Source organism: Streptomyces sp. NPDC037301 (assembly GCF_055602785.1).
Map to the genome: position 1 here is coordinate 49,760 of NZ_JBVJWD010000006.1, position 114,610 is coordinate 164,369.

The window sequence follows — 114,610 nt, forward strand, 5'->3', positions numbered from 1 at the left end:
CCCGCCCCCCCCGCCCCCCCCCACCACCCCCCCCCCCCCCCCCCCCCCCCCCCCCCCCCCCCCCCCCCCCCCGGGCCGGGTGCTGTCGGCGCCGGTGGAGGGCGGCTGTCCGGAGTCGCCCGGGCCCCGTCCGGGCCCGCCCACGTACCATGCGGAAGCGTGAAGCTGACAATTCTGGGCGGCGGCGGATTCCGGGTTCCACTCGTGTACGGGGCGCTGCTCGCCGATCACGCCGAGGGCCGCGTGACCGCGGTCACCCTCTACGACACCGACGCCGACCGGCTCACCGCCATCGCCCGGGTGCTCGGCGAACAGGCCGCGAACGTCCCGGACGCGCCCGCCGTCACCGCCACCACCGAGCTCGACGAGGCGCTGAGCGGCGCCGACTTCGTCTTTTCGGCGATCCGCGTCGGCGGCCTCGAAGGACGGGCCGCCGACGAACGGGTAGCCCTCGACGAAGGCGTACTCGGCCAGGAGACGGTCGGGGCGGGCGGCATCGCGTACGGGCTGCGCACCGTGCCCGTCGCCGTCGACCTCGCGCAACGCATCGCGCGGCTCGCCCCGAACGCCTGGGTCATCAACTTCACCAACCCGGCCGGCCTGGTCACCGAGGCCATGTCCCGTCACCTGGGCGACCGGGTCATCGGCATCTGTGATTCCCCGGTCGGCCTCGGCCGCCGAATCGCCCGGGTGCTCGGCGCCGACCCCGACCGGGCCCGGATCGACTACGTCGGCCTCAACCATCTCGGCTGGGTCCGCGCACTGCATGTCGACGGCCGCGACGAACTCCCGCGGCTGCTGGCGGACCCGGAACTTCTCGGTTCCTTCGAGGAAGGCAGACTCTTCGGCGTCGACTGGCTGCAGTCTCTGGGCGCCATCCCCAACGAGTATCTGCACTACTACTACTTCAACCGGGAAGCCGTACGCGCCTACCGGGACGCCGAGCAGACCCGGGGCGCCTTTCTCCGTGAGCAGCAGGAGGGCTTCTACGCCCGGGTGAAGGACCCGGCCGCCTCCGCACTGCCGGCCTGGGACCGCACCCGCGCCGAACGCGAAGCCACCTATATGTCGGAGAACCGGGAGGTCGCCGGGGTCGGCGAGCGGGACGAGAGCGATCTGGAGTCGGGCGGCTACGAGAAGGTGGCGCTCGCCCTCATGCGGGCCGTCGCCCGCAATGAACGGACCTCGCTCATCCTCAACGTCCGCAACCGTACGACGCTTTCCGTGCTCGACGCGGATGCCGTCATCGAGGTGCCGTGCCTGGTCGACGCGAACGGAGCCCGTCCCGTCGCCGTCGACCCGCTTCCGTACCACGCCGTCGGACTGGTCACTGCGGTCAAGGCCGTCGAGCGCGCGATACTGGACGCGGCGGAAAGCGGCTCACGCGCCACCGCCGTGAAGGCCTTCGCGCTGCACCCGCTGGTCGACTCGGTGACCGTGGCCGGACGACTCCTCGACGGGTACACGAAGGCCCATTCCGGGCTCGCCTATCTGAACCGGCCCTAGGCGGGTGCCGACGCGGCCACGAACTCCGGTTGGGAGGACCGGAGCTCGCTGCTGACCAGGAGATGGAGCTGGGCCTCCAGCCACGCATCGGAGCGGGCGGCGAGGCCCTCCTCGTTCGGCGCGGCCCCGTCGTCCAGAGCGTCGAGGAAGGCGCGCAGCAGGGTCGCGGCACGGGTCAGACCGGTGCGTGACAGCACGGTTGCCGCCTCGTCGATACGGGAACGGGCGGGGCTGTTCAGATGGCGCAGTCCGCTGTGCGGCACCGCCGACATGGCGGATATCGCCTCGTTCAGCACCGCCGTCAGCGGATCGGACGGACGGTGCACCGCCGCTGCCAACGCCGTGGAACCGTCACCGGGCGCGAGATCCGGCACGACCACCCCTGCCGGGGTGAGCACCGCGATCGGATCGATCCGGATTGCACCGCCGGAGCGATGCACCGAACCACTGACGTGCGTGGCGCCGCCCTCCAGCGCGTCGGCCAGGGCGTCCAACGCACCGGGGCACTCCGGCCGGTAGCCCGACGTCACCAGCACAGGGGTCCCCGAGGCATCACGCACGACAGCTTCGAGGCGCTGCTCGGCGGGGTCGTAACCGACGCTCTCCACCTGTGACAGGGCGACGACATGGACTGCCTCCGCCTCGATCCGCGGCCGGATCAGCCGGGGCGGCCTGCCCTCCCAGCCCGCCGTCAGCGCGGACAGGTCCCGTACGAGCAACGGCTCCGGAAGCTCCGTCCAGGCGGCGCCGACGGGCGTGATGGTCGTCGTGCCCAGCCGGCCCCGGGAGATCGTCAGCGCGCGGCTCGGCGTGCGCCGCACGCTCTCGCTGACCAGGCTTCCGGTGGCCAGTGAGCTCAGCGGGGTGGCGAGGACGCGGCGGGTGGACAGCAGTTGGCCGGTGAGCTCCTTGCCCTCGGCAGCCGTCCAGGTCTTTCGCAGGACGAGGACGGTGCCCGCGCCGGGGTGAGCGAAATACACCTCGCAGATCAGGGACTGCGGTGTGCCGTGGACACGGCAGCCGAGCGAGGTGAGCCGGACCCGGCGCAGCGGGGTGTCCCCGGCCTCGCGGGTACCCAGTACGCCGGGGAGTGCGGCGGCCCGCCTACGGGCGTACAACTCGGTGAGCAGGGCGGCGACCAGCTCCGGGCGGTAGTGGGCGTTGCGGTCGGCGTACGCCGTGAGCTGGTCCGCCAACTCGGCGAGCGCACCCGCGGGCCAGTGCAGTGACTCGGCGGTCAGACCGGCACCGGCCCGTGCCAGGGCTCCGACGTGGACCGGTCCGACATGGGCGACGCCCTCCTTCAGCAGCTCACTCGCCAGCTCGACGGCCGCGTCGAGCGCGGGCCCGGCCGTGGGCGGGGCGGTGGCGCGTCCGCCGACCTGGACGGGGACGGACCGCTCGTCGGTCCCCGCTGCGTCGGCGGCCCGGTACGCCCATACCGCGAGCGCCACCATCTCGCCGCGCAGCACGGCTGCCGCGTCCGTCAGCGCGTACGCGATCTCGCCGGGGACCGGGAACCGCACCGTGCAGGTGGGGAGTTCGACCCGGGGCTCGGGATGGTCCGGGGACGGGCGGTGCACAAGGGCGGCGTAACCCCGCTCGAAGGCGCGGCGGGCCGCGGCGAGCGGACGGGCGCCGACGGCTTCGGTCAGGGCCGTGTCGTCGGTGCTGCCGGGGGACCAGTCGGTCACGGGGGCGGGGGCGTTGTCCGTCCCGGCCTCGGACCCGCGCTGATAGGCCAGCACCAGGGCGATGAGGTGGCGGCACACGCCTGGTGCGGCGCAGCTGCAGTTACCGTCATCCAGACCCGTGCCGGGCGGCAGCGCCGTGGTGGTGCCGTCGTCGAAGCGGGCTCGTACCGTGGTGTCCGGGTCGGTCGTGAGAGCGGGCACCGTGCCCGCGTCCAGCTCCTTCGTGGCCCGTTTGACCAGGCCGCGGTTGGCCAGTGCCGCGAGCGTGTCCGCAGTGAGGGCGAGCAGATCGGGGCGTGCGGCGACGGCGCCGCTCGTTGTGTCGGTCATCGGCCCAGCCTCTCGGCGACGAACTCGGCGAGGCGGCCCGGTGTCATCGCCCCTATGTGTGCCCCGGCCGCGGCGAGCCGTCCGGCCAGCTCACGGTCGTACTCGGGGTTGGCGTCCTCGTCGAGCGCGGCCAGCCCCAGCACGGTGCTGCCCTGCTCCACCAGCGCCCGCACCGTGCGCAGCAGCCGGTAGGGGTCGCCACCCTCGTAGAAGTCGGTGATCAGCGCGACGATCGTGCGCCGCGGATTCTCCACCAGACCCGCGCCGTACTCCACGGCCCGCGCGATGTCCGTGCCGCCGCCCAGCTGGACCCGCATCAGCAGCTCCACCGGGTCGGTCATATCGGAGGTCAGGTCCACCACCTGGGTGTCGAAGGCGACGAGGTGCGTCTTGAGGCCGGGCAGGCCCCACAGACACGCGGCGGTCACCGCCGAGTGGATCACCGATCCGGCCATCGAGCCCGACTGGTCGACCAGCAGGATCAGTTGCCACTGCGTCACATGGCGTTGGGTACGGGAATGGAAGTGGGCGCGCTCGATCAGAAGACGCCGCTCGGCCGGCTGGTAGTGGGCGAGGTTGGCCCGGACGGTCTGCCGGAAGTCGAAGTCCCTCGCCATCGGCACCCGGCTGGGTTTACGGGAGCGGGTGCCGTGGAACGCCCGGCGGATCTCGGGCCGGAGCTTGGCCAGGAGCTGCTTCACCACCGACTCGACGATGCGCCGGGCCAGTCGCAGCACCTGCGGGTTCATCAGATGCTTGGTGCGCAGCACGGCCCGCAGCAGGGTGGGGCTCGGCTCGACCCGCTCCAGCACCGCGGGGTCGGTGACGATCTCCTGGATGCCGTACCGTTCGACGGCGTCCCGCTCCAGGCGCTCGATGGTCTCCTTCGGGAAGAGCCGGTGGACGTCGTCGAGCCAGTCGACCGCGGTCACGGCGGACGGGCCGTCACCTCCCTGGCGGGGGGTGGTGCCGGAGCGGCGCACACCGCGTCTGGCGAGGTCGGGGTCGCGGCCGTAGAGCCAGTCGAGTGCGGCATCCCGGCCGGCGTTGCCCGGCCCCAGCGGTCCGGTGTGCCGTTCGGCGGCGGAACCGAGGACCAGCCGCCAGCGTTCCAGCCCGGCGTCGGGAGCCGTGTCGGCTCCTTCCCCGGGCGTGGGTGCCCGGCCGGCTACGTGTTCGGGCGTGGTCATGGCGTGGCTCCCAGTTCATAGCGGGCCAGCAGTCGGGACACGGACTCCTCCAGGGAGCGGGCCCGGGCGATCAGCAGCGGGTCCTCGGTGGTCCGCAGCAGGGAACGCGACGAGCCGCGCACCCCGCGCCGTTCCAACAGGCGACCGGCGATCCGGTCGCGTTCGCGTGGCGGGAAGAATGCGAAGGCCTGACGCAGAGCGGGCAGACCCGACAGGAATTCGTTGTCGGGCAACGCGCAGACCAGGCTGTCCAGCACATCGATCAGCGACTCCGCGCCACCGCCGCGCTCGTCCCCGCCCTCGTTCCGCACCGCGCCCGTCACCTCGTCGCGGGCGAGCGCGAACAGTCCGGCCAGCCAGTCGCCGAGCGCATCAGTACCGGCCGTCACGATCGTACGTACCGCCTCGGCCGGGTCCCCGGAGGTGTCCGGGGCCTGCGCCAGGGCCCGGTGCAGTCCGAACGCGGCCCCACGCAGATCGATCGGTGCCTCCGGATCGCCGCTGACCCGCCACGCGATCGCGGCCGCCGCCTCCCGCGGGACGGAGAGCAACTCCGGCGCGTGCAGCAGGGCGTCGCGCACCGCGACCACGGCCCGCAGACGAGGGAAGTCCACCCCCGACGCACCGCGCGCCCCCTCCAGAAGCCACAGCAGCCGACCCGTCGCCCCGTCGATCACAGCGGCGAGCAGCGGACCGTGCGCCACCCCGAACACCCGGTCGTGCCGCCACAGCCCCAGGGCCGTGGAGAGTATGTCTCCGAGCGATCCGGCATCCTTCAACTCACCTACGCCTGAGGCCAGGTCAGTGAGCAACTGCTCGGAGAACCCGTCCATCCCGCACAGCACGGCGTCGAACAGCGCCCGGGCCAGGTCATCGGCCTCGGCCGCGGCGTCCCGCGTGCGCTCGGTGAGCGTGGCCGCCGCCGCCTCCGACAGGGTCGCGCCGTAGGCCCCCGCTTCCACCAGCGCGGCCTCGCGCCCCGAGACGGACCGCGCCTCCCAGCGTTCGGTGAAGACCGGGTCGATTCCGTGCTCGGGACCGGCCGTCCGCCCGTGACCGGGAATCCCCAGCACCCGCAGCCGGTGCAACACCCGGCTGCGCTCCAGATCGGTGGCGTCCATGAGATCGAGGCGGTACGAGGCCTCGGGGCCGCCGTCGAGTGCCAGCCCGGCCAGCTGCGCCGCCACATCGTGAACCAGTGGCGGCGCCGGAGTGCCGGGATGGAGTTGCCCGGTACGGTCGCCGCTGCAGGCCGCCACCATCTCGACGACCGCAGGATGGGCCCCCGTCGTCAGCGTGCCCCGGCTCGTCCACGGGAGCGGGCGGTCCAGGTCGTCCGTGATCAGGGCGCCCGCGAGACCGTCCAGCACATCGATCCTGGCGGGGCGCGGATGGCCGCGCAGCGCCGTGAGCCCCTGGGCCAGACTGCGCGCGGCGATCAGATCGGCGGTGGAGACCGGGAATCTGCGCGCCCGCAGCCGCTTGACGACCACGCGCAGCAAGCCGTCCGCCGCGGCTTCGGGGCCCGCCTCCCACACCTGCTGGTAGTAGCCGGGAGACGGCATCCCCGACTGGTACCCGGCAAAGGCGTCCAACTGCCGGAAGGAGTACGGCACGAGGAAACTCCCGGCCATGGCCCCGTCCGGCGGGGCGGGTACCACCGGCCACCCGTCCGCGCCCCGTTCCCAGCCGTCGCAGCCGGCATCGCTCTCCCCGCCGCATCCGGTGAGCGCCCGGAGCGCGGGCTGGTGGAAGCCGCCGGTCACCACCAGCACCGGCCGGTCCCCGGCCTTGGCGACCGCCGCCCGGACCCACGCCGCCATGTACGTTTCGCGCGCCCGGTCGCCGGCATCGGCTTCCGCGTCCCCGCGTACCAGCGCGAAGTACGCGTCGAGCCGTTCGGCGAGACCGTCGTCGGGCTCGACCTCGAACAGGCGGTCCCACAAGGCGTCCGAGGAGTCCACCGCGAATTGCCGGCACAGCCGCTTCATCGCCTCCGCATAGCGGACCTCCGCATCGGCATAGCGGTTGGTGCGCTCGGCGAACGCCGGGTGCCAGGCCGGCAGATCGATGAAACGGACCTGCGCCCCGGCTACCCGCCCCGCCCGCAGCGCGACCCACTCGGGTGAGTAGTCGCAGAGCGGCGCCCAGGACGTCGCGGACCGCCGCCCGTCGCGGTAGTGGCTGAACACCGCGACCGGTAGCTCATGCCCGAGCAACAGCTCGTCCAGCCGTCCGTTCATCTCGGCGGGACCCTCGATCAGCACCTGGGCGGGCCGAAGCTCCTCGATGGTCCGCGCGACGAGCCGTGCGCAGGCGGGGGAGTGGTGACGCACCCCCAGGAACACCGCGGACATCAGTCGGCCAGCAGATGGCGTGCGTCGTACAGGGCCTGCCACGTCGGGCTGCGACGGCGCGGCACCTGCTGCTCCAGATAGCGGCGCAGCCGGGCCAGGTCCTCCGGGCTGTCCTTCGCCGCCGTCCCCGCCAGACACGCCACCACGTCGGCGGCACTGCCCGGCTCGCCGCGCAGGAACCAGCCGCGCACGCCCACGGCATGGGCGACCGAGACGGCCTCCGCGGTACTCATCACCGCCGAAGGACGGTCCGGGCCCCCACCGGGTCCGCCCTTCCCGCCGGCCCCCGCACGCAGCTCCCGGAACGTACCGACCAGGACCTCCAGCACATCCCGGTCCGGCGGCGGCTCCACTCCCGAACGCCGCAGAAGAGTGGTCACCTCCGCCTCGACGAGCGCCAGTTCGGTGTCCAGGTCGGGGATCGGGAACACCGTCTCGAAGTTGAACCGCCGCTTGAGCGCCGCACTCATCTCGTTGACGCCCCGATCCCTGGTGTTGGCCGTCGCGATGACATTGAAGCCCTGCCGGGCGAAGACCATGCCGTCCGGCCCTGTCAGCTCGGGGATCGCCACCACCCGCTCGGAGAGCAGCGACAACAGCGAGTCCTGCACCTCCAGCGGACAGCGGGTGATCTCCTCGAACCGCACGAGCCTGCCCTCCGCCATGCCACGCAGCATCGGAGCCGGAACCAGCGAGCGGGGGGAGGGCCCCTCGGCGACCAGCAGCGCGTAATTCCAGCCGTACTTGATCTGGTCCTCGGTGGTGGCCGCGCCACCCTGAACCGTCAGCGTCGAGTCCCCGCTGACCGCGGCCGCGATCAGCTCGGAGAGCAGCGACTTGGCGGTACCCGGCTCCCCGACCAGCATCAGCCCACGGCTTGTCGCCAGCGTCACCAGTGCCCGGTCCACCAATGAGGGATTGCCGACGAACTTCCGGCTGATACCCGTGTCCGCGTCACCGATGACGAAGCGGCGCGCAGCACGCAGGCTCAACTCCCAGCCCGGCGGCCGCGGATCACGGTCGCCGGCCCGCAGCGCGGCCAGCTCCTCGGCGTACCGCACCTCTGCCGGTGGCCGCTGCACCGGAGCCGGACCGCCGTCCGGTGTCTCCAGGCGCGTCTCGTTCCGTATGGTCATGATGCGACGCCCTCGGTGAGTTCCATCAGGTCGCCGAGGAGTTCGGACACGGTCACCGCGTCCAGGTCGGCGAATCGGAGCAGGTGGCTGCGACTGTCCCAGTGATCATTGGGCTGGCTGTCGAGCCAGACCGTTTCGAGGATCTGGTCGGGGAACATGTCGACCACCCCGACCGCGATGCCCTCGTACAGCGCGATCACCAGGTAGCAGTCGTCGGTCAGCCGCTTGGAGATCCAGCGCTCCACTCCGGCGTCCTGCGGCGCCCCGCGCTCCCAGCCGCGCCGCTCCAGCCCCAGGATTTTCCCGGTCGGCACCTTGAGTCCCTCGAACCTGGTGAGCCGGTAACCCGACCTCTCCTCCTCGGACAGCGCGAACACGGTGCGCCCGAGCTGCGCGAACGGCTGAAGGATCTCGTAGTCGGCGAACACCTCGGACCAGGTGGTCAGTTCCTTCCCGAGGTGCAGCGGGTGCGCGAGCCGCACGGTCGCGTCGTCGGCCAGGACGAAGACATCGTCCTCCGCGTCCGCGAACGTACGGTCCTCCGCGACCCGGAACGCCGTGCGCACCCCGCCGTCCGTCTCGCTCAGCCACACCAGTCGGCGTACCAGATGCCACAGCAACGGATGGCCGACGAACAGCTCCTGGAACTCCTGGGTCGTCCAGGAACGCCCGGACACCATCGCGGCCTCGAGCCGGCGCACCTGGTCGGAGGCGATCGTCCGGACGTCCTTCTTGAGCGCCATGAACCGCTTGCGCTCCGCCGGGGCGAGCTCCGCGTCGTCCCGGGCGCCCGGCTGCGGCAGATCCTTGCGGCGCTTGCCGTCACCGTCCAGCACATAGGGCCGCAACTGCTCGTCGAAGCCGACCGTGAACGAACGGGTGCCGTAGTCGACGACCGTCGAACCGTCCGCGTCCAGACCGAAGTCCGGCACCAGACGGTCGGAGAGCTGTTCCCCAGTCAGCCCGAGCCCCGCGGCGACCTCGGCGATCTTCTCCTGGGCGCGTGCCTTCAGCGCCTTGAACTTCACCCGCTGCGAGATGCCGTGCAGATGCAGGAGTGCGACATCGGTGCCGATGGACGCCAGCACATCGAGGCCCTCCACCGCCCGGTGGTGCGCGCCCTCACCGGGCCAGGACCGGATGACCGGTGTGAGCCGGCGGACCGTCTCGTCGTCGCCCAGCAGTCCGAGCGCGTGTAGCGCCCACGACTCCTTCGCGGGCAGATTGGCCAGCTGCCACTGCTCGAACAGGGCCCATGCGAACTCGGCGAGTGAAGCGGCATCGGCCGTCTCGACGAGCGAAGCGACCCCCGGGTACACCTCGCCGGGCTTCGACAGCGCCAGCATCGTCAGAGCGTGGCGCACCGACTGCACCGGCAGCGCACCGCCGGACCGGACCGTGATCTGGGGCAGCAGCGACGGCTCCGCCCAGCCCGGAAGCGCGGGCATCTTGGCCGGTAGCGCCCGCTCCAGCGGGTCCGCGGCCAGCAGCGCCTCCACCGCGGCAACCGTCTGCGTGCCGTACGCCCGGGCGGCATCGCGCACCACGGTGTCGCCGTGCACCGTGGCGATCAGCGCCAGCGCCTGTTCGGCGGCGCGCCGTGCGGCGCCCGCCTTGCCCACGGCGTCCGGCACCAGGAGCGGGGCGGCCGCGACGCCGTGCCGGGTGAACCAGGAACGGGCGGTCGCCGCAGTGGACTTGAGCCGTGCCGCCCAGTCCGCCATGTGCCGGGCGACCTGCGCATCGACGAACGGAAGCAGCAGCGTGGCGAGCGCACCGGGCTGCCGGGGCACGGCGCGCAGCAGCAGTGGCAGCGCTGCGAGGCCGAAGCGGGCGGCGATCGGCTTGAGGGTGTCCTCGCCGTCCCACAGGTCGGTCGGATCCCAGGTGGCGAGCAGCGGGGCGACCAGTTCCTCGGGCCCGTGGACGAAGACCCAGGCCGGCCGCAGATCGCCCACGGCCAAGTCGTGGTACAGGGTGGCGGTGTCCTTCTCCCAGTCGCCGTTGCTGTGCCTGGCCGTGTACCAGGAGGAGCTGGCCGCCCAAGCCGCCTGCTCCTCGGGCAGCCACTCCAGCGAGGGCTCGGACACCGCGGTCAGTCCCGTCACCACCGCGGCCTTGGCATGGGTGCGGGGCCGGGACCACGGCGGCGCCGTCAGTACGGTCGGCAGGGCGTCCACGGGTGCGTCGGCGATCAGGTCCGCAGGGTTGAGCAGCGGTTCGACGATCTCGACGACCTCGGCGCCCAGTTCCTCGAGTGCGAGCGAGACCAGTTCGTGGTGGGCGCCGATATGACCGCGCAGCAGTTGCAGCGTCCGGCTGGACGACGCGGCCGAGGTGCCGCGTGCCTCGGCGGCCAGCAGCCGCACCGCACGTACCGGATAGTGGCGCATGGCGTCGAGGAGAGCGGGGCGGACGTGCTTCGAGTCCGCATGGGCCAGCAGGGCGAGGAAGGCCTCGTCGGTGGGGAGCTCGGCCAGGGAGTTGGCGGCGAGCTTCACGCCGTCGGAGTAGTAGTGGTTGCCGTTGAGGGAGTCGGCCAGCAGGGGAGCGATAGCCGGTCCGATGCCCTCGGCGACCGTCGCGATGAACGCGACGCTGTCGGTGAAGTCCGGCCGGTGGGGGAACCGCGCCACCTGGTCGGCCGAGTTCAGCGAGCTGAACACCATGGCGCGCAGGGTGTGGTCCCGCTCCCCGCTCACTTCGGGGTCCGTGCAGAGGTCGTCGACCCAGCCGGCCTCACTCGGTACCAGATAGGAGACGATGATCTTGCGCAGGGAATCGGTGCGGCACCCGGCCAGCACCTCGACCGTCTCCCGGTAGGTCTCCTCGGCGGCCACGGCGAGCAGCGCACGGACCCGGTCCATCGGCAAGCGGCGATCCCTCGCCCAGTACGCGTGGCGCGGGCCTGCGAGCGCCTCCAGCCGGGGCTCGCCCCGCCGGAGGCCGCTCTGGTGCCAGTCGGCGTCGACCGAGAACAGCTCGACCGCGGCCCGTGCGGCGAACGGCAGACCGTAGCGCTCGGACCAGTGGTCCGCCCACGCGGAGTCGGGCACGGGAAGTTGGACGACCGAGGCCAGTACGGCCGCTCCGACCGGCGAGGGGCTTCCGGCGGCATGCGACCGCAGATGGTCGGCCAGCCCGGCATCCGAACGTGGCGCGTCCACGAACTCCTTGATCCAGGACGCCTCTTCGACGATCCGGGTCTCCACCTTGTCGAGCGCTTCCTTCCGCGCCTTGCCGGGCACTCGGTGCACGCCGCCGCGCCGGGGGTGGAGCGTCCGCCGCCAGTTGGCGGGAAGAATGAAGGTGTCCTCGTCGGGCAGAGCAAGAGCGTCCGCTTCGGGAAGCGCAAGAGTGTCCGCTCCGGGAACCGCGCCCGGCGCGGTCGCAGTCGCCGTCGCCGCGGCAGTTCCTGTTGCCGTTGCGGCTCCCGCAGCCGACGCCCCCACCTCGCGGTACCCCTTCTTCTCCTTCTCCGCGATCGTCTTGCGGACCTGCGCCGACGCGGCCTCCGCCGACGCGTACTCCTTCGTCTGCGTACGCCCGTCGCTCCCACACCGCCCGTAGCGCACCGTCACCACGGCACCCTCGGCCTCGGTCTCCCAGAACTTCGAGGCACTGCCCTCGACGTACTCCCAGCGGCGCACAGTCCCGCCCCCTTCACACCCGGACAACCCGCCTGCCGCGGGCTTTTCGATCAGTGGTGCCACAGTAGAACGGACCACTGACAACGCAGCGTGACCGGGGCGTCCGGTGAGTAAAACAGCAGGTCAACCGCTGTGTGAGAGCTCTTCCCTGTGTACGGAGCGAGTAAATGGAAGTCCCGGGACCAGCCGCTCAACCTCGTCGACCGCCGCACTCCCGAGCCGTTCCAGCTCATCGCCGAGCGAGCCCGCCAGATCCCTCTCCCGGCTGCGTCAGGGAGCGGAGACGGCGCGTGCGCCGCCGGACGGTGCCCACGACGGCGTCACACCGGTGACCTGGCACACCATCAGGAAGAGCGGGATGGGCGGGGTGTACGGCGTGCGGTTGTCGGGCTGGTGGATCAGTCGGGGCCGTACTGCTGGAACGCGGGCCCCTTTCGCGTAGGCGGCCTGCGCGGGCCAGTCCAGATCGAGGTCGGAGCCCGCAGGCACGATCCACCACCAGCGGTCGGCGTCCGCGAAGACGCAACCGGTGCGTGGCAGATGAGACATGAGCCGGAAGCCGTACCGGGACGGCACCCCCACCGCGTCGCAGCCCAGGCTCGCCGACAGCGCGGGGGGCAGCGGCAACTGCACTGTGCCCGTGGCGACGGCTCGCCGGGGCTCACGGGAGCGGCGTGCTCCGAGCAGGTGGGACATTGCGTTCTTCAGCATGACCGCTCCGAGCCGTGCGGCAGTTCTGCCCAGACGATGCGGCCGGAGCCGTTGCCCGCGTCGCGGGAACCCCAGGAGCTGCTCATCGCGTCGACGAGCAGCAAGCCGCGTCCGTGCTCGTCATCGGCGGTGCGGCACAGCTGCGGCCCGTCGGGCTGGTGTCCTTGGTCCTGTACGGCTATGCGAAGCCGTCTGTCGAGGCAGTGCAGTTCGCACACGACGCGAGTGCTCTCGGTGTGCACCACCGCGTTGGTGACCAGTTCCGAGACGATCAGGATCGCCGCCTCGTGCGTTTCCTCGTCCAGCCGCCACTCGTCGAGCCGAGCCCTCGTCAGCCGCCGTGCACCGGCCACCGACTCGGGGCGCGCAGGCAGTGCGAAGCAGTACCGGAGCGCTTCCGTCCCGGGTCGGAGATCCATGAGCCGGGGGATAAGCGCGCTGCCAGGTGCCACAACCGATTCCTCACAGTGGGGGCTGCGTCACACTCCGCGGTCCCACGCAAATGAGGGCGGCCGTGACTTCGTGAACTGGTTCACTCACCAACTCTCCCCCTGTCGAGAACACTTGGCAAGGGGCACTCTGAAAATTTCAGAGTGGTTCTGTCTTGGACGGCCTGCGCATGGCACACTGCTGGCAAACAGCGCATCGGGAGGTCTGAAGTGAGCGAACCGCGGTCCGCCCCGACCGTGGGTCAGGTCGTTCTCGGCAAACGCCTGCAGGATCTGCGGGAGCGTGTCGGCCTGAGCCGTGACCAGGCTGCCAAGGTGCTGCGGGTCGCACCTGCGACGATACGCAGGATGGAGACCGCCGAGGTCGCTCTCAAGATCCCCTACGTCCAGCTGCTGCTGAAGGCGTACGGGATCGCCGACGACGAGGCCGACGCCTTCGTGGAGCTCGCCGAGGAGGCCAATAAACCCGGCTGGTGGCAGCGCTTCCACGATGTGCTGCCCGACTGGTTCAGTATGTACGTCAGCCTGGAGGGCGCCGCGAGCCTCCTGCGCATGTACGAGCCGCACTTCGTCCCCGGACTGCTGCAGACCGAGGACTACGCGCGCTCGGTGATGCGCACCGGAGCCGTCGGCCAGACCAGGCCCGAGGACATCGAGCGCCATGTGGCGCTGCGGATGGAGCGTCAGTCCCTGCTGACCAGGCCGGACTCCCCGAAGCTGTGGGTGGTGATGGACGAGACGGTGCTGCGCCGTCCCGTCGGCAGCGTCGACGCCATGCGCGGACAGATCGACCGGTTGCTCGAAGCGACCGAGATGCCGCATGTGACGCTGCAGATCGCGGAATTCTCGACCGGTCACCATCCGGGCACCTACGGCCCCTTCGTCCTCTTCCGCTTCGGCGTCCCTGAACTCCCCGACATGGTTTACAGCGAGTACCTGACCGGAGCCGTCTACTTCGACGCGCGCCCCGAGGTGGCCTCCTACCTCGAAGTCATGGACCGCATGGCGGCTCAGGCCGCAACTGCACAACGCACGAAGGAAATCCTCCGGGACTTCCGCAAGGAGCTGTGATGGAACCCATATACAACGGCATGCCGGCCGCCGAACTCGGCTCCGAGGGCTGGTACAAGCCGTGGAGCGGTGGGAACGGAGGCAATTGCGTCGAAGCCATGAAGCTGTCGGACGGCAGAGTCGCCGTGCGCCAGTCCGCCGATCCCGACGGCCCCGCCCTGATCTACTCCCACCGTGAGATCGCCGCCTTCATCCAGGGAGCCAAGTCCGGCCAGGCGGACTTCCTTCTCACCTGAATCCGCAGCGCCGGAGTCCCTCCCCGCCCCACACCCTTGTTGTTCGCCGACCTACGGACCCATGGAGCGCGCTATGACCGGGCACGAACCCCAAGCCATCGAGATCGACACCAGCAAGCCGCATCCCGCCCGGATGTACGACTGGTTCCTCGGCGGCAAGGACAACTACCCGGTCGACGAGCAGATGGCCCAGCAGCTGCTGGCCCTCGACGCCAGAGGGCGCGACATGGCCCGGGTCAACCGGGCCTTCATGCACCGGGCCACCCGGTGGCTGGCCGAGAACGGCGTCCGCCAGTTTCTCGACATCGGCACCGGCATCCCCACCGAGCCGAACCTCCACCAGATCGCCCAGCGGACCGCCCCGGACGCGCGCATCGTCTACTGCGACAACGACCCGATCGTCCTCGCGCACGCGGCGGCCCTGCTGCGCTCCACCCCACAGGGCGCCACCGAGTACATCCAGGCCGACGCCCGCAAGCCGGAAGTCATCCTGGAGCAGGCCGGCAAGGTCCTCGACTTCGACAAGCCGATCGCGCTGTCGCTGCTCGCCCTGCTGCACTTCCTGGACGACGAGGACGGTGCGGCCGAACTCGTCGACCGCCTGGCCGAGCGGCTCCCCTCCGGCAGTTACCTGGTTCTCTCGCACACCACCGGGGACTTCGACCCCGAGGGTGCGGCGCAGGCATCCGCCATGTACAAGGCTCGCGGGATGACACTGCGCCTGCGTTCCCACGCCGAATTCACCACGTTCTTCGACGGACTCGAACTCGTCGAGCCGGGTGTCACGCTCTCCGCGGACTGGCATCCGGAGCTCGGCGAGGCCATCGACGTCCCCGGCGACGAGCCGATCCCGGGCTACGCCGGCGTAGCCCGCAAGGCCTGACCGCCCGGCCCCGCGCCGTCACTGACGGCTGACCGACCGGGTGATGCCCGCGGCGATCGTCGTCGCGAGCAGCCACCCGGCCGCGATCAGCAGATACGACAGGTACTGGTACCAGCCCTGCGGGTTGAACGCCTTCTCCTGCCCGAAGTCGATGATCGGCAGCAGCAGATCCAGGGTGTAGAAGAACGCACTGAACGGCGGGGCCTCACCGGCCTTCAGCGGTGGCGGACGGTGCAGTCCGTACACCAGCGACCCGATGAGCAGCAGCGAGAACAGCCAGGCCGCCGCCCGCACCGGCCGGAAGCCGTACCCCACGGTGACGTCCTGCAGATACCCCCACACCCTCGCGTATCCCGGCAGGGTGGCGCGGTGGGTGCGCTGTTTGGCGAGCAGCACGGTGCGTGCCGCGTCGTCGTCACCGATCCGCCGGTACGCCGCCGCCAACTGCTCGTACGCGTACGGAACGTATCCTTCCTCCTCGCGCCCGAGCAGTGGCAGCCGTTGCTCGGCGGGCAGATGGGGGAGCAGAGCGGTGTACGTCAGCCCGTCGAGGCGGACATCGCGCGGCCAGACCACCGGGTCGGCGTGGATGAGATCGATCTGCGCGCGGCGCAGATTCACCCTTCCCTCGATCTGGGCCGCCTCGCGGAGCCACAGCTCGCCGACCGTGCAACTGCTGGCACGCACGGCGACACCCCCGGGGTTCGAAAGCCGTGCGTACGCGAAGTTGAGCTGCCCCGGTATCCGGCTGCCGCGTACATTGGTCCGCCCCTCGACCCGGATCCGCATCGCGTGGACATCGGTGCCGACCGTGAGCGTCTCCGCCTGGAGGGCGCTCGCCCCCGGATTCAGCAGCTCGGCGTCGTTCAGCAGGACCTGCCCGGTGACGGCGGCACCGTCGAGTTGGCACTCGCCGTGCACGACGAGTGCCGGCAGCCACATGTCGTCCCCGGCGATCACATGATTGAGCTGGAGGACCGCTTCGTCATTGTCCGCCGTCGAACCGTCGGCGTTCACCCCGATCCGGGTGCGGTCGAGGAACAACGCCTGAGTGATCTTCGCACCGCCGAGCCGGACCGGGCCGGAGATCCGGCAGTCCGTGAGCCTCAGTACGCCGTCGATCCGGACGGTGGCGGCGGCCAGGCCCGGGAGTACCGAATTGCTGAGGTTGAGCTGGCGCAGCTGAGCCCCGTACAGATTCGGCGCCTGTTCGAAGTGACAGCCGGCCAGCAGCACCGCGTACTCGGCCGTCGCGTACCGCACGTTCAGGAAGCCCGAGATGCGTGCACCCATCACACGTAACGCGGCCACCTCGCCGTCCTCCTGCCGGCCACTGATCAGCATGGCCCGCAGCACCTCCCCGCGTACCGTGCGCTCCGGCCCCCAGCCGGCCCCGGTATCCGGGTTGTCCTCGGCCTCCACGCCCGTACGGAAGTCGACGGGAACGCCGCGCGGGAAGGCATCCCATACGCGGCGTTCGGCGGGGGTCAGCTCGGTGATCTCCATCGGCGGGACTCTGACCCGCGGCCCGTCACGGTGTCAACCCCGCCGGGTCACCGCCGCGTTCAGCTCCCCAGGGCATGGCCGATCGTCACATCCACATGGCCGGGGACCTCGTCGTGCCGGTCGCCCACCGACGGGGTACCGGACGGCTCGAAGAACAGGACCGAGGCCCCGTCGGCGGCGGACGGCTTGTGCCAGGTCCCGCGCGGAACGACGAACACCGCGCCACGCGCGAGGGCGACGGTCCTCTCCCCGTCCGTCTGGCGCAACTGGATGTCCAGCGTGCCGTCGAGCACGAGAAAGAACTCGTCGGTGTGCTCATGGACGTGCCACACATGCTCACCGCGGACCTTGGAGATCCGCACGTCGTAGTCGTTGACGCGGGCCACGATCCGCGGGCTCCACAGGGCCTCGAACGTCTTCAGTGCATCGCTCAGCAGGATGGGGCCGGGCGTGGTCTTCGTCGTGTCATTGCTCATGATCCCCATCCTCGGCCTTGGCCCGGGCCCCCGTGAGTGCTAGGAATCGCATATGGCGCAAGAATCCTCGCACCGGGTCGCAATGATCGTCTCGACCGGCTCCAACCCCTTCGAGATGGGCGTGGCCACCGAACTCTTCGGGCTGCGCCGTCCCGAGCTGCCCGTGCCCTGGTACGAATTCGAGCTGTGCGCCGAGACCCCGACCGTGCGCATGCACCAGGGTCTCTTCCAGCTCTCCGGCATCGCCGGGCTCGATGCCGTGGACCGCGCCGACACCGTCATCGTGCCGAACCGCCCCGACCCGGAGACCGAACCCGATCCGGCCGTCCTCGACGCGATCAGACGCGCGGACGCCCGGAGAGCCAGGCTGGTCAGCTTCTGTACGGGTACGTTCACGCTGGCCGCCGCCGGAGTGCTGGACGGCCGACGGGCCACCACCCACTGGCGCTGGGCCGACGCCTTCACCGCCCGCCACCCGCAGGTCCACCTCGACCCCGATGTGCTGTTCGTCGACGACGGCCGGGTGATCACCGCAGCCGGCAGCGCCGCCGCCCTGGACACCGGTCTCCACATCATCCGCTGTGACCACGGCGCGGAGATCGCGGCCGCTGTGAGCCGCCGTCTGGTCTTCGCGGTCCACCGCGACGGCGGCCAGCGCCAGTTCGTCGAGCACCCCCTGCCCGACGTCCCCGACACCTCGCTCGGCCCGCTCCTCGCCTGGGCCGAGGAACACCTCGGCACGGACCTCACCGTGACCGGCCTAGCCGCCCGCGCCGCCGTGAGCCCGGCCACACTGCACCGCCGCTTCCGCGCCCAGCTCGGCACGACCCCGCTCGGCTGGCTGACCGAACGCCGGATCACCCTCGCCTGCCGGCTGATGGAGCGCGGCGAGGAGCGCCTCGACGTGGTCGCCCGCACCAGCGGACTCGGTACGGCGACGAATCTGCGGACCCAGCTCCGCCGCCGCACCGGACTGACCCCCAGCGAGTACCGTCGCCGCTTCACCCCGGCCGGCTGAACCGGCCGGGCCGCAGGTGACAATGGACGCATGTCACGACGCACCACACGACCGAAGCGGTCCGCCACCGCCAAAACGCGGACGCCCGCGATCACCGCGGAGTCGCCGTGCCCGTGCGGCCTGCCTGCCACCTACGCGGACTGCTGCGGCCGCCTGCACGCCGGGACCGTCGCAGCGCCGACCTGCGAGGCGCTGATGCGCTCCCGGTACGCCGCATTCGTCGTCCGGGACGAGGCGTATCTGCTCCGCACCTGGCACCCCGACACCCGGCCGCCCGCCGTCGACTTCGATCCCGGGATGCGGTGGGTGCGCCTGGAGATCCTGGAGACGACGGACGGCAGCGCGTTCCACACCACAGGAACGGTTACCTTCCGCGCGCACTACACCGACAACGGGCGGCCGGACTCGCTCCATGAGAAGAGCCGCTTCGTCCGGTCCGAGGGCGCCTGGGTGTACTCGACGGCGGTCTTCGTCGACTGATCCGGCCGCGCGGTGACCGGGCCAGTTCAGATGGCGGCCTCCACCCGCGGCTTCTCCGGCGAGAGCTCCTGCGCCAGGTCCTCCGCCAGCAACTGCTTGGCGATCACATCCACTGCCGCCCGCAGCTGCCGGTCGTCCGGGCGTGCCCCGCTCTCGTCCAGGCGCTCATTGAGCCACCGCGCCCACGCGTCGTTGATCGCCGCGGCCTCCCGGCTCCCGGCGGCCGTATGCATGAACAGATGACCGTCGCCGGTGAGAAAGCCCTCTTCGATCATCCGGTCGAAGACCGGCACCAGCACCTCAGGCGGGACCCGGTGCCGGGCCGCGATCAGGTTCAGCCCCGCATGACCGACCATCCGGGTGAACAGCTCGACCTGCATCACCGCCCAGGCCCCTGCCATGTCCAGCCGGGTGTCCGACTCCGCGACGATCCGCCGTGCCGTGTCCCCACCCGCTCCGTGCAGGATCTTGGCCACGGAGAATTCCAGGAGCTTGGCCGAGTCGCCGGCGCCGGGCTGGGCGAATCCCTCGCCCATGTCCGTCGAGCCGACCCGCGCCGTGTCGCGCAGCTTCACCTGCTTCAGGAAGAGCGCCACGACGAACCCCAGGACCGCGACCGGCACCGTCCACAGGAACACGGTGTGCAGTGTGTCGGCGTATGCCCGGGCCAGTGGCGCGGACTGCGCGGCGGGCAGACCGTGCAGTCCGTGCGGGCTCCGCGCGGCCTTCGCCAGCACTGCGGGGTCGCCGCCCGCCCGGGCCGCCGCCGCGACGCCGTCGGTCAGATTCGGCTTCAGCGCATTGGCGTAGATCGTGCCGAAGACCGCAGTACCGAAGGAGCTGCCGAGCGTGCGGAAGAACGTCACGCCCGACGTCGCCGTACCCAGATCCGAGTAGTCGACCGTGTTCTGCACTGCGATGGTGAGTACCTGCATGCACAGGCCGATGCCGACCCCGAGCACCAGCATGTAGAGCGATTCCAGCCACACTCCGCTCTCCGGGCCCATCCGGGAGAGCAGAAACAGCCCGACCGCCATGATCAGCGAGCCCACGATGGGAAAGATCCGGTACTGGCCCGTCCTGGAGACCACATTGCCGCTGAAGATCGAGGCGACGAGCAGCCCGATGACCATGGGCAGTGTCCGAACGCCCGACAGGGTCGCCGAGTCGCCGTCCACGTACTGGAGATACGTCGGCAGGAAGATCATCGCGCCGAGCATCGCGAAGCCCACGATGAAGCTCAGGATCGAGCAGACGGTGAACACCGGATTCCGGAACAGCCGCATTGGCAGCATCGGTTCCCGGGCCCGGAACTCCACGAGGCAGAAGAGCGCCAGTGCCACGGCGCCGCCCGCGAAGAGACCGATGATGACGGGCGATCCCCATGCGTACTCATTGCCGCCCCAGCTGGTCGCCAGGATCAGTGCGCTCGCGCCGACCGTGACCATCGTGATGCCCAGATAGTCGATCACGGGCCGCCCGGCTGCCTTCACCGACGGGAGGGTCCGGGCGGCGGCGATGACCACCACGATCGCGATCGGCACATTGACGTAGAACGCCCAGCGCCAGCTCAGATGGTCGGTGAAGAGCCCGCCCAGCAGCGGCCCGATCACCGTCGACACCCCGAAGACCGCACCCAGCGCACCCTGGTACTTGCCGCGCTCGCGCAGGGGGATCACATCGGCGATCAGCGCCATCGAGGTGACCATCAGCCCGCCCGCGCCGATGCCCTGCAGTCCGCGCCAGATGATCAGCAGCGTCATATTGGTCGCGAGACCGCACAGGAACGAGCCGGTGATGAAGATGATCGCGGACAGCTGGAAGATGATCTTCCGGCCGAACAGGTCGCCGAACTTGCCGACCAGGACCGTCGCCACCGTCTCGGCGAGCAGATACGCGGTGACCACCCAGGACATATGCGCGGCGCCGCCGAGATCCGAGACGATCGTCGGCAGTGCGGTGCCGACGATCGTCTGGTCCAGGGCGGCCAGCAGGATCCCCAGCACGATCGTTGCGAAGACGATGTTCCTGCGGCGCGGATCGAGTACGGGTGGCGCGGCGGCACTCTGCGCGGCGGGGGCGGTCTCGCTGGCAGTAGTCACGCTTGCACCCTCACACCGGCCCCCGTCTCCCGCATGTGGGGGACGGCCGGACGTGGCATCAGGCCAGCAGATCCCGTACGGAAGCCTTCATACGGGTCACGAACGCCTCCCGCACCGGCTCCGCCACCCGGTCCAGCGAGAGATACGGATTGAGGTCCTCCAACTCGACGAGCAGCAGCTCGCCCGCCGCGGTCCGGCAGGCGTCGACCCGCTGGATGCCATGGCCGAGACTGTTCCACTCCACGAAACTCCGGGCGAACTCCAGATCCGCCGCGCTCGGCTCGTACGGCTCCAGTACCCACCGCTGCTCCGGATGCGGTGCGTACAGCGCGTACTGGAAGTCGTGGTCGATGAAGTAGAACGACACCTCGTAACGGAAGTCGACCCGCGGCTGGACGAGCAACGTGCCGTCTTCGCTCTCCGGCAGCGCGGCCTCCCGTATGAACCGCAGCCCGACCGAGTCCGCCCCCAGCTTCGGCTTGACCGCATACTCCGCGGCCGCGGGCAGCAGTCCCAGATCCGCCGCCCGGTCCACCGTGGGGATCACCGGGTATCCGGCTCGGCTCAGATCGACCAGATACTGCTTGCCCGCCATGTCCCCGCGGCCGTGCAGCGGGTTGTAGACGCGCACGCCCAGCTCCCGCGCCCGCGCGCAGAACGCGTCGTACGCCTCCCGGTAGTGCAGCACCGGACCACTGTTGCGTACGACGACCGCGTCGAAACCGTCGAGCAGCGCGGCGGCGTCCCGGGGGTGACAGAGCGCGACATCGAATTCCTCGCGCAGCCGCGACGTCAGATAGATGTCCTCGTCGCAGTAGCGGCGACCGCGGGCCTCGTAGGCGAGGTCGGTGACGAAGAGGACGGACGGGCGCGGGCCGGCGGGCATGGCGTTCCCCCATGAGGTGTGTCGGCGGACGGCGGATCAATGACGTCGAGGGCGTTGCCCGGCACGGACCCGGAGGTGATGAGGTCCGCCCCGAACGAGTAGACCGCATCGCAATCGCCGCCACTGCCCGACATTCTCACGCCGGCCGCGGCCGATCCCAATCCGGGCGGTGACCCGGATGCGGCCACAAGGGGCGCGATCAGCCGGAGATGCCGGGGCGCGCGAACGGGCGCGCCCCGGCATCCATGCAGGAGCGATCAGCGAATGTGGCGCCCGGAGATCGCCCGCGCCCGATCACCAGCCGCTGGATCTCGCTCGTCCCCTCGAAGATCGTGTAGATCTCGGCGTCGCGGTACATCCGCTCGACGGGATGCTCCCTGCTGTATCCGGCGCCGCCCAGGATCTGGATGGCCTTCTCCGTTGCGGACACGGCCAGTTCGCCCGCGCGCAGCTTGGACATGGAGCCCTGACCTCGAAGGTCGCCATCGCCGCCTGCCCTTTGGCGTTCGTACCCTCGCGGGCACGGGCCAGCCTGGGCGGCGAAGCCGTGCACCCAGTTGCGCAGATCCTGCTGCTCCTCGGTGAGGGCGAGCGAGAAGTAGCTCACGGGCTCAGGCCTTCGGGATGTCGAAGCAGCGGGTCGGGCCCGAGGCCGGCGAGACATCACCGGCGACCTTCAGCTTGCGCATCATGAACATCGTCACGGGATTGCCGTTGCCGGAGACCAGTTTGAGGAACTCGGCGTCCCCCGTCACCAGCGTCGTGCGTGGTTCGGCCTCGGAACGGCCCTCGCTGACGGTGCAGCGGCCCTCGGAGATCGAGGTTTCGAAAACCACTTCGCTGTCACCGGTCATCTTCCAGCGGATCAGGGCCTTCAGCTGCCCCGCGGCCTCCGGGCGGAACTGCTGCTTCATCCGGCCGAAGACTTCGCCCAGTACGCGGGAGCGCAGTTCGCCGTGCATGACCTCGCCGAGCTGCTTGGCTGAGACGCCCTTCACGATGCGGGCGAACTCTCCGGGGGAGACGGCCGCGAAGTCGAGCCCGGCCAGTTCGTCGGTGAGGTCGCCGCTGCTGTTGTCGGCCACGCCAGTTCCTTACTCCGGAGTAAACTTACTTTTGAGTAAGGTAAGGGTCGTGCCGTCCCTTTGCAGGGCGGGAGCGGAGTGGGGGGAGGTGCGGGCGGCTCACCAGGAGCTGCCGGGGCGCACCGGCAGCCGAGGATGGTGGGCGGCGAGGATCTTGTTGGCGCGGGCCAGCTCGGCGAGTGACTGCTCGCGGTCGGCCTGGTCCTCGACGCAGAGCCGCGGACCGCGGAACCTGCGCACCTCGCGCGCGGCGCATTCGGCATCGAACTCCGCCTCCACGATGTGCGGCGGGATGCAGGACCCGATCAGCGCGGCGACCCGGTCCGGGATCGGCACGGGGACGAGGAGGTGCGAGGCGGTCATGGGGGGTTCTCTCTCGGATGGTTGGCCAGGAGGCGGTTCTCGGCGCGGCCGCCGGGTGGGCGGCCGACACCTCCATGTGTACGGGACGCACTTCCGGGTTTCTCGTTGAGAACGTCTCCGTGTGGCAACCGTTTGGGAGTGACCGGCTATTTTGCCTTACCCGTAAGTAAGTTGACTCCGCGTGAGGAACGTGCTCGGGTCGGGATCCGCGCTGCGCCGATCAGAGTGGTGTGCCGTCGCTGCGGGCACGCAGCCGCATCGCGCGGAGCACGGCCTCGGTCGAGAACCGGGACTCGGGGTCGACGAGTTGCTCGCCGAAGATGGATTCGAGATTGCGCATCCGGTAGCGGACGGTCTGCGGGTGTACGTCGAGCAGCTCGCCCATCTGGGCGGCGGTGCCACGGGTGTCGAGCCAGATCCGCAAGGTCTCGATCAGCCGCTCGCGCCGATTGGCGCTGATACCGGCGATCGGGGCGAGTTCGCGCCGTGCGAGCTGGTCGAGGAGGACCGGGTCGGAGAGGAGCCACAGGGTGATGAGGTGGTCCTCGCAGAGGATGACGGGTGCGTCGTCGATGACGCCTGCGTCGACGAGTTCGAGGACGCGACGGGCCCAGCGGACCGAGTCCGAGGCCAGGGAGGTGGGAACGGTCAGGCCGATTGCGGCGCGGGCACCCGGGAGCGCGTGATCGAGCATGCGTCTTCGCATCTCGTCGAACGGTCCCGGGATCAGTAAGTGCGGCTGCGGGTCGGTGAAATCGACGAGGACGTCGCGGTCGGCGCCGAGCCGTCCCAGCTCCGCCGAGGGGCGTACCGCGACGAGAGTCACCTCGTCGGGCAGTACCCAGCCGGTCTGCTCACAGAGTCCGGCGATGGCTGTACGGGGTACGGGCCGGCCGGCGAGTACCAGATGCAGCAGACGCCGCCGGAGGGTGTCCGTGTGGTCGACGGAGGCCGCCCGGACCTCCAAGTAGCCCTCGCGGGACAGTGCTTCGAGCTCATCGACGTACGAGAAGAGGGCGTCGGCGAAGGTGAGCATCATCGTGGGGGAGAGGTTGTAGCGCCGGCCCACCTTCTTGGCCCGGCGCAGCGCGATCCGGGCCCCCAGCCGGTACGCGCCCTGCAACTGGTCCAGGCTGCGTCCCTCATACGCCTCGAACCTGCCGAACCTGCGGCACATCTCGTCGCGCAGTGCGGAGGGAGCGGCCGGCTCGGCGACCTGGTCCACGAAGACGGAGATGCTCTGCTCGACGCCGACCCGGATGCCCTGGCCGTAGGGACCGTCGAGCAGTCGCGCATACTCGGGGTAGGCGCGGGTCACCTCCAGCCCGATCTCCTGGATCAGGCTGGGGAGCTCGGGCCGCACGATCGCGGCGAACTCCTGCGGCAGCGGTCCCAGTGGTTCTCCGAGGTCCGAGGGCTGTACAACTCCCGGCATGCCTGCATCCCTTGCTCTCCGGGCGCCCGATGGGGGGTGGGCCGTGGGAGGAGCGCTCCCAAGCCGTCAGGTGCGTACCAACGTGGGCTGCTGAAGATAGTCCAAGCAGGGGCGCGTGGACACAGTCGTGACAGCACGAGATGCAAGGGGCACGTATTGCCGTGCCGGGTCCGGGCCGCAGGCGTCCCGGGACGGCCGGGGTTCCGGCGGCCGGAGCGGGCCCGCAATCAGGTTCGGCGCGGGGTGACAAGGAATTCCCGGAGCGCCGGGGAATCCTTGTACGGCCGTCACCTGTAATGGAAAGCGAGTTGCGATCGGTATTCCGGTGGTAATTCGACTGTGCAGGCGCCGCGAAGTCAAGGGCCCTCGCTCCGGCGGCCGCGCAGCGCGCCGGTCGGGTCCGGCATCGTCTCGCAACTGTGGTTGTGACGTGGGGTGTTGCCGGGCGGTTCGGCTGCCGGTCGGTCGATCCGACGGGTGCGCGCCGCACCACCGCCGGGCCGGAACTACTCACTTCTGGATAAGAACCCATGAGCCCGTACTCGCCCCGGAACAAATTATTGAGCGACGAGGGCGCATCCGGAGATTCTTCGGCCCGAGTGTTGCGAAGCAACATTACTCGCCCGTAGCGTCTTCGCCGAACGCAAGTGGTCGCGCAGTCGGTCAGGTCGGACTGCCACTTCTCTGTCCTGTGACCCCGCCCCGGGAGTTTTGCCCCATCCGGCCGGAGGCGAGTTCCGGCACCGGGTCACACATCCTGAAGGGATACGGATCCGTGAACACCCTTGCACGCAGAGCCGCAGTCGTAACCGCCGCCCTCGGCGCGGCCATCGGAATGACGGTGTCGTCGGCCTCGGCCGGTGCCGCCTCGTCATGGTCGGCCACGCCGTCGGGCGCCTTTACCGCCCGTGCCGTCGGCCCGACGCTGGACGTGCCGCTCGCGTCCCTCTACTGCGATTCCTCCGACGCCGGCGGAACCCTTCTGGCGACCGACAGCGACGGCCTCGGAATCGGTGCCATCAACACCATCAAGTTCAACACGTGTGATGTGGCCGGCATTTCCTTCACGGTCACCATGAAGGCGTCGCCCTGGAAGATCGACGCCCTGTCGGTCGACTCGGCGAACCCGAACAGGGTCAAGGGCAATGTCAGCTCCATCTCGGCCCACGTCTCGGGGATCGGCTGCAGTACCGACTTCACGGGAACGGTCCACGGCTACTACGACAACAGCACAGGTGACCTGGTCATCGACGGCACCGGAAACGAGCTCGTCGCCTCGAACGCCAGCTGCCTCGGCCTCATCACCAACGGCGACGTCGCCAGCTTCAACGCGTCGTATCACGTGACCATGACGTCGACGGGCACGTCCCCGGTGCTGTCCACTCCTTAGACCGACCGGCAAATGGGGGGCGGCGTCGCGGGGCTGGGCACGCACATCTGCGGCGTTGTCGTCAATCACCAACGCTCCGCGTTGGCTCAATCCTCCGCCTTGCAGCTGCACGCACCCAGCCCCGCTCCTTCTCCCACCCCCCATTTGCCGGTCGGTCTTAATACGTGCCGTGAACATGGGCCGGGCCGTAGGTGCGCAGATTCTGCCGCCTTCGGCCCGGACCGTTCATTGTCCCAGCGCCGTGGGCACGGCGCCGCACAAGGCAACTCGCTGGACGGCAGGAAGTAGAGGACAGGGCCGACATGACCGTAAAGACACCTGTATCCGCCGGCAGACGGTCTGTACGCCTGGCCTCGGTTGCGGCGGTCGCCACGCTTGCGGGCCTGCTGTCCGGTCCCGGGTCGGCCGCAGACGACTCGGATGCCGTTGCCGCGGTGACATATGACTGCCGGCTGCCTTCCGGTCCCGAGCAGGTGTCGATGGAGGTGCGCGCGGACTTTCCGGAATCCGGAGAGGTGGGCGTGGAGATGAGTCCGCGGGACGTGAGTATCACGGTGGAACTGGCGGGCGCCGACCTCGCCTCGCTCCTGCCGGCCGACACCACCACGGTGATGAGCACGGCGAGGCTCGACGTCGAGGTGGCGCAGAACGATCGGACGGCCCAGGCGCAGTGGACGGACTTCGCCTCCCCCGCCACGTCACTGACCGCCGACGAGGACGTGCGGTTGGTCCACGCCGGACAGGTCCCCTCGGTCACCGTCGGTGCGGCGGGCGATGTCACGTTCACGGCGGGGAAGCTGACGTTGGAGCTGAGCGCCGCCGCCGACGGGCAGGGGTCCGAGGCCGATCCCGTCGTCCTGCAATGCGAGAGGGGCGCAGAGGAGCCGGGGCGCCTCGGCGCGATCCCGGTAGTGGGTGAGGAGGCATCGGGAGCACCGCAGACCACGAAGCCGGGCGAGCCCGGAGACGGGAGCGGCGAGAAGAACAACGCCATCACGGTGACGCCGCAGGACGAGCCGGCCGAGGACCCGGCCGATCCGTGTCCGGTCGACCCTCCCGTGGGGGAGATGGACACCAGCGACGCGCCGAAGCCTGCCCCGGGCGCCGACCTCGTCGTGCGCGACCTGCCCGGTGTCTACCCCGGTTGTGCGTACGCCGTGGGGGTGGCCAATGTCCGCAAGCTCAATGGCGCGATGATCATCAATGATCCGGCGAAGAAGCCCGCGCTGATCAGCGTCTACGCGAACAAGCGGTCGTCAACCCGTCGGCCGACACAGGCAGGGGGGGCGTTCACCCAATTCGACTCGATCGGCAATCTCAAGCTTCCCGACGCCGAGTCCACCTTCCTGACTTTCGGGTTCCAGCCGGTCTCCGCCAAGGTGGAGTTCGAGAACGGACCTTTGACGATCTCTACGGGAACCGCGATCCCTCATCCCCCCGTACGGGAGAACTTCGCGGTGGCTTCCTTCAAGCAGTCCTTGCGGCTGTACGACGTGAAGGTGAACGGCGTCGCCCTGGATGTGGGGAACGACTGCCGGACCGCTTCCCCCTTCAAGGTCGTTCTTCGCGGAGATTTCACCAAGGATCCGAAGTACACGAATGTGCTTCAAGGCGGCTTGATGAGCGGCGTGGTGACCATTCCGGCCTTCTCCGGCTGCGGAACAGGTGGTGAAGACCTTGACTCTCTGTTCACCGCCTCCATCTCCGGTCCAGGTAACGCGATCATCATGAATCAGGGCACCACCTGTATTCCCATTGAGCCCTCGACCATCTGCCCGGCGACCATGCCGACGATTCCTGGCACAAAGTCGTGAAGCCTCTGAGGGGACATGGCGAAACGCGGTACACCGACGCCGGATAGGCGGACTGTTGCAGGGGAAGCCGACATCTCACATAGGCCGCGTCCGAGGGAGCCTGCGACGTCGCCCGGTGGTCCGTCTTCGACCCGGACGAGGTGTCGACCCGCGCCAATGGCCTGCTCATTTCCATGAGCCGCGGCCTTTTCGTCACGTGCTGCTTCTGGCGGCCGGCGCACTTGCCGTTGCGCGCGCAGGGCACGTTCCGATGGTGCCGGCCGCCTCCCCGGGCCGCTTCGGCATCATCCTCGAAAGAGGTGACCCGACCCTCGGCATCCCGGCCGGGAACTCCTGGCCGACAGGGCTCTCCCAGGTGGTGTCCGATCCAAGGCGCCACGACGTGGCCGACGTCCGGCGCCCCTGGCAGCCGGGCCGGCGACGGACGGTCGTAGTCCGCGCCCCGCCCACGAGCTGCCCGTCCGCGATGCGCTCGTACGCCCCGGTGGGGCCACCTCCACCAGGAGCGTGACCCCACCGGGGCGTTGGGTACGGCACGGGCAGTGGCTACTGGGCCGCCGAGTGCCAGTACTGCGACAGCAGCTTGCCCGCGTCGGGGGCGACGCTGCCGGGGTTGTTGATCGTTGCGACGTACGTCTGGGCGTTGTTGAGGACCACGCTGTTGTTGCCGGAGGCGGACGGCAGCCCGGTCTTCAGGTTCACCGCCCAGTTGAGCAGGCCCAGCCCGCAGCCACTGGCCCCCGGGACCGCGTACGTCGTGTCGGTCTGGTTGGCGCCCACGAGGCTGATCCGGCCCATGGGGCCGGTCGCGTCGGTGGTGCCGTCGCCGGCGAACTGCTGGGTGCTGATGGCCGGGCGCGTCAGGTTCTGTGGGCGGAGCAGGATCGGGTCCGAAGCGGAGCCGATGTAGCACGAATTGCCGAGGAACGGGTTCTCCAGGTGGATCCGCACCGGCAGCGTGATGATCGGCTTTCCGGTGGTGGTTCCCGCGAGGAGCCGGAAGTCGCTGGGGCTGTTGACGGACTCGATGGTGGCGGTCACCCGGTTAAGAGTGTTGTCGGTCAGCTGGTTGCAGATGCCGGTGATCACGGGAATGTCGCTGGGGCACATCAGGCCGAGCAGCCCGCCAGGGATCTGCGCGGAGTCGGCGACGAGGGCGCCGCCCGGAGGTGAGACCACGGTCGCCCCGCCGCCCGGATGCGTGACCACCCCGACCTGGAGGTCGCTGGCGCCCACCGGAACCACGGTGTTGCCGAGCTTGATGGAGCCGCTCGCCGAGTGTGAGGAGACGCAGACGGCGGTGTCGGTCGCCCCGTCCGCGGCCAGCATGGCGGGAGCGTCCACCGGACAGCGGGTGAAGGGCGCCCAGTTGCCGTTCAGGCTCGTGGCGGCGGTGGCCGACCCCATGGATGCGAAGGCGGCAAGTGCGGTGAACGAGGCCAGCAGCCCCACGCGCGCCCGGTTCGAACCAGATCTCATGTCTTCCCCTTTTTGAGGCAGCCGTCATCGAGGCGGCCCGGTGAGTCCGGAGTTGCTCGGTCTGCCTGCGGCGCCCCGAAGTCGGCATGGTTCGGTCATGGCGTGAGGGGTGCGCAGACCATAGGTGTGCGGAATGCGGGTGCCGGGGTCCGCAGCGAGCAATGCCGGTTCGGACTCCCCATTCACCGAGCCGTGAGGTTACTGGCGAGAAACACTGGCGCACAATCCCGCCGTTTGAGAATCTGCCCGCGAATGTGACTTCTCGTCCGCGGGTGAGTGCTGGGCAAGGACACCTTGTCAATCGGTGCGCATGGACCCAGGACGGAACTCGACGCCGTCGCGACTCGTGACCTATACGGAATTCGGTTCCCGCTTGTGCGTTCGCGCCGGTCCGGACGGTCGTCGGGCGGCCGGCCGTGACCGCTGAGGTCTCGCCACCAGGGCTGAGGAACTTGTCACTTGCCGATAAATCCTCTGGGTCTCCTACTCAGTCAATGCAAAGAACTCGACGGCTCGACGCGGGCTCGCGAAAACTTGGAGAACTGGTATTGCGGGCCAGGTTACTCAGCCGTAACGTCGCCCTCGTCGGCAACTCGGGCGGTGCGTCCGGAGCTTGCTCACCCGTCAGGAAGGGAACGCCGTCGTGGCTCCCCACGCCGGAATTCCCTGCCCGGGAGCCCCCGGTCCCGTACCTCCAGGCGGGGCGGCGCTCTCACTCTGGGGCCCCGCGGCTCCGGCCCCCCTGGGCCGGGCGGCCCCAGCCTGCACCGACTGTTGCGAGTGCGCAGTTCTTTACAAGGTTTGAGTGAAAGTTTGTCACTGAATGACAAGTGGGCCGGTCGTTCACGAATTGGCTGTTCAAGGGCTTGTCCTGGCGGTGTCGGTGAACTTAACGTGCGCCCCTCGGCGCACTTCTGTCACTTCGTGAGCGCATGCAGGAGGTGGGATGGGAATCGAAGTAGTTGTCGAAGGCCTTGCCAAGTCTTTCGGTAAGCAGAACATCTGGCAGGATGTGTCGCTCACGCTCCCCGCCGGCGAGGTCAGCGTCATGCTAGGCCCGTCGGGTACGGGAAAGACCGTCTTCCTCAAATCCATCATCGGCCTGCTGAAGCCCGAACGCGGTCGCGTCCTCATCAACGGCGTCGACATGGTGAACAGTCCCGAACGAGACATCATGGAGACCCGCAAACTCTTCGGGCTCATGTTCCAGGACGGTGCCCTTTTCGGATCGATGTCGCTGTTCGACAACATTGCCTTCCCCCTGCGCGAGCACACCCGGAAGAAGGAATCCGAGATTCGCCGCATTGTCATGGAGCGGATCGACATCGTCGGGCTCCTCGGTGCCGAGGGGAAGCTGCCCGGTGAGATCTCGGGCGGCATGCGCAAACGGGCCGGTCTCGCCCGTGCGCTCGTCCTGGACCCGCAGATCATCCTCTGCGACGAGCCGGACTCCGGACTCGACCCCGTCCGCACCGCCTACCTCTCGCAGCTCCTCATCGATCTGAACGCGCAGATCGATGCCACGATGCTGATCGTCACCCACAACCTCGACATCGCGGCGACCGTCCCCGACAACATGGGGATGCTGTTCTGCCGCAACCTCGTCACCTTCGGGCCGCGAGAGGTACTGCTCACCAGCGATGTGCCGGTCGTCTCCCAGTTCCTCTCCGGACGCCGCGAAGGCCCCATCGGCATGTCCGAGGAGAAGGACGCCGCCACCCTTGCCGCCGAGCAGCTCAACGGCAACGGCAACGGAAGCGATTACAGCTTTGCCCCGCGGACCGTCGTACCGCAACTGGAACCCTCGCCCGGAATGCCGGTCCGTCAGGCCGTCCAGCGCCGCCGGGAGCGCGTTCTCGGCATGATGGGCCAGCTCCCGGAGGCCGCCCGTACGGCCATCATGAACAGCTACACCCCAGCCGCCGGCGGTGCACGCCCGTGACGGCCGAGATTCCGGTGGGGCCCCCCGAGCCGCCCACCACCGATGCGACGCCCCCGCGGCAGCCCCCCGCGCAGAAACAGCCGACGAGGCTGCTCGCACCGCTGCGTGAGACCGGGAGGCTGTTCGCGCTCGCCCTGTCCGTGACCCGCGCGGTCTTCCGAAGACCTTTCCAGGTGCGGGAGTTCATCGAGCAGTTCTGGTTCATCGCCAGCGTCACCATCCTGCCCGCCGCCCTCGTCTCCATCCCGTTCGGCGCGGTCATCGCCCTCCAGGTCGGCTCGCTCACCGAGCAGCTCGGCGCCCAGTCCTTCACCGGCGGCGCCAGCGTCCTCGCCGTCATCCAGCAGGCCAGCCCGCTCATCGTTGCGCTGCTCATCTCCGGAGCGGGCGGATCGGCGATCTGCGCCGATCTGGGGTCGCGGAAGATCCGTGAGGAACTCGACGCGATGGAGGTCATGGGCGTATCGCCCATCCAGCGCCTCGTCGTCCCGCGCGTCCTGGCCACCATGTTCGTGGCCGTCCTGCTCAACGGCCTGGTCTCCGTCGTCGGCACCCTGGGCGGCTACTTCTTCAACGTGATCATGCAGCACGGGACCCCCGGCGCGTACCTGGCCAGCTTCTCCGCCCTCGCTCAGCTGCCCGACCTCTACATCAGCGAGTTCAAGGCGCTGATCTTCGGGTTCATCGCGGGCATCGTCGCGGCCTACCGCGGGCTGAACCCGCGCGGCGGTCCCAAGGGCGTCGGCGACGCGGTCAATCAGTCCGTCGTCATCACCTTCATGCTGCTGTTCTTCGTGAACATGGTCCTCACGGCGATCTATCTCCAGATCGTCCCCGCGAAGGGGAGCTGAGAGAAGATGCCCATGCTCGGCTGGCTGGATCGCTCTGGCGATCAACTCACCTTCTACATACGCGCGTTGATCTGGATCCCCCGAACCCTGCGCCGCTACCTCAAGGAGGTGCAGCGCCTCCTCGCCGAAGTCGCGTTCGGCAGCGGCGGCCTCGGTGTCATCGGCGGAACCATCGGCGTGATGATCGCGATGACGCTCTTCACGGGGACGGTCGTCGGTCTCCAGGGGTACGCGGCTCTCAACCAGATCGGCACCTCCGCCTTCACCGGCTTCATCTCCGCCTACTTCAACACCCGTGAGATCGCCCCGCTCGTCGCCGGACTCGCTCTCTCAGCCACCGTCGGCGCCGGCTTCACCGCCCAGCTCGGCGCGATGCGGATCAACGAAGAGGTGGACGCCCTCGAAGCGATGGGCGTGCGATCCATGCCCTACCTCGTCACCACCCGGGTCATCGCGGGAGTCGTCGCGATCATCCCGCTGTACGCGATCGGACTGCTCTCGTCGTACGTCGCGTCCCGCTACGTCACCGTTCTGTTCAACGGGCAGTCGCAGGGCACGTACGACCATTACTTCAACCTCTTCCTCTCCCCGGACGACGTACTGCTGTCGGTACTCAAGGTGCTGATCTTCAGCGTGATGGTGATCCTCGCCCACTGCTACTACGGATTCCGGGCCGAGGGTGGGCCCGCCGGGGTCGGTATCGCCGTCGGGCGGTCGGTGCGCAACGCGATCGTGCTGATCAGCGTCACCGACTTCTTCCTCTCGCTCGCCATCTGGGGTGCCACGACGACCGTGAAGGTGGCCGGATGATGAACACGCAGACGGTACGCCGCCGGCTTGCCGGAGCCAGTTTTCTGCTCGTCCCCGCCGTACTCGTGTGGGTGTCGGTCGCGGTGTACAACAAGGACTTCACCCACGACGCCACCGTGACCGTACGGACCGGGACCGTCGGCAACGAGATGCACGACAACGCCGATGTGAAACTGCGCGGTGTCGTCGTCGGCCAGGTCCGCGACATCGCGGCCGAGGGGGACGGGGCCCGGCTCACCCTCGCCATCCAACCCGGCAAACTCGACCGGATTCCGGCCGACGTCACCGCCCAGATGCTGCCCACCACCCTCTTCGGGGAGCGGTTCGTGGCACTCGTACCGCCGGAGATTCCCTCCGTGCAGTCGCTGAAGGCGGGGGCCGTCATCCCGCAGGACCGCTCCAGCAACGCCATCGAGCTGGAACAGGTCCTCGACAACGTGCTGCCGCTGCTCACCGCCGTACAGCCGCAGAAGCTCTCCGCGACCCTCACCGCCGTCTCCCAGGCACTCGAAGGGCGGGGCGACAAGCTCGGCGAGACCCTGGTCACGCTCGACGCCCACCTGAAGAAGCTCAACCCCCAACTGCCCAAGCTCAACGCCGACATCAAGGAACTCGTCAAGGTGAGCACCGTGTACGCGGATGCGGCGCCGGACGTTCTCGACGCGCTCACCGACTTCACCACCACCAGCGGCACTCTCGCCGAACAGCAGGCCGGGCTCGCCGACCTGTACGGGTCCACGACCGCCTCCGCCCAGGACGCCACCACCTTCCTGCGGAAGAACAAGGACAACCTCATCCGGCTCTCCGCAACAGGCAGGCCGACGCTGGAGATCCTCGCGAAGTACTCGTCGGAGTTCCCCTGCACCCTGCGCACCATGGCCGGGTTCGTCCCGGCCATGGACAAGGCGCTCGGCAAGGGCACCGATGAACCCGGTCTGCACGTCACGCTGAAGACCGTGCCCTCCAAGGGGAAGTACGTGGCCGGGAAGGACACCCCGGTCTACGACGCGACCGGCGGACCGCACTGCTACTCCCTGCCCTACGTCGGCAACACCGTGCCGACCGCGGACGCCCGCGCGGCGGCCGGCCAGGGCACTCCGCCGGTTTCCACGCCCGGCGCCCCCGAAGAAGTGGCGGCAGCGGACGCGTCCCTCGGCATGCCCAACTCCCCGCAGGAGAGCCGGCTCGTCAACGAGCTGGTGGCTCCCTCACTGAAAATCCAGCCGCAGACTCTGCCCGAGTGGAGCAGCGTGCTCATCGGTCCGGCCTTCCGCGGTGCGGAGGTGAAGCTCAAGTGAAGCGCAGCTCCCTCGCCGGGCCACTCGCGAAATCGATCGTCTTCATCCTGGTCACGGTCCTGGCCACCACCGTCCTGGCCCTGTCCATCGCCAACACGGGCGTCGGCAGCACCGTTGCGTACGGAGCCCGGTTCACCGACGCGACCGGACTGATCGTCGGCGACAGCGTCCGGATTGCCGGGGTCAAGGTCGGGCAGGTCGAATCCATCGAGGTCGCCGACAGGCGGCTCGCCGAGGTCGGCTTCAGCGTCCAGAAGGGCCGGAAGCTCCCGGCGTCGGTGACCGCGTCCATCAAGTACCTCAACATGGTCGGCCAGCGGTACATCGACCTCGACCAGGGGGCGGGCCCGGTCGGCGAGAGCTTCACCGCCGGCTCGACCATTCCGCTCTCCCGCACCACCCCGGCACTCGACCTCACCCAGCTCTTCAACGGTTTCCAGCCGCTCTTCGAAGGGCTCTCGCCGCCGGACGTCAACGAGCTCGCCGGCTCCATCGTCCAGGTGCTCCAGGGCGAGGGCGGCACCGTCGACAGCATCCTGCAGCACGTCGGCTCGCTGACCGGCACGGTCGCCGCCAAGGACAAGGTGATCGGCGAGGTGATCAAGAACCTCAACACGGTCCTGAAGACCGTCAACGACCGTGAGGCCGGCTTCAACGACCTCGTCGTCACACTGCAGAAGCTCGTCACCGGTTTCTCCGGCGACCGTAAACCGCTCGGCCGCGCGGTCACCGCGATGGGCGCGCTCACCACCGTCACCGCGGACCTGCTCAACGACGGCCGGGGGCCGCTCAAGGACGACATCAAGCAACTCGGACGCCTGTCCGACCGGTTGGCGGACAACTCGCCGAAGATCGAGAACTTCCTGGAGAAGACCCCGGCCAAGATGGCGGCGATCAGCCGCCTCGCCTCGTACGGCTCATGGCTCAACCTCTACCTCTGCGAGGCCAGGATCAGCGGTGTGACGACCAGCGACGGCAGCACACCGCCCACCGGCATCGAGATCACCCAGCCGAGGTGTCTGTCATGAGAATCAAGCCCGTACGGGAACGCAACCCCGTCGCCGTCAGCATCGTCGGCCTGCTGGTCCTGGCCCTCGTCGGACTCGCCGCCTACCGCGCCGACTCGCTGCCCTTCATCGGCGGCGGTACGACATACAGCGCCGACTTCACCGAATCGGCCGGGCTCGCCGACGGCGACGGAGTGCGGATCGCCGGAGTGAAGGTCGGTGAGGTCACCGGGATCTCCCTCGACGGCGCCAAGGTGAAGGTCACCTTCCGGGTCAAGGACGCCTGGATCGGCAACTCCAGCACCGTCGGCATCGCCATCAAGACACTGCTCGGCGAGAAGTACCTCGCTGTCGACCCGCTCGGCAACGCCCCGCAGGACCCGCACGAGCGCATCACGGCGAGCCGCACCACATCCCCGTACGACGTCACCCAGGCGTTCAACGGCCTCGGCGAGACCATCGGGGAGATCGACACCGCACAGCTCGCCAAGAGTTTCGAAACGATCTCCGCGACGTTCAAGGACTCCCCGCCGGATGTGAAGAGCGCTGCGAACGGGCTCTCCGCACTCTCCAGGACCGTCTCCGAGCGAGACGCGCAGCTCGCCACGCTCCTCAAGGGCAGCAAACAGCTCACCAAGACCCTCGCCAACAAGAAGAGCAGCTTCGAAACCCTCCTGGAGGACGGCAATCTGCTTCTCGGCGAAATCCAGGCGCGCCGCGACTCGATCCATCTGCTGCTGACCGGCACCCGCGATCTGGGAGCCCAGCTCACCGGGCTCGTCGCCGACAACAGCAAGCAGCTGAAGCCCACGCTCAACGCGCTCAGCCGGGTCACCGCGGTCCTGCAGAAGAACCGCAAGAGCCTCGACAAGGTGTTGTCGCTCGCCGGGTCGTACAACAGGCTCGTCGGCAACACCCTCGGCAACGGCCGCTGGTTCGACAACTACGTCTGCGGTGTCGTCCCGAAGAACTACCTGCCCGCCGGCACACCACCGGCGACCGGGTGTATGCCTCCCAAGCAGGAAGGCGGCAGCTGACATGAGACTCACGCGCATCGTCGGCATCGGCGCCGGACTCGCCGTCGTGGCCGTCGCGGCCACCACCGGGGTCATGGCCCTGGACGAAGAAGGAACGACGACCGTCACCGCGTACTTCGACCAGGCCACCGGTGTCTACGCCGGATCGGACCTCCGGATCCTCGGCGTGAAGGTCGGCACCGTCGAATCGGTGAAACCGCACGGCAAGGAGGTCAAGGTCGTCCTGCGCGTCGACAAGGGCATCAAGGTCCCCGAAGAGGCGCACGCCGTCGTGGTCGCGCCCAGCCTCGTCGCCGACCGGTACATCCAGCTCGCACCCGCCTACAACGGGGGAGCGGTCCTGGCAGACGGTGCCGAACTGCCCGCCGCGAACAACGCGACGCCGGTTGAGGTGGACCAGTTGTACGAGTCCATCACCGAACTCTCCAGCGCGCTCGGACCGGATGGGGCGAACGCCCAAGGAGCGTTCGCCGGGCTCCTCGACACCGGGGCGAAGAACCTCAAGGGCAACGGCAAGGACATCGGGGACTCGATCGAACAGTTCGGCAAGGCCACGAAGACCCTCGACAAGAGCAGCGGGGACCTCTTCGACACACTGTCCTACCTGCAGACCTTCACCACGATGCTGAAGGAGAACGACGGCAATGTGCGCGCCGCCGAGCAGCAGCTGAACTCTGTGACCGGCTTCCTGGCCGACGACAAGAAGAACCTCGGTGCCGCGCTCAAGGAGCTGGGCACCGCACTCGCCCAGGTCAAGACCTTCATCCAGGACAACCGCGGGGCACTCAAGAAGAACGTGGACGCCCTGGTACCGCTCACTCAGACCCTCGTCGACCAGCGGGCCTCGCTCGCCGAGTCCCTCGACACTCTGCCGCTCGCCGCGGGCAACGTCATCAACGCCTACGACCCGACGAACCGGACCCTCAACGGCCGGACCGACCTCAACGAGCTCAGCATGGGCGGGCCGCTCACCGAATCCACCGTGAGTCTCGAAGGACTCTCCCCGGTGACCGCCGAACGGCAGAAGACCCTGCCCTCGCTGCCGCTCCCGGCCGTGGGCACCGTCTACGGCACGCCGGAGGGCACCCGGACAACGACGAACAACACCAAGGGGGCGAACCGATGAGCCGTACCCTCCGCAGACCAGGAGCTCTCGCGACCACCGGCGTGGCCACCCTGATCGCCTTCGGCCTCTGCTGCGTCCTCGTCGTCAGGGGCTGCGAGGCCCCGCGGTTCAGCGGCATCGAACAGCTGCCGCTGCCCGGTGGCGCGGACCTCGGAGACCATCCGTACGAGATCACCGCCGACTTCGCGGACGTACTCAGCCTCGCCCCGCAGTCCTCGGTGAAGGTCAATGACGTCTCCGTCGGCCGCGTCACCAAGATCTCCCTCGCCCCGGACAGCTGGCAGGCCAGGGTCACCATGCGCGTCAACGGGAAGGTGGAACTGCCCGCCAACGCGTATGCCCACCTGGAACAGTCCAGCCTCCTCGGCGAGAAGTACATCCAGCTCTCACCACCCGCGACCGGCACCGCCCGGGGCACACTCACCGACGGTGCGAAGATCCCGCTCACCCGCACCAACCGGAACCCCGAGGTCGAAGAGGTTCTCGGCGCCCTGTCGATGCTCCTCAACGGCGGTGGCATCAACCAGCTCAAGACCATCACGACCGAACTCAACAAGGCGTTGGCCGGGCAGGAACCGCAGATCCGGTCCATGCTCAGCCGCGTCGACACCCTCGTCACCAACCTTGACGACCACAAGAAGGACATCACCGAGGCACTCGACGGTGTCAACCGGCTCTCCACCACCCTCGCCACCCGCAAACAGGATGTGGGCAAGGTCCTCACCGGGCTCAGCCCCGGGATGAAGGTCCTGGAGAAGCAGCGCGGCTCGCTCCTCACCATGCTGCGCGCACTCGACACCCTCTCCACCGTCGCCGTCGACACCGTCAACAAGAGCAAGGCGGACACGATCGCCGATCTGAAGGCCATCGCCCCCACCCTCAAGGCGCTCGCCGACTCGGGCAACGACCTGCCGGACTCCCTCCAGGTGCTGCTCACCTACCCGTTCACGGACGAGGTGCTGCGCGGTGTCAAGGGCGACTACCTCAACGTCTACCTGGACATGACGGCCGCCCCCGGGACTCAGATCATCCCGCCCTACGACCCGGACGCCGGCACGGCGACCGGAACGTCGGCAACGGCCAGGTCGGCCGGCTCGGGACTGCCGCTGCCGCTTCCCTCGATCACCACTGAGGGAACGACCACGACCACGCCTTCCGGAACGCCTTCCCAGAAGCCTTCGGACAAACCGTCGGACATGCCTTCGGCCTCGGAGGGGGGCAACGGATGATCACCCTCGCCATCCGGCTGAAGAACATCTCGTTCCTGATCATCGCAGTGCTGGTGCTCGGCTATCTGGGTGTCCGTTACGCCGACCTCGGCCACTACATCGGCATGCGTGACTACTACACCGTCAAGGTCCAACTCACCCGGACCGGCGGGCTGTTCACCCACTCCAACGTCACCTACCGGGGGGTCTCCGTGGGTCGTGTCGGCCCGATCGAACTCACCGACGACGGTGTGGAGGCCGAGCTGCGCATCGACAAGTCCGCACCCCCCATCCCCGACGACCTGAAGGCCGTCGTCGCCAACCTCTCCGCCGTCGGCGAGCAGTACGTCGACCTGCGGCCGACCCGCGCCGACGGGCCCTACCTGGAGAACGGCTCGGTCATCGACCAGGCCGACACCACCGTCCCGGCACCGGTGACGAATGTCCTCACCAGCGTCAACGACCTCGCCGGTTCGGTCGACCTGGAGTCGCTGCGGACCGTGGTCGACGAGTTCGGCACCGCGTTCAACGAGCACGGCGACGATCTCCAGATCCTCCTGGACACCGGCAGCGACTTCGTGCAGGCGGCCGACGACGCACTGCCCACCAACACCAAGCTGATGGCCGACGGCGAGACCGTTCTGCGCACCCAGGCCGAACAGGGCGAAGCACTCAAGGGATTCGCCTCCGGGGCCAAGGAGCTGGCAGCCCAGCTCAAGGGCTCCGACACGGACCTCCGCAAGCTGATCGTCGCCGCGCCCGATGCGGCCGAGCAGATCAGCGGAGTGCTGCGCGATCTCGACCCCGGTTTCGGGATCGTCGTCGCGAACCTCCTCACCACGTCCGAGGTCGCCGTCACCCGGCAGCGCGGCATCGAGGAGCTCCTCGTGAAACTGCCCGCGGTCGCCGCGGCCGGAGCGAGCGCCGTGGACGAGGACGGCGCCCGGTTCGGTATGTCGGTCACCTTCTTCGAACCGCTGCCCTGCACCGCCGGATACGGCGGCACGACCTATCGCAACGGTCTCGACACGACAACCGGTCCCGAGGTCAACACCAAGGCGCGCTGCACCTCCTCACCCGGCACCGGCATCAACGTACGCGGCAGCGCCAACGCGCCGAAGGGCCCAGCCGTACCCGAACCCGCCAAACCGGGCTCGATGCTCCTGGGCGCCGACGCGGGAGGCACGCTCCCGGGCGCACTCGGGGCCACGACGAACACGTCACCCGCCACGAACGGCATGGCCGGGCTGCTGGGACTGGAGGCCGGCGAGTGAACTCCCGTACCAGAGGTCTCATGGGCTGGGCGGTCGTGCTCGCCGCCGTACTGATCTGCGCCTTCGGCGCCCGGTCGTACACACAGGCGCGTGGCGACGACACCCTCGCTTACGCGAAGAGCCGCGACGCGGCCCTGGCGGCGGGCAAGCATCATCTCGCCCGGCTGAACAGTCTGAACGGCAAGGACGCCACGAGCGTGGACGCGGGGCTGCGGCAGTGGCTCGATGTCTCCACCGGGCCGCTGCACGACCAGCTGAAGCGAACCCGGAGCAAGGATGCGAACGACCTGAAGAGGAGCGGCAGCACGGCCCGCGGCACCGTCACCGACGTGGCGCTCACCGCGCTCGACGAACGCGCGGGTACGGCCGAGCTGATCGCGACCGTCGTCGTCCGGGTCACACCGCGCACCGGCGGGGGCGGTACCGAGCGCAAGCGGTTCGAGGCCACTCTCGCCCGTACTCCGGCCGGCTGGAAGGTCAAAGCACTCACCGCGATTGCGGTGGGTGCCGCATGAGGTGTGGAGGAGGACGGCGATGGTGAGCACCGAGGAGAAGAACGAAGCCGAGGTGGCGGAGCCGGAGAGACCGGAGTCCACCGGGGACGAGCCCGACGAGGCCGGGGAGTCCGGGTCCACCCGCCGCCTGCGGCGCACCGCGGTCGTGCTGCTGGTCGTCGCCCTGGCCGTGGCGGGATCCGGATTCTTCGTCGGGGCCCAGCAGATGAGGGACACTCCCGCCACCGACAATCTGGCGCTCAGCGACACCGAGGCGACGACCCGCGTCGTGGGCGACGTGAGCAGCGCACTGGGCAAGGTCTTCTCGTACGGTCCACAGGACACCGCAGGCACCAAGGAGTCCGCGAAGCAGCTCCTCGGCGGAAAGGCGCTGCGGCAGTACGCGGCTCTGTTCGGCCAAGTCGAGAAGCAGTCCAGGGACCAGAAGCTGACCCTCACCACGCATGTCGTACGCGCCGGGGTCAGCCGGCTCTCCGGCACCAGCGCCCATCTGCTCGTCTTCCTCGACCAGGTCTACGAGCGCCGGGGCAAGCCCGCCACCACGGCGGCCGCCCAGCTCTCCGTCACCGCCGAACTCCGGGACGGGCACTGGAGAATCGTGGACATCACCTCCAGATAGCCAGGCCGCAGCCACAGCCGCAGCCCATCGGGCATCCACCGCTCAGCTCAGCCGGCAAGGGAGAGACAGCAATGGCACGGGTACGGACGACGAAGAACCCACTGGTGGTGGCGGCGATCGTGCTGACGGCCCTGGCGGCCGGCAGCGCGGCCTGGGGCGGCTGGTCCTGGTACGGGGCCGCGCACGACGACTCGGCCGGCTACGGGCAGACCCGCGACGACGCCCTGGCGGCGGGCGAGCAGGCCGTGCAGAACCTGAACACGCTCGACCATCAGAAGCTGGACCAGGGTCTGGACAGCTGGGAGGACTCCACCACCGGCGATCTGCACCAGCAACTCGTGGACGGGCGCAGCGGGTTCGAGAAGCAGATCCAGGAGGCGAAGACCGTGAGCACCGCCAAGGTGCTGTCCGGTGCGGTCACCGAACTCGACGACCGGACCGGCAAGGCATCGGTGATGGTGGCTCTGCGGATCACCGTGACGGCGCCGAAGGGAAAGCCCGCGGTGAAGGAGAGCCGGATGCTCGGCCGGCTCACCCGCACGTCCGAGGGGTGGAAGCTCAGCGCCCTCGGTCAGGCGCCGGTCGGGAACACGGCCGGCTGAAGCCACCCGGCCCCATCCGATCCATTCCATCACCGAGAGGAACTCCGGACATGTCGACGACCCGCCACCTCGTGAACCGTCAGCGCCGGTTGGCGACCGTGGCCGCCGCGGAGCGCACGACCGCACCACCGCGCAGGAAAGGGCGGACCGGTGAGCACGAGCAGCAGTCCGTGGTCACGCCGGACCTCGAGGAGTCATCGGATTCCCGCGACGCAGATCAGACGGAGGAAGAGGAGACGGACGAGGCGCGGGGTGAACAGCCGCGCACAATGTCCCGCCTGCGGATCCGGCTCCCTGCCGTGCTCTGCGCACTCACCGTCCTCCTCGGCGCCTTCGCCGCCTGGTCGTTCACCGCGGCCGACGGGCTGCGCGGCGACGCGAGCCGTCGGAACACCGCACTGACCGACATCAGCCGTACCAGCGAGGTGAAGGGGCAGATCTCCGAGGCGGTCGGTGCGGTCTTCTCGTACAACTACGCCGCCACCGCCAAGTCCGGACAGGCGGCGCGGACTTACCTGGTCGGCAAGGCGGTTCAGCAGCACAAGGACATGCTCGCGGAGGTACGAGCGCAGGCGCCGAAGCAGAAGCTCGTCCTCACCACGACCGTCACCGAGAGCGGGGTGGAACTCCTCGACGGCGACCGGGCCCGGCTGCTGATCTTCGCCGACCAGAGCAACACCCGTACCGGCAAGTCGGACGAGACGACCTACGCGGCGGCCATGTTCGCCGTGGACGCTGTTCGCCGCGGCGGCACCTGGCGGATCTCCGCCATCGATACGTTCACCCAGTGACCCGGGGGAGAGGGGAGCACGCATGAGGTTCAACGGCACCATGCGCCGCGGAATCGGCGGCACGGCAGCCGCGGTCGCCGCGATGGCCGCGCTCACCGCGTCCCAGGCACCGGGACTCGTCCGCCATGAACAGACCGCGAAGGAGCGCCAGGAGGCCGACGAGGTCAAGTGGTCGCACGTGCCCAACGACGACTCCTACCACACCGAACTTCCGCCGCTGCAGTCGCCGAAGCCACCGAAGGCAGGTGTGAGGCAGAGCCCGGCCGGCGCCCGGTCCTGGGCCGAGGCGGGCATCCCGGCCACGGTGCTCGCCGCCTACCGCAAGGCGGAGAGCGCGCTCGGCCGCACCGACCCCGGATGCCATTTGCCGTGGCAGTTACTCGCGGCGATCGGCAAGGTCGAGTCCGGCCAGGCCGGCGGGGGCCGGGTCGACGCCCACGGCACGACGCTGAGCCCGATCCTCGGGCCGGTGCTCAACGGCGCGGGCTTCGCCAACATCCCGGACACCGACGGCGGCGCGTACGACGGAGACAGGACGTACGACCGGGCGGTCGGCCCGATGCAGTTCATCCCCTCCACCTGGGCCCATTGGGGCAAGGACGGAAACGGCGACGGCCGTCGCGATCCGAGCAACGTCTACGACGCCGCCCTGGCCGCCGGGCACTACCTCTGTGCCGGACCGCGCGATCTGTCGGTGAAGGCCGATCTGGACCGGGCGATCCTCAGCTACAACCACTCGGACACCTATCTGCGCACCGTGCTGTCCTGGCTGGAGTTCTACCGCAAGGGCATCCACCCGGTGGCCGACGGCAAGGGCCTCGTACCGAAGAGCCCCGGCGCGGGCGGACCGAACAAGCCGACGCACCCGGTGGGCGGCCCCGGTGCCCCGGGCGGCGGCATCATCGTGGGCCCGCAGCCCGGCGGTTCGCCCGGCCCCTCGTCATCGGCGTCCCCGAAGCCCTCCGAATCGCCGACCGGTTCCCCGGACCCCACCGATCCGGCCGGCTCCCCCGATCCGACCGACAGTGGACCGGCCTCCCCGGACCCCGGCACGTCGAGCCCCGACCCCAGTACCTCGGCACCCGACCCGGGCACGGACCCCGGCTGCCCGACGGACTCCGCATCCCCCGATCCGACCGACTCGGCCGGAGCCACCGAGTCCCCGTCGCCCGACCCGGGAACGAGCGAGGACCCGTGCGCCACGCCGTCGGGCTCAGCGTCCGCCGGCTGACAGCACCTCGGCCAGGTCGTACCGCACCACCTCTTCCAGCTGAGCGTAGGTGCAGCTGTCCGGGGTGCGGTCCGGCCGCCACCGGCGGAACTGGGCTGTGTGCCGGAAACGGTCGCCCTCCATGTGGTCGTACGCCACCTCGCAGACCCGTTCCGGACGCAGCGCCACCCATGACTGGTCCTTCTTCCCGGACCAGCGGCTCGGCGTCCCGGGCAGCCGGGCATGCTCGTGCGCCCCGGCGTCCGCCCAGGCCGCCCACGGATGGCCGGCGAATTCGATGCGCAGCGGCTCCAGCTCCGCGACCAGCTCCTCGCGCCGCTTCATCGAGAAGGCCGCACAGACTCCGACGTGCTGCAGTACGCCATCGGAGTCGTACAGGCCGAGCAACAGCGAGCCGACGACCGGGCCGCTCTTGTGGAAGCGGTACCCCGCCACCACACAGTCGGCGGTCCGCTCGTGCTTGATCTTGTACATCACCCTGGTGTCCGGGCGGTACGGCAGATCGAGCGGTTTGGCGACCACACCGTCGAGCCCCGCACCCTCGTACCGTTCGAACCACTCCTGGGCGAGGGCCGGGTCCGTGGTCGCCGGTGCGAGATGGACGGGGGCCGACGCACCGGACAGGGCCGCCTCCAGAACGGCGCGCCGGTCGGACTGCCTGGTGGAGAGCAGCGAATCGCCGCCCACCGCCAGGATGTCGAAGGCGACCAGACTGGCCGGGGTCTGCTCGGAGAGCAGCCGCACCCGGGAATCGGCGGGGTGGATGCGCTCGCTGAGCCGGTCGAAATCCAGCCGGCCGTCGTACGCGATCACGATCTCGCCGTCGATCACACAGCGCGGCGGAAGATTGTCCCGGACGGCGGTGACCAGCTCGGGGAAGTAGCGGGTGAGCGGCTTCCCGGTGCGGCTGCCGATCACCACCTCGTCGCCGTCGCGGTGCACGATGGCGCGAAAGCCGTCCCACTTGGCCTCGTACTGCATACCGGGCGGGATCTTCGAGACGGACTTGGCGAGCATCGGCTTCACAGGCGGCATCACCGGCAGATCCATGGCCCCGATTCTTGCCCATGGGTGGACATACGTCTCCCGATATGCGGCGTATGTGAGCCAGGCCTACCGTGACCGTCATGGGTGCAGCGGGGAAAGCGGTGGAGCTGGAAGCCGGCGGACGTGCCGTACGGCTGTCCAGTCCGGACAAGGTCTACTTCCCGGAGAAGGGCTACACGAAGAGGGACGTGGCCGAGTACTTCCTGGCCGTGGGCCCCGGCATCACGCGCGCCCTGCGCAACCGGCCGACCACCCTCCAGCGCTTCGTGGACGGTGTCGAAGGCGAGTTCTTCTACCAGAAGCGGGCCCCGAAGAACCTCCCCGACTGGATTCCCACCGCCAGGATCGCGTTCCCCAGCGGCCGTCCCGCCGACGAGATCTGCCCCACCGAGCTCGCGGCCGTCATCTGGGCGGCCAACCTCGGCACACTCACGTTCCACCCCTGGCCGGTCCGGAGCACCGACACCGACCATCCGGACGAGCTGCGCATCGACCTCGACCCACAGCCCGGTACGGACTACGCCGACGCGGTGAGGGCCGCCCATGAGCTGCGGTCCGTGCTCGACGACCACGGTCTGCGCGGCTGGCCCAAGACCTCCGGCGGCCGGGGCATCCATGTCTTCGTCCCCATCGAGCCGCAGTGGACCTTCACCGAGGTCCGGCGTGCCGCCATCGCCGCCGGGCGCGAACTGGAACGCAGGATGCCGGACCGGGTGACCACCGCCTGGTGGAAGGAGGAGCGCGGAGAGCGGATCTTCGTCGACTTCAACCAGACCGCCCGCGACCGCACGATCGCCTCCGCCTACTCCGTACGTCCTTTTCCGCACGCCCCGGTCTCCGCCCCGCTGCGCTGGGAGGAGATCGACGACGCCGAACCGGGCGACTTCGACATCAGGACCATGCCGAAGCGCTACGCGGAGGTGGGCGACGTGCACGCGGACATGGATGAGCACGCCTTCCGGCTCGACGGGCTGCTGGAGCTGGCGGACAGGGACGAGCGGGAGCGCGGCCTCGGCGACATGCCGTACCCGCCGGAGTACCCCAAGATGCCGGGCGAACCGAAACGGGTACAGCCGAGCAGGGCCCGGCACGACGAGGACGGCGATGCATGAGCGCACCCGACCTGGAGCCCGTCACCCCGCGCGGGGAACATGCCCGGCCCCCGGCCCGCGGTGACCGATGGGCGGCGTTCAAGGCGTCCCCGTATCTGCCCGCCGTCGTGCTTCTGTTCATCATCGCGGCCGCGGCCGGTCTCTTCGCGGGCTCCTACACGTACGCGATGGCCAATCCGACCCCGCGCAACATCCCGGCCGCCGTGGTCGGCCGCCTCGACACCCCGCGCGACAAGGTCTTCCTCGACCGGCTGGAGGGCGCGCTCGACACCTCGCTGGTGCTGCACGAGTACGCCACCGGGGCCCAGGCCCGCACCGCCCTGGAGGAGCAGAAGGTCTTCGCCGTCCTGCGGTCCGAGAACGGCGGAGTCGGCCTGGACGTCGCGAGCGCATCCGGAGCCTCCGTTGCCCAGTTGCTCGCCGAGTCCACGCTGAAGGTGGGCGAAGCGGCCCATGTGCCGGTGAAGGTCACGGACGTGAAGCCCTTGCAGCGGGGCGACCCGCGCGGCCTCGCTCTCTTCTACATCTCGCTCGCCGCGGTGGTCGTCGGGTTCCTCGGCGCGATCCAGCTGAGTGTGCACGCCAAGGCGCTGGAGCCCCTGGAGCGGATCGGGTTCACCGTCGCCTACGCCCTGCTCGGCGGGTTCGCCATCACCGCCGTGGTGGACTGGCTGCTCGACTCCGTCGACCTGCCGTTCGTCCAGTCGTGGATGATCCTCGCCTTCACCATGTTCACCACGGGCATGGTCTTCAACATGTTCAACGCCCTGATCGGGCGCTGGGCGATGATCCCCACCTGGGGACTGATGGTGATGCTCGGCAACCCGTCCTCCGGCGGCGCGGTGTCCTGGCCGCTGTTGCCGTCGGTGCTCGGCTTCATCGGCCGCTGGCTTCCCCCGGGCGCCTCGGTCAACGCCCAGCACGCCGCCGTCTACTACCAGGGGCACCAGCGGGTCTTCCCGTACCTGGTCCTCGCCGGCTGGGCGCTGGTCTCCTGCACGGTGTTCTGGGTATGGCGCCACCGGCACCCGGAAGGCCGTGACCACATGCCTCAGCATGCGGCCACGGCCACCTGATGCCGGTCCGGGCTACAGCTCCTTGATCCGGATGTCGCGGTACGAGACCACGTCCGTGGTGCTGTGGACCTGGAGTCCGATGTAACCGGAGGCGTACCGCCGGCCGTCGGTGCCCGGGTCGTCGCCCCGCGGCGGCTCGAAGACCTGGCCGCCGTTGTTGTCGAACTCGTTCAGCAGGACACCGTTGCGGTAGACCGAGTAGTGCTGGTCCACCACCCGGATCTCGTAGTCGTTCCAGGTGCCCTTGGGCGTGACCCCGGCGCCGGCCAGACCGATCCGGTCGAAGCCGTAGATCGAGCCGGTCTTGTACATGTCGCCGTCCGGACGGTCGAGGATCTGCACCTCATGGCCGTACTTGATGGCGACCCACTCCGGACGCGACTCCTCCGGGTTGTCGTGGACGTTCGGGAAGCGGACGAACACACCGCTGTTGGCGTTGCCCGTACCGGGGGCGTCGTCGCGCCACTGGAGCTTGAGCGAGAAGTCGCCGTACTGCCGGCCCGGGAACCAGAGCATGCCCATGCCGTCCACGGTGGTGGAGCTGGTGATCGTGCCGTCCGGATTGAGCCCGAACTTGCCGCCACCGACCTGCTGCCACTTGGCGAACGACGACGCCGTGCCGTCGAAGAGCTTCTTGTAGCCCTCGTCCTGGCCCGGATTGCCGATCCCCGACTGCTTGGCCGCCCGGTAGATCTTCTTGTGCTCGCGCGCGTCGATCACACCGGCGGCGAGCAGCTTGTCGAGGACGCTGTCGACATGCTTGAGGAACAGCGCGTGCGACGACCAGTCCTTCTCGTCCTCGATCAGCTCATTGATGGTGCAGCGGTTGCCGGTGATGCGGTTGGGTACCCCGGTGTCGACCGTGCCGACGATGACGGTGAGCCGCTCGTCGAACTCCGGGCAGTTCGGCGCCGGTACGCCCCCGCTCTCCGCGACGGTGAACGACACCTGCTTCGCCACGGAGGTGTTGCCGGCCCTGTCCGTCGCCCGGTGGGCGACGGTGTGATAGCCGACGCGGTCGACGATGACGGTGGTGGTGTACGCGAGGTACGGGCCGCCGTCGAGCGAGTACTCGATCCTGTCCACGCCCGATTCTGCGTCGGTCGCGGTGACCGTCACCTTGGCGCTGGTGATGTAGGCGTTGTCGGAGTTCTTGTCGCCCTCGACCTCGGCCGAGGTCTCCGGCGGCGTCCTGTCCTGCGTCGGCGGTGCGACGACGGTGAAGTCGACCGACTTCTCGGCCGCCGTGTTGCCCGCCCTGTCGGTGGCCCGGTAGCGGACCTGGTGCGTGCCGGTCTCGTGCACCATCACGGGCGCGGTGTACGGCTGCCAGGCGCCGTCCGCCCCGATCGCGTACTCGATGGTGTTGACGCCGGACCCGGTGTCGGAGGCGGTCACGGTGACCGTCGCCATCCCCAGGTACTGCCCCTGGTCGTCCTTCTCACCGGACACGGTCGCCGAGGTCTCCGGCGGCGTCCTGTCGTCCGTCGGCGGTGCGGCGACCGCGAAGTCGACCGACTTCTCCGCTGCCGTGTTGCCCGCCTTGTCGGTGGCGCGGTACCGGATCGTGTGCGTCCCGACCTCGTTCACCACGATCGGTGTGGTGTACGGCTGCCAGGCGCCGTCGGCCCCGACCGCGTACTCGACGGTGCCGACACCGGAGCTGTCGTCGGTCGCCGAGAGAGTGACCGTCGCCTGACCGATGTACGCGCCGTCGGCGTTCTTGTCGCCGTCGACCTTCGCAGAGGTCTCGGGCGCGGTGGTGTCCGTACCTCCGCCGTCCGTCACGGTGAGAATGCCCTGCATCGCCTCGTGCCCCGGCATGGTGCAGTGGTAGAAGTACCGGCCGGGGGAGAGCGTGACCTCGGCGGTGTGCTTGCCGCCCTGGTCGTCGGCCGGGTTGGCCAGGATGTTCAGTGTGACGTCGTTGTTGAACTCCGGGTCCGAGACGCTGAAGGTGAGGGTGTGCGGCATCCCCGTGGTGTTGCCGGTCGCCGCGCTGTTCTCGAAGACGATGGTCGCCTTGCCGGCCACCGCGGTCTTCGGAGCGGACAGATAGCGGTCGATGGGGTTGCCCGCCGTCCAGGTGAGTACCTGGCCGGCCGCCGCAGCGGCGGGAGCCGCCGTACGGCCGTAGGCCGCCGTCGAGGTCAGCCCCAGCACCATCAGGAACGAACCCAGCAGGGCGAGCCACAGCCGCTTGGGCCGGTACCGCTGTCGCGCGGAGATCGAACGGTGTCTCACTGCACTGCCGCCTTCCTGGCCAGATCCTCGGCGGCCGGGGTCGGGCCGCCGCCCTTGTACGTCACACGCCACAGCGCGGACTTGGAGTCGGAGGTGAAGAAGCCGCGCCCGTAGTCGAGGACGTACAGCGAACCGTCCGGGGCGAACTTCCAGTCCATCAGGTTGCGGATGCCGTCCGCGCCGACCGGGATGATCTTCTTCAGGGACTCGGCGTGCGTGGGCAGACCGCCCTTGCCGACCGTCTTCGGGTCGGTGAGCACGGCGTGCCGCGGCTGGGTGTCGTCGTAGAAGTCACCGACGAACCACTTGCCGTCCCAGTAGGAGGGCCACTTGTCGGCGCTGGTGCTCGCCGCGTCGTACCGGTAGACCGGGCCGTTCATCGTGGCCTGACCGCCGCCCTTGAGCCACGGCAGCAGCTGCTTCTGCTCCTCCGCCTTGTAGCTCGGGATACCGTTCGCGTCGCGCGGGTAGTCCACGCCACCACCCTGCGGCGAGTACCAGATGGTGTTGGACGTGACAGGCGGCAGGTTCACCAGGCCGTCGTTGTTCGGAGACTCGTTCTTGGGGCGGTCGCAGTCGTACCAGCCGAGCGGCTTGCTCGGGTCGGGCAGATTGCGGTCCCGGTAGGGCTGCTTGTTGCCCATGCAGTACGGCCAGCCGTGGTTGCCCGCCTTGGTGATCGCGGCGAACGTGTCGTACTTGGCCGGACCCCAGGTGGTGCTCGGCGAGCCCGCGTCGGGGCCGACCCAGCCCGCGTACAGCGTGTCGGTGGTCTTGTCGACGGAGATCCGGGCCGGGTTGCGCACCCCCATCACATAGATCTCGCCGCGGGTCTTGCCGCCGCCTTCATCGGGCTCCTTGCCGGTGAAGAGATTGCCCTCGGGCAGTGTGTAGGTGCCGTCGTCCTCGGGGTGGATCCGCAGGATCTTCCCGTTGAGGTTGTTCGTGTTGCCAGCGGTGCGCCGGGCATCGGCGAAGGAGACGCCCTTGTAGTTCGGCTGCGGGTTGTTTCCGGAGTAACCCTCGCTGAAACCGGATGAGTTGTTGTCACCGGTGGCGATGTACAGATTGCCCTTGGAATCCCAGGCCATCCCGCCGCCCGCATGGCAGCAGCTGTGGATCTGGACGGGCCAGTGCAACAGCACCTTCTCGGAGGACAGATCCAGCTTGTTGGTGGCCGGATCGAGGGTGAAGCGGGAGACCTGACGTACCGCCATCTGCTTGTCGCGGTCGATCTTCGAGTGGGGTGTGTAGTGCAGATACACCCAGCCGTTCTTCTCGAAGTCCGGGTCCAGCTCGATACCGAGCAGCCCCTCCTCGACCTTGACCAGTTCGTCGCCGCCGCCCTTGTTGCCGAAGATCGTCAGCTCACCGGCGAGGGTGACCTTCTTGGTCTTCGGGTCGTAGACATGGATCTGCCCCAGACCCTTGCCGATGTCCGGGTTGTTCCAGTCGGTGACGACCGGCTTGCTGCTGTCGGCGCCACCGCGCCCGATGTACAGCACCCGTCCGTCCGGGGCGGCAACCAGGCCGTGCGGCTCGCCGATCTGGTCGTTGCGGCCCGGCTGATTGGGCTGGGTGACGCGCTCCGCCTTGTAGTTGGAGTTGATCGTCGCCTTGCAGTCGGCCTGCGAGATCCGCGTCGTCCAGTCGAGCGCGCCGCGCAGATGGTCGCGGAAGTCGGTCTCCGCGAAGCTGTCGACCGTACCGCCCATCGCCGTGTAGAAGGACCTGCCGCCGTCGTAGTCCCGGCACCAGGAGACCGGGTGGTCCCAGCCGTTGGCGCTTGCGCCCGGCTTGTACGTGATCTCCCGGACGCGCGCCACGGTGTGTACATCACCGGACGGATTCTTTGTCCAGTTGAGCCACTTGTCCGGGCGCTTCCACTCCAGTGGCAGGTTCTCGGTCGCCGGATGTTGCCGGTCTCCGATCTCAACCGTCGCACGCTGTACGTTGGTTGGGCTGCCTGCTGCCGGACGGGCCCCGACCAGACCGGTGAACCAGTCCGAGTACGGCTCGGTGCGCGCCGCGTCATGGATGCCGAGGAATCCGCCGCCCGCCTCCAAGTACGCCTCAAGACCCGCCTCCTGCTCCGGGTCGAGCACATCGCCGCCACCGGTCAGGAAGACGACGGCGTTGTACTTGCCGAGCTGCTTGCCGTTGGTGAAGACGGCCGGGTCGTCCGTGGCGACGGTCCTGAACCGACCGGCCTCCGGCCCGGTGAGCCCGATCTTCTCGATCGCCGCGATCCCGGCGTCGACGGTCGGGGACTCCTCGGTGGCGGAGGCATGGAACACCAGCACCTTGACGTTGGCGCCGCCCGGCGGCGACGGCAGGGACAACGTTGTCGCCATACTTCGTGGCGGTTCCGGATAGGGCCTGGCGCTGGCGGCGTTGCCACCGAGCAGGGAAGCGGTCAGTGCGCCGGCTGCCAGGGCCGCCGCAAGTCCGCGTCGCGATCTGGACCTGTGATGTGGTGTGCGCTGCATGTGGTCACCCACCCCTCTTTGGTCACTGCAACAGCGGATGAAGCTAGACCTCTTTTCGTGGCTCGCCAATAGCTATGGCAGCAATGGCACGAACTTTGTCCTGGGTGTGGATAAACGAAGATCCCCCGGCTACGGTGTGGGCCGTCCGGGGGGCGCGTGTGCCCCGCCAACCTCTGCTACCTCTGAAGCCGCCGCAATCCCCGTAACCTCCGTAATCTCCGCGGTCTACGCAGTCTCCGCGTTCTGGGCAAATTCGCAAAAACTCCGTAAATTCCTTAGTGCAGTGGGGAGTTCGACATGGACAGAAGGAGCTTCAACCGGCGGATTCTGGTCGGCGGTGGGGTGGCGGCCGCCACCGGCGTGACATCGTTGTCGCTCGGTACGATCGAGGCCAGCTCGGCGGAACCCCCGCCCAAGACCGCCCCGGCCGGAGGCGTCGTCCGCCATCTCAAGCTGTACGCGGAGAAGCTGGCGGACGGTCAGATGGGATACGGCCTGGAGAAGGGCAAGGCGTCGATCCCGGGACCGCTCATCGAGATCAACGAGGGCGACACCCTGCACATCGAGTTCGAGAACACCATGGATGTGCCGGCCAGCCTTCATGCGCACGGCGTCGACTACGACATCGCGAGCGACGGCACCCGGATGAACAAGAGCATCGTCGAACCGGGCGGCACCCGCACGTACACCTGGCGCACCCATGCGCCGGGCCGGCGCAAGGACGGCACCTGGCAGCCGGGCAGTGCGGGCTACTGGCACTACCACGACCATGTCGTCGGTACGGATCACGGCACCGGCGGTATCCGAAAAGGCCTGTACGGTCCGGTGATCGTCCGGCGCAAGGGTGACATCCTGCCGGACAAGACGATCACGATCGTCTTCAACGACATGACGATCAACAACAAGGCGGCCCACAAGGCGCCCGACTTCGAGGCCACGGTGGGGGACCGGCTCGAAGTGGTCATGATCACGCACGGCGACTACTACCACACGTTCCACGTCCACGGTCATCGCTGGGCGGACAACCGGACCGGTCTGCTCACCGGCCCCGACGACCCGAGCCGCGTCGTCGACACAAAGATCGTCGGCCCGGCGGACTCCTTCGGCTTCCAGGTCATCGCGGGCGAACACGTCGGCGCCGGTGCCTGGATGTACCACTGCCATGTGCAGAGCCACTCCGACATGGGTATGGCCGGACTGCTGCTGGTCGCCAAGGCGGACGGCACCGTGCCGGGGTACGACCCGCACGCCACGACGACCCACGACACGGCCGCGCCGGACAAGACTGCGCCGGACAAGACTGCGCCGGACAAGACCGCGCCGGACAAGACCGCGCCGGACAAGACCGCGCCGGACAAGACCGCGCCGGACAAGACCGCGCCGGACAAGACCGCTTCGGGTGACACCGCGCCCGGCAAGACGGGGAAGGAGCCGGCCGCCCACGACCCGGCGGCGCACGGGTCCTGAGCAGTCAGCTCTCCGACACCGCTCCGGCTGCTTCGGCCGTTCCGGTGGCGAGGCGCAGCTGTTCCTCCTCGACGATGCGTCGGGCCAGAGCCCCGTCCGACACATCCACGGCGTCCGGCGTCGTCTCGGCGACGTCGCTGCGCCGTGCGTAGAGGTCGAACAGCCGCTCCTTGCGGGCCAGGATGTTCAGCATCCGCTCGTCGACGCTGTCGGCCGCGAGGAGCCGGTGCACCTGGACGGTCCGTATCTGCCCCATCCGATGGGCGCGGGCCACCGCCTGGTGCTCCATCGTCGGCTTGATCTGCGGTTCGCAGATGATGACGACGGAGGCAGCCTGCATGTTCAGTCCGACACCGCCCGCCTGGATCTGGCTCAGCAGGACGGCATGGCCCTCGACGGCACCGAACCGGTCGATCATCTCCTGGCGCCGGGCAGCCGGGAGACTCCCCGAGAGCGGCCCGAACACGCCCGTCCCCAGGGCCTGTTCGACCGTGAGGAGCACTTCTCGGAAGTACGAGAACACGACGACCTTGAGGTCGTTGTCCGCGGCCTCTGCGACCAGCTCGCGCAGCCGGTTCAGTTTCGCGGATGTGGCGGGCCGGGCGTACGCGGCCCGGCGCATCCGCATGAACTGCCCGGCGCCCACCGCCTCGCGGTAGGCATCGAGATCGTCCTCGCTGAACTCCTCCCACTCGTCGACCTGCACCAGCGCCGGGAGTTCGGTCAGCACATCCTCCTGATTGCGCCGCAGATAGGCCGGGGCGACGGCCCTGCGGAACGCGTGCGAACCGGCGGCTCCATGGGTGGTGTGGATCGAGGGCGCCAGTTCGGGCTGAAGATGGCGGACGAGGCTGCGGAACTCCTCGACCCGGTTCTCCATCGGTGTACCGGTCAGGAACAGCACCCGTTCGGTGCGTTGCGTCCAGCCGGACACCGCCCGGGAGCGGCGGGTCTCGGGGTTCTTGACGTAGTGCGCCTCGTCGACCACCAGCATGCCGGGCCTCATGCCGCAGTCCCGGGGGGCCGGCAGGGTGTGCAGGGCATCGAACGTGGTGAGGGCGACCCCGCCGGTCTCGCGCCACTCGGCGAAGGCGCCGTGCCGCTCGGGGCCGTGCACCGGCAGCGCGCGCAGGGTGGAGCGGGAACGGACCTCGCGCGCCCAGTTGATGAGCACGCTCGCCGGGCAGACCACCAGGAAGTGTGTCTCGCCCCGCGCCGAGAGGTGCGCGAGCGCGGCAATGGCCTGGACGGTCTTGCCGAGCCCCATCTCGTCGCCGAGGATCACCCGCTTCTGCGCGAGCGCGAACCGGGCGCCGAACGACTGGTAGCCGCGCAGGGAGACGCGCAGATGGGCGTCGTCCAGCCGCAGACCACGAACCCGGTGCGCAATTCCGGACGGGAGGAACCCCTCGGCCGCGTCCCGGTCGGGGCCGGTGCCTGACATCTCGGCGAGCAGGCTGTAGTACTCGGCGGACCGCAGCTCGAAGTCGACCCACGCCGCGACGTCCGACTCCGCGTCCCGCAGCAGATCGACTGACACCTGCCCGAACAGCAGGGGAAGCCCGCGCGCAGCCGCTTCGGCGACGGCGGCCCGTACCGAGGCGACGGCCTCCAGTGCCTGGGCGCGGGCGTGGCGCCGGGTGAACAGCATGCGCAGCCGCCCCCGCGCAGGCCCGGCCGCGGCGAGCAAGGGCTCAAGACGCCCGATGAGCCGGCCCGCCGCATCGACGGCCCGGCGGACGTCCGGACCGGCCTCGACCAGCCGGTGCAGTGCGGTGACCAGCGCGGTCGTGGATTCGTCCGGGGTGTCCACGTCTATCCGGACCGCGACGGTGTCCCGTACCGCGTGGGCGATCTGTCCGGCCGCTGCCAACGCCTGGTCGGCGGTCTGAGCACCGACCCCGGGGATCTGGCGGAGCTCGTAACGGTTTGCCTCGTGGACCTGGCCGACGGTCGTGAAGCCGGCCTGTTCGACCGCGCCGAGCCGCAGTCTGCCCTCGGTGACGTCCTTGAGTCTGGAGACCGGGATGGCCGACAGTTCGCGACGGATGAGGGAGTCGAGCAGCGGAGTCAGCGCCGTGTGCACCGCATCGACGGCGCGGGCATGATCGGCCAGCACCGCGCGCGCCGTGTCCAGCAGCCGCTCGGCCTGCGCCAGCAGCTCCCGGGCGTCCCTTCCCGTGGGCGCCCCGGCCTCCGTCGGTCCGGCCTCTGTCATGTACGTTCCTCTGTCCGCGCAGCCCGGCTGCCGTCCTGCCCGGCACCTGCCCCGAGCGGTTCATATCGTGCCACGTGGCGCCGACAGTGCCTTGGGTTCAGGGCGTGGGCGGTCGGCGTTCCGCCGGGGACAGCAGCAGGACCTCCAGGGCCCGCGCACAGGAGCGGGCCTGCGACAGGAACCACTCGGTGCGCGCCTTTGTGATCACCGACGGCGTGGCCCGGACGGCGAGAGCGAAGCGCGCATACCCGGCGCCGTCCAGCACCGGGACCGCCAGGGTCCGTACCCCGTACGCCGACTCGCCGTCGTTGAGCGCATAGGCGTCGGTCCGTACCTTCGCCAACTCGGCCTCCAGTGCGGCCGGTTCGATGATCGTGCGGTCGGTGAACGCGGGGAGCGGAGGGAGCGAGGAGGGTCCGCCCTCGCCCGGCCGGGCCCAGGCCAGCAGCACCTTGCCGAGCGCGGTGGAGTGCAGTGGCCTGCGCAGTCCCGTCTTCGGAGTGACCGAACCCCCGGCGACGATCACGGCGTGGGGGCCGCTGCGCAGTGCCAGGTCGGCGGTGGCGCCGGTGCGCTCGGCGAGATCGGTCAGCTCCGGGGCGGCCAGATGCAGACCGCGCTGGTGGTACGAGAGCCGGCCCAGTTCGGTCACGGCGGGGCCGAGCCGGTAGCGGGACGTACGGCCGTCCTGCTCAAGGAAGCCGGCGCCGAGCAGGGTGCGGGCCAGACGGTGCGCGGTGGAGACCGAGAGTCCGAGGCGGCGGGCGAGGTCGGAGGCGCTGAGGTCGGGGCCGTTGTCGTGGAAGCAGTGCAGGACGTCCAGGGCGCGCTGTACCGCCTGCGCTCCGCCGGGAGCACGCACTGTCGCGGCCTCGGTCATATCAGGTCACTCTCCGCTCGCGAAGGGGAAGGCGGGGCATGTAGTTGCCACATTACGGGAGTTGAGAAGCCGGAATCCGGGGCTGTGAAACAGTCTGTTCACATTCAATCCCACATCATGGGAAGCGAGTTGTGAGTCGAGGCGAGTCCGTGGCAGGCTGCCGCACGTCACCACCGCCGAGCAGAAGGGAGTAGTGCCATGGCCGGCCGCCGAACCGCGACCCCCGCCCATGCCGCTCCGGTCCTGCTCGCCCTGACGCTGCGCCGTCACATCGACCTGGCGCGGGTCTCCAGCGCCGCCTGTCGCTGACCCTCTTCCCTTCCCCCGCTTTCCATTCCTTTCTCCCGCAGCGTTTCCGACGCGGCCCGGAGCTCTTTCGCCGTACGTGGTGCCCGCACCCCTGACGTACGTGCCACACGCCACGACTCCATCTCTTTCGCCGACCCCTCGGGAAGACTCCATGACGCATGCCGTCCTGCCCCGGACACTCTGGTTCACCCGCTGTCCCGTACCCACCGCGACCGGCATCGCCGCCGACCGGCTGTGGCTCACCGAAGAGTTCGCGCCCGACGGCATCATGGTGCGCTCTCTCCAGGACTCCGCGCCCGATGCCGACCGTGCCGCCCACTTCACCCACGCGCTACCGGGACTCTTCCGCGAAGGAGGCAACGTCCCTGCCCTGTGGGCCCGTTCGCGTGGCGAGCGGACGCGGCTGATCGGTCTCACCTGGATCGAGGAACGGCAGACCGTACTGGTCAGGCCCGGCTCCGGCATCCGGGGCGTCGACGCCCTGCGCGGGCTGCGGCTCGCCGTTCCCGTGCACGACATCGCCATCGACTTCTGGCGGGCCATGGCACTGCGCGGCTTCGAGGGCGCGCTCGCCTGCGCCGGACTCGCACTGGACGACGCCACCGTCGTCGACGTACCCGCCTCGGAATACGAAGGCCAGTGGGCCGCCGAGCTGGCGGCGCTGCGGCACGGTGACGTCGATGCCGTGTATGTGAAGGGCGCGCTGGCCGTCGAGGCCGCACGGCGGGCGGGCGCCGAGGTGGCCGTCGAGCTCGACGAGCTGGCCGACCGCCGGTTCCGGATCAACAACGGCACCCCGCGCCCCATCACCGTCCACCAGCAGCTGCTCGACGACCACCCCGACCTCGTCGACCGCTTCCTCGCCGTCCTGCTCAGGGCCGCCGACTGGGCCACCGGACAGCCCGGCGAGGTCGCCCGCATCCTCGGCGCCGAAACCGGGGCGGGCGCCGACGGAGTCGCCGGGGCCTACCGGCCGGGCACCCACCTCAACCTCCACCCCGACCTCTCCCCGGAACGCCTCGCCCTTCTCGCCGAGCAGGAGGCCGGGCTGCGTGCCCACGGCTTCCTGCCCGAACCCGTCGACGTCACGGCCTGGGCCGACCCCGAGCCACTGCGCCGCGCCACCGCACTCACCGTCTCCCGTCGCGCCGTCTCCCCGCTTCTTGCCCCCTGAGCCATGAGGACCCCCGACACCATGAACCTTCCCCGGCCACTGCGTACGACCATCGCCCCCGCGCTCCTCACGGTGACCGCACTCCTCGCCCTCACCGCCTGCGGCACCTCCGAGGCCGACAGCGGCAGCAGCGGTTCCGGTGCCAAGGGCACGGTGGACATCCGCATCCCCGACCCCGGCAACTCCGGTGTGCTCGCCCTCGGCAAGAAGGACGGCAGTCTCGACAAGGCACTCGCGAAGGCCGGCGCCAAGGTGCGGTGGACCGGCAGCGCCGGGCCGTTCGCCCCCGCTGCCCAGGCGATGAACGCCGACCAGCTCGACATCGCCACCGGCTCCATCACCTCCGGCATCACCTCGCTCGCCCAGCGCCCCGGCTTCAAGTTCTTCACCGCGGTCGCCCCGGACGCGGCGGGCGAAGGAATCCTCGTCAAGAACGGTTCCGGCATCGAATCGGTCGCCGATCTGGTTGGCAGGAAAGTCGCCGTCAACCAGGGCGGCACCGGCGAATATCTGCTGCTGAAAGCCCTCGACAAGGCCGGTATCCCCGCCGACAAGGTCAAGCGGGTCTATCTGCGGCCCGACCAGACAGCCGCCGTCTTCAACGCGGGCAAGGTCGACGCCTGGTCCGTCTGGGCGACCTACGCCGTTGCTGAAATCGGCAGCGGAAAGGCGCACTTCGTCGCCGACGGCGCCGCGATCGGCTCCGACAACTACAGCCTCAACGCCGTACGCACGGGCTTCGCCGAGCAGCACCCGAAGGCCGTGAAGGCGCTCTACCAGTACCTCCACGAAGCCGGCGCCAAGGAGAAGCAGAACCCGGCCGCGTACCTGAACGTCTTCACGGACGTCGGACCGACCGCCGTCACCGGCAAGGCCAAGGAGGTCCAGAGCGACTTCACCCGCAAGGGCGGCACGGTCGGCCCCATCGGGCCCGAGGACATCAAGCGCTTCGAGGCCGTCGCCGCCTTCTACGCAGAGCAGAAGGTCACCCCGGCCGAGGTCGACGTCGCCGCCCACCTCCTCGACATCGAGAAGCTGAAATGAGCGACACCACCCTGCATCCGGGCCTCGTCCGGCCACGCCCCCAGCGAATGGGGGCCCGCAGCCGGACCTACTCCGTGACCGTCCGGGCACTCGGCCCCCTCGCCCTCCTCGCACTCTGGTGGGCGGCGTCCGCCACCGGGCTCCTCGCCCCGGACGTACTCGCCTCGCCCGCCGAAGTGCTGCGTGCGGTAGGGGAGTTGTGGGGCAACGGGCAGCTGCCCGACGCGCTCACCACCTCCCTCACCCGCTCCGGACTCGGCCTCCTCATCGGGCTCGCGGCCGGGCTGACCCTCGGCATCACGACCGGATTCACGCGCCTCGGCGACGAACTCCTCGACTCCTCCCTCCAGACCCTGCGCACCATCCCGTTCCTCTCCCTGGTGCCCCTGTTCATGGTCTGGTTCGGGATCAACGAAACCGCGAAGATCCTGCTCATCGCCGTCGCCACCACCTTCCCGATGTATGTGTCGACGTCGAGCGGGGTGCGCAACACCGACCCGAAGCTCATCGAAGCCATGCGCAGCTTCGGCATGGGCCGGCTCGCTCTCGTACGCGAAGTCGTCCTTCCCGGAGCCCTGCCGTCCCTGCTCGCCGGGCTGCGGCTCTCCATGACACTCAGCGTCATCGCACTGATCGCCGCCGAGGAGATCAACGCGACCGCCGGCATCGGCTATCTGATGTCCCAGGCACAGAGCTACGCCCGCACCGACATCCTCGCCGTCTGCATCCTCATCTACGGGCTGCTCGGACTCACCGCCGACATCGTCGTACGGCTGCTGGAACGCGTGCTGATGCCCTGGCGGACCCCGCAGGGAGCCGCCCGATGACCGATCAGACCACTCATTCACCTGCGGTGCGGGTACGGGGACTGCGCCGCGTCTTCGGCGACCGTGCCGTGCTCGACAGCCTCCGACTCGACATCGCGCGGGGCGAGTTCGTCGCCCTGCTCGGCGCGAGCGGGAGCGGCAAGACGACCCTGCTGCGCATCCTGGGCGCACTCGACGGCGCCGACGGGGGAGAGGTCCTCGTCCCTCAGGCCCGTACTGTCGTCTTCCAGGAACCCCGCCTCGTACCGTCGAAGAAAGTCCTCGCCAACGTGACGGTGGCCCTGCCGCGCAACCGCTCCGAGCACGGGCTGCGTGCCCTGGCCGAAGTCGGCCTGGAACGGCACGCCGACGCCTGGCCCGCCACCCTCTCCGGCGGAGAGGCCCAGCGGGTCGCGCTCGCCCGTGCCCTGGTACGCGAACCCGAACTGCTGCTGCTGGACGAGCCGTTCGCCGCACTCGATGCCCTGACCCGGCTGAAGATGCAGGACCTGGTGGGGGAGCTGTGCCGCAAGCACCGGCCCGCCGTCCTCCTCGTCACCCATGACGTCGACGAAGCGGTACGGCTCGCCGACCGGGTCGCCGTCCTGCGCGACGGCCGGCTCATCACCGACGATCCCGTCACCGTCGACCGGCCGCGCGACCCCGGCGACCCCGCGTTCGCAGCCCTGCGCCGACGACTCCTCGACGACCTCGGGGTCGAGATGAGCCCGCAACCCGCAACAGCCCCCGTACGTAACGAAGTCGGAGTGATCTGAATGACCATCACCATCGGTGTGCACAGCAGCAACCCGTCCCTCTACCACCTGTACCACCTCTCCCGGCTCGGCCTCGCCCAGGAAGAACTGGCCCCGCTCGGCGAGAGCGTCGTCTTCCACCCGTACACCAACGGCGTCCGCACCGGCGAACTCCTCAGCCAAGGCGTCATCGACTTCGGCGGCACCGGCTCCACCCCGCCGGTCACCGCCCAGGCCGCCGGACACGACATCGTCTACACCGCCGTCTCCGCCCCGCGCCCCGAACACGGCGCGCTCCTCGTCCCCGAGGACAGCCCCGTGCGTACGATCACCGACCTCAAAGGCACCACCGTCCACCTCGCGATCGGCTCCTGGCAGACCCATCTGATCGCCAAGGCGCTCGACGACGCCGGGCTCTCCTACGCCGATGACATCACCGCCGTACGCAGCAACGACGACAGCGAGGAACTGCTGCGCACCGGTGCCATCGCCGCCTGGGTCGCGCAGGGCGCCCAGCTGGCCGCGGCCCGCCGCACCGGCGGGCTGCGCACCCTCGTCCGTACCGGCGATGTCATCACCGACCGTTCCGTCTTCTTCGCCCGCCGCGACCTGGCCGAGAGCCGCCCCGAGATCACCGAGGCGCTCACCCGTGCCCTGCAGCGCGCCGACGACTGGGCGGCCGCCCATCCCCGCCAGGCGGCCGAGATCGCCGCGGCCGATCTCGGCGGATCCGCCGACGACTGGGAGACCGCGCTGCGCACCCTGCCCTGGCAGATCGAGCCCGTCACGGACGCGTTCATCGCCGAGCAGCAGGAAGCGGCCGACATCTTCCACCGCACCGGCTTCATCGACCGGCCGGTCACCGTCGCCCGTGCCCGGGCCGGTGCCGCCGCGGACAAGGCGGCGTGACGACATGGCGACCCAAGTCCTCTGGTACATCATCCCGCGCGAAGGTGCCTACCCCTGGGAGCCCGAAGGGCGGCGGCCGGTAGACCTCGGCTACCTCGCCCAGCTCGCGGGTACGGTCGAACGCCTGGGCTACAGCGGTGCGTTGCTCGCCACCGACCTGTACGACGTCTGGCCGCTCGGCAGCGCGCTGGCCGCCTCCACCGGCACCGCGTTCAAGCCGCTGCTGGCCGTCCACCCCGGTCTGATCTCGCCCACCCTCCTCGCCAAGATGGCCCTCAGCTTCGACACCCTCTTCGGCGGCCGGCTCCGCTTCAATGTCGTCAACGGCTCGACCAAGTCGCTCCAGGAGTACGGACTCCACGTGGAGCACGACGAGCGGTACGAGCTGAGCGCCGAGTACTGGTCGATCGTGAAGCGGCTGACAGCAGGTGAGGTCTTCGACCACAAGGGCCGCTTCTACGACCTGAAGAACGCGGGCGCGTCCTTCAGGGAGTTGAAGCCGGTCCAGGAATCGCACATCCCGCTCTGGTTCGGCGGTTCCTCCGACCCCGGTATCGAGATGGCGGCCGAGCATGTCGACACCTTCCTGACCTGGGGCGAACCCCCGCACCTGCTCAAGGAGAAGCTGGAGAAGGTCAGGGGGCGCGCCGCCGCGTACGGGCGCACCCTCAGGATCGGGCTGCGCCTCCACCTCATCGTCCGCGACAGGGAGGACGAGGCCTGGGCGGCGGCCGACCGGCTCCTCGACGTCACGAGCGACGCGACGTACGCCCGCCGGCTCGGCGAGAGCGCGGGAGAGGACGGCGTGGGCTGGCAGCGCCAGTTCCGCCAGCACGGCGGCAAGGTTCCCGCGCGCGCACGGGAACTGGAGGTGCACCCCAACATGTGGCCGGGCATGAGCCTCTTCCGCCCCGGCCCCGGTACCGCGGTCGTCGGCTCGACGGCCCAGGTGATCGAACGCCTCAAGGAGTTCGAGGACCTGGGCGTCGACACCTTCATCCTCTCCGGCAATCCGCTGCTGGAGGAGGCATACCGGGTGGCGGAGACGGTACTTCCGGCGCTGGGGGTGAAGGGCTGACACGCGGCGGCCGATGCTCCGTACGGTGGCCGGGGGCCGCCGTACGGTATCGGCCCTGTTTCGTCAGCTCCTGGCGATGTCGAGCACCCACCAGTCCGTCCCCCTCCGCTCCCGGACGTGGATACGCGTGCCGCGGCACACCGTGCCGTTGTTCGCCAACGCGCTGCCGTCGGGCCGGACCAGCCGCGCGGGCCCCTGCTCCGGCGCGACGGTCGCCTTACGGCGTACGGCAGCGCGGCCCGCTCGCAGGCCGCGGGCTGCGGTTGTCGGTGCCCGGTGCAAGACTCGGAACGTCAGGAAGGATCCCTGCCACCGCAAGAACGGGTCTCATCGAAGGAGCTCGCCATGCTCACCACCCGTTTTGTCACCGGAGCGCCCAACTGGATCGATCTGGGCACGCCCGACCTCGACGGGGCCATCGCGTTCTACACCGGTCTCTTCGGCTGGGAGTATCTGGCCAAAGGCCCGGAGACTGGCGGCTACGGCATGTTCATGCTGGACGGAAAGACGGCCGGGAGCGCGATGACGGTCACCGAGGAGCAGGCGAAGCCGTCATGGTCCGTGTACTTCCGGTCGCCGGACGCCGACGCAACGGCGAAAGCGGTCGAGCAGGCCGGCGGCGAGGTGCCGTTTGCCCCGATGGATGTCCTGGACTTCGGCAGGATGGCCGGTTTCAAGGACCGGGCGGGCGCGTTCTTCGGTATCTGGGAGCCGAAGGAGAATCCGGGCCTCGGCGTGGTGGGTGTCGCCGGCTCCCTGTGCTGGGCCGAGCTGTACACACCGGACGTCCCGGCGGCCGCCGCGTTCTACGACACCGTGTTCGGATGGGAGACCGCGCAGACGCCGTTCCCGGGAGGCGGCGGATCCTATACGGTGATCCGGACCAAGGGCGGCGGCGAGGGCGCGAGCTTCGGCGGTCTGGTGCCGCTCAACGCCGTTGCCACACAAGCGGTCGCCGGGCCGCACTGGCTGCCCTACTTCGAGGTCGACGACTGCGAAGCCGCCGTCGCGGACGTGGAGCGGCTGGGCGGCAAACTGACGCTGGAACCGATGGAGATGGAAGGCGTGGGAAAGTTCGCCAACGTCGCCGATCCGGACGGGGCGGAATTCGCTCTGATCAAGAGCGCGCAGACGCCGGAAGGCTGACCGGAAGTTTTCGGCGCGCCGCATTGATGAGGCGTTGATCAGTCGTTTATCGCGACCGGGCACTGTGACTTCCATGCTGATCAACACCGCGGACGACCCCGCGCTCGCCTGGCAGGAGACAGCGCTGTGCGCGCAGGCGGGGCCCGAGTTCTTCTTTCCTGCTCCCGGCAGCTCCACCCGTGAGGCCAAGCAGCTCTGCAACGCCTGCGAAGGGCGCGAGGCCTGTCTGGAGTACGCCCTCGCCAACGACGAGCGCTTCGGCGTATGGGGCGGCCTCTCCGAGAAGGAGCGGGACCGGTTGCGCAGAACCGGTCGCGAGCGGGCCTGAACTCACCTTGCCCGCACAACGATCCGGGCCGCCCGGGGCACCGGCCGCACCCGCACCTCCAGGAGGCGGGGCTCCCCGGCCGGACGGGCACTGCCGGACGCCTGGGACGATGTCCGCATGAATGATCACGACAGGGACGCTCTGCTCGCAGCGGCGGTGCGGCTGCGCACCGACGGACGGCCCGAGGAAGCCCGACAGCAGTTGCTGTCCCTCTCCGCCGCCTTCCCCGCCGATGCCGAAGTGGCCTACCAGACCGCCCGGGTCCACGATGTGCTCGGTCTGGAAGCCGAGGCCGTGCCGTTCTACGAACGCTGCCTGGACGGGACGGGGCTGTCGGAGGAGGACCGCCGGGGTGCGCTGCTCGGCCTCGGAAGCACCCATCGGGTGCTCGGGCAGTACGAGAGAGCCGTCGAGGTGCTGCGCAACGGTGTCGAGCGGTTCCCCGATGACGGGGCGCTGCGGACGTTTCTCGCCATGGCGCTCTTCAACACCGGTGAGCACCATGAATCCATGCAACTGTTGCTGAGACTGCTCGCCGCCACCAGCGAGGACCCGCATGTGCGGCAGTATCGACGGGCGATCGAGCACTACGCGCAGGACTTGCACGAAACGATGTGAGCCCGGCGCGGGGCGCTGTGCCCCACGGCCCGTCCGGCGGATCGGGGTCGGACAGGCCTTCGGCCGCCGGACAGGACTGCGGAGCAGTGGCCCGGCCGGCGGCCGATGACAGCCGTGCGGGCCGTCAGGCCAGGGCGCGCGCTGCCAGCCGTGCCTTGCGGGCCGCGAGCTTCTCGTCGAACTTGGCCGCCTCGCTGTCCAGGCCGCCCATGTACAGGCCCAGCTCCTCCTGCGCCTTCAGGCCGTCGGGACCCAGGCCGTCGATGTCGAGGACCTTCAGGTAGCGCAGCACGGGCTGGATCACGTCGTCGTGGTGGATGCGCATGTTGTAGATCTCGCCGATCGCCATCTGCGCGGCGGCCCGCTCGAAGCCCGGCATGCCGTGACCGGGCATCCGGAAATTGACGACGACATCGCGCACGGCCTGCATCGTCAGGTCCGGAGCGAGCTCGAAGGCCGCACCGAGGAGGTTGCGGTAGAAGACCATGTGCAGGTTCTCGTCGGTCGCGATCCGGGCCAGCATGCGGTCGCAGACCGGGTCGCCCGACTGGTGGCCGGTGTTGCGGTGCGAGACACGGGTGGCCAGCTCCTGGAAGGCGACGTACGCCACGGAGTGCAGCATCGAGTGACGGTTGTCGGACTCGAAGCCCTCCGCCATGTGCGCCATCCGGAACTGCTCCAGCTTGTCCGGGTCGACGGCGCGCGAGGTGAGCAGATAGTCGCGCATCACGATGCCGTGCCGCCCCTCCTCCGCGGTCCAGCGGTGCACCCAGGTGCCCCACGCGCCGTCGCGGCCGAAGAGGGAGGCGATCTCGTGGTGGTAGCTGGGGAGGTTGTCCTCGGTCAGGAGATTCACGACCAGCGCGATCTTGCCGATGTCGGTGACCTTGGACTGATCGGCCTGCCAGGCCTCACCGTCCTCGAAGATGCCGGGGAAGTTCCGCCCGTCGGAGAACGGCACGTACTCGTGGGGCATCCAGTCCTTGGCGACCTTGAGATGGCGGTTGAGCTCCTTCTCCACCACCTCTTCCAGGGCGTACAGCAGCTGGGCGTCGGTCCACGCCTTCGGGCTGCCGAGGTGGGGAGCGGTGATCGTCACGGGGACTCCTGGGGACGGGAGAATTACCTACGGACACGTAGGTTACGAGACCGTAGGTTAAAGCGGCAGTAAGGCCATCGCCAAGCCCGCCCCCCCGATGCCCGATTACGTAACGTTATGTACGCAGGTCGCGAGGGGTGTGGTGCCTGGCAGTCCGCTCGACTGTCGGGCATACCGAACCACCTCATATTCATCAATAGAGGGACGTGTCGGGCTCTGTGGGCTCGGAAAAGTGTTCTCAAGTGCCGGCGCCGGGACGCTCCAGCCCCAGATCCCGGCGCAGATACTCGGCCGTGAACGATGTGCGATGGCCGAGCAGCGCCGCCGGGGTCCCCTCGAAGACCAGCTTGCCGCCGTTTCTGCCACCCTCGGGGCCGAGGTCGACCACCCAGTCCGCGCGCTTGAGCACCTCTAGGTTGTGCTCCACGCAGATCACACTGTTGCCCGCGTCGACCAGCCGGTCCAGCAGATCGACGAGCATGCCGGTGTCCGCCATGTGCAGTCCGGTGGTCGGCTCGTCCAGAACGTACACGCTGCCTGTCCGGTGCAGCCGGGTGGCGAGCTTGATGCGCTGACGCTCACCACCGGAGAGCGTGCTGAGCGGTTGCCCCAGTGTCAGATAGGTCAGGCCGACGTCGTCGAGCGTGCGCAGCTTCCGCAGCAGTGTCCGGTCGTCGAAGAGCTCGGCCGCCCGGGCGGCCGTCATCTCCAGTACGTCGACGATCGACGCGCCGCCCACCCGGTGCTTCAGCACGTCGTCGTGGAAGCGCCGCCCCTCGCACACCTGGCAGGTGGTGGTCACCGGGTCCATGAATGCGAGATCGGTGAAAATGATGCCGCGGCCCGAGCAATGCCCGCACGCCCCGGAGGAGTTGAAACTGAACAGGCCGGGCTCGACTCCGTTCTCCCTGGCGAAGACCTTGCGGATGGAGTCCAGTGCTCCGAGGTACGAGGCCGGCGTGGAGCGGGACGACGCGGTGATCGCCCCCTGGTCGATGACCACCGCGTCCGGGTACGCCGTCGTGAACACCCGGGAGACCAGCGTCGACTTGCCCGATCCGGCCACCCCGGTCACAACCGTCAGCACACCTTCGGGGAACGCCACGTCCACGCCCTTGAGGTTGTGCAGCGCGGCGCCCGTCACCGGCAGCCGTCCGGTGGGGGAGCGGAAGGTCTCCTTGAGCGGTGTCCGGTGGCGCAGGCACCGGCCGGTGAGGGTGTCCGCCTCGCGCAACCGGTCCACCGGGCCTTCGAACACGACATGTCCGCCGTCGGTGCCCGCTCTCGGGCCCATGTCGACGATGTGGTCCGCGACAGCCATCACATCCGGGTCGTGCTCGACGACGATGACGGTGTTGCCCCGGTCGCGCAGCCGTACCAGGAGATCGTTCAGCCTGCTGACATCACGCGGATGCAGGCCCACGCTCGGCTCGTCGAAGATGAACGTCAGCCCGGTCAGTGAACTGCCCAGATGCCGGACCATCTTGAGTCGCTGTCCCTCGCCGCCCGACAGCGTGGTGGTCTCCCGGTCCAGGCTGAGATAGCCGAGCCCGATGCCCACCAGGCGCTCCAGTCGTTCGCGGGCGGCCGAGGCGATCGGACCGGCCACCGGATCGTCGATACCGGCCAGGACGCCCACCAGATCGGCCACCTCCATCCGTCCGTAGTCGGCCACGGAGAGCCCGTCGATACGGGTGGCCAGCGCGGCCGCGTTCAGCCGGGCGCCGCCGCAGGACGCGCACACCGCTTCGGTCGTGAAACGCCGGGCGGCCTCGCGCCGCCGCTCGGAGAGCGCCTCGGTGTCCCGCTTCAGGAAGAGCCGGGTGAACCGATCGGCGATCCCCTCGAACCGCATGTCCGCAGAGGTCGACTTCAGCTCCAGCCGGACGGTGAACCCACCGCCGTACAGAAGGAGTTGAAGTTCTTCCTCGGTGAACTCCGCGAGCGGCTTGTCATTGTCGAAGCGTCCCGAACCGGCGTACAGCTGCCACTCCCAGCTGCCCACCGAGAGCCCCGGCAGGAGCAGGGCACCCTCGTTGAGCGACTTCGTGACGTCGATCGCCCGGTCGATGTCGAGGCGGACCGTGCGCCCCACACCGTCGCACTCCGGGCACATCCCGCCGGGGTCGTTGAAGGAGTACGAGGTCGCCGGGCCCGCACTCGGCGTCCCGTAGCGCGAGAACAACACCCGGATCACGGACCAGATGTCGGTCATCGTGCCGACGGTGGAGCGGGCATTGCCGCCCAGCGGTTTCTGGTCGACGACGATTGCCACGGAGAGATCGTCGATGGCGTCGGCATGGGGCCGTTCGTACTTCGGCAGCCTGTTCCGGATGAACCAGGTGAAGGTCTCATTCAGCTGCCGCTGCGATTCCACGGCGATGGTGTCGAAGACGATCGACGACTTGCCCGACCCGGAGACTCCGGTGAAGACGGTGATCCGCCCCTTGGGGACGGTGAGGGAGACATCACGCAGATTGTTCGCGCGTGCCCCGGTGATGACGATGCTCCGGTCCGTGTTCCGATCCATGCCGCCGAAGCTAACCGCGATACCGGACAGCTTCTGTCTGGATTTTCCGGGCGATCGGGATCTTCTGCGGGGCCGGGCCGGCCCCCGTCGGCGGAGCGCTCAGAGCTGTCGGCGCACTCGGAGCGGACGCGTACGGGGGCGCGGTACGGTCCGCGATGTTCCTCCCACCAGCCCCTGGCCCGCACTGCCGGGCGGCGCCTTCAGCGCCGGCCTCGCGCGCAGCGCCGTGGGTGAACTCCTCACCCGGCACGGCCTCGCGGAACTCCGTGAAACAGCCGTACTCGCCGCCTCCGAACTGGTCGCGGCCGCCTACCGGTTCACCCCGGACCGGGAAATGCTGCTGCGGGTCCACCGGCAGTTCGATGCGCTGCGCATCACCCTCTACGACCAGCACCCGTCCCACGGCTCGGCCGAGAAGTCCGAGGAATGCCGCGAACGCCGCAGCGAAAGCATGTGGCTGCCGGCAGCAGCGGTCGATTCGCACGGCGGGGACTGGGGGCTGACCCCCGCGCTGACCCAGCCCGGCGGCTGCAAGGCCTGGGCCTTACTCCACCGGTGACCCCGCACCGACCTCGTCCCCCCACCGCTCACACTCCCGCGCGTCCCTCCTCGGCCGTGATGTCACCCAATTCCCTGCCGGGCAACGGTGCCACCTGCGCCGTGCGAAATCGCCTCCCGCCCGACGCGGGGTCAGCAGGCCCCGCCGAGCAGATCGGTCAGGCTCCGGTCGAGATCCAGGAACCGGTGCTCGTCGCCGGCCGGCACCAGTTCCTGCGCCCTCGCGAGAAAGCGGCGGAGCTCCGCAGTGCGGACGTGCACCATCGCGATTCCCTCGGTGGCGTGGAACTCCAGGACCGTGCGGTCATATCCGAACGGCCTGATGCGCACGTCCCCGACACCGGCGGCCGAGTCCACTCCCGCCGCGAGCAACTCGCGGGAGAACTCCCAGGAGACATCGGTGCCCTCCAGGGTCGCCGTCGCGGGGAACGCCATGCGTACGGCGAACGGATCCCTCCGGTCGTACTGCAGGATGGCGGGAAGGGTCTCCATCCGCGGTGCGGATGCGACCATGCGGGCCTGCACGGACTGCTCGATAACGGTGGACAAGACCTGCTCCCTTTCTCGGCCAGATGAACGGTTCCCGGCACTGATGTAGACGGCGGAACTCCCTCATCCGTGCATCGGAAGGCGGCGTGAGCTGTATCACCGCACGCCGCCGCACCGATCGAGCGCCCACTTACCACCGGTGCACCCTGGACGGAGCGCAGCTCGTGGGCTAGCTTCCAGCGCCATGAGGGCCAAGGGGAAGACGAGACGACTGATGTCATGGGGGCTCTGTGCGGCGGCGCTGACCGCAACACTGGCCACACCGGCAGCCGCGGCTGCACCGGGGGAGCGGAACCGGCCCGGCGAACGGCCGGCCTGGACGCTCACCGAGACAGGGACCGACGCCCGCTTCCGCGGCCTCGCCGCCGTCAGCCGTCGCACCGCCTGGGTCGCGGGTTCGAAAGGCACGGTGCTGCGCACCTCGGACGGCGGCCGTCACTGGCGTGATGTGTCACCGCCCGGTGCGGCTCAGGAGGCGCTGGAGTTCCGTGACATCGAGGCATTCGACGCCCGGCGCGCGGTGGCACTGGCCATCGGGGAGGGCGAGGCCTCCAGGGTGTTCCGTACGGACGACGGGGGAGCGACCTGGACGGAGGCGTTCCGTAACGCAGATGCCCGCGCCTTCTACGACTGCCTCACCTTCTTCGACAGCCGGCACGGACTTGCGATGAGCGATCCTGTCGACGGGAAGTACCGCATCCTGTCGACCGCTGACGGCGGCCGGAGCTGGCGGGTGCTGCCCAGCGCGGGCATGCCGGATGCCCAGGCCGGTGAGGCGGGGTTCGCCGCCAGCGGTCAGTGCCTGGTCGCATCGGGCCCCGAGGACGTCTGGCTGGCGACCGGGGGCGCCGCCACGGCACGGGTGCTGCACTCCGCCGACCGAGGGCTGACCTGGACCGCGACCGAATCCACGATCCCGGCCGGCGACCCGGCACGCGGCGTCTTCGGCCTGGCCTTCCGCGACCGCCACCACGGCATCGCGGTCGGCGGCGACTACCGGGCCGGCCTGCCGTCGCCGAACGGCGCGGCGGTGACGGGCAATGCCGGCCGCAGCTGGCAGCAGTCCGCCACCCCGCCGGCCGCCTACCGCTCGGGCGTCGCCTGGCTCCCGCACAGCAGGTCGGGTGCGCTGGCGGTCGGCCCGACCGGCACGGACCTCACCGTGGACGGCGGCCGCACCTGGCGCACGGTCGACACGGGGTCGTACGACACGGTCGACTGCACACCGGACGGCGGCTGCTGGGCCGCGGGCGAGAGTGGACGAGTGGCGCGCGCGGGGTTCTAGGCCCGTCCGGCGGATTGGATCAGGGCCGGGAGGATCACCGCTCCGGCCCGTCGGCGATCGAGGAGCGGTGCCCGGGTAGCTGATGCCCGCTACCCGGGCAACTGCTGCCGGTACGGGATGAGTTCGTCCGAGGTCTTCGTCGCGATGAACTCCGTGATCCGGTACGTGCACACGTCCTGTACCGTGAACGGATCCTCCGCCGCGACCTTCTCGATCTGCGCGCGGTCGTCCCCGACGGCCAGGATCACCCCGCCGTCGCGCGGGTTCTTGCGGCCCGAAGCGATGAACACCCCGGCCGCGTACTGCGTGTCCAGCCAGGCGACATGGTCCTGCAGCAGCGTGTCGATACGCTCGGCGGGCGCGGTGTAGGTCAACTCGAGTACGAACATGATCTCCAGGCTACGGGACGAGGGTGCGCCGGCCCCGGGCCGTGTCCGCGAAGTCCCGCCCGGTCCGCTGCCGGGCCGGCCGCCGTGCCCGTTGCCTAAACTCGACAGCACTATGACAACGCTCCCGATGCCCGCCGACGAGGCCGAAGCCCGAGCCGTTCAGGACGCCCTGCGCCCCCGGGTGGTGCTCGACGAACCCGGCCCGCCGCCCGGCACCGGCCGGGTCACGGGGGTCGACGTCGCCTACGACGACGAGCGCGATGTCGTTGTGGCGGCAGCGGTCGTCCTCGACGAGGCGACGCTCGACGTGGTCGCCGAGGCCACAGCCGTCGGCCGGGTCACCTTCCCGTACATCCCCGGACTCCTCGCCTTCCGGGAGATCCCGACCGTGCTGGCCGCGCTGGAATCCCTGCCGACCGACCCCGGACTCGTGGTCTGTGACGGCTACGGCCTGGCGCATCCGCGCCGCTTCGGACTCGCCAGCCACCTCGGGGTACTCACCGGACTGCCGGTGATCGGCGTCGCCAAGAACCCGTTCACCTTCTCCTACGAGCAACCGGGCCCCCGCCGGGGCGACTGGTCGCCGCTGCTCGACGGCGAGGAGGAGGTGGGCCGGGCGCTGCGCACCCAGGACGGCATCAAGCCGGTCTTCGTCTCCGTCGGGCACCGGACCGGCCTGGACAACGCCTGCGCCCACACTCTGCTGCTGGCCCGCGACTTCCGTCAGCCGGAGACCACCCGCATGGCCGACGCGCTCTGCCGCCAGGCCCTGCGGGAAGCGACCGCCTGAGTATGTGTACGGATAACGTCGGCCGATCATGACGGGCAGACTGGTGCGCATGACCGAACATCGAACGTCCACGCGACCAGGAACCGTCTATCTCGCTCAGCGCCGGGTCGCGGTGGGGATGACTCTCGGCATGATCGCGGGAGCGGTCTGGGCCGTCTCGATGATCTGCACGCTGGTGTCCTGGGCACTCTGACCCGAGGGGGCGCGCCGCCCCGCCGCCGCGCTCCTTGTGCCGGTCCGGGCCCTGGGCGTTGAGCAGCGCGCGCCAGGTGTCCTCGTCCCCGATGCCTGTCACGGGCAGGTTCCGGGATGCCTGGAACTCCTTCAGCGACCGCATGGTGTGCACTGCGGCTGGTCCCGCGGACCCCGAACCGCAGAAGGTAGGACAGGTATCCGTCCACCCCGCCCGGGGCGGCCGGACACCGGCACGCCGACCGCACCCACCCCAGCCGGGCGCCGGTCCGCTCAGTGAGCCGCCGCGACCCGGAAACGCAGCCCGGCCGCGCGCAGCCGCTCCAGCAGTGCGTCACCCATCGCGACGGCCGTGGTGACCTGCCCCGATGCCGACGGAAGCTCGTCCAGGGCGAGGCAGAGCGCGGACTCGGCGAGCATCTTCGCCGTTTCGTCGTAGCCGGGGTCGCCGCCCGACACCTCGGTGAAGACCCGGTGCCCGCCGCCTTCGCCGACGAAGCGCACGGTGAACCAGCTGCGCCGCCTGCGCTCCGCGTCAGGGCCCTCGCCCGGCTCGTAACGGTCCATCAGCCAGGACCGCGCCGCCGCTACCTGCGCGGCACCCAGGAGGGCGCCGATCGCGGCCGTGCCGCCCAGCGCCACGGGCAGATGCTTCACGGAGGCGAAGTGGCGGTAGCGGAAGTCGGGGCCGTACCGGGTGAGCACCCGCGCCGAACGCTCGATGACCTGCGGGTCCAGCGTCGGCAGCGGCAGCGCCCAGGTGCCGGTCTCCGTGCTGAAATGCGGGGCGCCGAGCCGGGCGCGGGCGCGGCGGGCCACCAGACGGGGTTCATGGAGCCGTCGTTCCTGCGCGGCGCGCAGCATGTGAGGGCCTCGGCCCATCGCGGTGAGCGCGGAGGCGAACGTACCGCCGGAGAAGACGGCGTTGCCGCGTACGAATCCGTCGATCGTCAGCGGCACGTCCTGCGGCAGCTGCTGGACGGTGAAGTACGCCCCGAGGTCGTGCGGTACCGAGTCGAAACCGCAGGCGTGCACGAGCCGAGCCCCCGTCTCGCGGGCCCGCGCGTCATGCTCCAGATACATCCGGTCCACGAACTCCGCCTCGCCGGTGAGGTCCGCATAGTCCGTCCCGGCGTCGGCACAGGCCGCGACCAGCTGCTCGCCGTACCAGACGTAGGGGCCGACCGTCGTGGCCACCACATGGGCGGATTCGGCGAGTTCGCGCAGCGAGTGCTCGTCGTCGGCGTCTGCGTGCAGCAGCGGGAGATCCGCGCAGCGCGGGTCGATCGCGGTGAGGCGTTCGCGTAGTTGCTCCAATTTGGCCCGACTGCGTCCGGCTGCGGCCCAGTGGCAGCCGGCGGGTGCGTGGGCGGCGAGATATTCGGCGGTGAGGGCGCCCACGAAGCCGGTGGCGCCGAAGAGGACTACGTCGTAGGGGCGTTTTGCCCCGTTCTGCCTGTTCACGAGTGCCTCCGCAGGGGCCGGCGCCGATGTGGCAGGCAGAGGTTAGCGGAGGGGCTCGTGGCGGTGTGCGGCCGGGCGGCGATCGTGGGGGAGGATCCAGGGGAATGAACTAAGCGCTTGCTCGGCCCAAAGGGTTGTGCGGAGCGCGGTGCGTTCTTAGCATCATCGCTGTTACATCAGTTGTGTCACACCGCTGGGGGTTTGATGGCAACGACAGAGCACGGCCCGCTGGCAGGCGTGCGCGTAATCGAGCTGGCAGGCATCGGCCCCGGCCCGTTCGCCGCGATGCTCCTGGCCGACCTCGGCGCCGATGTCGTCAGGGTCGACCGGCCCGGTGGCCCGGGGCTCGGCATCGACCCCGCGTACGACCTCACCAACCGCAACAAACGCTCCGTGCTCGTCGACCTCAAGGCCGAGGACGGGGCCGCCAAGGTGCTCGATCTGATCGAGCGCGCCGACATCCTCATCGAGGGCTACCGGCCGGGCGTCGCCGAACGCCTCGGTGTCGGGCCGGCCGCCGCGCTGGCCCGTAATCCGCAGCTCGTCTACGGACGGATGACCGGCTGGGGCCAGGATGGGCCGCTCGCCGAACGAGCCGGGCACGACATCGCCTACATCGCCCTCACCGGCACCCTCTCCATGATCGGCAAGGCCGGTGAGCCGCCGACCGTCCCAGTCAATCTGGTCGGCGACTACGCGGGCGGCTCGCTCTACCTCGTCGTCGGCGTCCTCGCCGCCCTCCAGCACGCCCGGACGCCCGGCGGCACGGGCCAGGTCGTGGACGCGGCGATCGTCGACGGAGCCGCCCATCTCGCCACGATGGTCCACGGGATGCTGGCGGCCGGCGGCTGGCAGGACCGGCGCGGCTCCAACCTCCTGGACGGCGGCTGTCCGTTCTACGGTTCTTACGAGACCGCCGACGGCCAGTACATGGCGGTGGGCCCGCTGGAGCAGCGGTTCTACGACGAGTTCAGCAAGCTCCTCGGTATCGAGGACGAAGCCCCGGACCGGGCGGACATCGCCCGCTGGGAGGAGCTGCGCACGCTCGTCGCCGGCCGGTTCAGGACCCGTACGCGCGCGGAGTGGACCGAGGTGTTCGAGGGCACGGACGCCTGCGTCGCCCCCGTCCTCTCGCTCCGTGAGGCGCCCCGCCATCCGCACATCGCCGCCCGCTCCACCTTCGTCGAGCACGGCGGACTCACCCAGCCCGCCCCCGCACCCCGCTTCTCCGCCACCCCCGCATCCGTACGCAGCGGGCCCGCGCGGCCCGGCACGGACACCGAGGCCGTCGCCGCCGACTGGGACGTACCCAGCATCACGAGGATCCGGAAGGACACCACCGACTGATGGAACTCTCCCTGCCGCTGAACTACGCGGGCGACCCGCGCGAAGCCTGTGACCAGGTCGCCGCGCTGGAGCCCGCCGGACTCGACGCCGTCTGGGTCGCGGAGGCGTACGGCTTCGACTCGCCCACGATCATGGGCTATCTGGCCGCCCGTACCGAACGCATGAAGATCGGTGCGGCCATCCTCAACGTCTACTCCCGCACCCCCGCCCTCATCGCCCAGACCGGTGCGGGACTCGACGCGATCTCCGGCGGCCGGGCACTGCTCGGGCTCGGCGCGTCCGGGCCGCAGGTCGTGGAGGGATGGCACGGCAAGGCGTACGACAAGCCGCTCGGCCGGACCCGCGAGACCGTCGAACTCTGCCGCCGGATCTGGCGCCGCGAGATCATCGATCACCACGGCATCACCGACATGCCGCTGCCGAAGGAGAAGGGCGGCCGGCTCGGCAAGCCGCTGAAGATCCTCACCCGGCCGGTGCGCGAGGAGATCCCGCTCTACATCGCCTCCCTGGGCCCCGCCAATGTCCGGCTGACCGCCGAGATCGCCGACGGCTGGCTGCCGACGCTCTACATCCCGGAGAAGGCCCGGCAGGTGTGGGGCACGGCTCTCGCCGAAGGCGCGGCGAAACGCGACCCGGCACGAGGCCCCCTCCGGACCGTCGCGGGCGGACTCCTCGCCATCGGCGACGACGCCGCCGCGCTCCGGGATCTGGCACGCCCGCAGATCGCGCTGTACGTCGGCGGCATGGGCGCCAGGGGCAAGAACTTCTACAACGACCTGGCCGTCGCCTACGGATACGAGAAGGAAGCCGCACTCATCCAGGAGCTCTACCTCTCCGGGAAGAAGAAGGAGGCCGAGGCCGCCGTCCCGGACGAATTCTGCGAGCTCATGTCGCTCTGCGGTCCCGAGGGTTACGTACGCGACCGCATCGAGGCCTTCCGCGAGGCCGGCGTGACGATGCTCAACGTCACCCCCGTCGGCCCCGAACCGGCCCGGCTGATCTCCACCGTCAAGAACTGGCTCTAGGAGGCTCGCAGTGCAGCGGCAGATCTTCACCGAGGAGCACGACGCGTTCCGCGAGACCGTCCGGACCTTCCTGACCAAGGAAGTCCTTCCGCACTACGAGCAGTGGGAGAAGGACGGCATCGTCTCGCGCGAGGCCTGGCTCGCGGCCGGCCGGCAGGGACTGCTCGGCCTCGCCGTACCCGAGGAGTACGGGGGCGGCGGCAACACCGACTACCGCTACAGCGCCGTCCTCGCCGAGGAGTTCACCCGGGCCGGCGCCCCCGGACTCGCACTCGGGCTGCACAACGACATCATCGGCCCCTACCTCACCGGCCTCGGCACCGACGAGCAGAAGCGGCGCTGGCTGCCCGGCTTCTGCAGCGGCGAGATCATCACCGCCATCGCCATGACCGAACCCGGCGCGGGCTCCGACCTCCAGGGAATCCGCACCACCGCCGAGGACAAGGGCGACCACTGGCTGCTCAACGGCTCCAAGACATTCATCTCCAACGGCATCCTCGCCGACCTGGTGGTCGTCGTGGCGAAGACAACTCCTCAGGGCGGTGCGAAGGGGCTCTCGCTGATCGTCGTCGAACGCGGCGCGGAGGGCTTCGAGCGGGGACGCAACCTCGACAAGATCGGCCAGAAGTCCCAGGACACCGCCGAGTTGTTCTTCAACGACGTCCGTGTCCCCAAGGAGAATCTGCTCGGTGAGCGGGACGGCGCCTTCATCCATCTGATGACCAACCTGGCGCAGGAGCGCATCGGCATAGCGGTCGCCGGAATCGCCGCCGCCGAACATCTGCTGGAGATCACCACGCAGTACGTCAAGGAGCGCGAGGCCTTCGGACGGCCGCTCTCCAAGCTCCAGCACATCCGGTTCGAGATCGCCGAGATGGCCACCGAGTGCACCGTCACCCGCACCTTCATCGACCGGTGCATCGTCGAGCACTCCGACGGTGGGCTCGACGCCGTACACGCCTCGATGGCCAAATGGTGGGCCACCGAGCTGCAGAAGCGCGTCGCCGACCGGTGCCTCCAACTCCACGGCGGTTACGGCTACATGACGGAATTTCCGGTCGCAAGGGCGTTTACCGACGGCCGTATCCAGACCATCTACGGAGGCACGACCGAGATCATGAAGGAGATCATCGGCCGCTCGCTGCTCGCCTGACCCCTGACGCACAACCACCCTCGAAAGGCTGCTGTCTTGAGTACCGAAGCGTTTGTCTACGACGCGATCCGCACCCCGCGCGGCCGCGGCAAGGCCAATGGCGCCCTGCACGGCACCAAGCCGATCGACCTCGTCGTCGGCCTCATCCACGAAATCCGCAGCCGCTTCCCCGGCCTGGACCCGGCAGCCATCGACGACATCGTCCTCGGCGTGGTCAGCCCGCTCGGCGACCAGGGCTCCGACATCGCACGGATCGCCGCCATCGCGGCCGGCCTCCCGGACTCCGTCGCGGGCGTCCAGGAGAACCGCTTCTGCGCCTCGGGGCTGGAGGCCGTCAACCTGGCCGCCGCCAAGATCCGTTCGGGCTGGGAGGACCTGATCCTCGCGGGCGGCGTCGAGTCGATGTCCCGCGTACCGATGGGCTCCGACGGCGGTGCCTGGGCGATGGACCCGATGACCAACTTCGACACCGGCTTCGCCCCGCAGGGCGTCGGCGCCGACCTCATCGCCACCATCGAGGGCTTCTCCCGCCGTGACGTCGACGAGTTCGCCGCGCTCTCCCAGGAGCGCGCCGCCGAAGCGTGGAAGGACGGCCGCTTCGCGCGCTCCGTCGTCCCCGTCAAGGACCGCAACGGCCTCGTCGTCCTCGACCACGACGAGCACATGCGGCCGGGCACCACCGCCGACTCGCTCGCCGCGCTCAAGCCGTCCTTCGCCGCGATCGGTGAGATGGGCGGCTTCGACGCGGTCGCGCTGCAGAAGTACCACTGGGTCGAGAAGATCGACCACGTCCACCACGCGGGCAACTCCTCCGGCATCGTCGACGGCGCCGCGCTCGTCGCGATCGGCAACAAGGAGATCGGTGAGCGGTACGGGCTCACGCCGCGCGCCCGGATCGTCTCCGCCGCCGTCTCCGGCTCCGAGCCCACCATCATGCTGACCGGCCCCGCGCCCGCCACCCGCAAGGCCCTCGCCAAGGCCGGGCTGACCATCGACGACATCGACCTCGTCGAGATCAACGAGGCATTCGCCGGCGTCGTGCTGCGCTTCGCCAGGGACATGGGGCTCTCCCTCGACAAGATCAACGTCAACGGCGGCGCGATCGCGCTCGGCCACCCGCTCGGCGCCACCGGCGCGATGATCCTCGGCACCCTCATCGACGAACTGGAACGGCGCGAGAAGCGATACGGCCTCGCCACCCTCTGCGTCGGCGGCGGCATGGGCATCGCCACCGTCATCGAGCGTCTCTGACCGTCCCCGGCCACCCCTGCTTACGGAGAAGAAAAGCAATGACCGAGAGCACGACCATCCGCTGGGAACAGGACGAGACCGGCGTCGTCACCCTCGTACTCGACGACCCGAACCAGTCCGCCAACACGATGAACCAGGCCTTCAAGGACTCCATCGCGGCCATCGCCGACCGTGCCGAGGCCGAGAAGGACTCCATCCGCGGCATCGTCTACACCTCCGCCAAGAAGACCTTCTTCGCGGGCGGCGACCTCAAGGACATGATCAAGGTCGGTCCCGAGAACGCCCAGCAGGCCTTCGACACCGGCACCGCCATCAAGAACTCGCTGCGCCGCATCGAGACCCTCGGCATCCCCGTCGTCGCCGCCATCAACGGCGCGGCGCTCGGCGGCGGTTACGAGATCGCGCTCGCCTCGCACCACCGCGTCGCCCTCGACGCGCCCGGCTCCCGGATCGGCCTGCCCGAGGTCACCCTCGGCCTGCTGCCCGCGGGCGGCGGTGTCACCCGCACCGTACGCCTCATGGGCATCGCCGACGCACTGCTGAAGGTCCTCCTCCAGGGCACCCAGTACACCCCGCAGCGCGCCCTGGAGAACGGCCTGGTCCACGAGGTCGCCGCCACCCGTGAGGAGATGCTCGACAAGGCGCGCGCCTTCATCGACGCCCACCCCGAATCCCAGCAGCCCTGGGACGTCAAGGGTTACAAGATCCCCGGCGGCACCCCCTCCAACCCGAAGTTCGCCGCGAATCTGCCCGCCTTCCCGGCCAACCTGAAGAAGCAGATCGCGGGCGCCCCGATGCCCGCACCCCGCAACATCCTGGCCGCCGCCGTCGAGGGCTCGCAGGTCGATTTCGAGACCGCGCTGACCATCGAGGCCCGCTACTTCACCGAGCTGGTCACCGGCCAGATCTCGAAGAACATGATCCAGGCGTTCTTCTTCGACCTCCAGGCCGTCAACTCCGGGGCCAGCCGCCCCAAGGGCATCGAGGAACGCCAGGTCCGCAAGGTCGCCGTCCTCGGCGCCGGGATGATGGGCGCGGGCATCGCGTACTCCTGCGCCCGCGCGGGCATCGACGTCGTCCTCAAGGACATCTCCGCGGAGGCCGCCGCCAAGGGCAAGGCGTACAGCGAGAAGCTCCTCAACAAGGCGCTCTCCCGGGGCCGTACCACCGAGGCCAAGCGCGACGAACTGCTGGCCCGCATCACCCCGACCGGCGACCCGGCCGATCTGGCGGGCTGCGACGCCGTCATCGAGGCGGTCTTCGAGGACACCGCGCTCAAGCACAAGGTGTTCCAGGAGATCCAGGACATCATCGAGCCGGACGCCCTGCTCTGCTCCAACACCTCGACCCTGCCCATCACCGTCCTCGCCGAGGGCGTCTCGCGCCCCGCCGACTTCATCGGGCTGCACTTCTTCTCGCCCGTGGACAAGATGCCGCCGGTCGAGATCATCAAGGGTGAGCAGACCGGCGACGAGGCCCTGGCCCGCGCCTTCGACCTGGTCCGCCGGATCAAGAAGACGCCGATCGTCGTCAACGACTCCCGGGGTTTCTTCACCTCGCGCGTCATCGGCCAGTTCATCAACGAGGGCGTCGCCATGGTCGGCGAGGGCGTCGAGCCCGCATCGATCGAGCAGGCCGCAGCACAGTCCGGCTACCCGGCCAAGGTGCTCTCCCTGATGGACGAGCTGACCCTCACCCTGCCCCGCAAGATCCGCAACGAGACCAGGCGGGCCGTCGAGGAGGCCGGTGACACCTGGGCCGGACACCCGGCGGACGCGGTCATCGACCGGATGGTCGACGAGTTCGACCGCCCGGGACGCAGCGGCGGCGCGGGCTTCTACGAGTACGACGAGGCCGGCAAGCGCACCCGCTTGTGGCCCGGGCTGCGTGAGCACTTCACGAGGCCCGACACCGGCATCCCCTTCGTCGACATGAAGGAGCGGATGCTGTTCTCCGAGGCACTGGACAGCGTCCGCTGCCTGGAGGAGAACGTCCTCATCTCCGTCGCCGACGCCAACATCGGCTCCATCATGGGCATCGGCTTCCCGCCGTGGACCGGTGGCGTTCTCCAGTACATCAACGGCTACGAGGGCGGCCTGCCCGGCTTCGTGGCACGCGCCCGGGAGCTTGCCGAGAAGTACGGTGACCGCTTCCTGCCGCCCGCGCTGCTCCTGGAGAAGGCCGAGAAGGGCGAGACCTTCCACGACTGACAGCAGCACCCCGGGCCGCGTTCACTCCGCAGTGAACGCGGCCCGCAGCTCTTCCTTCAGCGACCGCTGGAACGCGGTCACCAGCGCCTGGAGCACCATCGGCTGCATGTGGGCCGACAGCGACTTCATCGCCGCCACATGCTCCGGGTCCGACTCCCGCTCCCGGTACGGATTCCACACCTCGTCCCGGAACAGCCGGGTCAGCTCCTGCGCGGCGGACCGGGAGTGCTCCAGCAGGACCGTGCGCGCGGCCAGAATCGTCTCGTGCGCGATCGGTACACCGAGCAGCTCGACCCCGAGCCGCAGCAGCCCCGGGTCCACCCGGTAGCTGCCGTCGGCCGGCTCCGCACGCTCCAGCACCCCCATGGCTGCCAACCGTGCTATGTCCTGTTCGGTCAGCGCCCGCCCCGCACGCCGCTCCAGCTCCGCCCGCGTCGCATCTTCCGCCGAATCCGGCGCCCAGGACGCCACCAGCGCCCGGTGGATCGCCAGATCGTGTGCGCTCAGATCCGGTGGCAGCTGCTCCAGATAGCGTTCGATCGCGGCCAGCGTCATGCCCTGGTGCTGGAGCTCCTCGATGAGTGCGAGCCGGGACAGATGCTCATGCCCGTAGTGCCCGACGCGACGCGGCCCGATCACCGGAGGCGGCAGCAGACCCCGAGTGCTGTAGAAACGCACGGTGCGTACGGTGACACCGGCGCGTGCCGCCAGCTCGTCGACGGTGAGCGTCGGGTCCTCGGTCCCGGTCGCCATGTCTGCTCCTCGCGTTCCGACCCAGCGGCGAACTGCTGCGTCTGCACCAATCAGGTTCAACAGTATTGCTGTCTCACCACTGTTGTGAAAGTGTCCGGCAGCATCCAAGCGCAGTCCCACTCCGGAACGGACCCGCACGGTCCGGCCGATGGTGACAGGAGGCGGCCGTGACCACGATCCTGCGACTCCCCGCGGAACCCGGGCAACTCACCCTGCCCGCTCTGCTCCTGCGCAACGCCGAGGACCACGGCGACCGTCCGGCGCTCTCCTGGCGGGCCGGCGGCGACGGAACGGAATGGACGACCCTCACCTGGCAGGAGGTACGGCGCAGGACCGCCGTACTCGCCACCGGGTACAGCGCACTCGGTGTGGAGCGCGGCGAACAGGTCCTCATGATGATGGGCAACCGGCCCGAACACTGGCTGTCCGACCTGGCCCTCACCCACCTGGGGGCAGTCCCCGTCAGCGTGTACGGCACCGCGGCCCCCGAACAGATCGCACACATCGCCCGGCACAGCCGCGCCCGGTTCGCGATCGTCGAGGGCAGCCGCGAACTGGAGCGCTGGGAGCCGCTGCTCGCGGAGGACACCGTACGGCTGGAGAAGCTGGTCGTCGTGGAGGCGGCCGAGGCCGGACCCCACCGTGCGTATGGATCACTGCTGGCCACGGGCGCCCGGCTGCACCGGCCCGACGTGTTCGAGAAGGCCTGGCGGGAGTCCCGCGCTGACGACCTGCTCACCGTCGTCTACACGTCCGGCACGACCGGCGATCCCAAGGCGGTCCCGGTCACCCACCGCAGCGTGGTCCTCAATGCCCTCGCACTGGACCGGGTCGTCGAGCTCCCCGACCACGTCGAGCACATCTGCTACCTGCCCTTCGCCCACATCGCGGAGCGGGTGCTCGGCATCTATCTGCCGGTCTTCCGCGCCTCGCACGTCCACCTCTGCGCCGACCCGGCAGCCGTCGCGGCCACGGCACGAGCCCTGCACCCGGCCCAGTTCTTCGGCGTACCGAGAGTCTGGGAGAAGCTCGCAGCCTCCGTGCAGGCCGCCCTCTCCGCCCTGCCGCAGGAGCAGCGTGCGGCGATCGACGCGGCGGGCGGGACGGCCCGGCAACATGTTGCGTACCGGGAGCGCGGCGAACAACCACCGGCGGCGCTCGAAGCCGCATACCAGCATGCCAAGTCCACGATCCTGGACCCGCTGCTGGCGCCGGCCGGATTGGACCGGCTGGCGTGGGCGGCGAGCGCATCCGCACCGATGCCACTCGACGTGGTCCGCTTCTGGACCGGCTTCGGCATCGTGATCATGGATGCGTGGGGGCTGACCGAGACGGTCGGGGTCTGCACCTGCAACAGCCCGTCCGCCTTCCGGCTCGGCTCGGTGGGGCGGCCCCTGGAAGGCCTGGAACTGAAGATCGCGCAGGACGGCGAGATCCTGGTGCGCGGGCAGACGGTCTTCACGGGCTATCTGCGTGCCGACGGGACGGTGGACGACGCCCGCGACAAGAACGGCTGGTTCGCGACCGGGGACATCGGCCGGATCGACGAGGACGGCTATCTCTGGCTCAAGGACCGCAAGAAGGAAATGATCGTCACCTCGACGGGCAAGAACGTCTCGCCGGCCCTGGTCGAGAACACCCTCAAGGAACATCCCCTGATCGGCCAGGCCCTCGTCCACGGCGACGGCCGCTCCTACCTGGTCGCGCTGTTGGTCCTGGACTCCGAAACGGCGCCTGCCTGGGCGGCGGCCCACGGCATCGACGCCGACCCGTCCGCGCAGGCCGGCCATCCGGCCGTACGGGAGGAGATCGCCCGAGCGGTCGAGGCGGCCAATGCCCGGCTCAACAGCACGGAACAGATCAAGCGCTACCGGCTGCTCTCGGAGGAATGGAGCCCCGAGACAGGCGAACTGACCCCCTCGCTGAAACTGCGCCGACGGGTGATCCGCGACAAGTACGGCGCGTTGATCGACGCGCTGTACGGGGAGGGCGGCCGGGACTGACCGGGCCCGGGGCACTTGTCAGTGGTGGCTCCTACGCTGGTGTCATGTCAGGGACCACGTATGTAGGGGGAGACGCCACCGCCCCGCAGGGCAAGGGCGTCAAGCTGATCGCGCATGTCTGCAACGACCTGGGCGGCTGGGGCAAGGGCTTCGTCCTGGCCGTCTCGCGCCGCTGGCCCGAACCGGAGACGGCCTACCGCCACTGGCACCGGGAGCGCGCGGGCAACGACTTCGCCCTGGGGGCGACGCAGTTCGTCCAGGTGAGTCCGTACCTCTGGGTGGCGAACATGGTGGGCCAGCGGGGGATGCGCACGGGCAGCAAGGGGGTTGTGAGCTGCTGTCGATTTGCTGCGTCGAAGCGAGTTTTAGTGAGCGTGAGTGGGTCCTGTCGGCGGGTTCGCGGGGCGGGAGGTAGTTCTGGGGCCGAATGGGTGACCTTGGCGGCTGGTGCTCGTTGGGCGGGTGGCAGGTTTCCAGTTTTGGGGAGGGGGTGACGTGGTGGGTGGTGTGCGGGAGTTGACGGCACCGTTCGTGGTGCCCGGGCCGTGCGGGGTGGCGGTCCGGGACCGTCTCAAGCACCTCACGCCCCAGGACGAGAAGGTTTTGCGTGCGGTCGGTGAGCATCAGGGGCGTCTGGCTTCCCGTGACCTCAGGGCCCGTTGTGCGGATGGTCTGGAGCACGGCGCGGAGACCTGGGCTTCGCGTAAGCGGGACCTGACCGGGGTGCCGTCGTCGCGGATCGCCGGTGCGATCACCAAAACCACACACGATCAGTGGGCGCTCGCCCGGCGCTGTCAGGCGGCGCACATCCAGAATCTGGAAGCCGGGATCAGGACACTGCGGTACCGCCTGTCCCTCCCGATCGGCGCGAGGGGCACCAAGCGGGCAGCCGGTGGCTACCGCTCCCAGGGTGAGTGGTTCCACAAGTCTCGCCGCCTCGCGACGCTGGAAGCGCGGCATGCTGCCGCGGTCCGTGACCGGCAGGCCGGACGCGTCCGGGTGGTACGCGGCGGCAAACGCCTCCTCAACACCCGCCACCACCTCGCCGACGCCCACCTCACCGAAGAGCAGTGGCGGGAACGCTGGGAAGCGGAACGCTGGTTCATCGCCGCCGACGGCGAGTCCGGGAAACGGTTCGGGAACGAGACCATCCGCGTCACCCCGGACGGCGAGGTCAGCATCAAACTGCCTGCCCCGCTCGCACACCTGGCCAACGCCCGGCACGGCCGGTACACCCTCACCACCCGTATCGGCTTCGCGCACCGGGGCCAGGAGTGGGCCGACCGCACCGAAGCGAACCAGGCCGTCGCCTACCGCATCCACCTCGACGTGAACCGTGGCCGCTGGTACCTCACCGCATCCTGGCAACGCCCCGTCGTACAGACCATCCCGCTGGAGACTGCCCGCGGCCGGGGCATGATCGGCGTCGACACCAACGCCGACCACTTCGCCGCCTACCACCTCGACACGCACGGCAACCCCATCGGCGACCCGCACCGCTTCCCCTACGACCTCTCCGGCACCACCGATCACCGCGACGCACAGATCCGCCACGCCCTGACCCGTCTGATCAACTGGGCCAAGCAGGCCGGTGTCGCTGCGATCGGCATCGAGGACCTCGACTTCACCGCCGAGAAGACCCGCGAGAAACACGGCCGCAGGAAACGGTTCAGGCAGCTGATCTCCGGCATCCCGACCGGCAAGCTCAAGGCCCGGCTGGTCTCCATGGCTGCCGAACAGGGCCTGAGCATTGTTGCGGTCGACCCCGCCTACACCTCGATGTGGGGTGCCCAGCACTGGCAGAAACCGCTGGCCACCCCCAAGCGAAAGATGTCCCGTCATGATGCCGCCGGTATCGCGATCGGACGACGCGCCCTCGGGCATCCGGTACGGCGTCGGACGGCACCGCCCCCACACGACCGGAGTGATCGTGCGGGGCATCGGACCGCCCAGGCCGGGCCAGGTGCACGGGGGCGTGAGGGAATCCGCCCACCCGCAACGGATCACGCCCCTGGAGGCGTGCCGCCGAGCGGGACGCGAAAGCGGGGACCGAGTGCATCCAACACCGTTCGGGATGCGCCCAGTACACATCGGTGGGTCCAGGACTCACTCATGCACACTGGCTAGGAACGGTACCCGTGCGCTACGAGGCGATCGACACGGCGTTGGGGGCCGTGGCCGACCGGGCCGTCGAGCTGGGGGCTTCGGTCCATATGCCGCGGATCGGCTGCGGGTTGGCGGGCGGAAAGTGGTCCCGGATCGAGCCGCTGATAGAGAAGCGGCTGCTGAGCCGGGGAATAGCGGTGACGGTGTACGACTTCGACTAGCTTGACTCTGTCGGGGATCTTGGTGTTTCCCGGTGCGCGAGCGTGATCGGCAGGCATGCTCGTGGCTGTTTCGTAGGCCGATACAGCTGCCGAAGTGTCCGTTGTCGCTCCGTCCCCGTTCGGGTGAGCAGGTCCCGTCTTTGACCGCGCAGATCGCACGGGCGAGCAATCCGGCCGGTACGACGGCGATGTGGGTCAGAGACCGGCTGGACGGGCTGTGGAGCGACGAGGACTTCGCGGGCTGGTATCCGCGCGACGGGCGTCCCGGGCTCTCGCCCGCCCAACTGGCCACCGTCTGCGTGCTGCAGTTCCTGCTTGGCCTGTCGGACCGGCAGGCAGCCGAAGCGGTCCGCTGCCGGATCGATTTCAAGTACGCCCTGGCCATGGACCTGGACGATCCCGGCTTCCACCACAGCGTGCTGGCCGACTTCCGCGAGCGCCTCGCCCAGGACGACCGTGCCGACCGTCTCCTGGATCTGGCGCTCGCCCGCCTGAAGGAGGCCGGCGTCGTACGCGAGCGCACCACCCAGCGCACCGACTCCACCCACGTCCTGGCCGCGGTGCGCGACCTGACCCGGCTCGAACTGGTCACCGAGGCGGTCCGTGCCGCGCTTGAAGAAGTGGCCCGCACGGCCGGGCATCTGCTGGTCGGCCTGGTAGACGAGGACTGGGGGCGCCGCTACGGCCGTCCGGTCCGCCTGGGCAAGAACCCCACCCGGCCCAAGACCAGGATCCTCGCAGCCGGCGACGACGCCTGCCGACTGCTGGAGCGGCTCCACCGGGACGTGGCCAGCTACCGGCCCGGCCCACAAGCCGAGGCCCTGCGGCAGATCGTGGTGCAGAACTACCACCGCGACGCGGCAGGCCGCCTGAGCTGGCGCACCGCCGACGACAACGGGCTGCCGCCCTCCGCCTCGGCAATCGTCTCTCCCTACGACACCACGGCGCGCTACGTGCGGCACGGGCACATCATCCGTTGGAAGGGCTTCGCCGCCCATCTCACCGAGACGTCAACTCCTCCCGCCACCAACCGACGCTGTCAGCCAGGTGACGGCGGGCGACCGGGCTCCGCTCCGCCTCCCAGCGGGCGAGCCACGGGGTGACCGAGGAGCTCGCGGTCACGCAGCTCTCGAACACCACACACGCGGCGATGGGCGGCGACTCCGCCCGCAGGGTCTGCGTCCACCATGCCTCCAGGAAACCGGCCACTGCCCCGGCCTGCTCGCCGGGCCACCGCGACCAGCCTGCCGCGGCCAGTCCACGGGCCATGAGATCGGGCTCGGCCATGCCCTCGGTGAGCACCACGACGAGCTGCGGCAAGATCCGCCGAATGATCACAGGCTGGTCATCCCAGTGGAAGGGATCTTTCTGCGCGACCCGGCGGACAAGGTCCGTCGGGAGCGGGACGTCAGGAGTCCGCAGCAGCTCGACTCTTTTGCTCAACTTCCTTGATTTCAAAGAAGTGTGACGGTTCGTCGCATCCAAGGAGTCAAAGATACAAATACTATCGACTTGTTTCATCAGTTGCGTCGACACCGTCGACGCGCAAGCGCCGAAGAAGGCACCCCGGGGGCCCGTGCGCACCGGCCCGGAAGCGATCGCATACTGGATCGCACAAGGGTCGGGCGCCGAGCCGCACGCCCCGCCGACCGTCGGGAGCACCGCATGAACACCGAAGCAGCCAGAGGTGGCACCGCCGCCCCGCCGCCACCCGACGGCGTGCTCTGGAGCCTCTCCGGCGACATCCGCGCCCTCCTGATGCTGCCTGCCGCCCTCACTCTCCAGGTCGCCCACCCGGCGGTCGGTGCGGGCGTCGACGAACACTCCGTCTTCCGTACGGACCCGTGGGGGCGCGGCGAGAGGTCGCTGCGATCGCTCCAGCTATGGGTGTACGGGGGCGAGGCGGCCGCCGAGGAAGGCCGCAGGCTCCGCAAGCTGCACCGCACCATTCAGGGCACCGACACCCGGGGGCGCCGTTACCATGCGTTGTCCCCCGCGAACTATGCGTGGGTGCACGCCACGGGCTTCCCCGTCTACCAGCACGCCGCGCGCTATCTCGTCCGGCCGCTCACCGACGCGCAGGAACGGGCCCTGTACCGGGAGTGGCTGCAGGTAGGCAGGATTCTCGGCATTCACGACCGGGACATGCCGCAGACGATCGAGGAATTCTGGCCGTACTTCCGAAAGGTGCTGGCCGACGAGATCGAGCTGACCGTCGTCGTCGAGGACCTGATCGCCACCGACCGCCCCGTACCGCCGCCGGACCGTGGGCCGCTGCCGGCCCGGCTGCTGCTGAAGGCGCTGTGGCCGGTGCTGTTCCCGCCGCTGGCCCGGTTCCGCCGTTTCGTGACCATCGGGCTGATGCCGCCGGACGCACGGGCGGCGATCGGGCTCGAGTGGACGGATGCGCAGGAGCGGAAGCTGCGGCGGTTCTGCGGGGTGGTGCGGCGCGTCGTGCCCGTGCTGCCCGAGCGGCTGCGCTATCTGCCGTACGCGCGCCGGGCGCGGGCGGCGCATCGCGAGGCCGTCCGGGGTGACGGGAAGCTCAGGCGGAAGCCCGGTGTACCAGTTGGGTCGGCGTGATCACCGATTCGAGCTCGTCACCCTCGCCCTCGCCGATCAGCCGCCGCATCAGCATCCGCACCATCAACCTGCCCATTCCCTCGATGTCCTGACGGACCGTCGTCAGCGGGGGCTCGGTGGTCTCGGCTATCGGCGCCATGTCGTCGAAGCCGACCAGGGCCACCTCCTCCGGCACCCTGCGGCCGCGCTCGCGCAGCACCCGCAGGGCACCCGAGGCCATCAGGTCGTTGGCGGCGAAGACCGCGTCCAGATCGGGGTGGTGCTCAAGGAGTTGCGTCATCGCCCGTGCGCCGCCCTCGACGGTGAAGTCGCCTTCCGCGAGCAGTGCCGGATCGCCTTCGGGCAGCACATCGCGGTAGCCGTCGATCCGGTCGAGCGCCGATGTCTGGTCGCGCGGTCCGGCGATGTGCGCGATCCGCCGACGGCCGAGGGAGACGAGATGGCGTACGGCCTCGGCTGCGCCGCCCCGGTTGTCGCAGTCGACGTAGGGAACGGCCAGTTCGGACGCAGCACCCGGCCGGCCGGGGCGGCCGCCGTAGACCGTGGGCACCCGGAACCGGCGGATGAGGGAAGGGAGCTCGTCGTCCATGTGCAGCGAGAACGCCAGCGCGCCGTCCACATGGCCGCCGGCCAGATAGCGGGCGACCCGGTCGAAGTCCCCGCTGCCCTCCACCAGGAGCAGTACCAACTGGGCGTCGTACACGTTCAGTTCACGGCTGATGCCGCGGATCTGCTGGGAGAAGAACGGGTCGGAGAAGATCCGGAACTCCGGCTCGTCGATGATCACGGCGACCGCGCCGTTGCGCCGGGTGACCAGGGTCCGCGCGGCGTGGTTCGGAACGTAGCCGAGCTCGTCGACCGCCTTGCGTACCTGTTCCACGAGCGGCTGCCGCACCCCCGCCCCGCCGTTCACCACCCGGGAGGCCGTCGCCCGTGAGACCCCGGCGAGGGCTGCCACGGCTTCCAGTGTGGGGCGGACATCGCGAGGGGAGTCGGGGGTCGGACCGGGCAAGGGACGCTCCTCGTACGCGCGGGATTCGGGCCGGATACGGCCGGGGTCGGCCGGACAGCACCGACGCCATCAGCCTAACCGTCCGCCCCGGCCGTCCGCCGGGCACCGTCGCCCCGCCGAGGAGGGCGGGGCGATGGTGCCCGGAGCCGATCCGCGGACCGTCAGCGGTGGTCGTGAATCGTGTTCGTGGCCGCGATCTGCTTCCATGAAGCGGGCTTAGCGGGCTGCGCGTTCGCGCGCAAGGAGCGCGCCGCGGCCGCCGCCGGGGCCTGAGGCCGCGTCGGCTGGTACAGCCAGGTGTCGAAGAAGTCGGCGAGCGGCCGGCCCGAGACCCGTTCCGCGTACGTCACAAAGTCCCCCACGCTCGCGTTCCCGTAGGCATGCTCGGCCGGCCAGCCCTTCAGCAGCTCGAAGAACGTCTCGTCGCCCACCTTGTCGCGCAGCGCCTGGATCGCCAGCGCACCCCGGTCGTAGACGGCCGCGTCGAACTGGTTGTCGGGGCCCGGGTCGCCCGGCTTCACTGTCCAGAAGGCGTCGTCCGCCGGATGCTGGGCGTAGGTGTAGTCGGCCAACTCCTGCGTGGTGCCCTCGCCCTCCTTCTCCGACCACAGCCACTGGCTGTAGCGGGCAAAGCCCTCGTTGATCCAGATGTCCTTCCAGCCCTTGACGGACACGCTGTCGCCGTACCACTGGTGCGCCAGCTCATGGACGACGACCGAGACGTTCGCACCGTTCGCGAACTGCTTCGGGCTGTAGAAGGGCCTGGTCTGCGTCTCCAGCGCGAACCCGCTCTTCACATTGGGGGAGTAACCGCCGAGCGCATCGAAGGGATACGGTCCGAAGACCTCCGTCAGCCACTCGGCGACCTCGGTGGTCCGCTCGATGCTGGCGCGTGCCGCACCGCCGTTGGCGCCGAGGTCCCTGCTGTACGCGTTGACGACCGGCAGCCCGTCCGACGTGGTGTCCGTGGTGATGTCGAACTTGCCGATCGCCAGCGTCGTCAGATACGTCGCCTGCGGCTTGTCGGCACGCCAGTTGAAGCGGGTCCAGCCGAGCTTCGAACTCTGCGACTGGAGCACGCCGTTGCTGATCGCCTGGGTGCCGTCGGGCACGGACACGGAGATGTCGTACGTGGCCTTGTCCAGCGGGTGGTCATTGCTGGGGAACCACCACACGGCCGAGTCCGGCTCCTGCGCGGCCACCGCGCCGTCCGGGGTACGGGCCCAGGAGGTCCAGCCGTTGATCTTCAGCTCCGACGGCTTCCCGGCGTACCGCACGACCACCGAGACGGCCTTGCCCTTCGCCAGGGGTGCAGCCGGGGTGATCTCCAGTTCCTGGTCGCCGCTCCTGGCGTAACCGGCCTTTTTGCCGTTCACCCGCACCTCGGAGACGTCCAGCCCGAAGTCGAGGTCGAAACGGGAGAGCTCCTGGGTGGTCGTGGCGAGGATCGTCGCCGTGCCCTCCAGCAGGTCGGTCGCGGGCTGATACTTCAGCCGCAGGTCGTAGTGGGAAACGTCGTAGCCGCCATTGCCACTGGCCGGGTAATAGGGGTCGCCGATGCCCGGGGCGCCCGCGGTGCCTTCGGCGGCCGAGGCCGGGATCGCCAGCAGCAGGGAGGCCGCGAGTGCGCTAGGGACGATGAATCTGCGGTGCACGAATGCTCCAAGTCGTCGGGGCGAATGATCTTTCGAACCGTCACGTCGACACTATTCAGCGACTGTTGCATCAGTCGTGTCCATGGCCACAGCTGTCACACGATCGCCATCCGGCCGACATGGCACACGGTAGCGGTACGTCATGGGCATGTAATATTCACCGATGATCGCCCCCTGTTGCCCAGGAGTTGACCGGGGTACCTTCCGCCCATGCCGATACGTGCGCGGGGTACCCGCTTGACGTACAGATCGCTGGTGGTGGTGGCGGCCGTCGCCGCCCTGATGACCGTCCTGCTCTCACCGGCAGGTGCACAGGGCGCCGCACGGCCCCCGGAGAACAGCGCCCATCAATCCAGATCCCTGGAGAGCGGGCCCGTCTACTCGTACGAGAACGCCGTCCGCGAATCCGTCTGGGTCGACACCGGGCTGGACGGCGACGGAAACGGGAAGAGCGACCGCGTCGCCGTCGACGTCGTCCGGCCGCGCGAACCCGCCCGACAGGGCCGGAAAATTCCCGTGATCATGGATGCCAGCCCGTACTACTCCTGCTGCGGCCGCGGCAACGAGAGCCAGCTCAAGACGTACGACACCGACGGCCGGCCCGTCCAGTTCCCCCTCTACTACGACAACTACTTCGTGCCGCGCGGCTACGCCTTCGTCGCCGTCGATCTGGCCGGTACCAATCGCTCCGACGGCTGTATCGACGTCGGTGGCCGCTCCGATGTGCAGTCCGCCAAGGCCGTCGTCGACTGGCTGAACGGCCGCGCCCGCGGCTACACCACGCGTACCGGCGGCGACCACGCCACGGCCGGCTGGTCCAACGGCCGCACCGGAATGATCGGCAAGAGCTATGACGGCACCATCGCCAACGGTGTCGCGGCGACCGGAGTGGACGGGCTGCGGACCATCGTGCCGATCAGCGCCATCTCGTCCTGGTACGACTACTACTTCGCCCAGGGCGCCCCTCTCTACAACAGCGGCCCCGACTGGCTCTCCGACTATGTGGAGAGCCCCGAGGCGCGCGGGCGCTGCGCCGCCGTCCAGCAGCAGCTCGTCGACGAGGCACCGCGCACCGGTGACCTGACGAAGCTGTGGAGCGACCGCGACTACGTGAAGGACGCCCGCAAAGTGCGGGCCAGCGTCTTCGCCGTACACGGCATGCAGGACCTCAACGTCCGCACCAAGCACCTCGGCCCTTGGTGGGACGCCCTCGCGGACCAGGGCGTGGAGCGCAAGATCTGGCTCTCGCAGACCGGACACGTCGACCCGTTCGACTACCGGCGCGCCGAGTGGGTCGACACGCTGCACCGCTGGTTCGACCACTACCTCCTCGGTTACGACAACGGCATCGAGCGTGAACCGATGGCCGACATCGAACGTCACCCCGACCAGTGGTCCACCGACAAGGTCTGGCCGCCCCGTACCACGCACACCGCCACCGTGCGCCCCGGCTCCGGCAGCGCGCCCGGCGTCGGCGCCCTCGCCCTGAAGCCCGCCCGCCCCGGCGCCACCGAGACGGTCACCGACGATCCGGCGCAGAGCGAGACGGAGTGGGCCGCCGACCTGGACCGGACCACGGGCGCCAAGGCCGGATTCCGCACCGCGCCGCTCACCCGGGACCTTCGGCTCTCCGGATCGTCCACGGTGACCGTCACCGCCACCCCGACCACATCGACCGCCCATCTCTCCGCGGTCCTCGTGGACATCGGCCCCGACACCGTCCGCGACTACGGATCGTCCGGCGAAGGCATCACCACTCTCGACGACCGCACCTGCTGGGGCGCGAGCACGACCGGGGACAGCTCCTGCTTCAAGGACACCCGGGCCGACACAGTCACGGTCGACCGGACCGTCATCAGCCGCGGCTGGGCAGACCTCGGCACCTACGCCTCCGCCGGACACGGCCGCCCCCTCACCCCGGGCAGGGCCTACACGATCACCATCGACCTGGCGGCCACCGACCATGTCGTCCCGGCCGGACACCGCCTCGCCCTGATCGTCGCCGGCACCGACCGGGACCTCATCGACCCGCCGGACTCCAAGCCCACGCTCACCCTCGACCTGGCCCGTACGTCCGCGAAGCTGCCGTTCGTCGGCGGCGCCGGAGCCTTCGTACGTGCCACCGCGGGTTCCGCACCCGCGACAGCCACCCCCCGCGCAGTCCACTCCGAGGGCGTGGCGCTGCCGCGTCCCGCCCATCGCATCCCGGGAGGCAGCCGCTCATGACACCCCGTATCCCGACCGCCCGCCGGCCCGTCCGCCGCAACCTGGTCCTGACGGCCGCGGCGGCCGTCCTGGCCGTACCCCTGGTCACCGTGCCCGCCGAGGCCGCGCACGCCCAGCCCCGTACCGGCTTCGAAATCAGCAACGGGGCCCGCTGGACCGGCCAGCCGGAGGAACAGTCCTTCCTGGCAGCAGTCGACCGGGGCAGCGACAGGGTCTCCGTCGACCGGATCGGCACGACGAAGCAGGGCCGCCCGCTCCAGCTCGTGCGCATCGGCAACCACCGACCCACCGCCGGCACGATGCTGCTGATCTGCAGTCAGCACGGCGACGAACCATCCGGCCGCGAAGCGTGTCTGACGACCATTCGCGATCTGGCCTACGCCCAGGACCGGTCGACCCGCGCCTTCCTCTCCCGTACCAATGTCCTCGTCGTGCCCACCGCCAACCCCGACGGGCGCGCCGCGAACACCCGCGGCAACTCCGACGGCGTCGACATCAATCGCGACCACATCGCGCTGCAGACCGCCGAGGCCCGTGCCATGGCGGCGGTCATCCGCGACCGGAAGCCCGATGTGATCTACGACCTGCACGAGTACGGGGCCACCCCGCCGTACTACGACAAGGACCTCTTCGTCCTGTGGCCCCGGAACCTCAACGCCTCCGACCGGGTGCACGGTGAATCGCAGACCCTCGCCGAAGGGTATGTACGCCCCACCGCCAAGGAGGCCGGCTACAGCAGCGGCCTCTACGGCATCTGGACCGACCCGGTCACCGGCGACCCGATCAAACAGACGGCGGGCGACGGACAGGAGCGCATCCTGCGCAACACCTCCGGTATCAAGCACGCCGTCGGCCTGCTCATAGAATCCCGCGTCGATGCGCTCACCGACGCCGAGAAGGCCGACCCGGCACTCAACAGCCGACGCCGCGTGAACTCGCAACTAGTCGCATTGGACGGCCTGTTCGCCTTCACCGACGAGCGGCGCGGCCGGATCGAGGCCGCCACCGCCGCATCCCGCGCCGCGGGTCTCAAGGACCGCGGTCCCATCTATCTCGGCGGTGCCGACAACGAGTCACCCCAAGCCGGTCAGGTCCTTCAGGACCCGCCGTGCGGATACCGGCTCACCAAGGCCCAGTTCGACGACATCAAGGACGAACTCGCCCTGCACGGCGTCACCTCCCGGCCCGACGGTGACGGAACGTACGTACCGCTGCGGCAGCCGGCCCGGAATCTGATCCCGCTCCTCCTGGACGAGCGGGCGACATATCACCTCACAAACGGTCAAGCCGATACCGCTTGTTGATCCCATGAGATGAGCGCCACGTGTGGTACTGCCTACGGAGAGTGAAATCACAGCTTCCGTGAAAGGTGCCATTCGTGTCGCAGGACGAACAGAGAACGGGTGGCCGGGGGGATCTGCCGGTGACGGCGGACCTCCCCGGTGACCCGAACCGGGACCGGAGCCCCACGACCGACCAGGTGGTGTTCTCGGTCACCGCCGTCCTCACTCTCGCCTTCGTGGTCTGGGGAGCCACTGCCACCGACTCGCTGGAGGGCGTCTCCAGCTCCATGCTCAACGCTCTGATCCACAATGGTGGTTGGGCCTTCATGCTCGCCGCGTCCGGCTTCGTGGTCTTCGCCCTGTGGCTCGCCATCAGCCGCTACGGGAAGATCGCACTCGGGCAGGAAGGGGAGGAGCCCGAATTCCACACCGTGTCCTGGGTCGCCATGATGTTCAGCGCCGGCATGGGCATCGGCCTGATGTTCTACGGAGTTGGCGAGCCGCTCGCCCACTTCACCAGCCCGCCACCCGGCACCCACCCCGTCGACGCCGCCGAGGCGATGCAGACGGCAATGGCCACCACCCTGTTCCACTGGACGTTCCACCCCTGGGCGATCTACGCAGTGGTCGGCCTGGCCATCGCGTACAGCACCTTCCGGCGCCGCAGAAGGCAGACGATCAGCGCCGTCTTCGAGCCGCTCATCGGTTCCCGGCATGCCCATGGTGGTCTCGGCCGGCTGATCGACATCCTCGCCATCTTCGCCACCCTCTTCGGCTCCGCCGCATCACTGGGTCTAGGCGCCCTCCAGATCGGCAGCGGTTTCCATGAGCTGCACTGGAAGGAGAAGACCGGCACCGGACTCCTGGTGCTGATCATCGGGGCGCTGACCGTCGCCTTCGTGGCCTCGGCGATCTCCGGCGTGGAGAAGGGCATCCAGTGGCTCTCCAACACCAATATGGTGCTCGCCCTGACCCTCGCCGTCTTCGTCTTCATCGCGGGTCCCACCATTATCGTGCTCGACCTGCTGCCCACTTCGATCGCCGCCTACTTCGGCAATCTGGCCCAGCTCGCCGGGCGTACCGAGGCGACCGGCAAGGGCGAGGTGGCCGAGTGGCTCGGCAACTGGACCGTCTTCTACTGGGCTTGGTGGATCTCCTGGACGCCCTTCGTGGGCATGTTCATCGCCCGCATCAGCCGCGGTCGCACCATCCGCCAGTTCATCGGCGGAGTCATCCTGGTGCCCAGCACCGTCAGCCTGGTCTGGTTCGCGATCTTCGGCGGTACGGCGATCAACCTGCAGGAGGCCGGCAGGCTCGGCACCGCCGTCACCCAGGAGGCCCAGCTCTTCGGAGTGCTCCAGCAGTTCCCGATCGCAACGGCGATGAGCCTGCTGGTCATGATCCTGGTCGGTATCTTCTTCGTCTCGGGCGCGGACGCCGCATCCATCGTGATGGGCACGCTCTCTCAGCAGGGCATCCTCGAACCGGCCAAGTGGATCGTCGTCTTCTGGGGCGTGGTCACCGGAGCGGTGGCGGCGATCATGCTGCTCATCGGCAACGGCGAGGGTGACGCGCTCGCCGGACTCCAGAACCTGACGATCCTGGTGGCCGCGCCGTTCACCTTCGTGATGATCGGTATGTGCGTGGCGCTGATGCGGGACCTGCGTCAGGACCCGCTGATCGTACGACGTGAGTTCGGCGTGGAAGCCGTCGAATCAGCGGTCATCGAAGGGCATGCGAAGTATGCCGGCGACTTCGAGATCCGGATCGGCCCGGGCGGCAGCCGGATCACCACCGGGCTGCACGAGGACCAGGGCCCGGAACCGGGGCCCGCCGGCCCACCGAGCCCGCAGGACGACTGACGACTCCCGCCGCCCGACCAGCAGCTCGGCGGTCCGGTCTCCCGCCCCCACCATCCGCGCCCGCACCTGCACCTGCTCCTGCTCTGCGAACCGTGACCGGCCGGGCTGCTCCGCCCTGCCCGGCCGCCGATTAGGATCGACACCCTGATGACTGCCACTCTCGTCGCCAAAGACCTCGCCGCCGGACACGGCGACCGCACACTCTTTGCCGGACTCGACCTCGTCGTCGCGCCCGGTGATGTGATCGGTCTCGTCGGTGTCAACGGCGCCGGTAAATCGTCCCTGCTCCGGCTGCTCGCCGGACTCGACCGGCCGGAGGAGGGCGAGCTGCGGCTCTCCCCGCCCACCGCCACCGTCGGCCACCTCCCGCAGGAGCCGGAGCGGCGTCCGCAGGAGACCGTGCGGGAGTTCCTGGCCCGCCGCACCGGCGTCGCCGACGCCCAGACCGCGATGGACGAGGCGACGCAGGCCCTGGTCGACGGGGCGCCGGGCGCGGACGACGCGTACTCCGAGACGCTGGAACGCTGGCTGGCTCTCGGCGGGGCGGACCTGGACGAGCGTGCCGAGGAGGTCGCCGCCGACCTCGGACTGACCGTCGGCCTCGACCTGCCGATGACCGCACTCTCCGGGGGCCAGGCAGCCCGTGCGGGCCTGGCTTCCCTCCTGCTCTCCCGCTATGACGTCTTCCTGCTCGACGAGCCCACCAACGACCTCGACCTGGACGGCCTGGAGCGGCTGGAGCGCTACGTCTCCGGGCTGCGCGCAGGCACGGTCGTCATCAGCCACGACCGCGAATTCCTGATGCGTACGGTCACCAAGGTCCTCGAACTGGACCTGGCCCAGCAGCAGATCAACCTGTACGGCGGCGGATACGCGGCCTACCTGGAGGAGCGCGAGCGGGCTCGCAGGCATGCCCGTGAGGATTTCGAGGAGTACGCCGACAAGCGCTCCGCCCTCGAAGGCCGCGCGCAGATGCAGCGCGGCTGGATGGACAAGGGCGTCAAGAACGCTCGCCGCAAGGCCACCGACAACGACAAGGTCGGCCGCAAGTTCCGCAGCGAATCGAGCGAGAAGCAGGCCGCGAAGGCCAGGCAGACCCAGCGCATGATCGAACGGCTCGATGTCGTCGACGAGCCGCGCAAGGAGTGGGAACTGCGGATGGAGATCGCCGCCGCACCCCGCTCCGGCTCGGTCGTGGCAACCCTCCGCGAAGCGCAGGTCGTACGCGGCGACTTCAGCTTCGGCCCGGCGTCCCTGCAGATCGACTGGGCGGACCGGGTCGCCATCACCGGTGCCAACGGAGCGGGCAAGTCCACCCTCCTCGCCGCACTTCTGGGCCGCCTCCCGCTGGATGCCGGGCATGCGACGCTCGGCTCGGGAGTGGTGGTCGGAGAGGTCGACCAGGCGCGCAAGCTGTTCCACGGCTCGGAGTCGCTTCTGGAGGCGTTCTGCGTGGCCGTCCCCGACACCGAACCGGCTGAAGTCCGTACGCTGCTCGCCAAGTTCGGCCTGCGCGCGGACCATGTGATGCGTCCCGCGACGACACTCTCACCGGGCGAACGCACGAGGGCGGCGCTCGCCCTGCTTCAGGGCAGGGGCGTCAACCTCCTCGTCCTCGACGAGCCGACGAACCACCTCGATCTGCCCGCGATCGAGCAGCTGGAATCGGCGCTGGAGACGTACACGGGGACGCTGCTGCTGGTCACGCACGACCGCCGAATGCTGGAAGCGGTACGGACGACGCGGCGCGTCGAGGTGATGGACGGCAAGGTGAAGGAGCAGTGAGGGGCTCCGCAGGCATTTTCAGCCCGCCCGGCGTTCGAGGACATCTTTTGAGCCCCTCCGGCGTTTGAGGAGCGAGGTCCGGGGCGGAGCCCCACGCGGCGGAGCCGCATATCGATACTGCCGGGAAGAGGCGGGGAGGGGAGGGCCCAGCGCAGCGGACCGCGCCCCGCCCCCACCCACCCCCGACGCGTCAGCCCCTCTTACCGCCCTGCTTCGGATCTGCCAGCCCGGCCCGCCGCAACGCATCCGCCATCGCGCTGTTCACCGGCGCCGGCGCCGGACGGGCAGAGCCGCCGCCACCGCGCCGGTCACGGTCCTGACCGCCCTGCACCTGCCGCTGCCGCGGCGGCCGGCCACCCTGGCCACCACCCTGGCCACCACCCTGGCCGCCTCGCTCGCCCCGCTCCCGCCTGGGCCCGCCGCCCTGGGACGCGCCCCCTGCCGACGCCTCGTCGTCCAGCCGCAGCGTCAGCGAGATCCGCTTCCGCGGAATGTCGACATCCATGACCTTGACCTTCACGATGTCGCCAGGCTTCACGACGTCCCGCGGGTCCTTCACGAAGGTGCGCGACATCGCCGACACATGCACCAGGCCGTCCTGATGCACACCGATGTCCACGAACGCACCGAACGCCGCGACATTGGTCACGACGCCCTCCAGCACCATCCCGGACACCAGATCACCGATCTTCTCGACGCCCTCCTTGAAGGTGGCCGTCTTGAACGCGGGGCGCGGGTCACGCCCCGGCTTCTCCAGCTCCTTCAGGATGTCGGTAACGGTCGGCAGACCGAATTTCTCGTCCACGAAGTCGTCGGCCCGCAGTGACCGCAGCACACTCGTGTTACCGATCAGCGAGGCGACGTCACTGCCTGTCCGCTTCACCATCGTCCGGACCACCGGGTACGCCTCCGGGTGCACGCTCGACGCGTCCAGCGGATCGTCGCCCCGGATGCGCAGGAAGCCCGCGCACTGCTCGTACGCCTTCGGGCCCAGCCGCGCCACGTCCTTGAGCGCCTTGCGTGACCGGAACGGCCCGTTCGCATCACGGTGCGAGACGATGTTCTCGGCGAGCCCCGAGCCGATTCCCGAGACCCGTGAAAGCAGCGGCGCCGACGCGGTGTTGACGTCGACACCGACACCGTTCACACAGTCCTCGACGACCGCGTCCAGCGAGCGCGACAGCTTCACCTCGGACAGGTCGTGCTGGTACTGGCCGACACCGATCGACTTCGGGTCGATCTTCACCAGCTCCGCGAGGGGGTCCTGCAGCCGCCGCGCGATCGAGACGGCGCCGCGCAACGACACGTCCATGTCGGGGAGCTCCTGCGAGGCGAAGGCCGAGGCCGAGTACACCGACGCGCCCGCCTCCGACACCATCACCTTGGTGAGCTTCAACTCGGGGTGCTTGTCGATGAGTTCTCCGGCGAGCTTGTCGGTCTCGCGGGACGCCGTACCGTTGCCGATCGCGATCAGGTCGACGGCGTGGGCCTTCGCCAGCTGCTCCAGCTTGGCCAGCGACTGGTCCCACTTGTTCGCCGGGACGTGCGGGTGGATGACATCCGTCGCGACGACCTTGCCGGTCGCGTCGACGACGGCGACCTTCACACCCGTGCGGAAACCGGGGTCGAGCCCCAGTGTGGCCCGAGTCCCGGCCGGCGCGGCAAGCAGCAGATCGCGCAGGTTCGACGCGAAGACGCGTACCGCCTCGTCCTCCGCCGCCGTACGCAGCCGCAGCCGCAGATCGATACCGAGGTGCACCAGGATCCGGGTCCGCCAGGCCCAGCGCACGGTGTCGCCGAGCCACTTGTCGCCGGGGCGGCCGCGGTCGCCGACCCCGAATCGCCGGGCGACCATGTTCTCGTACGTCGAAGGGCCGGGTGTCTCGGAGGGCTCCTCCGGCTCCATGACCAGGTCGAGCACGTCCTCCTTCTCGCCCCGCAGCATCGCGAGCACCCGGTGCGAGGGCAGCGCGGTGAACGGCTCCGCGAAGTCGAAGTAGTCGGCGAACTTCGCCCCCGCCTCCTCCTTGCCGTCCCGCACCTTGGCGGCCAGCCGCCCGCGCGACCACATGCGCTCACGGAGCTCACCGATCAGATCGGCGTCCTCCGAGAATCGCTCGGTGAGGATGGCGCGGGCCCCCTCCAGCGCGGCCGCACCGTCCGCGACGCCCTTGTCGGCGTCGACGAAGGCGGCTGCGGCGGCGAGCGGTTCCACCGACGGGTCGCCGAGCAGGCCGTCGGCGAGCGGTTCGAGCCCCGCCTCCCTGGCGATCTGAGCCTTCGTGCGCCGCTTGGGCTTGAACGGCAGATAGATGTCCTCAAGGCGCGCCTTGGTGTCGGCGGCCCGGATCTGCGCCTCCAGCGCCTCGTCCAGCTTGCCCTGTTCGCGTACCGAGTCGAGGATCGCCGTACGACGGTCCTCCAGCTCCCGCAGATACCGCAGCCGCTCCTCGAGCGTGCGCAGCTGCGCATCGTCGAGCATCTCGGTCGCTTCCTTGCGGTAGCGCGCGATGAACGGCACGGTCGACCCGCCGTCGAGCAGCTCGACGGCCGCCTTCACCTGCCGCTCGCGTACGCCGAGCTCCTCGGCGATCCTGCCTTCGATGGACGTCGTCACGGTTCTACCGACTCGCCTTCTCGTACTGGCTGTACTGGCTGTACTTACCGGGGCGGGGCCCCTTCGCCTGCATTGTGCCGGGTGGCCGGGCGCCGTGTCGCCCGACCACCCCACTTGTCGGCCGGTCGGCGGCTCAGCCCTTGCCGATCAGATCGGCCGGGAATGCGCCCGCCGAGGCCGCCGTGAACAGGAATCCGCGCGCCAGCTCGGTCAGCCGCGCCACACCCTCCTCGCCCAGATGCTCGTACGGGGCCTGGTCCATCCGGTCCGTGGCGTCCTCCAGATCCGCCCGCAGTGCGACACCCGCCTCCGTCAACTCGCCCTCGCCGTCCAGGAGTCCACGCCCGCGCAGCCGCTCGGACGCCTCCTCCCAGTCGCTGCGGCGCCAGCCGCGGGTGGCGAGGACCCAGCGCGGGGACATTCCCTTGCCGGTCGCCGTGTGGCTGACCAGGGCCTCCATCGGGTCGAGACCGGCCGCGAGGAGAGCTGCGAGATGGCCGTCGCCGCGGTGTTCGCGCAGCAGTGTCCCCGCGTGCCAGTACGCCAGATGCGGCTGCTCGGGGACCGGAAGATCGGCATGGGCGGCGTAGAGCGGCCGGGCGTGTCGGGTGCACGCCTCGGCGGCGCGGAGCGCCAGTCCGGCCGCCTCGGCCAGTTCGGGGGAGGCGATGATCTCCTCGCCCAGCAGTCGGCGCAGCGTGGAGTCGGCGGCGCGCAGCCGGGCGTCCAGGACCGCCTGCGGCGAGACGACGGACCACACGGCGGGCAGGTGCCGGGCGACGAGCTCGTGGTTGAAGTTGTAGAAGGCCGCGGTGACCGTGCCGGGGCCGACGGCGCCCAGCGCCGCCCCGCGCGCGGCGAGGTAGGCGGCGTTCGAGTCGTCGATGCCGAGCTCTCCGAGCTCCTTGCCGAGGTCGGGGGAGAAGTAGACCGTCGAGTGCAACGGGTTGATGGCGTTGTGACAGCGGCGTCCGGCGCGCGGCGGCAGAGTACTCATACGAGAACGTTACCGACTGGTCGGTACGTCCCGTAAGCCCGGGGCGACGCCCAATCCGTGCGAGCCTTGACATGGCAGAAAAGGTGGGCTTTTCGTCATTGCGGACATGCTCCCGGTTGCCCAGGATGGCAGTCATGACGCAGCGATCCGTACTCGTCGTACTCTTCGACGGCGTTCAGAGCCTCGATGTGACCGGCCCCGTGGAGGTCTTCGCCGGGGCCTCGCCCTTCCCCGGAGCCGGGTACGAACTGCGCACCGCCTCCCCCGACGGCGCCCCGGTCCGTACCAGCAGCGGCCTGACCCTCGTCCCGGACGGCGGCCTCGCCGACGCCGAACCGCCGCACACCCTCCTCGTCCCGGGCGGCGAGGGCACCCGAACCCCCGACCCGGCGCTCGTCGACTGGCTGCGGGACCACGCCCCGCACGCCGAACGGCTCGTCTCCGTCTGCACCGGTGCGCTGCTGCTCGCCGCGGCCGGACTGCTGGACGGGCACCGGGTGACCACGCACTGGACGGTCTGCGAGCACCTCGCCCGCAGCTACCCGGCCGTCGAGGTCGACCCGGACCCGATCTTCGTACGCGACGGCAGGCTGGCCACCTCCGCCGGAGTCACCGCCGGTATCGACCTCGCCCTCGCACTGGTCGAGGAGGACCACGGCCGGGACATCGCGCTCACCGTCGCCCGCCACCTGGTGGTCTTTCTGCGCAGACCCGGGAACCAGGCCCAGTTCAGCGCCCAGCTCACCGCCCAGACCGCCCGGCGCGAACCGCTGCGCGAGGTCCAGCACTGGATCACCGAGCACCCCGGCGACGATCTCTCCGTCGAGGCGCTCGCCGCCCGAGCCCGCCTCTCGCCCCGCCACTTCGCCCGAGCCTTCCAGGCGGAGACGGGCCTCACACCGGGCCGTTACGTCGACCGGGTACGCCTCGAACACGCCCGTCGGCTGCTGGAGGACACCACCGACGGCATGACCGGCATCTCACGCGCCTGCGGCTACGGCACCCCGGAGGCCATGCGCCGCGCGTTCACCAAGGCCCTCGGCACAGCACCCGCCGAATACCGCCGGCGCTTCCGCACCCAGCCCGCCATCGACTGACCGAACGAAAGGAACCCCATGCAGATCGCCATCGTCCTCTTCGACCGCTTCACCTCGCTCGACGTCGTGGGCCCCTACGAAATGCTGGCCCGCACCCCCGGCGCCGAGACGGTGTTCGTCGCCGAACGGACCGGCCCCGTGCGCAACGACAACGGGAGCCTCGCGCTCGTCGCCGACAAGACCTTCGCCGACGTACCGGCACCGGATGTGATCGTCGTCCCCGGCGGCCCCGGCCAGAGCGACCAGATGGAGAACGAGACACTGCTCGGCTGGCTGCGCACGGCCGACGCCACCAGCACCTGGACCACCTCAGTCTGCACCGGTTCGCTGCTGCTCGCCGCGGCCGGACTGCTGAAGGGCCGCCGCGCCACATCGCACTGGCTCGCGCTGGACATCCTGAAGGGCTTCGGCACCGACGTGACCGGCGAACGCGTCGTCTTCGACGGCAAGTACGTCACGGCAGCGGGCGTCTCCTCAGGCATCGACATGGGGCTCACCCTGCTCGGCCGGATCGCGAACGACGAGCACGCCGTGGCCGTACAGCTGCTGACCGAGTACGACCCGCAGCCGCCGTACGACGCGGGCTCACCGGCGAAGGCCCCCGCGGCAATGGTCGAGGAGTTCCGCGCCAAGAGCCGCTTCATCCTTGAGCAGTAGCCGCGGGGGCGTCACGACCCCGTCGTCCAGGTGAAGCGCGGCGCGCGCCGCTCCAGGAACGCGGCGACACCCTCCGCGGTGTCGCCGCTGCGCCGCGCCTGCTCCGCCCAGTACACGTCGCGGTCCTCGCGCCCGGTGGCGAATTCCTTCGCTGCCGCCTGCGTCAGCCGCGAGCGCGCTGCCAGGGTGCGTACGTACGAGTCGACCCGCTTGTCCAGCTCACCGGCCGGCAGCACCTCGTCCACCAGACCGGTCCTCAGTGCCCGTGCGGTGTCGATCAGCTCGCCGGAGAACAGCAGATGCTTCGCGGCGGCCGGGCCGATCAGCGCCACCAGCCGCCGGGTCGACGACGCTGCGTACACGATCCCGAGTTTGGCCGGTGTCACGCCGAACGACGCACTCTCCTCGGCGAACCGCAGATCGCAGGCGGCCGCGAGCTGGCTGCCGCCACCCACGCAGTAGCCGCGGACCGCCGCCAGCGTCGGCCCGGGGAACGCGGCCAGCGCCTCCTCGGCCGCCACGGCGAGCGCCTGCGGATCGCCCGCCGGATCCCGCAGCGAGGAGATGTCCGCACCGGCACAGAAGGTGCCCCCCGCGCCCGTCAGCACCAGCACCCGGACCGCGGGGTCGGCGGCCAGCCGCTCCAGCAGACCGGGCAGCGCGCTCCACATCGCGGCCGTCATCGCATTGCGTTTGGCGGGGTTGCTGATGACGACAGTGGCGACACCGCCCGCGACGGTGTGCTCCAGCCGGGGTTCCGTACGGTCCATGCGCCGGATGCTATCCGTACGGTTCGAACCTATGATCAGGAAGGGGTCGCCGGACAGGCACGCACCGTGAGGAGCTTCCCGTGGCCGATCCCGCAGCCGAGGGCAAGAAGCTGAGCCGCAGTTTCGGCTGGCTGGCGCTGCTCGGCACCCTTCTCGTCGTGGCCGGGCTGGTCGGCCTCGTCTACACCGGCGTCGCGACGCTCACCTCGATGCTCCTCTTCGGCTGGCTTCTGCTGATCGGCGGCCTCGTCGGGCTGCTCCACGCCATCGAGTCCCGCGGCACCAACTACTTCTGGCTGGGCGTCGTGGTGGCCGCACTGAACATCGCCGCCGGTGTCGTCGTCCTGCGCCATCCGCACGGCACGGCGGAGGCGCTGACCATGTTCGCCGCGCTGCTCTTCCTGACCGGTGGGGTGTTCCGGCTGGTGGGCAGCGTCGTGGTGCGTGGTCCGCAGTTCGGCTGGACGCTGCTGCAAGGAGCCTTCGGCCTGCTGCTGGGGTTGCTGGTGCTCTTCGACTGGCCGCACAGCAGCCTCTACGTGCTCGGCCTCTTCTTCTCGCTGGCGCTGCTCTTCGACGGGCTCGGCCTGATCGCGATCGGGGTCGGCGGCCGCCGTATCGTCTCCATGGTCTCGGATCAACAGGTGGCCGGAGAACTGCCGGACGCGCCCACCGGAGAGGATCAGGACCGGTCCAGGAGTTGAACGTTTCGAGCTTGTCCGGTCAAAACCTGTCGATAGAAGTCGACTTTTGTGCAGTAGCACGGTCCGGGCCAACTACGCCCCGCACTCTGTACTCGACGTGCAGTCACCATCGAGTCGAGAGCGGGTACCGGACTATGGAGAGCCGCGGGAGTGTCCCCGCCCGGCCCGCGTCGTACGAGGGAGTCTGGCGGTTCACCGCCCCGGCCGTGGACGTCTCCGTACCGCAGGCCAGGCACGCTGTACGCGATCTGCTGAACCGCCAGGGCGTGCCGATGGACGACGACATCACCGAGGGCCTGCTGCTCATCGTCTCCGAGCTGGTCACCAATGCCGTGAAGCATGCCGCGCTGCTCTCGCCGGAACTCGCCGTCGAGGTGGCCGTCGGCGCGGAGTGGGTCAGAGTGTCCGTCGAGGACAACCATCCCTACCGTCCGACGGCCCTGGAGACGGACTACGCGCAGACCGGCGGGCGCGGCCTGCTCCTGGTCCGGGAGATCACCCGGGAAGCGGGCGGCGCCTGCGATATGGAACACACCGCAGGCGGCGGAAAGATCATCTGGGCGGCACTGCCGCTGCGCCCGCAGCTCTGACCACCCGCATTCGCTGCGGCACCCGGTGCCCTCCGACCGTTACCAGCCGGCGGACGGTCCGGTCAGCTCCCTGATCGCCGGCCGTGCGGCATCCAGCACCGTCATGAACCAGGCCGAGAACGGCGCCCGGGCATGCTGTTCGGTCAGCTCATCGGCTGTCACGAACGCGGTCTCGCCGACTTCCTCCGGGTCCGGGTGCAACCGGTCCTGCGCCATTCCCACGAAGAGATGGTTGAACTCCTGCTCCACCAGGCCGGAGGCCGGGTCGGGGTGGTTGTAGCGGACCGTGCCCGCCTCCGCCAGCAGGGAGGGCGAGACCCCCAGCTCCTCGTACGTACGCCGGGCGGCGGCGGCGAAGGGCGCCTCACCCGGGTAGGGGTGACCGCAGCAGGTGTTCGACCAGACACCGGGGGAGTGGTACTTGCCGAGCGCGCGGCGCTGCAGCAGCAGCCTGCCCTGCTCGTCGAAAAGGAACACCGAGAAGGCCCGGTGCAGTCGACCGGGCGGCTGATGTGCGGCGAGCTTCTCCGCCGTACCGATGGTGGTGCCGTTCTCATCGACCAGTTCGAGCATGATCGCTTCTGCTGTGCCGTTCGACGAGCTGTTCGCCGCGGTGGCTGGTGTGGTCGGCATACCCATCCTTCGCTATGGTCCCGGCCTCGTGCGCCGGTCCCGTCGAGTCCGCTCAAGTCTGCCGTACAAAAGCCGCTTGTCCGCACTTCGGGTCCTGGCATGTCCGGCCCCGCCGCACCACGGGGCACGGCAGGGCCGGACGGCACATCAGACGCCGAAAGCCACCGGGTAACGGATCGTGCCCTGCGGCACCGGCACGGAGTCGTCGAGCACCAGGGCCATCATCGCTTCGTCCGGGACGTCGAAGCCCGGCCGGATCCCGTACCGGGACGCCGGTACGAAACCGAACCTCGGGTAGTACTCGGGATGACCGAGTACCAGGACGAGCGGCTCGCCCCGCAGCCGGGCCGCGTCGAGCGCGGCCCGCACCACGGCCTGTCCGGCACCCTGCCGCTGACGGTCCGGGGCCGCCGCCACCGGGGCCAGCGCGAGCGCCGGCGCGTCCCCGACCCGGCACCGGGTCAGCAGCGCGTACGCCGCGATGTCGCCGTCCGGGCCGTCCAGCGCGACATACCCGAGGCCGGGCAGCCAGGCCGCCGGATCGGAGCGCAGCGCGTCGACGAGAGCGGCTTCGTCCGGCGTCGGGAACGCTGCGGCGTTGACCGCGTGCACGGCCTCGATGTCCGCCGTCGTCTCCGGCCGGGTCGTCCAGTGCGGGTCGGCGGGGCGCAGTACGTAGCAGGCGTAGCCGTACTCCGTACCGTGGTCGCGCCGCATGGCCAGCTCCGCGCGGCTAGCCGCGAGCGCCCACTCCATACCGGGAGCCGATGCATCGGCGGCCTCGACACGCTCGGCGAGCGGGACGTAGTACTCGTCCCAGTCGCTGTCGGGCTGCACCCGCACCCCGAGGACGTGGTAGCCGGCCGCCACGGCCGCCGCGGTGTTGGCCGACACGGGGCGCAGGGAGGTTTCCTGCTCCCAGAAGACGCGGGCTTCGTCCGTCGGCGCGTCCGTCGTCCAGACGCACTCGCTGACGACGAGGGAGCCGCCCGGGGCGAGCAGCCGCTTCCAGTCACGCAGAGCGGTGTCGAAACCGATGATGTACGCGGACCCCTCGGCCCAGACGAGATCGAACGATCCATCCGGAAAGTCGGGACCGGAGAGCTCGGCCATGTCGGCCCGGACCGTATTGATGCGCTCGCCGAGCCCACGGGCTTCGGCCGCCTCGCGCAATTCGTCGAGGAACGGCTCGTGGAGATCGACGGCGGTCACCTCGGCGCCCGCCTCGGCGGCGAGCAGCAGTGCGGCGCGGCCGGGCCCGCAGCCCAGATCCAGGACGCGCGGGCGGCGCGGCAACGGGCCGGGGAGCCCCAGCAGCCGCCGGGTGGTGGCATCGGAGCCGGGGCTCTGCCGGGGAAGGTTGTGGTGCAGGGAGAAGAACGCCTCGGCACGGACGGCGTGATCGTTGTCGGTCAACGTGGGAAACCCTTGTGCGCGAGGGCTTCGGCCAACGTGTCGACCCGGTGCGAGTCGAGCGCTAGCCGAGAACCCGGGAGATGAAGAGGGACCGGATGCTGCGCCGGGCAGGCGCCGTCGAGACGGTCATCAACCTCAGCTCCTCTCTCGGACACGGGGCCCACATGCCCCGCCGAACACCCTACACGGCCCTGTTGAGCGGCAGTTCAGTGGCAGAGCCTGGCCTCGTGCTCGGCATGGCCGCTCGGCTCCAGTTGGAATGTGCAGTGCTCCACGTCGAAGTGGACACCGAGGCAGCCCTGCAGTTCATGGAGGAGCTTCTCGTGACCGATCGAATCGAGCATGTCCTGGCGCACCACCACATGGGCGGAGAGCACCGGCATCCCCGACGTGATCGTCCAGGCATGCAGGTCATGGACGTCCAGTACTCCGGGCAGGGCGGTGATGTGGGCCCGCACCTCAGCCATGTCGACGCCCTTGGGCGCCGCCTCCAGCAGCACATTGAGCGTCTCTCTGAGCAGCTTCACCGTACGGGGGACGATCATCAGGCCGATCACCAGCGAGGCGATCGGGTCGGCGGCCTGCCAGCCCGTGGCCAGGATGATTCCTGCCGAGATCAGCACGGCGAACGAGCCGAGCGTGTCCGCGAGCACCTCCAGATACGCGCCGCGCACATTGATGCTGTCCTTCTGACCCCGGAGCAGGAGCGACAAGGAGATCATGTTGGCGACCATGCCGACCAGGGCGAAGACGATCGTCAGTCCGCCCCTGGTCTCGGCCGGCGTGATGAAGCGCTGGATCGCCTCGAGGAGCAGAAAACCTCCCACTCCGAGCAGCAGCAGACAGTTGGCCAGGGCGGCGAGGATCTCGGCGCGGGCGAAACCGAAGGTTCGGTTGAGCCCGGCCGGCCGGTTGGCGAAGTGGATCGCCAGCAACGCCATGCCCAGCCCCAGGGCGTCGGTCGCCATATGGGCCGCGTCGGCGATCAGGGCGAGCGAGTCGGCGAGCAGCCCCCCGACGATCTCTATGACCATCACGGTGAGCGTGATGCACAGCGCGATCCGCAGCCGTCCCTTGTACGCGGCAGCTGCCGTGCCGGTGGGCGGTGGCCCGCCGTGTGTGTGCCCGTGGTCGTGCCCTGCCCCCATGGGGACGCCTCCCGGTCGTCTAACGGACTCGGGCGCGATTGCCCGAGCACTGCCAGTGAACTACGGGTGGGGGGTATCGGGCAACACGGTACTGAACACCGTTGTCATATGCCCTGACCTGCGGAAATGACTGCAGGTCAGGACTGTGGGGTGATCGTCGGCGGCTCAGTTGCCGCGCGCCTCGGGGTGGTGCAGGCGCCAGCCCTGCCAGGCCGACTCGACCATCTCGCGTACCCCGTGCCGGGCCGTCCAGCCGAGCTCCTCGGACATCCGGACGGCGGACGCGACGGCCTTTGCCGCATCGCCGGGGCGGCGCGCCTCGATCTCGGGCTTCTCCGGCAGGCCGCTGACCTCGCCCACCAGATCGGCGAGCTCACGCACCGAGACGCCCTCGCCGCGGCCGATGTTCACGGTCAGGTCCCCGGCGTCCTGCTCGGCCAGCCTCCGGGCGACGGCGAGATGCGCGTCGGCGAGGTCCGCGACATGGATGTAGTCGCGGATGCAGGTGCCGTCGGGTGTCGGATAGTCGTCACCGAAGATCCGGGGAGCCTCGCCACGGGTCAGCCGGTCGAAGAACATCGGAATCACGTTGAAGACACCGGTGTCCGACAGTTCCGGCGTGGCCGCTCCGGCCACGTTGAAGTAGCGCAGACAGCCGGTGGACAGGGAGTGCGCCCTCCCGGTCGCCCGGACCAGCCACTCCCCGGCGAGCTTCGTCTCACCGTACGGATTGATCGGAGCACAAGGAGTTTCCTCGGTGATGAGTTCCACATCCGGCACGCCGTACACCGCGGCCGAGGACGAGAACAGGAAGCGCCGCACACCGGCGGCGACGACGGCCTCCAGGAGGACGGTCAGCCCGGCCACGTTCTCCCGGTAGTACAGCAGCGGCTTCTCGACGGACTCGCCGACCTGCTTCTTCGCTGCGAGATGCACCACACCGGTCACGTCGTACTGAGCCAGCACCCGGTCGAGCAGCGCACGGTCGGCGGCCGAGCCCCGGATCAGCGGAACATCTGCCGGGAGCCGCTCGACGACACCGGTCGAAAGGTCGTCGAGGACGACCACCCGCTCACCGGCACCCACCATGGACCGCACTACATGTGCACCGATATATCCCGCTCCGCCTGTGATCAGCCATGTCATGCGGGTCAGCCTAGGTGTATGCCATCGCGTTTTGTCAGCCGAGGCGGGGATCGACGATGATGATCGCGGACGGCGCCGCGTGGTGCCGGTCCACCCCGAACGGAGCACAAACGGGCAGTGAACTCCCGCTTCCGTTCATCCGATAGCCTCTGCCGACGTGCCGCCGGCCCGCTTGTGGGCCGCACTGTCGCGCGCCGACCCCGTCAGCACCAAGGAGTGAGTTCGTCTGTCGACCGCCATCCTCACCGGTGCACCGGTACCCGGATCGTCGCTCGTGGACGATCTGCGGTCACTGGGCTTCGACGTACAGATCGCCGCCGATGTGACCGAGGCCGCACAGCTGCTCTCGGCCGTCCCCGCCGACCGCCGCGTCGCACTGGTCGACCCCCGTTTCGTCGGCCATGTCCATGCCCTCCGGCTCGGGCTGACCGACCCGCGCTTCCCCGCCGCCACCGTGCCCGGTGCGCTCACCGCGCAGCCGGAGGCGCGCCCCGCGCTCGTCCGCGCCCTGAGCACCGCCGCCGCGGCCGTCGGCGCGGGCGTCCCGACCGGCCCGGGCGCGACCACGACGACGGTCACCGACCGCACCGTGCCGGGCCACCTCGCCGTCACCATGGACGCCGAAGGCGCCGCTGTGCAGCGCCCCGAGCTCGGCTCGCTGGTCGCCGCCGTCCCGGTCGACGAGTCCGCCCGCACCACCGCGCAGAGCGCAGTCGCCGCGGTCGACGACGAGGCGGTGCGGCTGCGCAGCGCCGTGAAGGCCCACGACGGCTTCTTCACCACGTTCTTCATCAGCCCGTACTCCCGCTACATCGCCCGCTGGTGCGCCCGCCGCGGTCTCACTCCGAACCAGGTCACCACCGCATCCCTGCTCACCGCGCTGATCGCGGCGGGCAGCGCCGCGACCGGCACCCGCGGCGGCTACATCGCCGCCGGACTGCTACTGCTCTTCTCCTTCGTCCTGGACTGCACCGACGGGCAGCTCGCCCGCTACTCGCTGCAGTACTCGACGATGGGTGCCTGGCTGGACGCCACCTTCGACCGGGCCAAGGAGTACGCGTACTACGCGGGCCTCGCGCTCGGCGCCGCCCGCGGCGGTGACGACGTGTGGGCACTGGCCCTCGGCGCGATGGTGCTCCAGGCCTGCCGCCACGTCATCGACTTCTCGTTCAACGAGGCGAACCATGACGCGGTCGCCAATTCGAGCCCCACGGCAGCCCTCTCCGACAGGCTCGACAGTGTCGGCTGGACGGTCTGGCTGCGCCGGATGATAGTGCTGCCGATCGGCGAGCGCTGGGCGATGATCGCGGTACTGACCGCGGTGACCACGCCCCGGATCGTCTTCTACGCCCTGCTCATCGGCTGCGCCTTCGCGGCCTGCTACACCACCGCCGGCCGCCTGCTGCGCTCGCTGACCCGCAAGGCGGAGCGCACCGACCGCGCCGCCCGGGCACTCGCCGACCTGGCCGACTCCGGTCCCATTGCCCAGATCGTGGCGGTACGGGGCCCCCGGATCAGGGGGGCCTGGAGCGCGCCTGTGATCGCGCTCGTCGGCGCTGGGGCACTGATCGCCGCGGCTGTGCAGCAGCCGTTCGGCAGCAAGCAGATGATCTTCGCCGCGGTGTTCTACGCGATCTGCTCGGGCATAGCCGTGGCCCGCCCCCTCAAGGGCGCCCTCGACTGGCTCGTACCCCCGATATTCAGGGCGGCGGAGTACTGCACCGTCCTCGTTCTCGCCGCGCGCAGCGATGTCCCGGGAGCCCTTCCGGCAGCCTTCGGGCTGGTCTCGGCCGTCGCCTACCATCACTACGACACGGTGTACCGCATTCGCGGCGGCACCGGCGCGCCGCCCCAGTGGCTGGTACGCACGATCGGTGGGCACGAGGGCCGCACCCTGGTGGTGGCCGTACTCGCCGCCGTACTCACTCAGCATTCAGCGTTCACCGTGGCACTCACCGCTCTCGCGGTGGCTGTGGCACTGGTGGTGCTCGTGGAGTCCATCCGCTTCTGGGTGTCCTCCGGAGCACCCGCCGTACACGACGAAGGAGAACCCGCATGATCGGCCTCGTACTGGCAGCCGGTGCAGGACGGCGTCTGCGCCCCTACACCGACACGCTTCCGAAGGCTCTCGTGCCTGTCGATGGCGAGAAGACGGTCCTGGACCTGACGCTGGCGAACTTCGCGGAGATCGGCCTCACCGAGGTCGCCGTTGTCGTCGGCTACCGCAAGGAAGCCGTGTACGACCGCAAGGCCGAGCTCGAGGCGAAGTACGGCGTGACCCTCACCCTGATCGACAACGACAAGGCCGAGGAGTGGAACAACGCCTACTCCCTGTGGTGCGCCCGTGACGTCCTGACGCGCGGCGTCATCCTGGCCAACGGCGACACCGTCCACCCGGTCTCAGTCGAGAAGACCCTGCTCGCCGCCCGGGGCAACGGCCAGAAGATCATCCTCGCCCTCGACACGGTGAAGCACCTCGCCGACGAGGAGATGAAGGTCATCACCGAGGGCGACAAGGGTGTGCGACGCATCACCAAGCTGATGGACCCGGCCACCGCGACCGGTGAGTACATCGGTGTCACCCTCATCGAGCCGGAGGCCGCCGCAGAGCTCGCCGACGCACTGAAGGCGACGTATCTGCGCGACCCCGACCTCTACTACGAGGACGGCTACCAGGAGCTCGTGAACCGCGGCTTCACCGTCGACGTGGCCCCCATCGGCGAAGTGACGTGGGTCGAGATCGACAACCACGACGACCTCGCGAAGGGCCGTGAGATCGCGTGCCAGTACTGACCCGGCTCATCCCGTCCCCGGTCGTCGTCGACATCCGCCGCGGCGCCCTGGACGATCTGGCGGGTCTCCTCGCCGACCAGCGGATCTCCGCCTCCGGCAAGCTCGCCGTCGCGATCAGCGACGGTTCGGGGCGCGCCCTGCGCGAGCGGCTGGCCCCCGCGCTGCCCGGCGCCCACTGGTATCCGGTCACCGACGGCACCCTCGACTCGGCCGTCAAGCTCGCCGACGACATCAAGGGCAACCGGTACGACGCCGTCGTCGGCCTCGGCGGCGGCAAGATCGTCGACGTGGCGAAGTACGCCGCGGCGCGCGTCGGCCTGCCCATGGTCGCGGTGGCGACGAACCTCGCCCACGACGGTCTCTGCTCGCCGGTCGCGACACTGGACAACGACAACGGCCGGGGCTCCTACGGAGTACCCACCCCGATCGCCGTCGTCATCGACCTCGACATCGTCCGCGAGGCACCGGCCCGCTTCGTGCGCTCCGGCATCGGCGACGCGGTCTCCAACATCTCCTGCGTGGCCGACTGGGAACTCGCCCACGAGGTCAACGGCGAGGAGATCGACGGACTCGCCGCGGCCATGGCCCGGCAGGCCGGCGAGGCGGTGCTGCGCCACCCCGGCGGGATCGGCGACGACGCCTTCCTCAAGGTGCTGGCCGAGGGCCTCGTTCTGACCGGCATCTCGATGTCGGTCGCCGGGGATTCCCGGCCGGCCTCGGGCGCCTGCCACGAGATCAACCACGCCTTCGATCTGCTGTATCCCAAGCGTGCGGCGAGCCACGGCGAGCAGGTCGGCCTCGGCGCCTGCTTCGCCATGCATCTGCGCGGTGCGCGCGAGGACTCGCTGCTCATGGCGGTCACCCTGCGCCGTCACGGACTGCCCGTCCTGCCCGAAGACATCGGTTTCACCGCCGACGAGTTCGTCCAGGCAGTCGACTACGCCCCGCAGACCCGCCCGGGACGCTTCACGATCCTGGAACACCTCAACCTGTCCACCGACCAGATCAGGGACGCGTACGCCGACTATGCAAAAGCCATCCATAGCTGAACTCCGTCCGGTCGTGCACCCTCCGGGCGTGAAGGACCGGCGCAGCGGCGAACACTGGGCGGGTCGGCTCTACATGCGCGAGATCTCCCTGCGCGTGGACCGGCACTTGGTGAATACCAAGGTCACGCCCAACCAGCTGACCTACGTGATGACCGTCGCGGGCGTGCTCGCTGCGCCGGCGCTGCTCGTTCCCGGCATTCCCGGCGCGCTGCTCGGCGTCCTCATGGTCCAGCTCTACCTGCTGCTCGATTGCGTCGACGGCGAGGTGGCCCGCTGGAAGAAGCAGTTCTCACTGGGCGGGGTCTACCTGGACCGGGTCGGCGCGTATCTCTGCGACGCGGCCGTACTGGTCGGCTTCGGCCTGCGCGCCGCCGACCTGTGGGGCTCCGGACGGATCGACTGGCTGTGGGCCTTCCTGGGCACTCTTGCGGCCCTCGGCGCCATCCTGATCAAGGCCGAGACCGACCTCGTCGGCGTCGCACGTCACCAGGGCGGTCTGCCGCCGGTCAAGGAGGCCGCCTCCGAGCCGCGCTCGTCCGGCATGGCCCTCGCCCGCCGGGCCGCCGGTGCGCTCAAGTTCCACCGGCTGATCCTCGGCGTCGAGGCGTCACTGGTGATCCTGGTGGCGGCCGTCCTCGACGCGGTCAGGGACGATCTGTTCTTCAGCCGTCTCATGGTCGCGGTACTGGCCGGCATCGCCCTGCTGCAGACCTTGCTGCACCTCGTGTCGATCCTGGCGTCGAGCAGGCTGAAGTGAGCACCCTCATGAAGCTCGGCGCGGTCATCATCACGATGGGTAATCGTCCCGAAGAGCTGCGCGCCCTCCTCGATTCGGTCGCCAAGCAGGACGGCGACCGGATCGAAGTGGTGGTCGTCGGCAACGGCGCCCCCGTACCGGAGGTCCCCGCGGGCGTACGCACCGTCGAGTTGCCCGAGAACCTCGGCATCCCGGGCGGTCGCAACGTCGGGATCGAGGCCTTCGGCCCGTCCGGCGCCGATGTGGACGCTCTGCTCTTCCTCGACGACGACGGACTCCTGCCGCTCACGGACACCGCCGAGCTGTGCCGGCAGGCGTTCGAGGCCGATCCCGAGCTGGGCATCATCAGCTTCCGTATCGCCGACCCCGACACCGGCGTCACCCAGCGCCGCCACGTGCCGCGGCTGCGTGCCGCCGATCCGATGCGCTCCTCGCGCGTGACGACCTTCCTCGGTGGGGCCAACGCCGTACGCAGCAAGGTCATCGCCGAGGTCGGGCCGCTGCCCGGCCAGTTCTTCTACGCGCACGAGGAGACCGATCTCGCCTGGCGGGCACTGGACGCCGGCTGGATGATCGACTACCGCGCGGACATGGTTCTCAACCACCCGACGACCGCCCCGTCGCGGCACGCGGTGTACCACCGCATG

The 114,610-nt window shown here is 69.6% G+C and carries 97 protein-coding genes and 6 pseudogenes (1 of these 103 only partly in view); 63 read left to right on the forward strand and 40 right to left on the reverse strand.

The window, feature by feature from the left end; genetic code table 11:
- The first annotated feature begins 159 nt into the window (after positions 1–159).
- Positions 160–1,506, forward strand: a complete 1,347-nt coding sequence (locus ACZ7IB_RS12510) for a 6-phospho-beta-glucosidase (protein ID WP_470911982.1) — start codon at positions 160–162, stop codon at positions 1,504–1,506.
- On the opposite strand, the gene ACZ7IB_RS12515 is transcribed toward ACZ7IB_RS12510, so the two are convergent.
- From ACZ7IB_RS12515 to ACZ7IB_RS12545, 7 genes are all read right to left on the reverse strand, one after another.
- On the reverse strand, positions 1,503–3,530 hold the full coding sequence (locus tag ACZ7IB_RS12515) for a hypothetical protein (protein WP_470911986.1): 2,028 nt from the start codon (positions 3,528–3,530) through the stop codon (positions 1,503–1,505). The genes ACZ7IB_RS12510 and ACZ7IB_RS12515 overlap by 4 nt on opposite strands.
- Complete coding sequence (locus ACZ7IB_RS12520) at positions 3,527–4,720, reverse strand: VWA domain-containing protein (RefSeq protein WP_470911988.1); 1,194 nt, start codon at positions 4,718–4,720, stop codon at positions 3,527–3,529. The genes ACZ7IB_RS12515 and ACZ7IB_RS12520 overlap by 4 nt, the downstream gene beginning before the upstream one ends.
- On the reverse strand, positions 4,717–7,077 hold the full coding sequence (locus ACZ7IB_RS12525) for a DUF5682 family protein (protein ID WP_470911990.1): 2,361 nt from the start codon (positions 7,075–7,077) through the stop codon (positions 4,717–4,719). Before ACZ7IB_RS12525 ends, ACZ7IB_RS12520 begins: the two co-directional genes overlap by 4 nt.
- Positions 7,077–8,213, reverse strand: coding sequence for an ATP-binding protein (locus tag ACZ7IB_RS12530; RefSeq protein WP_470911993.1), 1,137 nt, complete (start codon positions 8,211–8,213; stop codon positions 7,077–7,079). Before ACZ7IB_RS12530 ends, ACZ7IB_RS12525 begins: the two co-directional genes overlap by 1 nt.
- On the reverse strand, positions 8,210–11,863 hold the full coding sequence (locus ACZ7IB_RS12535) for a DUF4132 domain-containing protein (protein ID WP_470911996.1): 3,654 nt from the start codon (positions 11,861–11,863) through the stop codon (positions 8,210–8,212). Before ACZ7IB_RS12535 ends, ACZ7IB_RS12530 begins: the two co-directional genes overlap by 4 nt.
- A 270-nt stretch (positions 11,864–12,133) precedes the next feature.
- A complete protein-coding gene (locus tag ACZ7IB_RS12540) occupies positions 12,134–12,574 on the reverse strand; it encodes a hypothetical protein (RefSeq protein WP_470911999.1) in 441 nt (146 codons plus the stop codon).
- Positions 12,568–13,026, reverse strand: a complete 459-nt coding sequence (locus tag ACZ7IB_RS12545) for an ATP-binding protein (RefSeq protein WP_470912003.1) — start codon at positions 13,024–13,026, stop codon at positions 12,568–12,570. Before ACZ7IB_RS12545 ends, ACZ7IB_RS12540 begins: the two co-directional genes overlap by 7 nt.
- Before the next feature lie 207 nt (positions 13,027–13,233).
- On the opposite strand from ACZ7IB_RS12545, the gene ACZ7IB_RS12550 reads away from it, so the two are divergent.
- The 3 genes from ACZ7IB_RS12550 (at position 13,234) to ACZ7IB_RS12560 (ending at position 15,213) form a co-directional block, all read left to right on the forward strand.
- Positions 13,234–14,094, forward strand: coding sequence for a helix-turn-helix domain-containing protein (locus ACZ7IB_RS12550; protein ID WP_327271674.1), 861 nt, complete (start codon positions 13,234–13,236; stop codon positions 14,092–14,094).
- Complete coding sequence (locus ACZ7IB_RS12555; protein ID WP_093896218.1) at positions 14,094–14,330, forward strand: DUF397 domain-containing protein; 237 nt, start codon at positions 14,094–14,096, stop codon at positions 14,328–14,330. The genes ACZ7IB_RS12550 and ACZ7IB_RS12555 overlap by 1 nt, the downstream gene beginning before the upstream one ends.
- Positions 14,331–14,403: 73 nt before the next feature.
- On the forward strand, positions 14,404–15,213 hold the full coding sequence (locus tag ACZ7IB_RS12560; protein WP_470912012.1) for an SAM-dependent methyltransferase: 810 nt from the start codon (positions 14,404–14,406) through the stop codon (positions 15,211–15,213).
- 18 nt (positions 15,214–15,231) lie between these two features.
- Here the strand turns inward: ACZ7IB_RS12560 and ACZ7IB_RS12565 are convergent, their stop codons facing one another.
- Positions 15,232–16,719 carry a membrane-associated oxidoreductase gene (locus tag ACZ7IB_RS12565; RefSeq protein WP_470912016.1) on the reverse strand — a complete coding sequence of 496 codons (1,488 nt, stop codon included), beginning with the start codon at positions 16,717–16,719 and terminating at the stop codon, positions 15,232–15,234.
- 59 nt (positions 16,720–16,778) lie between these two features.
- On the reverse strand, positions 16,779–17,195 hold the full coding sequence (locus ACZ7IB_RS12570) for a cupin domain-containing protein (RefSeq protein ID WP_470912021.1): 417 nt from the start codon (positions 17,193–17,195) through the stop codon (positions 16,779–16,781).
- A gap of 52 nt (positions 17,196–17,247) precedes the next feature.
- Between ACZ7IB_RS12570 and ACZ7IB_RS12575 the strand changes: the two genes are divergently transcribed.
- Both ACZ7IB_RS12575 and ACZ7IB_RS12580 read left to right on the forward strand, forming a co-directional pair.
- On the forward strand, positions 17,248–18,213 hold the full coding sequence (locus ACZ7IB_RS12575; protein ID WP_470912024.1) for a GlxA family transcriptional regulator: 966 nt from the start codon (positions 17,248–17,250) through the stop codon (positions 18,211–18,213).
- 30 nt (positions 18,214–18,243) lie between these two features.
- On the forward strand, positions 18,244–18,693 hold the full coding sequence (locus tag ACZ7IB_RS12580) for a YchJ family protein (RefSeq protein WP_470912026.1): 450 nt from the start codon (positions 18,244–18,246) through the stop codon (positions 18,691–18,693).
- A gap of 26 nt (positions 18,694–18,719) precedes the next feature.
- Here the strand turns inward: ACZ7IB_RS12580 and ACZ7IB_RS12585 are convergent, their stop codons facing one another.
- The 6 genes and pseudogenes from ACZ7IB_RS12585 to ACZ7IB_RS12610 form a co-directional block, all read right to left on the reverse strand.
- A complete protein-coding gene (locus ACZ7IB_RS12585; protein WP_470912028.1) occupies positions 18,720–20,795 on the reverse strand; it encodes an MDR family MFS transporter in 2,076 nt (691 codons plus the stop codon).
- 58 nt (positions 20,796–20,853) lie between these two features.
- Positions 20,854–21,681, reverse strand: a complete 828-nt coding sequence (locus ACZ7IB_RS12590; RefSeq protein ID WP_470912030.1) for an ATP-grasp domain-containing protein — start codon at positions 21,679–21,681, stop codon at positions 20,854–20,856.
- Positions 21,682–21,938: 257 nt separating this feature from the next.
- Positions 21,939–22,153: pseudogene (locus ACZ7IB_RS12595) on the reverse strand (acyl-CoA dehydrogenase family protein); the annotation flags it as partial.
- Between the two features lie 139 nt (positions 22,154–22,292).
- On the reverse strand, positions 22,293–22,766 hold the full coding sequence (locus ACZ7IB_RS12600) for an SCP2 sterol-binding domain-containing protein (protein ID WP_470912032.1): 474 nt from the start codon (positions 22,764–22,766) through the stop codon (positions 22,293–22,295).
- A gap of 99 nt (positions 22,767–22,865) precedes the next feature.
- Positions 22,866–23,129, reverse strand: coding sequence for a hypothetical protein (locus ACZ7IB_RS12605; protein WP_383072865.1), 264 nt, complete (start codon positions 23,127–23,129; stop codon positions 22,866–22,868).
- 220 nt (positions 23,130–23,349) lie between these two features.
- Positions 23,350–24,564 (reverse strand): PucR-like N-terminal domain-containing protein, encoded by a 1,215-nt coding sequence (locus ACZ7IB_RS12610; RefSeq protein WP_470912036.1) that lies wholly within the window; start codon positions 24,562–24,564, stop codon positions 23,350–23,352.
- Between the two features lie 775 nt (positions 24,565–25,339).
- Here ACZ7IB_RS12610 and ACZ7IB_RS12615 point away from each other — a divergent pair.
- Together ACZ7IB_RS12615 and ACZ7IB_RS12620 are read left to right on the forward strand one after the other, a co-directional pair.
- Positions 25,340–25,954: a hypothetical protein gene (locus ACZ7IB_RS12615; protein WP_470912037.1), complete on the forward strand. Its 615-nt coding sequence runs from the start codon at positions 25,340–25,342 to the stop codon at positions 25,952–25,954.
- Positions 25,955–26,256: 302 nt separating this feature from the next.
- Complete coding sequence (locus tag ACZ7IB_RS12620; RefSeq protein ID WP_470912040.1) at positions 26,257–27,768, forward strand: DUF6801 domain-containing protein; 1,512 nt, start codon at positions 26,257–26,259, stop codon at positions 27,766–27,768.
- Positions 27,769–28,314: 546 nt separating this feature from the next.
- On the opposite strand, the gene ACZ7IB_RS12625 is transcribed toward ACZ7IB_RS12620, so the two are convergent.
- A complete protein-coding gene (locus ACZ7IB_RS12625) occupies positions 28,315–29,247 on the reverse strand; it encodes a hypothetical protein (RefSeq protein WP_470912042.1) in 933 nt (310 codons plus the stop codon).
- A gap of 946 nt (positions 29,248–30,193) precedes the next feature.
- Between ACZ7IB_RS12625 and ACZ7IB_RS12630 the strand changes: the two genes are divergently transcribed.
- The 14 genes from ACZ7IB_RS12630 to ACZ7IB_RS12695 all read left to right on the forward strand — a co-directional run bounded on the left by ACZ7IB_RS12630 (position 30,194) and on the right by ACZ7IB_RS12695 (position 43,558).
- Entirely contained in the window at positions 30,194–31,189 is a 996-nt protein-coding gene (locus ACZ7IB_RS12630; protein WP_470912043.1) for an ABC transporter ATP-binding protein, read from the forward strand.
- Positions 31,186–32,040: an MlaE family ABC transporter permease gene (locus tag ACZ7IB_RS12635; RefSeq protein WP_470912045.1), complete on the forward strand. Its 855-nt coding sequence runs from the start codon at positions 31,186–31,188 to the stop codon at positions 32,038–32,040. Before ACZ7IB_RS12630 ends, ACZ7IB_RS12635 begins: the two co-directional genes overlap by 4 nt.
- A 6-nt stretch (positions 32,041–32,046) precedes the next feature.
- Positions 32,047–32,850 (forward strand): MlaE family ABC transporter permease, encoded by an 804-nt coding sequence (locus ACZ7IB_RS12640; RefSeq protein ID WP_470912046.1) that lies wholly within the window; start codon positions 32,047–32,049, stop codon positions 32,848–32,850.
- On the forward strand, positions 32,847–34,148 hold the full coding sequence (locus tag ACZ7IB_RS12645) for an MCE family protein (protein ID WP_470912048.1): 1,302 nt from the start codon (positions 32,847–32,849) through the stop codon (positions 34,146–34,148). The genes ACZ7IB_RS12640 and ACZ7IB_RS12645 overlap by 4 nt, the downstream gene beginning before the upstream one ends.
- On the forward strand, positions 34,145–35,176 hold the full coding sequence (locus ACZ7IB_RS12650; RefSeq protein ID WP_470912051.1) for an MCE family protein: 1,032 nt from the start codon (positions 34,145–34,147) through the stop codon (positions 35,174–35,176). Before ACZ7IB_RS12645 ends, ACZ7IB_RS12650 begins: the two co-directional genes overlap by 4 nt.
- Positions 35,173–36,192 carry an MCE family protein gene (locus tag ACZ7IB_RS12655; RefSeq protein WP_470912052.1) on the forward strand — a complete coding sequence of 340 codons (1,020 nt, stop codon included), beginning with the start codon at positions 35,173–35,175 and terminating at the stop codon, positions 36,190–36,192. The genes ACZ7IB_RS12650 and ACZ7IB_RS12655 overlap by 4 nt, the downstream gene beginning before the upstream one ends.
- 1 nt (position 36,193) lies before the next feature.
- On the forward strand, positions 36,194–37,318 hold the full coding sequence (locus tag ACZ7IB_RS12660) for an MCE family protein (protein WP_470912054.1): 1,125 nt from the start codon (positions 36,194–36,196) through the stop codon (positions 37,316–37,318).
- Entirely contained in the window at positions 37,315–38,547 is a 1,233-nt protein-coding gene (locus ACZ7IB_RS12665; RefSeq protein ID WP_470912056.1) for an MCE family protein, read from the forward strand. The genes ACZ7IB_RS12660 and ACZ7IB_RS12665 overlap by 4 nt, the downstream gene beginning before the upstream one ends.
- Positions 38,544–39,800, forward strand: a complete 1,257-nt coding sequence (locus tag ACZ7IB_RS12670) for an MCE family protein (RefSeq protein WP_470912058.1) — start codon at positions 38,544–38,546, stop codon at positions 39,798–39,800. The genes ACZ7IB_RS12665 and ACZ7IB_RS12670 overlap by 4 nt, the downstream gene beginning before the upstream one ends.
- Positions 39,797–40,315, forward strand: a complete 519-nt coding sequence (locus ACZ7IB_RS12675) for a hypothetical protein (RefSeq protein ID WP_470912060.1) — start codon at positions 39,797–39,799, stop codon at positions 40,313–40,315. Before ACZ7IB_RS12670 ends, ACZ7IB_RS12675 begins: the two co-directional genes overlap by 4 nt.
- Positions 40,316–40,334: 19 nt before the next feature.
- Positions 40,335–40,934, forward strand: a complete 600-nt coding sequence (locus tag ACZ7IB_RS12680; protein WP_470912062.1) for a hypothetical protein — start codon at positions 40,335–40,337, stop codon at positions 40,932–40,934.
- Positions 40,935–41,005: 71 nt separating this feature from the next.
- Positions 41,006–41,536 (forward strand): hypothetical protein, encoded by a 531-nt coding sequence (locus ACZ7IB_RS12685; protein ID WP_470912064.1) that lies wholly within the window; start codon positions 41,006–41,008, stop codon positions 41,534–41,536.
- 50 nt (positions 41,537–41,586) lie between these two features.
- Positions 41,587–42,327 (forward strand): hypothetical protein, encoded by a 741-nt coding sequence (locus tag ACZ7IB_RS12690; protein WP_470912065.1) that lies wholly within the window; start codon positions 41,587–41,589, stop codon positions 42,325–42,327.
- A 22-nt stretch (positions 42,328–42,349) separates the two neighbouring features.
- A complete protein-coding gene (locus ACZ7IB_RS12695; protein ID WP_470912066.1) occupies positions 42,350–43,558 on the forward strand; it encodes a lytic transglycosylase domain-containing protein in 1,209 nt (402 codons plus the stop codon).
- Here ACZ7IB_RS12695 and ACZ7IB_RS12700 read toward each other — a convergent pair.
- Positions 43,541–44,608: an ATP-dependent DNA ligase gene (locus tag ACZ7IB_RS12700; RefSeq protein ID WP_470912067.1), complete on the reverse strand. Its 1,068-nt coding sequence runs from the start codon at positions 44,606–44,608 to the stop codon at positions 43,541–43,543. The genes ACZ7IB_RS12695 and ACZ7IB_RS12700 overlap by 18 nt on opposite strands.
- 98 nt (positions 44,609–44,706) lie before the next feature.
- Here ACZ7IB_RS12700 and ligD point away from each other — a divergent pair, with 98 nt between their 5' ends.
- Both ligD and ACZ7IB_RS12710 read left to right on the forward strand, forming a co-directional pair.
- Positions 44,707–45,717 carry a non-homologous end-joining DNA ligase gene (gene ligD, locus ACZ7IB_RS12705; RefSeq protein ID WP_470912478.1) on the forward strand — a complete coding sequence of 337 codons (1,011 nt, stop codon included), beginning with the start codon at positions 44,707–44,709 and terminating at the stop codon, positions 45,715–45,717.
- Positions 45,714–46,793, forward strand: coding sequence for an ABC-2 transporter permease (locus tag ACZ7IB_RS12710; RefSeq protein ID WP_470912069.1), 1,080 nt, complete (start codon positions 45,714–45,716; stop codon positions 46,791–46,793). Before ligD ends, ACZ7IB_RS12710 begins: the two co-directional genes overlap by 4 nt.
- Before the next feature lie 12 nt (positions 46,794–46,805).
- Here ACZ7IB_RS12710 and ACZ7IB_RS12715 read toward each other — a convergent pair whose 3' ends face one another.
- Together ACZ7IB_RS12715 and ACZ7IB_RS12720 are read right to left on the reverse strand one after the other, a co-directional pair.
- Positions 46,806–49,037, reverse strand: a complete 2,232-nt coding sequence (locus tag ACZ7IB_RS12715; protein ID WP_470912071.1) for an OmpL47-type beta-barrel domain-containing protein — start codon at positions 49,035–49,037, stop codon at positions 46,806–46,808.
- Entirely contained in the window at positions 49,034–51,526 is a 2,493-nt protein-coding gene (locus ACZ7IB_RS12720) for a ThuA domain-containing protein (RefSeq protein ID WP_470912073.1), read from the reverse strand. Before ACZ7IB_RS12720 ends, ACZ7IB_RS12715 begins: the two co-directional genes overlap by 4 nt.
- Positions 51,527–51,823: 297 nt before the next feature.
- Between ACZ7IB_RS12720 and ACZ7IB_RS12725 the strand changes: the two are divergent.
- A pseudogene (locus tag ACZ7IB_RS12725) lies at positions 51,824–52,774 on the forward strand (multicopper oxidase domain-containing protein); the annotation flags it as partial.
- Between the two features lie 80 nt (positions 52,775–52,854).
- Here ACZ7IB_RS12725 and ACZ7IB_RS12730 read toward each other — a convergent pair.
- The 3 genes and pseudogenes from ACZ7IB_RS12730 to ACZ7IB_RS12740 form a co-directional block, all read right to left on the reverse strand.
- Positions 52,855–52,932, reverse strand: a pseudogene (locus tag ACZ7IB_RS12730) (pentapeptide repeat-containing protein); the annotation flags it as partial.
- A gap of 65 nt (positions 52,933–52,997) precedes the next feature.
- Positions 52,998–55,211, reverse strand: a complete 2,214-nt coding sequence (locus ACZ7IB_RS12735) for a DEAD/DEAH box helicase (RefSeq protein ID WP_470912075.1) — start codon at positions 55,209–55,211, stop codon at positions 52,998–53,000.
- 97 nt (positions 55,212–55,308) lie between these two features.
- Positions 55,309–56,091, reverse strand: coding sequence for an IclR family transcriptional regulator (locus tag ACZ7IB_RS12740; protein WP_470912076.1), 783 nt, complete (start codon positions 56,089–56,091; stop codon positions 55,309–55,311).
- A gap of 198 nt (positions 56,092–56,289) precedes the next feature.
- Between ACZ7IB_RS12740 and ACZ7IB_RS12745 the strand changes: the two genes are divergently transcribed.
- The 7 genes from ACZ7IB_RS12745 (at position 56,290) to ACZ7IB_RS12775 (ending at position 62,166) form a co-directional block, all read left to right on the forward strand.
- Entirely contained in the window at positions 56,290–56,400 is a 111-nt protein-coding gene (locus tag ACZ7IB_RS12745; protein WP_327271637.1) for a putative leader peptide, read from the forward strand.
- 151 nt (positions 56,401–56,551) lie between these two features.
- A complete protein-coding gene (locus tag ACZ7IB_RS12750; RefSeq protein WP_470912078.1) occupies positions 56,552–57,574 on the forward strand; it encodes an ABC transporter substrate-binding protein in 1,023 nt (340 codons plus the stop codon).
- A gap of 21 nt (positions 57,575–57,595) precedes the next feature.
- Positions 57,596–58,618, forward strand: a complete 1,023-nt coding sequence (locus ACZ7IB_RS12755) for an NrtA/SsuA/CpmA family ABC transporter substrate-binding protein (protein WP_470912079.1) — start codon at positions 57,596–57,598, stop codon at positions 58,616–58,618.
- Positions 58,615–59,445: an ABC transporter permease gene (locus ACZ7IB_RS12760; protein WP_470912081.1), complete on the forward strand. Its 831-nt coding sequence runs from the start codon at positions 58,615–58,617 to the stop codon at positions 59,443–59,445. Before ACZ7IB_RS12755 ends, ACZ7IB_RS12760 begins: the two co-directional genes overlap by 4 nt.
- On the forward strand, positions 59,442–60,200 hold the full coding sequence (locus ACZ7IB_RS12765; RefSeq protein ID WP_470912082.1) for an ABC transporter ATP-binding protein: 759 nt from the start codon (positions 59,442–59,444) through the stop codon (positions 60,198–60,200). Before ACZ7IB_RS12760 ends, ACZ7IB_RS12765 begins: the two co-directional genes overlap by 4 nt.
- Positions 60,201–61,088, forward strand: coding sequence for an ABC transporter substrate-binding protein (locus ACZ7IB_RS12770; protein WP_470912084.1), 888 nt, complete (start codon positions 60,201–60,203; stop codon positions 61,086–61,088).
- A 4-nt stretch (positions 61,089–61,092) separates the two neighbouring features.
- Entirely contained in the window at positions 61,093–62,166 is a 1,074-nt protein-coding gene (locus tag ACZ7IB_RS12775) for an LLM class flavin-dependent oxidoreductase (RefSeq protein WP_470912086.1), read from the forward strand.
- A gap of 63 nt (positions 62,167–62,229) precedes the next feature.
- Here ACZ7IB_RS12775 and ACZ7IB_RS12780 read toward each other — a convergent pair whose 3' ends face one another.
- Positions 62,230–62,448 carry a hypothetical protein gene (locus ACZ7IB_RS12780; RefSeq protein ID WP_470912088.1) on the reverse strand — a complete coding sequence of 73 codons (219 nt, stop codon included), beginning with the start codon at positions 62,446–62,448 and terminating at the stop codon, positions 62,230–62,232.
- Positions 62,449–62,511: 63 nt separating this feature from the next.
- Between ACZ7IB_RS12780 and ACZ7IB_RS12785 the strand changes: the two genes are divergently transcribed.
- From ACZ7IB_RS12785 to ACZ7IB_RS12795, 3 genes are all read left to right on the forward strand, one after another.
- Positions 62,512–63,312, forward strand: coding sequence for a VOC family protein (locus ACZ7IB_RS12785; protein ID WP_470912089.1), 801 nt, complete (start codon positions 62,512–62,514; stop codon positions 63,310–63,312).
- Between the two features lie 73 nt (positions 63,313–63,385).
- Positions 63,386–63,640, forward strand: a complete 255-nt coding sequence (locus tag ACZ7IB_RS12790) for a WhiB family transcriptional regulator (RefSeq protein ID WP_470912091.1) — start codon at positions 63,386–63,388, stop codon at positions 63,638–63,640.
- A 117-nt stretch (positions 63,641–63,757) separates the two neighbouring features.
- A complete protein-coding gene (locus tag ACZ7IB_RS12795) occupies positions 63,758–64,258 on the forward strand; it encodes a tetratricopeptide repeat protein (protein WP_470912093.1) in 501 nt (166 codons plus the stop codon).
- 124 nt (positions 64,259–64,382) lie between these two features.
- On the opposite strand, the gene ACZ7IB_RS12800 is transcribed toward ACZ7IB_RS12795, so the two are convergent.
- Together ACZ7IB_RS12800 and ACZ7IB_RS12805 are read right to left on the reverse strand one after the other, a co-directional pair.
- Positions 64,383–65,357, reverse strand: a complete 975-nt coding sequence (locus tag ACZ7IB_RS12800; protein WP_470912096.1) for an acyl-ACP desaturase — start codon at positions 65,355–65,357, stop codon at positions 64,383–64,385.
- A gap of 238 nt (positions 65,358–65,595) precedes the next feature.
- On the reverse strand, positions 65,596–67,887 hold the full coding sequence (locus tag ACZ7IB_RS12805) for an ATP-binding cassette domain-containing protein (protein ID WP_470912098.1): 2,292 nt from the start codon (positions 67,885–67,887) through the stop codon (positions 65,596–65,598).
- A 226-nt stretch (positions 67,888–68,113) separates the two neighbouring features.
- Here ACZ7IB_RS12805 and ACZ7IB_RS12810 point away from each other — a divergent pair, with 226 nt between their 5' ends.
- Positions 68,114–68,446, forward strand: coding sequence for a hypothetical protein (locus tag ACZ7IB_RS12810; protein WP_470912100.1), 333 nt, complete (start codon positions 68,114–68,116; stop codon positions 68,444–68,446).
- A 131-nt stretch (positions 68,447–68,577) separates the two neighbouring features.
- Here the strand turns inward: ACZ7IB_RS12810 and ssgD are convergent, their stop codons facing one another.
- Complete coding sequence (gene ssgD / locus ACZ7IB_RS12815; RefSeq protein ID WP_470912102.1) at positions 68,578–68,994, reverse strand: spore wall synthesis regulator SsgD; 417 nt, start codon at positions 68,992–68,994, stop codon at positions 68,578–68,580.
- A gap of 184 nt (positions 68,995–69,178) precedes the next feature.
- On the opposite strand from ssgD, the gene ACZ7IB_RS12820 reads away from it, so the two are divergent.
- Positions 69,179–70,279: a WD40/YVTN/BNR-like repeat-containing protein gene (locus ACZ7IB_RS12820; RefSeq protein ID WP_470912104.1), complete on the forward strand. Its 1,101-nt coding sequence runs from the start codon at positions 69,179–69,181 to the stop codon at positions 70,277–70,279.
- A gap of 89 nt (positions 70,280–70,368) precedes the next feature.
- Here ACZ7IB_RS12820 and ACZ7IB_RS12825 read toward each other — a convergent pair whose 3' ends face one another.
- Positions 70,369–70,668, reverse strand: coding sequence for a YciI family protein (locus tag ACZ7IB_RS12825; protein ID WP_470912106.1), 300 nt, complete (start codon positions 70,666–70,668; stop codon positions 70,369–70,371).
- Positions 70,669–70,780: 112 nt separating this feature from the next.
- Between ACZ7IB_RS12825 and ACZ7IB_RS12830 the strand changes: the two genes are divergently transcribed.
- Positions 70,781–71,458, forward strand: coding sequence for an endonuclease V (locus ACZ7IB_RS12830; protein ID WP_470912109.1), 678 nt, complete (start codon positions 70,781–70,783; stop codon positions 71,456–71,458).
- Positions 71,459–71,507: 49 nt separating this feature from the next.
- The gene (mmpA, locus tag ACZ7IB_RS12835; protein WP_470912111.1) at positions 71,508–71,651 is read left to right on the forward strand and encodes a morphogenic membrane protein MmpA; all 144 of its coding nucleotides are present in this window, start codon (positions 71,508–71,510) and stop codon (positions 71,649–71,651) included.
- Between the two features lie 75 nt (positions 71,652–71,726).
- On the opposite strand, the pseudogene ACZ7IB_RS12840 reads toward mmpA, so the two are convergent.
- Positions 71,727–71,795 (reverse strand): annotated as a pseudogene (locus ACZ7IB_RS12840) (peptidoglycan-binding protein); the annotation flags it as partial.
- Positions 71,796–71,923: 128 nt separating this feature from the next.
- Positions 71,924–73,114 (reverse strand): saccharopine dehydrogenase family protein, encoded by a 1,191-nt coding sequence (locus ACZ7IB_RS12845; RefSeq protein ID WP_470912113.1) that lies wholly within the window; start codon positions 73,112–73,114, stop codon positions 71,924–71,926.
- Between the two features lie 204 nt (positions 73,115–73,318).
- Between ACZ7IB_RS12845 and ACZ7IB_RS12850 the strand changes: the two genes are divergently transcribed.
- From ACZ7IB_RS12850 to ACZ7IB_RS12870, 5 genes are read left to right on the forward strand one after another with little or no spacing between them, the layout of a single operon-like run.
- Positions 73,319–74,461: a CaiB/BaiF CoA transferase family protein gene (locus ACZ7IB_RS12850; RefSeq protein WP_470912115.1), complete on the forward strand. Its 1,143-nt coding sequence runs from the start codon at positions 73,319–73,321 to the stop codon at positions 74,459–74,461.
- The gene (locus tag ACZ7IB_RS12855) at positions 74,461–75,486 is read left to right on the forward strand and encodes an LLM class F420-dependent oxidoreductase (protein ID WP_329834029.1); all 1,026 of its coding nucleotides are present in this window, start codon (positions 74,461–74,463) and stop codon (positions 75,484–75,486) included. The genes ACZ7IB_RS12850 and ACZ7IB_RS12855 overlap by 1 nt, the downstream gene beginning before the upstream one ends.
- A gap of 10 nt (positions 75,487–75,496) precedes the next feature.
- A complete protein-coding gene (locus ACZ7IB_RS12860; protein WP_470912118.1) occupies positions 75,497–76,639 on the forward strand; it encodes an acyl-CoA dehydrogenase family protein in 1,143 nt (380 codons plus the stop codon).
- Between the two features lie 36 nt (positions 76,640–76,675).
- The gene (locus ACZ7IB_RS12865; RefSeq protein ID WP_470912120.1) at positions 76,676–77,890 is read left to right on the forward strand and encodes an acetyl-CoA C-acetyltransferase; all 1,215 of its coding nucleotides are present in this window, start codon (positions 76,676–76,678) and stop codon (positions 77,888–77,890) included.
- A 38-nt stretch (positions 77,891–77,928) separates the two neighbouring features.
- Positions 77,929–80,100 (forward strand): 3-hydroxyacyl-CoA dehydrogenase NAD-binding domain-containing protein, encoded by a 2,172-nt coding sequence (locus ACZ7IB_RS12870; protein ID WP_470912121.1) that lies wholly within the window; start codon positions 77,929–77,931, stop codon positions 80,098–80,100.
- Between the two features lie 21 nt (positions 80,101–80,121).
- Here the strand turns inward: ACZ7IB_RS12870 and ACZ7IB_RS12875 are convergent, their stop codons facing one another.
- On the reverse strand, positions 80,122–80,853 hold the full coding sequence (locus tag ACZ7IB_RS12875) for a MerR family transcriptional regulator (RefSeq protein WP_405683051.1): 732 nt from the start codon (positions 80,851–80,853) through the stop codon (positions 80,122–80,124).
- A gap of 167 nt (positions 80,854–81,020) precedes the next feature.
- On the opposite strand from ACZ7IB_RS12875, the gene ACZ7IB_RS12880 reads away from it, so the two are divergent.
- The 5 genes and pseudogenes from ACZ7IB_RS12880 to ACZ7IB_RS12900 all read left to right on the forward strand — a co-directional run bounded on the left by ACZ7IB_RS12880 (position 81,021) and on the right by ACZ7IB_RS12900 (position 86,286).
- The gene (locus tag ACZ7IB_RS12880) at positions 81,021–82,856 is read left to right on the forward strand and encodes an AMP-dependent synthetase/ligase (RefSeq protein WP_470912124.1); all 1,836 of its coding nucleotides are present in this window, start codon (positions 81,021–81,023) and stop codon (positions 82,854–82,856) included.
- A 44-nt stretch (positions 82,857–82,900) separates the two neighbouring features.
- Positions 82,901–83,188 (forward strand): annotated as a pseudogene (locus ACZ7IB_RS12885) (macro domain-containing protein); the annotation flags it as partial.
- Positions 83,189–83,354: 166 nt separating this feature from the next.
- Positions 83,355–84,983, forward strand: a complete 1,629-nt coding sequence (locus tag ACZ7IB_RS12890; RefSeq protein WP_470912480.1) for an IS200/IS605 family accessory protein TnpB-related protein — start codon at positions 83,355–83,357, stop codon at positions 84,981–84,983.
- Positions 84,929–85,183 (forward strand): annotated as a pseudogene (locus ACZ7IB_RS12895) (macro domain-containing protein); the annotation flags it as partial. The gene ACZ7IB_RS12890 and the pseudogene ACZ7IB_RS12895, both read left to right, overlap by 55 nt.
- Positions 85,184–85,323: 140 nt before the next feature.
- Positions 85,324–86,286, forward strand: a complete 963-nt coding sequence (locus tag ACZ7IB_RS12900) for a transposase (RefSeq protein WP_470912126.1) — start codon at positions 85,324–85,326, stop codon at positions 86,284–86,286.
- On the opposite strand, the gene ACZ7IB_RS12905 is transcribed toward ACZ7IB_RS12900, so the two are convergent.
- Positions 86,183–86,626 carry a hypothetical protein gene (locus tag ACZ7IB_RS12905; protein ID WP_470912129.1) on the reverse strand — a complete coding sequence of 148 codons (444 nt, stop codon included), beginning with the start codon at positions 86,624–86,626 and terminating at the stop codon, positions 86,183–86,185. The two genes, ACZ7IB_RS12900 and ACZ7IB_RS12905, sit on opposite strands and share 104 nt — an antisense overlap.
- A 222-nt stretch (positions 86,627–86,848) precedes the next feature.
- Here ACZ7IB_RS12905 and ACZ7IB_RS12910 point away from each other — a divergent pair, with 222 nt between their 5' ends.
- Positions 86,849–87,766: an oxygenase MpaB family protein gene (locus ACZ7IB_RS12910; protein ID WP_470912131.1), complete on the forward strand. Its 918-nt coding sequence runs from the start codon at positions 86,849–86,851 to the stop codon at positions 87,764–87,766.
- Here the strand turns inward: ACZ7IB_RS12910 and ACZ7IB_RS12915 are convergent.
- Together ACZ7IB_RS12915 and ACZ7IB_RS12920 are read right to left on the reverse strand one after the other, a co-directional pair.
- The gene (locus tag ACZ7IB_RS12915) at positions 87,729–88,778 is read right to left on the reverse strand and encodes a LacI family DNA-binding transcriptional regulator (protein WP_470912134.1); all 1,050 of its coding nucleotides are present in this window, start codon (positions 88,776–88,778) and stop codon (positions 87,729–87,731) included. The two genes, ACZ7IB_RS12910 and ACZ7IB_RS12915, sit on opposite strands and share 38 nt — an antisense overlap.
- A gap of 161 nt (positions 88,779–88,939) precedes the next feature.
- On the reverse strand, positions 88,940–90,433 hold the full coding sequence (locus ACZ7IB_RS12920; protein WP_470912136.1) for a M1 family metallopeptidase: 1,494 nt from the start codon (positions 90,431–90,433) through the stop codon (positions 88,940–88,942).
- A gap of 210 nt (positions 90,434–90,643) precedes the next feature.
- Between ACZ7IB_RS12920 and ACZ7IB_RS12925 the strand changes: the two genes are divergently transcribed.
- From ACZ7IB_RS12925 to ACZ7IB_RS12940, 4 genes are all read left to right on the forward strand, one after another.
- Complete coding sequence (locus ACZ7IB_RS12925; RefSeq protein WP_470912140.1) at positions 90,644–92,659, forward strand: Xaa-Pro dipeptidyl-peptidase; 2,016 nt, start codon at positions 90,644–90,646, stop codon at positions 92,657–92,659.
- Entirely contained in the window at positions 92,656–93,963 is a 1,308-nt protein-coding gene (locus tag ACZ7IB_RS12930; protein ID WP_470912143.1) for a M14 family metallopeptidase, read from the forward strand. Before ACZ7IB_RS12925 ends, ACZ7IB_RS12930 begins: the two co-directional genes overlap by 4 nt.
- Before the next feature lie 74 nt (positions 93,964–94,037).
- Entirely contained in the window at positions 94,038–95,804 is a 1,767-nt protein-coding gene (locus ACZ7IB_RS12935) for a BCCT family transporter (RefSeq protein ID WP_470912145.1), read from the forward strand.
- A 147-nt stretch (positions 95,805–95,951) separates the two neighbouring features.
- Positions 95,952–97,589 carry an ABC-F family ATP-binding cassette domain-containing protein gene (locus tag ACZ7IB_RS12940; protein WP_470912147.1) on the forward strand — a complete coding sequence of 546 codons (1,638 nt, stop codon included), beginning with the start codon at positions 95,952–95,954 and terminating at the stop codon, positions 97,587–97,589.
- Positions 97,590–97,779: 190 nt separating this feature from the next.
- On the opposite strand, the gene ACZ7IB_RS12945 is transcribed toward ACZ7IB_RS12940, so the two are convergent.
- Both ACZ7IB_RS12945 and ACZ7IB_RS12950 read right to left on the reverse strand, forming a co-directional pair.
- Positions 97,780–100,206 (reverse strand): Tex family protein, encoded by a 2,427-nt coding sequence (locus ACZ7IB_RS12945; RefSeq protein ID WP_470912149.1) that lies wholly within the window; start codon positions 100,204–100,206, stop codon positions 97,780–97,782.
- A 133-nt stretch (positions 100,207–100,339) separates the two neighbouring features.
- Positions 100,340–101,203: an SCO6745 family protein gene (locus ACZ7IB_RS12950; protein ID WP_470912151.1), complete on the reverse strand. Its 864-nt coding sequence runs from the start codon at positions 101,201–101,203 to the stop codon at positions 100,340–100,342.
- Positions 101,204–101,337: 134 nt separating this feature from the next.
- Here ACZ7IB_RS12950 and ACZ7IB_RS12955 point away from each other — a divergent pair, with 134 nt between their 5' ends.
- Both ACZ7IB_RS12955 and ACZ7IB_RS12960 read left to right on the forward strand, forming a co-directional pair.
- Complete coding sequence (locus ACZ7IB_RS12955; RefSeq protein WP_470912153.1) at positions 101,338–102,300, forward strand: GlxA family transcriptional regulator; 963 nt, start codon at positions 101,338–101,340, stop codon at positions 102,298–102,300.
- Positions 102,301–102,318: 18 nt separating this feature from the next.
- Positions 102,319–102,957, forward strand: a complete 639-nt coding sequence (locus ACZ7IB_RS12960; protein WP_470912155.1) for a DJ-1/PfpI family protein — start codon at positions 102,319–102,321, stop codon at positions 102,955–102,957.
- An 11-nt stretch (positions 102,958–102,968) separates the two neighbouring features.
- Here the strand turns inward: ACZ7IB_RS12960 and ACZ7IB_RS12965 are convergent, their stop codons facing one another.
- Positions 102,969–103,727, reverse strand: a complete 759-nt coding sequence (locus tag ACZ7IB_RS12965; RefSeq protein WP_470912157.1) for an enoyl-CoA hydratase/isomerase family protein — start codon at positions 103,725–103,727, stop codon at positions 102,969–102,971.
- 80 nt (positions 103,728–103,807) lie between these two features.
- Between ACZ7IB_RS12965 and ACZ7IB_RS12970 the strand changes: the two genes are divergently transcribed.
- Together ACZ7IB_RS12970 and ACZ7IB_RS12975 are read left to right on the forward strand one after the other, a co-directional pair.
- The gene (locus ACZ7IB_RS12970; protein ID WP_470912159.1) at positions 103,808–104,431 is read left to right on the forward strand and encodes an HdeD family acid-resistance protein; all 624 of its coding nucleotides are present in this window, start codon (positions 103,808–103,810) and stop codon (positions 104,429–104,431) included.
- A gap of 134 nt (positions 104,432–104,565) precedes the next feature.
- On the forward strand, positions 104,566–105,021 hold the full coding sequence (locus tag ACZ7IB_RS12975; RefSeq protein ID WP_470912161.1) for an ATP-binding protein: 456 nt from the start codon (positions 104,566–104,568) through the stop codon (positions 105,019–105,021).
- A gap of 39 nt (positions 105,022–105,060) precedes the next feature.
- Here the strand turns inward: ACZ7IB_RS12975 and idi are convergent, their stop codons facing one another.
- From idi to galE, 4 genes are all read right to left on the reverse strand, one after another.
- Complete coding sequence (gene idi, locus ACZ7IB_RS12980; protein ID WP_470912163.1) at positions 105,061–105,654, reverse strand: isopentenyl-diphosphate Delta-isomerase; 594 nt, start codon at positions 105,652–105,654, stop codon at positions 105,061–105,063.
- 147 nt (positions 105,655–105,801) lie between these two features.
- Positions 105,802–107,070: a bifunctional class I SAM-dependent methyltransferase/N-acetyltransferase gene (locus ACZ7IB_RS12985; RefSeq protein ID WP_470912165.1), complete on the reverse strand. Its 1,269-nt coding sequence runs from the start codon at positions 107,068–107,070 to the stop codon at positions 105,802–105,804.
- A gap of 206 nt (positions 107,071–107,276) precedes the next feature.
- Positions 107,277–108,218, reverse strand: a complete 942-nt coding sequence (locus ACZ7IB_RS12990; protein ID WP_470912168.1) for a cation diffusion facilitator family transporter — start codon at positions 108,216–108,218, stop codon at positions 107,277–107,279.
- 165 nt (positions 108,219–108,383) lie between these two features.
- Complete coding sequence (gene galE, locus ACZ7IB_RS12995; RefSeq protein ID WP_470912170.1) at positions 108,384–109,364, reverse strand: UDP-glucose 4-epimerase GalE; 981 nt, start codon at positions 109,362–109,364, stop codon at positions 108,384–108,386.
- Positions 109,365–109,638: 274 nt separating this feature from the next.
- Here galE and ACZ7IB_RS13000 point away from each other — a divergent pair, with 274 nt between their 5' ends.
- The 5 genes in view from ACZ7IB_RS13000 to ACZ7IB_RS13020 are tightly spaced (at most 8 nt apart) and all read left to right on the forward strand, a layout consistent with a single transcriptional unit that may run on beyond the window.
- Positions 109,639–111,423 (forward strand): DUF5941 domain-containing protein, encoded by a 1,785-nt coding sequence (locus tag ACZ7IB_RS13000; protein ID WP_470912172.1) that lies wholly within the window; start codon positions 109,639–109,641, stop codon positions 111,421–111,423.
- A complete protein-coding gene (locus ACZ7IB_RS13005) occupies positions 111,420–112,157 on the forward strand; it encodes a phosphocholine cytidylyltransferase family protein (protein WP_327271591.1) in 738 nt (245 codons plus the stop codon). The genes ACZ7IB_RS13000 and ACZ7IB_RS13005 overlap by 4 nt, the downstream gene beginning before the upstream one ends.
- On the forward strand, positions 112,145–113,206 hold the full coding sequence (locus ACZ7IB_RS13010; protein ID WP_470912175.1) for an iron-containing alcohol dehydrogenase family protein: 1,062 nt from the start codon (positions 112,145–112,147) through the stop codon (positions 113,204–113,206). The genes ACZ7IB_RS13005 and ACZ7IB_RS13010 overlap by 13 nt, the downstream gene beginning before the upstream one ends.
- A complete protein-coding gene (locus ACZ7IB_RS13015; protein ID WP_266355806.1) occupies positions 113,184–113,963 on the forward strand; it encodes a CDP-alcohol phosphatidyltransferase family protein in 780 nt (259 codons plus the stop codon). The genes ACZ7IB_RS13010 and ACZ7IB_RS13015 overlap by 23 nt, the downstream gene beginning before the upstream one ends.
- An 8-nt stretch (positions 113,964–113,971) precedes the next feature.
- A protein-coding gene (locus ACZ7IB_RS13020; protein WP_327277940.1) for a glycosyltransferase family 2 protein crosses the window boundary here: on the forward strand, positions 113,972–114,610 show its 5' portion. It continues 234 nt past the right edge of the window; only the first 639 of its 873 coding nucleotides appear in the window; the start codon lies at positions 113,972–113,974; its stop codon lies off the right edge, out of view.

Excerpts from the sequence above, each read along its gene's own strand:
- ACZ7IB_RS12515 (WP_470911986.1), bottom strand. The coding sequence starts at position 3,530 with ATGACCGACACAACGAGCGGCGCCGTCGCCGCACGCCCCGATCTGCTC.
- ACZ7IB_RS12520 (WP_470911988.1), bottom strand. The coding sequence starts at position 4,720 with ATGACCACGCCCGAACACGTAGCCGGCCGGGCACCCACGCCCGGGGAA.
- ACZ7IB_RS12525 (WP_470911990.1), bottom strand. The coding sequence starts at position 7,077 with ATGTCCGCGGTGTTCCTGGGGGTGCGTCACCACTCCCCCGCCTGCGCA.
- ACZ7IB_RS12530 (WP_470911993.1), bottom strand. The coding sequence starts at position 8,213 with ATGACCATACGGAACGAGACGCGCCTGGAGACACCGGACGGCGGTCCG.
- ACZ7IB_RS12540 (WP_470911999.1), bottom strand. The coding sequence starts at position 12,574 with ATGCTGAAGAACGCAATGTCCCACCTGCTCGGAGCACGCCGCTCCCGT.
- ACZ7IB_RS12555 (WP_093896218.1), top strand. The coding sequence starts at position 14,094 with ATGGAACCCATATACAACGGCATGCCGGCCGCCGAACTCGGCTCCGAG.
- ACZ7IB_RS12560 (WP_470912012.1), top strand. The coding sequence starts at position 14,404 with ATGACCGGGCACGAACCCCAAGCCATCGAGATCGACACCAGCAAGCCG.
- ACZ7IB_RS12565 (WP_470912016.1), bottom strand. The coding sequence starts at position 16,719 with ATGGAGATCACCGAGCTGACCCCCGCCGAACGCCGCGTATGGGATGCC.
- ACZ7IB_RS12570 (WP_470912021.1), bottom strand. The coding sequence starts at position 17,195 with ATGAGCAATGACACGACGAAGACCACGCCCGGCCCCATCCTGCTGAGC.
- ACZ7IB_RS12575 (WP_470912024.1), top strand. The coding sequence starts at position 17,248 with ATGGCGCAAGAATCCTCGCACCGGGTCGCAATGATCGTCTCGACCGGC.
- ACZ7IB_RS12580 (WP_470912026.1), top strand. The coding sequence starts at position 18,244 with ATGTCACGACGCACCACACGACCGAAGCGGTCCGCCACCGCCAAAACG.
- ACZ7IB_RS12590 (WP_470912030.1), bottom strand. The coding sequence starts at position 21,681 with ATGCCCGCCGGCCCGCGCCCGTCCGTCCTCTTCGTCACCGACCTCGCC.
- ACZ7IB_RS12605 (WP_383072865.1), bottom strand. The coding sequence starts at position 23,129 with ATGACCGCCTCGCACCTCCTCGTCCCCGTGCCGATCCCGGACCGGGTC.
- ACZ7IB_RS12610 (WP_470912036.1), bottom strand. The coding sequence starts at position 24,564 with ATGCCGGGAGTTGTACAGCCCTCGGACCTCGGAGAACCACTGGGACCG.
- ACZ7IB_RS12620 (WP_470912040.1), top strand. The coding sequence starts at position 26,257 with ATGACCGTAAAGACACCTGTATCCGCCGGCAGACGGTCTGTACGCCTG.
- ACZ7IB_RS12625 (WP_470912042.1), bottom strand. The coding sequence starts at position 29,247 with ATGAGATCTGGTTCGAACCGGGCGCGCGTGGGGCTGCTGGCCTCGTTC.
- ACZ7IB_RS12630 (WP_470912043.1), top strand. The coding sequence starts at position 30,194 with ATGGGAATCGAAGTAGTTGTCGAAGGCCTTGCCAAGTCTTTCGGTAAG.
- ACZ7IB_RS12640 (WP_470912046.1), top strand. The coding sequence starts at position 32,047 with ATGCCCATGCTCGGCTGGCTGGATCGCTCTGGCGATCAACTCACCTTC.
- ACZ7IB_RS12645 (WP_470912048.1), top strand. The coding sequence starts at position 32,847 with ATGATGAACACGCAGACGGTACGCCGCCGGCTTGCCGGAGCCAGTTTT.
- ACZ7IB_RS12655 (WP_470912052.1), top strand. The coding sequence starts at position 35,173 with ATGAGAATCAAGCCCGTACGGGAACGCAACCCCGTCGCCGTCAGCATC.
- ACZ7IB_RS12660 (WP_470912054.1), top strand. The coding sequence starts at position 36,194 with ATGAGACTCACGCGCATCGTCGGCATCGGCGCCGGACTCGCCGTCGTG.
- ACZ7IB_RS12665 (WP_470912056.1), top strand. The coding sequence starts at position 37,315 with ATGAGCCGTACCCTCCGCAGACCAGGAGCTCTCGCGACCACCGGCGTG.
- ACZ7IB_RS12670 (WP_470912058.1), top strand. The coding sequence starts at position 38,544 with ATGATCACCCTCGCCATCCGGCTGAAGAACATCTCGTTCCTGATCATC.
- ACZ7IB_RS12680 (WP_470912062.1), top strand. The coding sequence starts at position 40,335 with ATGGTGAGCACCGAGGAGAAGAACGAAGCCGAGGTGGCGGAGCCGGAG.
- ACZ7IB_RS12685 (WP_470912064.1), top strand. The coding sequence starts at position 41,006 with ATGGCACGGGTACGGACGACGAAGAACCCACTGGTGGTGGCGGCGATC.
- ACZ7IB_RS12690 (WP_470912065.1), top strand. The coding sequence starts at position 41,587 with ATGTCGACGACCCGCCACCTCGTGAACCGTCAGCGCCGGTTGGCGACC.
- ACZ7IB_RS12695 (WP_470912066.1), top strand. The coding sequence starts at position 42,350 with ATGAGGTTCAACGGCACCATGCGCCGCGGAATCGGCGGCACGGCAGCC.
- ACZ7IB_RS12700 (WP_470912067.1), bottom strand. The coding sequence starts at position 44,608 with ATGGATCTGCCGGTGATGCCGCCTGTGAAGCCGATGCTCGCCAAGTCC.
- ACZ7IB_RS12710 (WP_470912069.1), top strand. The coding sequence starts at position 45,714 with ATGAGCGCACCCGACCTGGAGCCCGTCACCCCGCGCGGGGAACATGCC.
- ACZ7IB_RS12720 (WP_470912073.1), bottom strand. The coding sequence starts at position 51,526 with ATGCAGCGCACACCACATCACAGGTCCAGATCGCGACGCGGACTTGCG.
- ACZ7IB_RS12735 (WP_470912075.1), bottom strand. The coding sequence starts at position 55,211 with ATGACAGAGGCCGGACCGACGGAGGCCGGGGCGCCCACGGGAAGGGAC.
- ACZ7IB_RS12740 (WP_470912076.1), bottom strand. The coding sequence starts at position 56,091 with ATGACCGAGGCCGCGACAGTGCGTGCTCCCGGCGGAGCGCAGGCGGTA.
- ACZ7IB_RS12745 (WP_327271637.1), top strand. The coding sequence starts at position 56,290 with ATGGCCGGCCGCCGAACCGCGACCCCCGCCCATGCCGCTCCGGTCCTG.
- ACZ7IB_RS12750 (WP_470912078.1), top strand. The coding sequence starts at position 56,552 with ATGACGCATGCCGTCCTGCCCCGGACACTCTGGTTCACCCGCTGTCCC.
- ACZ7IB_RS12755 (WP_470912079.1), top strand. The coding sequence starts at position 57,596 with ATGAACCTTCCCCGGCCACTGCGTACGACCATCGCCCCCGCGCTCCTC.
- ACZ7IB_RS12760 (WP_470912081.1), top strand. The coding sequence starts at position 58,615 with ATGAGCGACACCACCCTGCATCCGGGCCTCGTCCGGCCACGCCCCCAG.
- ACZ7IB_RS12765 (WP_470912082.1), top strand. The coding sequence starts at position 59,442 with ATGACCGATCAGACCACTCATTCACCTGCGGTGCGGGTACGGGGACTG.
- ACZ7IB_RS12770 (WP_470912084.1), top strand. The coding sequence starts at position 60,201 with ATGACCATCACCATCGGTGTGCACAGCAGCAACCCGTCCCTCTACCAC.
- ACZ7IB_RS12775 (WP_470912086.1), top strand. The coding sequence starts at position 61,093 with ATGGCGACCCAAGTCCTCTGGTACATCATCCCGCGCGAAGGTGCCTAC.
- ACZ7IB_RS12785 (WP_470912089.1), top strand. The coding sequence starts at position 62,512 with ATGCTCACCACCCGTTTTGTCACCGGAGCGCCCAACTGGATCGATCTG.
- ACZ7IB_RS12790 (WP_470912091.1), top strand. The coding sequence starts at position 63,386 with ATGCTGATCAACACCGCGGACGACCCCGCGCTCGCCTGGCAGGAGACA.
- ACZ7IB_RS12795 (WP_470912093.1), top strand. The coding sequence starts at position 63,758 with ATGAATGATCACGACAGGGACGCTCTGCTCGCAGCGGCGGTGCGGCTG.
- ACZ7IB_RS12805 (WP_470912098.1), bottom strand. The coding sequence starts at position 67,887 with ATGGATCGGAACACGGACCGGAGCATCGTCATCACCGGGGCACGCGCG.
- ACZ7IB_RS12820 (WP_470912104.1), top strand. The coding sequence starts at position 69,179 with ATGAGGGCCAAGGGGAAGACGAGACGACTGATGTCATGGGGGCTCTGT.
- ACZ7IB_RS12825 (WP_470912106.1), bottom strand. The coding sequence starts at position 70,668 with ATGTTCGTACTCGAGTTGACCTACACCGCGCCCGCCGAGCGTATCGAC.
- ACZ7IB_RS12830 (WP_470912109.1), top strand. The coding sequence starts at position 70,781 with ATGACAACGCTCCCGATGCCCGCCGACGAGGCCGAAGCCCGAGCCGTT.
- mmpA (WP_470912111.1), top strand. The coding sequence starts at position 71,508 with ATGACCGAACATCGAACGTCCACGCGACCAGGAACCGTCTATCTCGCT.
- ACZ7IB_RS12850 (WP_470912115.1), top strand. The coding sequence starts at position 73,319 with ATGGCAACGACAGAGCACGGCCCGCTGGCAGGCGTGCGCGTAATCGAG.
- ACZ7IB_RS12855 (WP_329834029.1), top strand. The coding sequence starts at position 74,461 with ATGGAACTCTCCCTGCCGCTGAACTACGCGGGCGACCCGCGCGAAGCC.
- ACZ7IB_RS12870 (WP_470912121.1), top strand. The coding sequence starts at position 77,929 with ATGACCGAGAGCACGACCATCCGCTGGGAACAGGACGAGACCGGCGTC.
- ACZ7IB_RS12875 (WP_405683051.1), bottom strand. The coding sequence starts at position 80,853 with ATGGCGACCGGGACCGAGGACCCGACGCTCACCGTCGACGAGCTGGCG.
- ACZ7IB_RS12910 (WP_470912131.1), top strand. The coding sequence starts at position 86,849 with ATGAACACCGAAGCAGCCAGAGGTGGCACCGCCGCCCCGCCGCCACCC.
- ACZ7IB_RS12925 (WP_470912140.1), top strand. The coding sequence starts at position 90,644 with ATGCCGATACGTGCGCGGGGTACCCGCTTGACGTACAGATCGCTGGTG.
- ACZ7IB_RS12930 (WP_470912143.1), top strand. The coding sequence starts at position 92,656 with ATGACACCCCGTATCCCGACCGCCCGCCGGCCCGTCCGCCGCAACCTG.
- ACZ7IB_RS12940 (WP_470912147.1), top strand. The coding sequence starts at position 95,952 with ATGACTGCCACTCTCGTCGCCAAAGACCTCGCCGCCGGACACGGCGAC.
- ACZ7IB_RS12950 (WP_470912151.1), bottom strand. The coding sequence starts at position 101,203 with ATGAGTACTCTGCCGCCGCGCGCCGGACGCCGCTGTCACAACGCCATC.
- ACZ7IB_RS12955 (WP_470912153.1), top strand. The coding sequence starts at position 101,338 with ATGACGCAGCGATCCGTACTCGTCGTACTCTTCGACGGCGTTCAGAGC.
- ACZ7IB_RS12960 (WP_470912155.1), top strand. The coding sequence starts at position 102,319 with ATGCAGATCGCCATCGTCCTCTTCGACCGCTTCACCTCGCTCGACGTC.
- ACZ7IB_RS12965 (WP_470912157.1), bottom strand. The coding sequence starts at position 103,727 with ATGGACCGTACGGAACCCCGGCTGGAGCACACCGTCGCGGGCGGTGTC.
- ACZ7IB_RS12975 (WP_470912161.1), top strand. The coding sequence starts at position 104,566 with ATGGAGAGCCGCGGGAGTGTCCCCGCCCGGCCCGCGTCGTACGAGGGA.
- idi (WP_470912163.1), bottom strand. The coding sequence starts at position 105,654 with ATGCCGACCACACCAGCCACCGCGGCGAACAGCTCGTCGAACGGCACA.
- ACZ7IB_RS12990 (WP_470912168.1), bottom strand. The coding sequence starts at position 108,218 with ATGGGGGCAGGGCACGACCACGGGCACACACACGGCGGGCCACCGCCC.
- galE (WP_470912170.1), bottom strand. The coding sequence starts at position 109,364 with ATGACATGGCTGATCACAGGCGGAGCGGGATATATCGGTGCACATGTA.
- ACZ7IB_RS13005 (WP_327271591.1), top strand. The coding sequence starts at position 111,420 with ATGATCGGCCTCGTACTGGCAGCCGGTGCAGGACGGCGTCTGCGCCCC.
- ACZ7IB_RS13015 (WP_266355806.1), top strand. The coding sequence starts at position 113,184 with ATGCAAAAGCCATCCATAGCTGAACTCCGTCCGGTCGTGCACCCTCCG.